Annotated in this window: 109 protein-coding genes, 3 tRNA genes and 1 other RNA gene; 79 read left to right on the top strand and 34 right to left on the bottom strand. The window is 69.9% G+C overall.

The annotated features are described in order from the left end of the window. Positions 1 to 37: 37 nt before the first annotated feature. Genes ACYQ1K_RS15055 through ACYQ1K_RS15045 form a run of 3 tightly spaced genes read right to left on the bottom strand, consistent with a single transcriptional unit; the run spans position 38 to position 3,380 of the window. Positions 38 to 877 carry a transglutaminase family protein gene (locus ACYQ1K_RS15055; RefSeq protein ID WP_459983924.1) on the bottom strand — a complete coding sequence of 280 codons (840 nt, stop codon included), beginning with the start codon at positions 875 to 877 and terminating at the stop codon, positions 38 to 40. A 2-nt stretch (positions 878 to 879) separates the two neighbouring features. Continuing rightward, positions 880 to 1,806, bottom strand: coding sequence for an alpha-E domain-containing protein (locus ACYQ1K_RS15050; RefSeq protein ID WP_459983923.1), 927 nt, complete (start codon positions 1,804 to 1,806; stop codon positions 880 to 882). Then, positions 1,800 to 3,380, bottom strand: coding sequence for a circularly permuted type 2 ATP-grasp protein (locus tag ACYQ1K_RS15045; RefSeq protein WP_459983922.1), 1,581 nt, complete (start codon positions 3,378 to 3,380; stop codon positions 1,800 to 1,802). Before ACYQ1K_RS15045 ends, ACYQ1K_RS15050 begins: the two co-directional genes overlap by 7 nt. Before the next feature lie 182 nt (positions 3,381 to 3,562). Between ACYQ1K_RS15045 and urtA the strand changes: the two genes are divergently transcribed. The 11 genes from urtA (at position 3,563) to ACYQ1K_RS14990 (ending at position 12,857) form a co-directional block, all read left to right on the top strand. Beyond that, positions 3,563 to 4,840 carry an urea ABC transporter substrate-binding protein gene (gene urtA, locus ACYQ1K_RS15040; protein ID WP_459983921.1) on the top strand — a complete coding sequence of 426 codons (1,278 nt, stop codon included), beginning with the start codon at positions 3,563 to 3,565 and terminating at the stop codon, positions 4,838 to 4,840. An 85-nt stretch (positions 4,841 to 4,925) separates the two neighbouring features. Then, a complete protein-coding gene (urtB, locus tag ACYQ1K_RS15035; RefSeq protein ID WP_459983920.1) occupies positions 4,926 to 5,807 on the top strand; it encodes an urea ABC transporter permease subunit UrtB in 882 nt (293 codons plus the stop codon). Next, a complete protein-coding gene (urtC, locus tag ACYQ1K_RS15030) occupies positions 5,804 to 6,955 on the top strand; it encodes an urea ABC transporter permease subunit UrtC (RefSeq protein ID WP_459983919.1) in 1,152 nt (383 codons plus the stop codon). The genes urtB and urtC overlap by 4 nt, the downstream gene beginning before the upstream one ends. Next, a complete protein-coding gene (gene urtD, locus ACYQ1K_RS15025) occupies positions 6,952 to 7,707 on the top strand; it encodes an urea ABC transporter ATP-binding protein UrtD (RefSeq protein ID WP_459983918.1) in 756 nt (251 codons plus the stop codon). Before urtC ends, urtD begins: the two co-directional genes overlap by 4 nt. Next, positions 7,700 to 8,392 (top strand): ATP-binding cassette domain-containing protein, encoded by a 693-nt coding sequence (locus ACYQ1K_RS15020; RefSeq protein WP_459983917.1) that lies wholly within the window; start codon positions 7,700 to 7,702, stop codon positions 8,390 to 8,392. The genes urtD and ACYQ1K_RS15020 overlap by 8 nt, the downstream gene beginning before the upstream one ends. Before the next feature lie 10 nt (positions 8,393 to 8,402). Further along, the gene (locus tag ACYQ1K_RS15015) at positions 8,403 to 8,705 is read left to right on the top strand and encodes an urease subunit gamma (RefSeq protein WP_459983916.1); all 303 of its coding nucleotides are present in this window, start codon (positions 8,403 to 8,405) and stop codon (positions 8,703 to 8,705) included. A gap of 10 nt (positions 8,706 to 8,715) precedes the next feature. Continuing rightward, positions 8,716 to 9,036, top strand: coding sequence for an urease subunit beta (gene ureB, locus ACYQ1K_RS15010; protein WP_459983915.1), 321 nt, complete (start codon positions 8,716 to 8,718; stop codon positions 9,034 to 9,036). Then, positions 9,029 to 10,726 carry an urease subunit alpha gene (locus ACYQ1K_RS15005; protein ID WP_459983914.1) on the top strand — a complete coding sequence of 566 codons (1,698 nt, stop codon included), beginning with the start codon at positions 9,029 to 9,031 and terminating at the stop codon, positions 10,724 to 10,726. The genes ureB and ACYQ1K_RS15005 overlap by 8 nt, the downstream gene beginning before the upstream one ends. Before the next feature lie 5 nt (positions 10,727 to 10,731). Further along, on the top strand, positions 10,732 to 11,403 hold the full coding sequence (locus tag ACYQ1K_RS15000; protein WP_459983913.1) for an urease accessory UreF family protein: 672 nt from the start codon (positions 10,732 to 10,734) through the stop codon (positions 11,401 to 11,403). Continuing rightward, positions 11,396 to 12,127, top strand: a complete 732-nt coding sequence (gene ureG, locus ACYQ1K_RS14995; protein ID WP_459983912.1) for an urease accessory protein UreG — start codon at positions 11,396 to 11,398, stop codon at positions 12,125 to 12,127. The genes ACYQ1K_RS15000 and ureG overlap by 8 nt, the downstream gene beginning before the upstream one ends. Further along, complete coding sequence (locus tag ACYQ1K_RS14990) at positions 12,108 to 12,857, top strand: urease accessory protein UreD (protein ID WP_459983911.1); 750 nt, start codon at positions 12,108 to 12,110, stop codon at positions 12,855 to 12,857. Before ureG ends, ACYQ1K_RS14990 begins: the two co-directional genes overlap by 20 nt. 10 nt (positions 12,858 to 12,867) lie before the next feature. On the opposite strand, the gene ACYQ1K_RS14985 is transcribed toward ACYQ1K_RS14990, so the two are convergent. After that, on the bottom strand, positions 12,868 to 13,953 hold the full coding sequence (locus ACYQ1K_RS14985; protein ID WP_459983910.1) for a substrate-binding domain-containing protein: 1,086 nt from the start codon (positions 13,951 to 13,953) through the stop codon (positions 12,868 to 12,870). Between the two features lie 107 nt (positions 13,954 to 14,060). Between ACYQ1K_RS14985 and ACYQ1K_RS14980 the strand changes: the two genes are divergently transcribed. The 3 genes from ACYQ1K_RS14980 to ACYQ1K_RS14970 all read left to right on the top strand — a co-directional run bounded on the left by ACYQ1K_RS14980 (position 14,061) and on the right by ACYQ1K_RS14970 (position 18,302). Continuing rightward, positions 14,061 to 14,504 (top strand): MarR family winged helix-turn-helix transcriptional regulator, encoded by a 444-nt coding sequence (locus ACYQ1K_RS14980; protein WP_459983909.1) that lies wholly within the window; start codon positions 14,061 to 14,063, stop codon positions 14,502 to 14,504. A 282-nt stretch (positions 14,505 to 14,786) separates the two neighbouring features. Next, positions 14,787 to 17,156 (top strand): ATP-binding protein, encoded by a 2,370-nt coding sequence (locus ACYQ1K_RS14975; RefSeq protein WP_459983908.1) that lies wholly within the window; start codon positions 14,787 to 14,789, stop codon positions 17,154 to 17,156. 501 nt (positions 17,157 to 17,657) lie between these two features. Next, on the top strand, positions 17,658 to 18,302 hold the full coding sequence (locus ACYQ1K_RS14970) for a phosphatase PAP2 family protein (protein WP_459983907.1): 645 nt from the start codon (positions 17,658 to 17,660) through the stop codon (positions 18,300 to 18,302). 18 nt (positions 18,303 to 18,320) lie between these two features. Here ACYQ1K_RS14970 and ACYQ1K_RS14965 read toward each other — a convergent pair whose 3' ends face one another. The 3 genes from ACYQ1K_RS14965 to ACYQ1K_RS14955 form a co-directional block, all read right to left on the bottom strand. Continuing rightward, on the bottom strand, positions 18,321 to 19,259 hold the full coding sequence (locus ACYQ1K_RS14965; protein ID WP_459983906.1) for a diacylglycerol/lipid kinase family protein: 939 nt from the start codon (positions 19,257 to 19,259) through the stop codon (positions 18,321 to 18,323). A gap of 403 nt (positions 19,260 to 19,662) precedes the next feature. Beyond that, positions 19,663 to 21,150, bottom strand: a complete 1,488-nt coding sequence (locus ACYQ1K_RS14960) for a serine/threonine-protein kinase (RefSeq protein ID WP_459983905.1) — start codon at positions 21,148 to 21,150, stop codon at positions 19,663 to 19,665. A gap of 243 nt (positions 21,151 to 21,393) precedes the next feature. Continuing rightward, the gene (locus ACYQ1K_RS14955) at positions 21,394 to 22,665 is read right to left on the bottom strand and encodes a PP2C family protein-serine/threonine phosphatase (protein WP_459983904.1); all 1,272 of its coding nucleotides are present in this window, start codon (positions 22,663 to 22,665) and stop codon (positions 21,394 to 21,396) included. A gap of 385 nt (positions 22,666 to 23,050) precedes the next feature. Between ACYQ1K_RS14955 and ACYQ1K_RS14950 the strand changes: the two genes are divergently transcribed. Next, entirely contained in the window at positions 23,051 to 23,377 is a 327-nt protein-coding gene (locus ACYQ1K_RS14950; RefSeq protein ID WP_459983903.1) for a DUF309 domain-containing protein, read from the top strand. Between the two features lie 204 nt (positions 23,378 to 23,581). On the opposite strand, the gene ACYQ1K_RS14945 is transcribed toward ACYQ1K_RS14950, so the two are convergent. Then, positions 23,582 to 24,406 carry an alpha/beta fold hydrolase gene (locus ACYQ1K_RS14945; protein WP_459983902.1) on the bottom strand — a complete coding sequence of 275 codons (825 nt, stop codon included), beginning with the start codon at positions 24,404 to 24,406 and terminating at the stop codon, positions 23,582 to 23,584. 158 nt (positions 24,407 to 24,564) lie between these two features. Between ACYQ1K_RS14945 and ACYQ1K_RS14940 the strand changes: the two genes are divergently transcribed. Next, entirely contained in the window at positions 24,565 to 25,326 is a 762-nt protein-coding gene (locus ACYQ1K_RS14940) for an IclR family transcriptional regulator (RefSeq protein ID WP_459983901.1), read from the top strand. Positions 25,327 to 25,343: 17 nt separating this feature from the next. Here the strand turns inward: ACYQ1K_RS14940 and mhpA are convergent, their stop codons facing one another. Next, a complete protein-coding gene (gene mhpA, locus ACYQ1K_RS14935; RefSeq protein WP_459983900.1) occupies positions 25,344 to 26,888 on the bottom strand; it encodes a bifunctional 3-(3-hydroxy-phenyl)propionate/3-hydroxycinnamic acid hydroxylase MhpA in 1,545 nt (514 codons plus the stop codon). Positions 26,889 to 27,127: 239 nt separating this feature from the next. Here mhpA and ACYQ1K_RS14930 point away from each other — a divergent pair, with 239 nt between their 5' ends. From ACYQ1K_RS14930 to ACYQ1K_RS14915, 4 genes are read left to right on the top strand one after another with little or no spacing between them, the layout of a single operon-like run. Then, the gene (locus ACYQ1K_RS14930; RefSeq protein WP_459983899.1) at positions 27,128 to 28,285 is read left to right on the top strand and encodes a sugar ABC transporter substrate-binding protein; all 1,158 of its coding nucleotides are present in this window, start codon (positions 27,128 to 27,130) and stop codon (positions 28,283 to 28,285) included. Positions 28,286 to 28,287: 2 nt separating this feature from the next. Continuing rightward, the gene (locus ACYQ1K_RS14925; RefSeq protein WP_459983898.1) at positions 28,288 to 29,868 is read left to right on the top strand and encodes a sugar ABC transporter ATP-binding protein; all 1,581 of its coding nucleotides are present in this window, start codon (positions 28,288 to 28,290) and stop codon (positions 29,866 to 29,868) included. Beyond that, entirely contained in the window at positions 29,861 to 30,892 is a 1,032-nt protein-coding gene (locus tag ACYQ1K_RS14920) for an ABC transporter permease (RefSeq protein ID WP_459983897.1), read from the top strand. The genes ACYQ1K_RS14925 and ACYQ1K_RS14920 overlap by 8 nt, the downstream gene beginning before the upstream one ends. A 34-nt stretch (positions 30,893 to 30,926) precedes the next feature. Next, positions 30,927 to 32,039 carry a serine hydrolase domain-containing protein gene (locus ACYQ1K_RS14915; RefSeq protein ID WP_459983896.1) on the top strand — a complete coding sequence of 371 codons (1,113 nt, stop codon included), beginning with the start codon at positions 30,927 to 30,929 and terminating at the stop codon, positions 32,037 to 32,039. A 32-nt stretch (positions 32,040 to 32,071) separates the two neighbouring features. Here the strand turns inward: ACYQ1K_RS14915 and ACYQ1K_RS14910 are convergent, their stop codons facing one another. The 6 genes from ACYQ1K_RS14910 to ACYQ1K_RS14885 form a co-directional block, all read right to left on the bottom strand. After that, positions 32,072 to 33,709: a prolyl oligopeptidase family serine peptidase gene (locus ACYQ1K_RS14910; RefSeq protein WP_488199517.1), complete on the bottom strand. Its 1,638-nt coding sequence runs from the start codon at positions 33,707 to 33,709 to the stop codon at positions 32,072 to 32,074. Further along, the gene (locus ACYQ1K_RS14905) at positions 33,709 to 34,650 is read right to left on the bottom strand and encodes a fumarylacetoacetate hydrolase family protein (RefSeq protein WP_459983894.1); all 942 of its coding nucleotides are present in this window, start codon (positions 34,648 to 34,650) and stop codon (positions 33,709 to 33,711) included. Before ACYQ1K_RS14905 ends, ACYQ1K_RS14910 begins: the two co-directional genes overlap by 1 nt. Further along, positions 34,647 to 35,249, bottom strand: coding sequence for a VOC family protein (locus tag ACYQ1K_RS14900; protein WP_459983893.1), 603 nt, complete (start codon positions 35,247 to 35,249; stop codon positions 34,647 to 34,649). Before ACYQ1K_RS14900 ends, ACYQ1K_RS14905 begins: the two co-directional genes overlap by 4 nt. A gap of 353 nt (positions 35,250 to 35,602) precedes the next feature. Next, positions 35,603 to 36,088, bottom strand: coding sequence for a cytochrome c oxidase assembly protein (locus tag ACYQ1K_RS14895; RefSeq protein ID WP_459983892.1), 486 nt, complete (start codon positions 36,086 to 36,088; stop codon positions 35,603 to 35,605). 244 nt (positions 36,089 to 36,332) lie between these two features. Further along, on the bottom strand, positions 36,333 to 36,452 hold the full coding sequence (locus tag ACYQ1K_RS14890) for a hypothetical protein (RefSeq protein ID WP_459983975.1): 120 nt from the start codon (positions 36,450 to 36,452) through the stop codon (positions 36,333 to 36,335). After that, positions 36,416 to 38,272, bottom strand: coding sequence for a chloride channel protein (locus ACYQ1K_RS14885; protein ID WP_459983891.1), 1,857 nt, complete (start codon positions 38,270 to 38,272; stop codon positions 36,416 to 36,418). The genes ACYQ1K_RS14890 and ACYQ1K_RS14885 overlap by 37 nt, the downstream gene beginning before the upstream one ends. A gap of 150 nt (positions 38,273 to 38,422) precedes the next feature. On the opposite strand from ACYQ1K_RS14885, the gene ACYQ1K_RS14880 reads away from it, so the two are divergent. The 5 genes from ACYQ1K_RS14880 to ACYQ1K_RS14860 all read left to right on the top strand — a co-directional run bounded on the left by ACYQ1K_RS14880 (position 38,423) and on the right by ACYQ1K_RS14860 (position 40,874). Continuing rightward, positions 38,423 to 38,929 (top strand): MarR family winged helix-turn-helix transcriptional regulator, encoded by a 507-nt coding sequence (locus ACYQ1K_RS14880; protein ID WP_459983890.1) that lies wholly within the window; start codon positions 38,423 to 38,425, stop codon positions 38,927 to 38,929. A gap of 82 nt (positions 38,930 to 39,011) precedes the next feature. Continuing rightward, a complete protein-coding gene (locus tag ACYQ1K_RS14875; RefSeq protein ID WP_459983889.1) occupies positions 39,012 to 39,503 on the top strand; it encodes an SDR family NAD(P)-dependent oxidoreductase in 492 nt (163 codons plus the stop codon). Beyond that, positions 39,500 to 39,853 carry a hypothetical protein gene (locus ACYQ1K_RS14870; RefSeq protein ID WP_459983888.1) on the top strand — a complete coding sequence of 118 codons (354 nt, stop codon included), beginning with the start codon at positions 39,500 to 39,502 and terminating at the stop codon, positions 39,851 to 39,853. The genes ACYQ1K_RS14875 and ACYQ1K_RS14870 overlap by 4 nt, the downstream gene beginning before the upstream one ends. Before the next feature lie 222 nt (positions 39,854 to 40,075). Further along, positions 40,076 to 40,621 carry a helix-turn-helix transcriptional regulator gene (locus ACYQ1K_RS14865; RefSeq protein ID WP_459983887.1) on the top strand — a complete coding sequence of 182 codons (546 nt, stop codon included), beginning with the start codon at positions 40,076 to 40,078 and terminating at the stop codon, positions 40,619 to 40,621. Then, positions 40,596 to 40,874: a hypothetical protein gene (locus ACYQ1K_RS14860; RefSeq protein WP_459983886.1), complete on the top strand. Its 279-nt coding sequence runs from the start codon at positions 40,596 to 40,598 to the stop codon at positions 40,872 to 40,874. The genes ACYQ1K_RS14865 and ACYQ1K_RS14860 overlap by 26 nt, the downstream gene beginning before the upstream one ends. Positions 40,875 to 41,115: 241 nt before the next feature. Here ACYQ1K_RS14860 and ACYQ1K_RS14855 read toward each other — a convergent pair whose 3' ends face one another. Further along, on the bottom strand, positions 41,116 to 41,484 hold the full coding sequence (locus ACYQ1K_RS14855) for a DUF5615 family PIN-like protein (protein WP_459983885.1): 369 nt from the start codon (positions 41,482 to 41,484) through the stop codon (positions 41,116 to 41,118). Continuing rightward, on the bottom strand, positions 41,481 to 41,711 hold the full coding sequence (locus tag ACYQ1K_RS14850) for a DUF433 domain-containing protein (RefSeq protein ID WP_459983884.1): 231 nt from the start codon (positions 41,709 to 41,711) through the stop codon (positions 41,481 to 41,483). The genes ACYQ1K_RS14855 and ACYQ1K_RS14850 overlap by 4 nt, the downstream gene beginning before the upstream one ends. A gap of 384 nt (positions 41,712 to 42,095) precedes the next feature. Between ACYQ1K_RS14850 and ACYQ1K_RS14845 the strand changes: the two genes are divergently transcribed. The 8 genes from ACYQ1K_RS14845 to ACYQ1K_RS14810 all read left to right on the top strand — a co-directional run bounded on the left by ACYQ1K_RS14845 (position 42,096) and on the right by ACYQ1K_RS14810 (position 51,719). After that, positions 42,096 to 43,496: an aspartate aminotransferase family protein gene (locus ACYQ1K_RS14845; RefSeq protein ID WP_459983974.1), complete on the top strand. Its 1,401-nt coding sequence runs from the start codon at positions 42,096 to 42,098 to the stop codon at positions 43,494 to 43,496. Positions 43,497 to 43,553: 57 nt separating this feature from the next. Beyond that, on the top strand, positions 43,554 to 44,768 hold the full coding sequence (locus ACYQ1K_RS14840; RefSeq protein ID WP_459983883.1) for an ABC transporter substrate-binding protein: 1,215 nt from the start codon (positions 43,554 to 43,556) through the stop codon (positions 44,766 to 44,768). A gap of 29 nt (positions 44,769 to 44,797) precedes the next feature. Next, positions 44,798 to 45,679, top strand: coding sequence for an ABC transporter permease (locus ACYQ1K_RS14835; RefSeq protein WP_459983882.1), 882 nt, complete (start codon positions 44,798 to 44,800; stop codon positions 45,677 to 45,679). Next, complete coding sequence (locus ACYQ1K_RS14830; protein WP_459983881.1) at positions 45,676 to 46,548, top strand: ABC transporter permease; 873 nt, start codon at positions 45,676 to 45,678, stop codon at positions 46,546 to 46,548. Before ACYQ1K_RS14835 ends, ACYQ1K_RS14830 begins: the two co-directional genes overlap by 4 nt. Then, positions 46,541 to 47,635, top strand: a complete 1,095-nt coding sequence (locus ACYQ1K_RS14825) for an ABC transporter ATP-binding protein (protein ID WP_459983880.1) — start codon at positions 46,541 to 46,543, stop codon at positions 47,633 to 47,635. Before ACYQ1K_RS14830 ends, ACYQ1K_RS14825 begins: the two co-directional genes overlap by 8 nt. 12 nt (positions 47,636 to 47,647) lie before the next feature. After that, positions 47,648 to 48,874 (top strand): M24 family metallopeptidase, encoded by a 1,227-nt coding sequence (locus tag ACYQ1K_RS14820; protein WP_459983879.1) that lies wholly within the window; start codon positions 47,648 to 47,650, stop codon positions 48,872 to 48,874. A gap of 151 nt (positions 48,875 to 49,025) precedes the next feature. Continuing rightward, complete coding sequence (locus ACYQ1K_RS14815) at positions 49,026 to 50,243, top strand: M24 family metallopeptidase (protein ID WP_459983878.1); 1,218 nt, start codon at positions 49,026 to 49,028, stop codon at positions 50,241 to 50,243. 9 nt (positions 50,244 to 50,252) lie between these two features. After that, a complete protein-coding gene (locus ACYQ1K_RS14810; protein ID WP_459983877.1) occupies positions 50,253 to 51,719 on the top strand; it encodes an APC family permease in 1,467 nt (488 codons plus the stop codon). A gap of 174 nt (positions 51,720 to 51,893) precedes the next feature. On the opposite strand, the gene ACYQ1K_RS14805 is transcribed toward ACYQ1K_RS14810, so the two are convergent. Beyond that, positions 51,894 to 53,042: a helix-turn-helix transcriptional regulator gene (locus ACYQ1K_RS14805; RefSeq protein WP_459983876.1), complete on the bottom strand. Its 1,149-nt coding sequence runs from the start codon at positions 53,040 to 53,042 to the stop codon at positions 51,894 to 51,896. Between the two features lie 178 nt (positions 53,043 to 53,220). Between ACYQ1K_RS14805 and ACYQ1K_RS14800 the strand changes: the two genes are divergently transcribed. The 9 genes from ACYQ1K_RS14800 (at position 53,221) to ACYQ1K_RS14760 (ending at position 66,807) form a co-directional block, all read left to right on the top strand. Continuing rightward, the gene (locus tag ACYQ1K_RS14800) at positions 53,221 to 53,925 is read left to right on the top strand and encodes an SDR family NAD(P)-dependent oxidoreductase (RefSeq protein ID WP_459983875.1); all 705 of its coding nucleotides are present in this window, start codon (positions 53,221 to 53,223) and stop codon (positions 53,923 to 53,925) included. After that, positions 53,915 to 55,012, top strand: a complete 1,098-nt coding sequence (locus ACYQ1K_RS14795) for a Gfo/Idh/MocA family protein (RefSeq protein WP_459983874.1) — start codon at positions 53,915 to 53,917, stop codon at positions 55,010 to 55,012. The genes ACYQ1K_RS14800 and ACYQ1K_RS14795 overlap by 11 nt, the downstream gene beginning before the upstream one ends. Continuing rightward, complete coding sequence (locus ACYQ1K_RS14790) at positions 55,009 to 57,084, top strand: hydantoinase/oxoprolinase family protein (RefSeq protein WP_459983873.1); 2,076 nt, start codon at positions 55,009 to 55,011, stop codon at positions 57,082 to 57,084. Before ACYQ1K_RS14795 ends, ACYQ1K_RS14790 begins: the two co-directional genes overlap by 4 nt. After that, positions 57,071 to 59,794, top strand: coding sequence for a hydantoinase B/oxoprolinase family protein (locus ACYQ1K_RS14785; RefSeq protein ID WP_459983872.1), 2,724 nt, complete (start codon positions 57,071 to 57,073; stop codon positions 59,792 to 59,794). Before ACYQ1K_RS14790 ends, ACYQ1K_RS14785 begins: the two co-directional genes overlap by 14 nt. Then, entirely contained in the window at positions 59,787 to 60,725 is a 939-nt protein-coding gene (locus ACYQ1K_RS14780) for a hypothetical protein (RefSeq protein ID WP_459983871.1), read from the top strand. The genes ACYQ1K_RS14785 and ACYQ1K_RS14780 overlap by 8 nt, the downstream gene beginning before the upstream one ends. Positions 60,726 to 60,751: 26 nt before the next feature. Next, the gene (locus ACYQ1K_RS14775; RefSeq protein ID WP_459983870.1) at positions 60,752 to 62,290 is read left to right on the top strand and encodes a PucR family transcriptional regulator; all 1,539 of its coding nucleotides are present in this window, start codon (positions 60,752 to 60,754) and stop codon (positions 62,288 to 62,290) included. 73 nt (positions 62,291 to 62,363) lie between these two features. Further along, positions 62,364 to 63,860 carry an aldehyde dehydrogenase gene (locus tag ACYQ1K_RS14770; RefSeq protein ID WP_459983869.1) on the top strand — a complete coding sequence of 499 codons (1,497 nt, stop codon included), beginning with the start codon at positions 62,364 to 62,366 and terminating at the stop codon, positions 63,858 to 63,860. A 26-nt stretch (positions 63,861 to 63,886) separates the two neighbouring features. Then, positions 63,887 to 65,365: an aldehyde dehydrogenase (NADP(+)) gene (locus ACYQ1K_RS14765; protein WP_459983868.1), complete on the top strand. Its 1,479-nt coding sequence runs from the start codon at positions 63,887 to 63,889 to the stop codon at positions 65,363 to 65,365. Then, positions 65,362 to 66,807, top strand: a complete 1,446-nt coding sequence (locus ACYQ1K_RS14760; RefSeq protein ID WP_459983867.1) for an NAD(P)/FAD-dependent oxidoreductase — start codon at positions 65,362 to 65,364, stop codon at positions 66,805 to 66,807. Before ACYQ1K_RS14765 ends, ACYQ1K_RS14760 begins: the two co-directional genes overlap by 4 nt. A 674-nt stretch (positions 66,808 to 67,481) precedes the next feature. Here ACYQ1K_RS14760 and ACYQ1K_RS14755 read toward each other — a convergent pair. The 5 genes from ACYQ1K_RS14755 to orn form a co-directional block, all read right to left on the bottom strand. Further along, positions 67,482 to 67,554 (bottom strand) — tRNA-Lys (locus tag ACYQ1K_RS14755). Positions 67,555 to 67,625: 71 nt separating this feature from the next. Next, a complete protein-coding gene (locus ACYQ1K_RS14750) occupies positions 67,626 to 69,194 on the bottom strand; it encodes a phytoene desaturase family protein (protein ID WP_459983866.1) in 1,569 nt (522 codons plus the stop codon). A gap of 37 nt (positions 69,195 to 69,231) precedes the next feature. After that, a complete protein-coding gene (locus ACYQ1K_RS14745; protein WP_459983865.1) occupies positions 69,232 to 69,714 on the bottom strand; it encodes a GNAT family N-acetyltransferase in 483 nt (160 codons plus the stop codon). A gap of 61 nt (positions 69,715 to 69,775) precedes the next feature. After that, a tRNA-His gene (locus ACYQ1K_RS14740) sits at positions 69,776 to 69,851 on the bottom strand. 39 nt (positions 69,852 to 69,890) lie between these two features. Then, positions 69,891 to 70,547 carry an oligoribonuclease gene (gene orn / locus ACYQ1K_RS14735; RefSeq protein WP_459983864.1) on the bottom strand — a complete coding sequence of 219 codons (657 nt, stop codon included), beginning with the start codon at positions 70,545 to 70,547 and terminating at the stop codon, positions 69,891 to 69,893. Between the two features lie 71 nt (positions 70,548 to 70,618). On the opposite strand from orn, the gene ACYQ1K_RS14730 reads away from it, so the two are divergent. Together ACYQ1K_RS14730 and ACYQ1K_RS14725 are read left to right on the top strand one after the other, a co-directional pair. Beyond that, a complete protein-coding gene (locus tag ACYQ1K_RS14730; protein WP_459983863.1) occupies positions 70,619 to 71,116 on the top strand; it encodes a MauE/DoxX family redox-associated membrane protein in 498 nt (165 codons plus the stop codon). After that, the gene (locus ACYQ1K_RS14725; protein WP_459983862.1) at positions 71,116 to 71,844 is read left to right on the top strand and encodes a DsbA family protein; all 729 of its coding nucleotides are present in this window, start codon (positions 71,116 to 71,118) and stop codon (positions 71,842 to 71,844) included. The genes ACYQ1K_RS14730 and ACYQ1K_RS14725 overlap by 1 nt, the downstream gene beginning before the upstream one ends. Here the strand turns inward: ACYQ1K_RS14725 and ACYQ1K_RS14720 are convergent. Then, positions 71,834 to 73,312 carry a glycoside hydrolase domain-containing protein gene (locus ACYQ1K_RS14720; protein ID WP_459983861.1) on the bottom strand — a complete coding sequence of 493 codons (1,479 nt, stop codon included), beginning with the start codon at positions 73,310 to 73,312 and terminating at the stop codon, positions 71,834 to 71,836. The genes ACYQ1K_RS14725 and ACYQ1K_RS14720 overlap by 11 nt on opposite strands. A gap of 151 nt (positions 73,313 to 73,463) precedes the next feature. Here ACYQ1K_RS14720 and ACYQ1K_RS14715 point away from each other — a divergent pair, with 151 nt between their 5' ends. Further along, complete coding sequence (locus ACYQ1K_RS14715; protein ID WP_459983860.1) at positions 73,464 to 74,858, top strand: ferredoxin reductase family protein; 1,395 nt, start codon at positions 73,464 to 73,466, stop codon at positions 74,856 to 74,858. Positions 74,859 to 74,931: 73 nt separating this feature from the next. On the opposite strand, the gene ACYQ1K_RS14710 is transcribed toward ACYQ1K_RS14715, so the two are convergent. Continuing rightward, positions 74,932 to 75,270 carry a hypothetical protein gene (locus ACYQ1K_RS14710; protein WP_459983859.1) on the bottom strand — a complete coding sequence of 113 codons (339 nt, stop codon included), beginning with the start codon at positions 75,268 to 75,270 and terminating at the stop codon, positions 74,932 to 74,934. 40 nt (positions 75,271 to 75,310) lie between these two features. Here ACYQ1K_RS14710 and ACYQ1K_RS14705 point away from each other — a divergent pair, with 40 nt between their 5' ends. Then, complete coding sequence (locus tag ACYQ1K_RS14705) at positions 75,311 to 75,541, top strand: FMN-binding protein (RefSeq protein ID WP_459983858.1); 231 nt, start codon at positions 75,311 to 75,313, stop codon at positions 75,539 to 75,541. Positions 75,542 to 75,548: 7 nt separating this feature from the next. After that, entirely contained in the window at positions 75,549 to 76,307 is a 759-nt protein-coding gene (locus ACYQ1K_RS14700) for an FAD:protein FMN transferase (protein WP_459983857.1), read from the top strand. A 27-nt stretch (positions 76,308 to 76,334) separates the two neighbouring features. On the opposite strand, the gene ACYQ1K_RS14695 is transcribed toward ACYQ1K_RS14700, so the two are convergent. From ACYQ1K_RS14695 to ACYQ1K_RS14685, 3 genes are all read right to left on the bottom strand, one after another. Then, positions 76,335 to 76,916, bottom strand: coding sequence for a TetR/AcrR family transcriptional regulator (locus tag ACYQ1K_RS14695; RefSeq protein WP_459983856.1), 582 nt, complete (start codon positions 76,914 to 76,916; stop codon positions 76,335 to 76,337). 357 nt (positions 76,917 to 77,273) lie between these two features. Further along, on the bottom strand, positions 77,274 to 77,726 hold the full coding sequence (locus tag ACYQ1K_RS14690; RefSeq protein WP_459983855.1) for a DUF4352 domain-containing protein: 453 nt from the start codon (positions 77,724 to 77,726) through the stop codon (positions 77,274 to 77,276). A 216-nt stretch (positions 77,727 to 77,942) separates the two neighbouring features. Further along, positions 77,943 to 78,015 (bottom strand) — tRNA-Arg (locus ACYQ1K_RS14685). Between the two features lie 82 nt (positions 78,016 to 78,097). Between ACYQ1K_RS14685 and ACYQ1K_RS14680 the strand changes: the two genes are divergently transcribed. The 3 genes from ACYQ1K_RS14680 to ACYQ1K_RS14670 are packed head-to-tail and all read left to right on the top strand — an operon-like array spanning position 78,098 to position 79,424. Beyond that, entirely contained in the window at positions 78,098 to 78,835 is a 738-nt protein-coding gene (locus ACYQ1K_RS14680) for a lipoate--protein ligase family protein (protein ID WP_459983854.1), read from the top strand. Positions 78,836 to 78,894: 59 nt separating this feature from the next. Beyond that, complete coding sequence (locus ACYQ1K_RS14675) at positions 78,895 to 79,068, top strand: hypothetical protein (protein WP_459983853.1); 174 nt, start codon at positions 78,895 to 78,897, stop codon at positions 79,066 to 79,068. Beyond that, positions 79,065 to 79,424, top strand: coding sequence for a molybdopterin-binding protein (locus ACYQ1K_RS14670; RefSeq protein WP_459983973.1), 360 nt, complete (start codon positions 79,065 to 79,067; stop codon positions 79,422 to 79,424). The genes ACYQ1K_RS14675 and ACYQ1K_RS14670 overlap by 4 nt, the downstream gene beginning before the upstream one ends. On the opposite strand, the gene ACYQ1K_RS14665 is transcribed toward ACYQ1K_RS14670, so the two are convergent. Then, positions 79,425 to 79,979, bottom strand: a complete 555-nt coding sequence (locus ACYQ1K_RS14665) for an LURP-one-related/scramblase family protein (RefSeq protein WP_459983852.1) — start codon at positions 79,977 to 79,979, stop codon at positions 79,425 to 79,427. Positions 79,980 to 80,145: 166 nt separating this feature from the next. Here ACYQ1K_RS14665 and ACYQ1K_RS14660 point away from each other — a divergent pair, with 166 nt between their 5' ends. The 3 genes from ACYQ1K_RS14660 to ACYQ1K_RS14650 all read left to right on the top strand — a co-directional run bounded on the left by ACYQ1K_RS14660 (position 80,146) and on the right by ACYQ1K_RS14650 (position 84,070). Next, positions 80,146 to 80,310: a hypothetical protein gene (locus ACYQ1K_RS14660; protein ID WP_459983851.1), complete on the top strand. Its 165-nt coding sequence runs from the start codon at positions 80,146 to 80,148 to the stop codon at positions 80,308 to 80,310. Positions 80,311 to 80,414: 104 nt separating this feature from the next. After that, entirely contained in the window at positions 80,415 to 81,629 is a 1,215-nt protein-coding gene (locus ACYQ1K_RS14655) for a hypothetical protein (protein WP_459983850.1), read from the top strand. Continuing rightward, positions 81,626 to 84,070 (top strand): hypothetical protein, encoded by a 2,445-nt coding sequence (locus tag ACYQ1K_RS14650; protein ID WP_459983849.1) that lies wholly within the window; start codon positions 81,626 to 81,628, stop codon positions 84,068 to 84,070. The genes ACYQ1K_RS14655 and ACYQ1K_RS14650 overlap by 4 nt, the downstream gene beginning before the upstream one ends. A gap of 21 nt (positions 84,071 to 84,091) precedes the next feature. On the opposite strand, the gene ACYQ1K_RS14645 is transcribed toward ACYQ1K_RS14650, so the two are convergent. Continuing rightward, positions 84,092 to 84,499 carry an ArsI/CadI family heavy metal resistance metalloenzyme gene (locus ACYQ1K_RS14645; RefSeq protein ID WP_459983846.1) on the bottom strand — a complete coding sequence of 136 codons (408 nt, stop codon included), beginning with the start codon at positions 84,497 to 84,499 and terminating at the stop codon, positions 84,092 to 84,094. Positions 84,500 to 84,577: 78 nt separating this feature from the next. On the opposite strand from ACYQ1K_RS14645, the gene ACYQ1K_RS14640 reads away from it, so the two are divergent. From ACYQ1K_RS14640 to ACYQ1K_RS14630, 3 genes are read left to right on the top strand one after another with little or no spacing between them, the layout of a single operon-like run. After that, positions 84,578 to 84,937: a metalloregulator ArsR/SmtB family transcription factor gene (locus tag ACYQ1K_RS14640; RefSeq protein WP_459983844.1), complete on the top strand. Its 360-nt coding sequence runs from the start codon at positions 84,578 to 84,580 to the stop codon at positions 84,935 to 84,937. Continuing rightward, positions 84,934 to 85,623 (top strand): aquaporin, encoded by a 690-nt coding sequence (locus ACYQ1K_RS14635; protein ID WP_459983842.1) that lies wholly within the window; start codon positions 84,934 to 84,936, stop codon positions 85,621 to 85,623. The genes ACYQ1K_RS14640 and ACYQ1K_RS14635 overlap by 4 nt, the downstream gene beginning before the upstream one ends. Then, complete coding sequence (locus ACYQ1K_RS14630; protein ID WP_459983840.1) at positions 85,623 to 86,021, top strand: arsenate reductase ArsC; 399 nt, start codon at positions 85,623 to 85,625, stop codon at positions 86,019 to 86,021. The genes ACYQ1K_RS14635 and ACYQ1K_RS14630 overlap by 1 nt, the downstream gene beginning before the upstream one ends. Here the strand turns inward: ACYQ1K_RS14630 and ACYQ1K_RS14625 are convergent. Continuing rightward, positions 86,014 to 87,003, bottom strand: a complete 990-nt coding sequence (locus ACYQ1K_RS14625) for an alpha/beta hydrolase (RefSeq protein WP_459983838.1) — start codon at positions 87,001 to 87,003, stop codon at positions 86,014 to 86,016. The two genes, ACYQ1K_RS14630 and ACYQ1K_RS14625, sit on opposite strands and share 8 nt — an antisense overlap. A 159-nt stretch (positions 87,004 to 87,162) precedes the next feature. Here ACYQ1K_RS14625 and ACYQ1K_RS14620 point away from each other — a divergent pair, with 159 nt between their 5' ends. The 13 genes from ACYQ1K_RS14620 (at position 87,163) to ACYQ1K_RS14560 (ending at position 99,421) form a co-directional block, all read left to right on the top strand. Next, the gene (locus ACYQ1K_RS14620) at positions 87,163 to 87,891 is read left to right on the top strand and encodes a GTP pyrophosphokinase (protein ID WP_459983835.1); all 729 of its coding nucleotides are present in this window, start codon (positions 87,163 to 87,165) and stop codon (positions 87,889 to 87,891) included. Between the two features lie 79 nt (positions 87,892 to 87,970). Continuing rightward, positions 87,971 to 88,336 (top strand): VOC family protein, encoded by a 366-nt coding sequence (locus tag ACYQ1K_RS14615; protein WP_459983833.1) that lies wholly within the window; start codon positions 87,971 to 87,973, stop codon positions 88,334 to 88,336. Positions 88,337 to 88,413: 77 nt separating this feature from the next. Continuing rightward, positions 88,414 to 89,613 (top strand): SpoIID/LytB domain-containing protein, encoded by a 1,200-nt coding sequence (locus tag ACYQ1K_RS14610; RefSeq protein WP_459983831.1) that lies wholly within the window; start codon positions 88,414 to 88,416, stop codon positions 89,611 to 89,613. Beyond that, a complete protein-coding gene (locus ACYQ1K_RS14605; RefSeq protein WP_459983829.1) occupies positions 89,610 to 91,523 on the top strand; it encodes a penicillin-binding transpeptidase domain-containing protein in 1,914 nt (637 codons plus the stop codon). Before ACYQ1K_RS14610 ends, ACYQ1K_RS14605 begins: the two co-directional genes overlap by 4 nt. Before the next feature lie 110 nt (positions 91,524 to 91,633). Then, positions 91,634 to 92,389 carry a superantigen-like protein SSL4 gene (locus ACYQ1K_RS14600; protein ID WP_459983827.1) on the top strand — a complete coding sequence of 252 codons (756 nt, stop codon included), beginning with the start codon at positions 91,634 to 91,636 and terminating at the stop codon, positions 92,387 to 92,389. Between the two features lie 67 nt (positions 92,390 to 92,456). Continuing rightward, positions 92,457 to 93,380, top strand: coding sequence for an ATP-dependent DNA ligase (locus ACYQ1K_RS14595; protein WP_459983825.1), 924 nt, complete (start codon positions 92,457 to 92,459; stop codon positions 93,378 to 93,380). After that, positions 93,380 to 94,108 (top strand): L,D-transpeptidase family protein, encoded by a 729-nt coding sequence (locus tag ACYQ1K_RS14590; RefSeq protein WP_459983823.1) that lies wholly within the window; start codon positions 93,380 to 93,382, stop codon positions 94,106 to 94,108. Before ACYQ1K_RS14595 ends, ACYQ1K_RS14590 begins: the two co-directional genes overlap by 1 nt. Then, positions 94,105 to 95,016 carry a non-homologous end-joining DNA ligase gene (ligD, locus tag ACYQ1K_RS14585; RefSeq protein ID WP_459983821.1) on the top strand — a complete coding sequence of 304 codons (912 nt, stop codon included), beginning with the start codon at positions 94,105 to 94,107 and terminating at the stop codon, positions 95,014 to 95,016. Before ACYQ1K_RS14590 ends, ligD begins: the two co-directional genes overlap by 4 nt. A gap of 110 nt (positions 95,017 to 95,126) precedes the next feature. Beyond that, positions 95,127 to 95,684, top strand: coding sequence for a S24/S26 family peptidase (locus ACYQ1K_RS14580; protein ID WP_459983819.1), 558 nt, complete (start codon positions 95,127 to 95,129; stop codon positions 95,682 to 95,684). Positions 95,685 to 95,735: 51 nt separating this feature from the next. After that, positions 95,736 to 96,422 (top strand): response regulator transcription factor, encoded by a 687-nt coding sequence (locus ACYQ1K_RS14575; RefSeq protein WP_459983817.1) that lies wholly within the window; start codon positions 95,736 to 95,738, stop codon positions 96,420 to 96,422. Positions 96,423 to 96,428: 6 nt separating this feature from the next. Continuing rightward, entirely contained in the window at positions 96,429 to 97,652 is a 1,224-nt protein-coding gene (locus ACYQ1K_RS14570) for a HAMP domain-containing protein (RefSeq protein WP_459983815.1), read from the top strand. A gap of 33 nt (positions 97,653 to 97,685) precedes the next feature. Beyond that, positions 97,686 to 98,471, top strand: a complete 786-nt coding sequence (locus ACYQ1K_RS14565) for an HAD-IIA family hydrolase (RefSeq protein ID WP_459983972.1) — start codon at positions 97,686 to 97,688, stop codon at positions 98,469 to 98,471. A gap of 320 nt (positions 98,472 to 98,791) precedes the next feature. Continuing rightward, positions 98,792 to 99,421 (top strand): C40 family peptidase, encoded by a 630-nt coding sequence (locus tag ACYQ1K_RS14560; RefSeq protein ID WP_459983813.1) that lies wholly within the window; start codon positions 98,792 to 98,794, stop codon positions 99,419 to 99,421. A gap of 200 nt (positions 99,422 to 99,621) precedes the next feature. Here the strand turns inward: ACYQ1K_RS14560 and ACYQ1K_RS14555 are convergent, their stop codons facing one another. After that, positions 99,622 to 100,182 (bottom strand): TetR/AcrR family transcriptional regulator, encoded by a 561-nt coding sequence (locus ACYQ1K_RS14555; protein ID WP_459983811.1) that lies wholly within the window; start codon positions 100,180 to 100,182, stop codon positions 99,622 to 99,624. 156 nt (positions 100,183 to 100,338) lie between these two features. Here ACYQ1K_RS14555 and ACYQ1K_RS14550 point away from each other — a divergent pair, with 156 nt between their 5' ends. The 5 genes from ACYQ1K_RS14550 to prfB all read left to right on the top strand — a co-directional run bounded on the left by ACYQ1K_RS14550 (position 100,339) and on the right by prfB (position 106,160). Beyond that, positions 100,339 to 101,799: an APC family permease gene (locus ACYQ1K_RS14550; RefSeq protein WP_459983809.1), complete on the top strand. Its 1,461-nt coding sequence runs from the start codon at positions 100,339 to 100,341 to the stop codon at positions 101,797 to 101,799. 24 nt (positions 101,800 to 101,823) lie between these two features. Next, positions 101,824 to 102,996: an agmatinase gene (gene speB / locus ACYQ1K_RS14545; RefSeq protein WP_459983807.1), complete on the top strand. Its 1,173-nt coding sequence runs from the start codon at positions 101,824 to 101,826 to the stop codon at positions 102,994 to 102,996. After that, on the top strand, positions 102,993 to 104,348 hold the full coding sequence (locus ACYQ1K_RS14540; RefSeq protein ID WP_459983805.1) for a flavin monoamine oxidase family protein: 1,356 nt from the start codon (positions 102,993 to 102,995) through the stop codon (positions 104,346 to 104,348). The genes speB and ACYQ1K_RS14540 overlap by 4 nt, the downstream gene beginning before the upstream one ends. 133 nt (positions 104,349 to 104,481) lie before the next feature. After that, on the top strand, positions 104,482 to 104,967 hold the full coding sequence (locus tag ACYQ1K_RS14535) for a CAP domain-containing protein (protein ID WP_459983803.1): 486 nt from the start codon (positions 104,482 to 104,484) through the stop codon (positions 104,965 to 104,967). A gap of 74 nt (positions 104,968 to 105,041) precedes the next feature. Continuing rightward, positions 105,042 to 106,160, top strand: coding sequence for a peptide chain release factor 2 (prfB, locus tag ACYQ1K_RS14530; RefSeq protein ID WP_459983801.1), 1,119 nt, complete (start codon positions 105,042 to 105,044; stop codon positions 106,158 to 106,160). A 63-nt stretch (positions 106,161 to 106,223) separates the two neighbouring features. Here prfB and ACYQ1K_RS14525 read toward each other — a convergent pair whose 3' ends face one another. Further along, positions 106,224 to 106,862, bottom strand: coding sequence for a hypothetical protein (locus ACYQ1K_RS14525; protein WP_459983800.1), 639 nt, complete (start codon positions 106,860 to 106,862; stop codon positions 106,224 to 106,226). Between the two features lie 99 nt (positions 106,863 to 106,961). On the opposite strand from ACYQ1K_RS14525, the gene ftsE reads away from it, so the two are divergent. The 5 genes from ftsE to ssrA all read left to right on the top strand — a co-directional run bounded on the left by ftsE (position 106,962) and on the right by ssrA (position 111,156). After that, positions 106,962 to 107,651, top strand: coding sequence for a cell division ATP-binding protein FtsE (gene ftsE, locus ACYQ1K_RS14520; RefSeq protein ID WP_459983798.1), 690 nt, complete (start codon positions 106,962 to 106,964; stop codon positions 107,649 to 107,651). A 58-nt stretch (positions 107,652 to 107,709) separates the two neighbouring features. Next, positions 107,710 to 108,621, top strand: coding sequence for a permease-like cell division protein FtsX (gene ftsX / locus ACYQ1K_RS14515; RefSeq protein WP_459983796.1), 912 nt, complete (start codon positions 107,710 to 107,712; stop codon positions 108,619 to 108,621). A 107-nt stretch (positions 108,622 to 108,728) separates the two neighbouring features. Then, positions 108,729 to 110,054: a M23 family metallopeptidase gene (locus tag ACYQ1K_RS14510; RefSeq protein WP_459983794.1), complete on the top strand. Its 1,326-nt coding sequence runs from the start codon at positions 108,729 to 108,731 to the stop codon at positions 110,052 to 110,054. A gap of 172 nt (positions 110,055 to 110,226) precedes the next feature. Beyond that, complete coding sequence (smpB, locus tag ACYQ1K_RS14505; RefSeq protein ID WP_459983792.1) at positions 110,227 to 110,706, top strand: SsrA-binding protein SmpB; 480 nt, start codon at positions 110,227 to 110,229, stop codon at positions 110,704 to 110,706. A gap of 76 nt (positions 110,707 to 110,782) precedes the next feature. Then, positions 110,783 to 111,156: a transfer-messenger RNA gene (ssrA, locus tag ACYQ1K_RS14500) on the top strand. Positions 111,157 to 111,480: 324 nt separating this feature from the next. Here the strand turns inward: ssrA and ACYQ1K_RS14495 are convergent. Then, positions 111,481 to 111,725 (bottom strand): hypothetical protein (locus ACYQ1K_RS14495; RefSeq protein WP_459983791.1); only part of this gene is annotated, 245 nt, incomplete at its 5' end.

Genomic DNA, 111,725 nt, shown 5'->3' with positions numbered 1-111,725 from the left:
GCTCCTGTTCGGCCGCTCCTGTCCGCTTCGGTCTGCGTCACGCGATCCGGGTGACCTTGACGTCGACGAACATCGAGGAGGTGCCGGCTCCGGTGAAGATCCCGGAGAGCGGACGCACATCGGAGTAGTTGCGTCCGGCGGCGACGACCACGTGCCGGTCGGCCGGGGCGGTGTCGTTGGTGGGGTCGTAGCCCTGCCAGCCGCCGTCCCACCACTCGACCCAGGCGTGTGACTCGCCGCCGACGGTCATCCCGATCTCGGGGTCCTTGCCCGGGTGCAGATAGCCCGACACATACCGGGCTGGGATCCCGAGCTGGCGCAGTCCGCCGATGACCAGGTGGGCCATGTCCTGGCAGACACCGGCGCGGGCCTTCCAGGAGTCGGCGGCCCGGGCGTGCACGTCGGTCGATCCGGCCACGTAGTCGACCTCGTCGTGGATCAAAGAGCAGATCGCTCGCGCGGCGGCGGCTGGCTCGGGGCTCTCCGACCGGATCTGCGCGAAGCGGGCAGCGAGGTCGTCGGGCGCACGCACGCGGTCCCGGATCTGCAGGAGCTCGGTGAATCGATCGGTGATCCGATCCGACCCGAGCTCGTCCCAGCTCAGTCGTTCGGCGGGCCGCTCCCGACTCTCGGTATGCACGGTCGCTGTGGCCGAGACCGTCAACGACTCATGCGGGTCGAGCACTTCGAACGCGGTGACCTGGGAGCCCCAGTAGTCCCGGTAGGTCCAGGTCCACGGCGCCGGATGGACGTCCAGTCGAGAGTGCGCGACGATCTGACCCGGTCCGGTCTGCGGGGTCAGGCGGGCTTCGTTGTACGACGCGGTAGCGCCGCCCTCGTAGGTGAACCCTGTCGTGTGCACGATCTTGAGCTGCATCCTCACCACCGTCCCGGGTTCCAGATGGTCGCCACCGAGCCGGCGAAGTAGCGGCGGGTGACGGCGTCGGTCGCCTGGGCGCAGGTGCGCTGCAGGCGTTCCATCTCGTGCGGCAGGTCGGTCAGGACATCGGCCAGGGCGCGGTACTCCAGCTCGGCACGGCTGCGACCCAGGAGCCGTTGGGCCTCGTTCTGGAAGCCTGCCCGCTGGCCGGAGGACTCCAGGTTCTCCAGGCAGAGCTCGGCGCGGCTCAGTGCGAACACGACCGAGCGCGGGAACAGCCGGTCGAGCACCAGGAACTCCGCGGCTTCGCGGTCGGTCTCCAGACCCTTGTAGGTGCGCAGGAAGGACTCATATCCTCCGCACGCCCGCAACGAGGTCGTCCATGCCGACGACGTCGACAACGACGCCGCCGCCACCAGCCGGGCGGTCATGTCAGCGCGCTCGATCGAGCGGCCGAGCATCAGGAACTGCCAACCGTCGTCGCGCGGCATGGTCGCGTCCGCGGTGCCGTTGATCAGGGCCGCCCGGTCGCGGATCCAGCCCATCGCGAGCGGCGGCTGCATCTCCTCGAACCGCCCGCTGGGGATCACCCGCCAGGTGGTGTTCACCGCCTCCCACATGGAGGTCGACAGCGTCTCCCGTGCTCGGCGCGCGACCTCACGGGCGTTGCGCAGCGTCGCGTGGATGGAGGCGGGGGAGTCCGGGTCGTAGGCGAGCCGCTGCAGCAGCTCGTGCGTGCCGACCGGCTCGTCGGCGATCACCGGCACGCCCATGATCGCCAGGACGCTCTCGCAGGTGGCCTGCACGTCGACGGTCGGGTCGTCGACGAGGAGCTGGGTCTGGACGTCGAGGATGCGGGCGGTGTCCTCGGCGCGCTCGACGTAGCGCCCGATCCAGAAGAGCGACTCGGCGATCCGGCTCAGCACGTCGGCTCCTGTTGCTGTTGCTGTTGCTGCTCGGCCTGGGCCTTGCGGCTGTCACCGACCGGCCCGCCGTCCATCGGGGTGATGGCAGGCGGGCCTACGGTGGGCGTGGTGTCGCGGACCACCTGGGTGACCGCACCCTCCTCGGCGAGCACCCAGGTGTCCTTGGAGCCACCGCCACGCGAGGAGTTCACGATCAGCTCGCCCTCGCCCAGTGCGACCCGTGTCAGTCCGCCGGGCAGCACCCAGACCTTCTGGCCGTCGTTGACCGCGAACGGGCGCAGGTCCACGTGCCTGGGCTGCATCCGCCCGCCGATGTAGGTCGGCACCGTGGAGAGCTGGACCACGGGCTGGGCGATCCACGCCCGGGGTTCGGCGAGGACCTGGGTGCGCAGCTCGTCGAGCTCGGCCGGGCTGGCGGCCGGGCCGATCACGATGCCCTTGCCGCCGCTCCCATCCACCGGCTTGACCACCAGCTCGTCCAGGCGGTCGAGCACCTCCTCGCGGTGCTTCGGCTCGCCGAGACGCCAGGTGTCGACGTTGGCGAGGACGGGCTGCTCGCTCAGGTAGTAGCGGATCAGGTCAGGCAGGTAGGTGTAGACGAGCTTGTCGTCGGCCACACCGTTGCCGATCGCGTTGGCGACGGTGACATTGCCCGCCCTGGCGGCGTTGACCAGGCCCGGGCAGCCCAGGAGCGAGTCGGCACGGAAGTGAACCGGGTCGAGGAACTCGTCGTCGACCCTGCGGTAGATCACGTGCACCTGTTGCAGCCCGTTCGTCGTCCGCATCAGCACCCGGCCACGGGTGCAGACCAGGTCACGGCCCTCGACGAGCTCGACGCCCATGGTCCGGGCCAGCAGCGCGTGCTCGAAGTAGGCGCCGTTGAAGGCGCCCGGGGTCAGCACCACCACGGTCGGATCGGCGACGCCGGCCGGGGCAGCGGCGCGGAGCGCGGCGAGCAGCTTCTGCGGGTAGCCGCCGACCGGTCGGATCCGGTGCTGCCCGAAGGACTCCGGCAGCGTCGTCGATATCGCTCGGCGATTGGTGATCACGTAGGAGACGCCGGACGGGATCCGCACATTGTCCTCGAGCACGCGGAACTCGCCGGCATCGTCACGGACGAGGTCGATGCCGGAGACGTGCACGCGCACACCGTTCGCCGGCTCGATGCCGAACGTCTCACGGGCGTAGTGGCTCGACGTGGTGATCACGCTGCGAGGGATGACTCCGTCACGGAAGACGTCGCCGGGGCCGTAGACGTCAGCCAGGAACAGCTCGAGCGCTTTGACCCGTTGCTGCACACCGGCGTCGACGTGTGCCCACTCGTGTGCCTCGATCAGCCGGGGGACGATGTCGATCGGGAAGGCACGCTCCTCGCCGCCGATGTCGAACGTGACGCCCTGGTCTAGGTAGCTGGACTGCAGAGCCTCCACCCGGGCCGACAGGTCCCGGTCGGTCATCGCACCGAAGGTGTCCGAGAGATGCGCGTACGCCGAGCGCGTGCCGGAGCTGGCGAACATCTCGTCGAAGGCGGGTCCGCGCGGTGCGTACCCGTCGAACGGGTGGTGCTGAGTCACGCCCCGAAACCTAGGTCGGGAGGGTTTCGCAGGTGTTTCAGCCTCGCGACGTTCCGCGTCCAGCGCGTGACCCGAAGTTAACTCCATTTGGTAATACCTCGAAACACGGCGTCCCTAGGTTCACCTCACCGAACGGCACAACGACGTGTCACCTTGCACGGCAGAACCGAGAGGCATCCCCAGTGTTGACATCAAGCACTCGGCTGGTCGCGGGTATCGCGGCAGTCCTGGTCGCAGCCACGACCCTCACCGCCTGTGGCGGTTCCAAGGCCGGAGACGAGGCCGCGAAGCCCTCCGGCAAGTCCTGCGTGGACACGTCGGGCGACACGGTCAAGCTCGGCTTCATCAACTCGCTGACGGGGGCGATGGCGATCTCGGAGAAGACGGTCTCGGCGGTGCTGCACATGGCCGCCGACGAGATCAACGCATCCGGCGGCATCCTGGGCAAGAAGATCGAACCGGTTCAGGAGGACGGCGCGACCGATTGGCCGACCTTCGCTGAGAAGACCGAGAAGCTGCTGACCGATGACTGCGTGGCCGCGGTCTTCGGCGGCTGGACCTCGTCCTCGCGCAAGGCCATGAAGCCGGTCGTCGAGAAGGACAACGGGCTGCTCTTCTACCCGGTGCAGTACGAGGGCCTGGAGTCGTCGAAGAACATCTACTACACCGGCGCGACCACCAACCAGCAGATCCTGCCGGCCATGGAGTTCCTGAAGTCCAAGGGTGTGAAGACACTCTTCCTCGCCGGCTCGGACTACGTCTTCCCGCGCACGGCGAACGCGATCATCAAGCTCTACGCCAAGCAGCTCGGCATCAAGATCGTCGGGGAGGAGTACGTTCCGCTCGACAAGGACGACTGGACCACTCAGGTCGCGAAGATCGTCCAGGCCAAGCCCGACTTCATCTTCAACACCATCAACGGGTCGTCCAACGTCGGCTTCATCAAGGCCTACACCGACGCCGGCCTGAAGGCGGCGACAACGCCGATCATCTCGGTGTCCATCGCCGAGGAGGAGGCGCCGAACATGGGCGCATCCGTTGCCGGGCAGTACGCGGCCTGGAACTACTTCGAGTCGGTCAAGAGCCCGGCGAACGAGAAGTTCATCAAGGACTGGGTGGCCTACGACGGACCGAGCGACGTGACGTCCGACCCGATGGAGGCGGCCTACGACTCGCTGTACCTCTACAAGGCGATGGTCGAGAAGGCAGGCTCCTTCGACGTCGACAAGATCAACGCGGTCTCGGACGGGGTCTCGTTCGACGCCCCCGAAGGCACCGTCGTGGTCAACGGCAAGAACCATCACATCAGCAAGCCCGGCCTGATCGGTCAGATCAACAAGGACAACCAGTTCGACATCGTCTGGCATTCCGACGGCCCGATCCAGCCGGACCCCTACCTCGAGGGGTACTCCTGGTTCCCCGCTGCGACCCGCGAGGCGCTGGTCAAGGCAGCCGGCTGACCACGCTCGAGCCACGAGGGGTCCCGCGCCCACCCCGCGCGGGACCCTCACCACCCGCCCTCCCACTCCTGCCGAGAGGTCCTGCATGGACACCTTGATCGCGCCGCTGCTCAACGGCACCGCCGACGGCGCGCTGCTGCTCATCGCAGCGCTCGGGCTCGCCCTCACCTTCGGACAGATGGGCGTCATCAACATGGCCCACGGCGAGTTCCTGCTGGCCGGTGCCGTCTGCGCGTACTGGACGCAACAGGTGGTGGCCGACACCAATGTCTCGATCCTGGTCGCACTACCGGTCGCCTTCGTCTTCGCCGGCGCCCTCGGTCTGATCCTGGAGCTCACCCTCATCCGATGGATGTACGACAGGCCGCTCGACACCCTGCTGGCGACCGTCGGTGTCAGCCTCGCCCTCCAGCAGGTGTTCCTCCAGCTCTACCCCAGCGGGGTGCCGGTCGAGAAGCCGAGCCTGCTGGACGGCCAGCTCCACGTCCTGGGCTATGCCTGGCCGCTGCGGCAGGTGTTCACCATCGTGCTGGCGGTGAGCTGCCTGGCCGGGCTGGGAGCGCTCCTGAAGTACACCTCGTTCGGCCGGAGCATCCGTGCCACCGTGCAGAACCGCGCCCTGGCCGAGACGCTCGGTGTCTCGACCCGCTCCGTGGACCGCATCACCTTCTTCGTGGGCTCCGGCCTGGCAGGGATGGGCGGTGTCGCTGCGTCGCTGATCGGGGGCACCAACTCCCAGCTGGGCACCCGGTACATCATCTTGGCCTTCCTGGTCGTCGTCGCCGGCGGACTGGGCCAACTGCGAGGAGTTGTCATCGCAGCATGGCCGGTCGGCGTCGTCACGGCGTACCTGGCGGACTGGACGACCGGCAGCCTCGCCCAGGTCATCACGTTCGCCCTCGTCGTGATCTTCCTGCAGGTCAAGCCGCAGGGTCTGTTCACCGTTCGAACGCGAGGTCTGGCATGAGCGCCGCCGAGGTCGAGGAGGCCGCGCCGACGAAGGCCGCCCCGAAGCCGGCGCGCAGGGCCCTGCCGCGCTCTGTCGCCGGCTTCCTCCGCTCCTGGGGGTCTCTGCTCGGCATCGGCGTGTTCGCCGTGCTGCTGCTGCTCGTCGCGCCGGCGGTGCTGTCCGACTTCCGGCTCAACAACCTCGGCAAGTACTGCTGCTGGGCCATCGTGGCCGTCGGGATCGGCCTGGCCTGGGGTCGCGGCGGAATGCTGGTCATGGGTCAAGGCGTCTTCTTCGCCCTCGGTGCCTACGCGATGGCGATGCATCTCACCCTGGAGTCGGCGGGACCCGGCTCGATCCCGGTCTTCATGATCCTCTACGACCCGCTCGCGCCCCTGCCGGGCTTCTGGGTGCCGTTCCGCAGCGGAGCCTTCACGATCGGGTCGATCGTCGTGGGGCCCGTGGTCGTCGCGGGCATCCTCGGCTACGCGATCTTCAAGCGACGGGTGAAGGGCGCCTACTTCGCGATCCTGTCCCAGGCGCTCGCCGTCGCCCTGGCCTACCTCATCGGCGGCACCATCAAGCTGACCGGTGGCGACACGGGTCTGAGCGACTTCAAGTACTTCTTCGGCTACGACCTCACCGACCCGGTCAACAAGCGGATGATCTTCAGCATCGTCGCGGGGCTGCTCGTCCTGTGCCTTCTCGTCGTCTGGCAGCTCTACCGCAGCCGCTACGGCGAGCTCCTGGTGGCGACCCGGGACGCCGAGGAGCGGGTTCGATTCCTGGGCTACGACCCCGCCAACGTCAAGCTCGCGGCGTACGTTGTCGCCGCCCTGATGGCGAGCATCGGCGGCGCCTTGTTCGTGCCGATCGCCGGCATCATCTCGCCGAAGGAGATCGGAGCCGCGGCGTCGATCTTCATGATCGCCGGGGTCGCCTTCGGCGGCCGCGGGTCGCTGTTCGGACCCGCCCTCGGGGCACTGCTGCTGGGCTACGGCAGGTCGACGCTCTCCGAGCGCATGGAGGACGGGTGGATCTACATCCTGGCGCTGATGTTCATCGTCGTCACGCTGCTGCTGCCCGACGGCGTCGCGTCTCTTCCCACAAGGGTCGCGCGTGTGGCGACCACCAAGCGAGCCCCCGGCAAGGGGGTGGCGTCATGACCGGTCAGGACTACCTCGAGGTCCAAGGGCTCACCGTCGACTTCGACGGCTTCAAGGCCAATGACAACGTGGACGTGACCTTCCTCCAAGGGCGCATCCACTTCCTCATCGGGCCCAACGGTGCCGGCAAGACCACCCTGGTGGACGCCCTGACCGGCCTGGTCAAGGGGACCGGCTACGCGCGCTACGGGAACAAGGACCTGCTCTCGCTCAAGTCCCACCAGATCTCCCGAGCCGGCGTCGGTCGGACCTTCCAGACGGCCACCGTGTTCGAGGAGCTCACCGTGCTGCAGAACCTCGACATCGCCGGAGGGGTGCACCGCCGGTCCTGGAGCATGCTGCGGGCGCGACGCGGTGTCCCCGAGTACGTCCAGGAGGCGATGGAGACCGTCGGGCTGGCGCACCTCGCGGACCGGCCCGCCGGCATCCTCGCGCACGGTCAGAAGCAGTGGCTCGAGATCGGCATGCTCCTGGTCCAGGACGCCAAGGTCATGTTCCTCGACGAGACCGTCGCCGGGATGAGCCACGACGAGCGCGAGGAGACCGGCTCGCTGTTGCGCCGGATCGCACCGACACGCACGATCATCGTGATCGAGCACGACATGGACTTCGTGCGCAACTACGCCGACATCGTCACCGTGCTGCACGCCGGCAAGGTGCTGGCCGAAGGATCCGTCGCGGAGATCCAGCGCAACGCACAGGTCCAGGAGGTCTACCTCGGCCGCCGTCCGGAAGGGGCAACGCATGAGTGAGTCGATGCTCGAGCTGGTGAACGTCACCGCCGGATACGGGCGCAGCATGGTCCTGCACGACGTGAGTCTCACCGTGCCGGCCGGCCGTGGCGCCGCCCTGATGGGACACAACGGGGCCGGCAAGACGACGCTGCTGCGCGTCGCGGTCGGGCTGATTCCCGTGCGTAGCGGGAAGGTGCTGCTCGACGGCGAGGACGTGACCAAGGTGCCGACCAACCGCCGGATCCGCGGCGGGATCGGCTACGTGCCGCAGGGCCAGCTCTGCTTCCCGCAGATGACCACGATGGAGAACCTCCAGCTGGTCTCCACGGCCAGATCGGAGATCGACGAGATGCTCGACATCTTCCCGGCCCTGCGTGAGCTGCTCGCGCGACGGGCAGGGCTGCTCTCGGGCGGTCAGCGCCAGCAGCTCGCCATCGCCCGGACGCTGCTGACGAAGCCACGGATGCTGATCCTCGACGAGCCGACCGAAGGCATCCAGCCCAATGTCGTCGCTGAGATCGAACGCATCATCACCGAGCTGACCCAGCGCGGCGACCTGTCGGTGCTGCTGGTCGAGCAGCACGTCGGGTTCGCGCTTCGCACCACGGACCGCTACTACCTGCTCGAATCGGGCCGGGTCACCGCCAGCGGCGACGGCGGCGCCAGCGCCGTCGACACTGTCTGCGACGCGATGGCCGTCTGAGAGGGACGACGTGCATCTCTCTCCTGCCGACACCGAGAAGCTGCTGCTCGCCGTGGCCGGCATGGTCGCGCGGGACCGACTCGCCCGCGGGGTGAGACTGAACCATCCCGAAGCAGTCGCCCTGCTCAGCACCTGGGTGATCGAGCGCGCTCGCGACGGGGTGGCCGTGGCGGAGCTGATGGACCTGGGCCGCGAGGTGCTCAGCCGCGACCAGGTCATGCCCGACGTCGCCGCGATGCTGACCGAGGTCCAGGTCGAGGCCACCTTCCCCGACGGCCGCAAGCTCGTCACCATCCACCAGCCCATCGCCTGAGGAGACTCCCGTGGCTCATCTTCCGACCGGACCCGGCGAAGTCCGGTGCGCGCCCGGCACCGTCGTCCTCAACGCAGACCGGGGCCCGGAGGAGCGGATCACCCTGGTGATCGTGAACACCGGCGACCGCCCGGTCCAGATCGGCTCCCACATCCACCTCCCGGACGTGAACGAGGCGCTGTCCTTCGACCGAGCCGCAGCGCACGGGTTCCGACTCGACATCCCTTCCGGCACGAGCCGCCGCTTCGAGCCGGGCGCGTCCCGCGAGGTCGGCGCCGTCGCGTTGCGCGGAGCGCGTCTGGTCCCGGGGATCCGGGTGCGCCATGGTTGAGATCAGCAGGGCTGAGTACGCCGCGCTCTATGGACCGACCACCGGTGACGAGGTGCGCCTCGGCGACACCGACTTGTGGATCCAGGTGGAGCAGGACCTGACCTTCGGCGGCGAGGAGGCCGTCTTCGGCGGCGGGAAGTCGATCCGCGAGTCGATGGCGCAGTCGGGCGTCACCCGGGCTGACGGAGCCCTCGACACGGTCATCACCAACGCGCTGGTGCTCGACCATTGGGGCATCGTGAAGGCCGATGTCGGCCTGCGTGACGGCCGGATCGTCGCACTCGGTCGTGCCGGGAACCCGGACATCGCCGATGGGGTCCACCCTGATCTCGTCATCGGTCCGTCGACCGACGTGATCTCGGGGGAGGGCAAGATCCTCACCGCCGGCGGCATCGACGTGCACGTCCACTTCCTGTCGCGATCCCAAGTCCACGAGGCCCTCGCGACAGGGCTGACCACTCTGGGCGGCGGTGGAACCGGGCCGTCCGAGGGTTCCAAGGCGACGACCGTGACGCCTGGTGCCTGGCACCTGCGCACCATCCACCGCGCGCTGGACCCACTGCCCGTGAACATCCTGCTGATGGGCAAGGGCAACACCGTGTCCAGCGCCGGCCTCGCGGAGCAAGCGCTCGCCGGCGCCGCGGCCTACAAGGTCCACGAAGACTGGGGCTCGACACCGGCGGCCATCGACGCGGCCCTGAGGGCGGCCGACGAGTTCGGTCTCCAGGTCGCGCTGCACTCCGACAGCCTCAACGAGGCCGGCTATCTGGAGTCCACGTTGCGCGCCATCGGCGGCCGCTCGATCCACGCCTTCCACGCCGAGGGTGCTGGCGGCGGCCACGCGCCGGACATCGTCCGTGTCGCCGGTGAGCCGCACGTGATCCCCGGCTCGACCAATCCGACGCTGCCGCACACGGTCAACACCGTGGCCGAGCACCTCGACATGCTGATGGTCTGCCACCACCTCAATCCCCGAGTCCCCGAGGATCTCGCGTTCGCCGAGTCCCGCATCCGCGCGACGACGATCGCCGCCGAGGACGTGCTCCACGATCTCGGCGCGATGTCGATCACCTCCTCCGACGCCCAGGCGATGGGCCGGATCGGCGAGGTGATCACCCGCACCTGGCAGGTCGCGCACGTGATGAAGGCCCAGAGAGGTCCGCTCGGAACCGGCCCGGCTGACAACGAGCGTGCCCGTCGGTACGTCGCGAAGTACACGATCAACCCGGCGATCGCACATGGGATCGACCACGAGGTCGGCTCCGTCGAGCCCGGCAAGCTCGCCGACCTGGTGTTGTGGGACCCGCGGTTCTTCGCGGTCCGACCCTCGGTGGTGATCAAGGGTGGTGCCCTCGTCTTCGCCGCACTCGGCGACCCGAACGCGTCCATCCCGACTCCGCAGCCGGTGCTGATGCGCCCGACCTTGATCGAGGACGGCTCTGACCACGCGGTGACCTTCGTCGCGCCCGCGGCGCTCGAGGACGGCCTGGCCGACCGACTGGGGCTGCACCGGCGCCTGGTCGGACTGAAGCCGACCCGGGACATCGGCAAGGCCGACATGGTCAACAACACAGCGCTGCCGGTGATCAAGGTCGACCCGGAGACCTTCGCGATCGAGGTCGACGGCGAACCGATCGAGCCGAACCCCGCCACCGAGCTTCCTCTGGCCCAGCTCTACTCGCTGTTCTGAGCTCCATGACTGCCGCCACCGCCGACCTGCTGATGATGCTGCTGGGCGATGCCCGGTTGCCCGTGGCCGGGCACACGCAGTCCGCGACCTTGGAGGGCGGCACGCAGGCTGGTCTCACCGCTGCCGAGGTGCCGCTCTACATCGCGGGGCGCTTGAGAACCACGGTCCGGGTCGAGGCCGGCACCGCGGTGGTCGCGAGGCACCACCTGGCGCATGGCCTGCCGTTGGAGCCTGTGCTCAGCGCCTGGGCGGCGAGGGTGCCGAGCGCGGCGTTGCGGAAGGCCTCCCGGACCCAAGCCCGCGCGGTGCTCCGGCTCAGCGGCCGGTTGTGGCCGGACTCCGAGCCTGTCGCCCAAGCGCGCGCCCTGTCCGACGTACCCCGACTGGTTGCCGTGGCCGCCGCCGCTGTCGCGGTCGGCCTCGACGCGCCCGCGCTGGCCCGGTTGATCGGGTACGACGACGTGCAGACCGTCGCGTCGGCCGCGCTCAAGCTGCTGCCCCTCGACCCGGCCGACGTCACCGGCTGGGTGCACGATGCCTTGCCGCTCGTGGCCGGCATCGCCGAGGACGTCGCCCACCTGACCGACCCCGGCCAGATCCCCGCGAGCGCCGCTCCCCAGACCGAGCTGTGGGCCGAGGCCCACGCACACAGCACCAGGAGGTTGTTCAGTGCCTGATCTCACCACTCCCGCTTCGCGCGGGCTTCGGCTCGGGGTGTGCGGACCCGTCGGCACCGGCAAGAGCTCGCTGATCGCGCTGCTCTGCCGCGAGCTCGCCGACCGGCTCTCCCTGGCCGTGATCACCAACGACATCTACACCGATGAGGATGCTCGATTCCTTCGTGCCGCGGGCGTGATCGAGCCCGCACGGATCCGCGCGGTGGAGACCGGCGCCTGCCCGCACACGGCGATTCGCGACGACATCACGGCCAACCTGATGACGACCGAGGAGCTCGAGGCCGAGTTCGGACCTGACCTGGTGCTGATCGAGTCCGGGGGGGACAACCTCACCGCGACGTTCTCGCCTGCACTGGTCGATGTGCAGATCTTCCTGATCGATGTCGCGGGTGGAGGAGACGTGGCGCGGAAGGGAGGACCCGGCATCGAGCGCGCCGACCTGCTGATCGTGAACAAGACCGACCTCGCGCCCTACGTGGGCGTCGATCGCGACCGGATGGTCGCGGACGCCGAGGCCGCCCGAGACGGGCGCCCGGTGCTCGCGCTGTCGCGGGACGATCGGGACTCGGTCGACGCTCTTCGCACCTGGGTGCTCGACCAGCTCGAGGTCCATCGAGCCGGACGGCTGGTGCCGCAGGATCCCGGTCCGATGGCGCCCCACTCACATGGCGACGCGTTCCATGCACACGACCACCACGGGGACCATGACCACTCTGCTGCCTGAGGGCACCACGGCCCGCCGCACCCGGCTCACGGTGGAGGCCGCGGCGGGCCGTCCGCGGGTTCGCTCGGAGACGAGCGGCGACCCGCGGAGACCGTGTCTGAGGCCGGTGATCATCGCCAGCGGCGACGGGTACGCACGGGTCTGCCTGATGCCCGACGGCGCGCTGCTCCTCGCCGGCGACGCGATCCGGCTCGAGATCACCCTCGGCCCCGACGTCCACCTCGAGCTCGTCGAGCCGGCCGGCACCGTCGCCTACGACATGCGTGGTGGGCAGGCGGCTTGGGATGTCGCGCTTGACGTGGGAGAGCGATCGACTCTCGTCTGGGCGGGGGAGCCGTTCGTCGTCGCGGCCGGAGCACAAGTGTCGCGACGCACAGATGTGCGGCTCGGGGTGGGCGCTCGCCTGGCGGTCCGGGAGACGCTCGTCCTCGGCCGGCACCAGGAACGGCCCGGCTTGCTGTCGCAGACCTGGGCCGTCCGGGACGCCGACGGCGTGGACCTCCTGGTGGAGGAGATGGTGCTGGACGAGACCGCGCACCGGCCCGGCATCCTCGGTGGGAACCGCGTGCTCGGCTCCGTGGTGGCCCTGGGCTTCGACCTGCCCGAGGATGTCTGTCCGCAGGGGCGGCTCGACCTGGAGCGCGGAGGCACCCTGTGGAGGTGCCTGGCCGGTGACGCACACCGGGGAGTGCCGAACGACGCGTGGAGCGCGGTGCGTGAGGCGTGCTGATGCCCGCTGGTCAGCTCGTCCGGGCGATCCTCTCCTGGACGGCGAACCCCAGACCGTCCGCGGCAGCGAGATACACGTCTTGGTTCACCAGGTTGCCGTCGAGCCGCATGAGCCCGCGCGGACTCTCGTAGAGGTGGCCGGTCCGCATCGCCTCGGCCGAGTCGACATCGATGCGGCCGCAGACCTTCCCGAGCCGGGCGAGGAAGTGGATGGCCTCGTAGCAGGACTCGCCGACAGCGTTCAGCGCCGGAGCGAACTCCCCGAACCGCGCGTAGTAGGTGCGTTCGAGCTCGCTGCCTTCGACCGTCCCCATGCCGTCGAAGTACGCGGCGGCGGCGAAGAGCCCCTCGTTGGCCCCCGCACCGGCACCGAGCAGCGTGTTCTCCTCGACGGCCGGGCTCAGCCGCGGCAGGGCCGCGCTCAGGTCGGCACGCGCGAACTGGCGGTTGAAGTGCACCGCGTCCTGGCCCATCAGCAGCATGATCACGCCGTCGATGCCGGGACGGCGCAGGTCTGCGAGCACCTTTCCGAAGTCCGTGGTGCCCAGCGGGACGAAGGTCTCGCTCACGATCGAGGAAGGGCCATCGGCCAGCGCCTGGCGTGCCGCAGCGGCGGTCACCCGCGGGAACACGTAGTCGTTCCCGACCACCGCCCAGCGACCGACCCCGAGGTGCTCGCGCATCCAGCGGGCGGCCGGGAGCAGCTGGTTGACCGGGCGCTCGCCCAGCAGGAACAGGCCGGGGGTGTCGTCGCGACCCTCGTGCATCGCGGCGTACACGTAGACGACGCGGCCCCCGACCCTGGCAGTGATGGCCTGCCGCACCGCGGAGATGTGCCACCCTGCAACAGCCTCGACCCGTCCGGCGTCGACCAGACTGGCCACCTCTGCCGCCACCGCTGCGGGGTCCTGACCGCCGTCCACGTGCACGAGCTCGACGAGCCGCCCAGCGATGCCGTCGCGCGCGTTGAGCTGCTCGACGGCGAGCTCGGCGCAGGCCAGGCAGGAGGGACCGTAGATGCCGGTCGGGCCCTGCTGGGGGACCACGAGTGCGACCCGGAGTGTGTCTGGGTGCACGTCGCCTCCGAAGATGCTCAAGACCCGCGGGGGAGGCGAGAGTCTGGCGGTGAAGCTCTTGCGGTCGCCCCTAGGATAGGTCCACCGAGCGGCACGCTGGCCGGCGGTCTCAGCAGCCAGGGGGTCTCGTGGCCAAAGCGTCCGTAGCGGCTTCCCCGCACGTGGGCAGCCTGGTGGTCCTGCTCCGGTCTTGCGAGAGCAAGGTCCGGCAGCGTCTTCAGCCCCTGCTCGAGGCCGCCGACCTCTCCGCCGAGCACTGGCGGATCATGGCCCTCCTCCACGAGCAGCCAGGCCTGGGTGCCGGTGCCATCGCCAAGGGCGCGGTGCTCCCCAGCGCATCGGTCACCCGGCACGTCGACAAGCTCGTCGAGCGCGGCATGGTCGTGCGGCGCATCGATGCGGCCGACAAGCGTCGGGTCGTGCTGGCGCTCTCCCCGCGCGGGAAGGAGATCGCCGACCGTCTCCTCGCGGAGGAGCGCGCGGTCGAGGACGCCATCGCAGCCGGTCTCGGCGTCGAGCGCTTCAAGGCACTCGCGCGCGATCTCAGCATGCTGCCCCTCGTCCTGGAGTAGTGGGCTGAAGCGTTCGTCAACTGGCGTGGGGACGGTGTCGGTGCGCTCCCGTCAGCTCGGGATGTCGTCGGGGATGGCCGGTGATGCTGTCCGAGCGCCACGCTGAGCCCCGGTGAGTAGCCGACGGGCCGATGATGTCCGACCAGTGCTCGGCGCAGGGGACCCGACCCCTGTCGCACAGGCCGCCCTCAACTCTCAGCCGGTGTGATGTGGGGCGGATGAGCCCGCGATTTGGTGGGGGACCTTGAGCGCCTGCTGGGCTAGCGTGGCGGGTGTATGGGAATGCCTACGTCCACGCGTCGGACCGGCGACCTGCCGGCCGATGTGACCAGCTTCGTCGGCCGGAGGCGGGAGACCGCTGAGGTCAGGCGACTGCTGGGGCATGCCCGGTTGGTGACCCTGACCGGCCTCGGCGGCGTCGGCAAGACGAGGCTGGCGCTCCGGGTCGTGCGTGAGTCCAGCCGTGCCTTCGCCGATGGGGTGTGGTTCGTCGAGCTGGCGCCGGTCGACGACCCGGATCTGGTGCCGGCGGCCGTGGCGACCGCCCTCGGCGTGCCGGAGCAGTCCGGTGGCGATCGCCTGGCCTCCGTGCTGGACTTCATGAGCACCCGGTCAGGTCTGATCGCGTTGGACAACTGCGAACAGGTCATCGGTGGGTGCGCCAGTCTCGCCCGCGAGCTGCTGCGCTCATGTCCCGGGGTCAAGATCCTGGCGACCAGCCGACAGCCGCTGAACGTCGCCGGCGAGCACCTGTTCCCAGTGCCGCCCCTGTCCGTCCCCATGAGTCAGGAGGCGGCGCGGTCGGGTGCACGGAGAACGGACGCCGGCGACGTCGGCGCGGTGGCGGACGCCGTCGAGCTTTTCGTGGCCCGCGCCGAGGCGGTGGTGCCCGGGTTCCGGGTCACCGACGCCAACCGGCGCTCGGTCCTGGAGACCTGCCGGCGGCTCGAGGGGATTCCGCTCGCCATCGAGCTGGCGGCCGCGCGGTTGCGGGTGCTGTCCATCGACCAGATCGCGGAGCAGCTGGCGGACCGCTACCGACTGCTGTCCAGCGGACCAACCGGAGCCGAGCCCCGCCAGCAGACCCTGCGGAACCTCATCGACTGGAGCTTCGCCCTGTGCACGCCTGGGGAACAGCAGCTGTGGCAGCGCTTGACGATCTTTGCTCCGGAGTTCGATCTGTCCGCCGTCGAGGATGTCTGTTGGGATCCTGCGCCGGGAGGTGGGGTGGCGTTGGAGCTGTTGGCGGCCCTTGTGGACAAGTCGATCGTCATGGTCGACGCCGAGGCCAGTGCTGCGACGGCTCGCTACCGGATGCTGGACACGATCCGAGAGTACGGACGGGAGAAGCTGGACTCGTCGGGGGAGGCGCCGTGGCTGGCTCGACGCCACCTTGGCCGCTACGCGCGGATGGTGCTCGAGCACGAGGATCTGCGCTTCGACAGGCTGCCGAGCAACTGGCTCGCGCTGCTCCGTGATGAGCAGTCCAACCTGCGAGCGAGCCTCGAGAACGCGCTGGGCATGCTCGCACCCGATGCTGCCGACGTCGCCCTGCGCATGGCAGGCACCCTGTGGCTGCACTGGATCGGGATGGGCGCCTACGCCGAGGCGCGCTACTGGCTCGACCGCGCCCTGAGCCTGCCGATCGCTTCGAAGGCGGCACGTGCTCGGGCGTTGTGGGTCGACGCCTACTTCGCGCTGATGCAAGGCGATCTGGCGGCTGCCGACACGCTCCGCAAGCTCGGCCGAAGGGAAGCCGAGGAGGCGCATGACCATGTCTCCTTGAGGTTCGTGACCCAGGTCGACGGGATGGCGGCACTGTTCCGTGGCGATGCCGCGACCGCCGCCGCCGACCTCGGGGATGCGTTGGCCGGGCATCGGGCGGACGGGCACATGGTGGGAGTCGCCGACACGATGTTCTTCCTCATCTTCGCGACGTCGATGCTCGGCGATCACGATCATGCGGCGAAGCTGGGCGGTGAGTATCTGAGAATGTGGGTCGACAGGGACGACCCCTGGCAGCAGGCGTGGGCCCAGTGGTCGCTCGGCATGGTCGCCTGGCGGCGGGGCGACCGGTCCGAGGCCGACCAGACAATGCGCAGCGTCCTACGCATCATGCGTGAGTACGACGACCGGACCGGCATCACGCTCTGCCTGGAGGTGATCGCCTGGGCTCGAGCAGCCGACGGACGCGATGAGAGCGCCGCGCGACTGGTCGGTGCGGTCGAGCAGCTGTGGGAGTGGCTACGCGCGCCGCCGTGGTTCGACATGGCGACCCACCACGAGAAGTGTGTCGCGGCCCTCCGCCAGAAGCTCGGTGCCGAGGCGTTCGAGTCCGCCCGCGCGCAGGGCCGCCGATTGGAGATGGGTCGCGTGGTCGACGACGCGCTCGGAGACGGAGGTTCTGTCGAGAGCATCGCAGCGCGGCGAGTACAAGACACACCTGCGGGCCTGACGCGCCGCGAGACGGAGATCGCGGCGCTGATCGGCGAGGGGATGAGCAACCGGGAGATCGCCGAGAGGCTGACGATCTCCGTGCGAACGGCGGAGACCCATGTCGACCACATCCTCGCCAAGCTCGGCTTCACCTCCCGAACGCAGGTCGCGGCCTGGCTCGCATCGACTCGCTCGACGGACTCGAGTCGGACGTAGCCCGTATCGCGTGTGCGGCGAGGCCGCCTCATGCCGTCGTGCGCTAGATCGTCGGCGCAACGCCCTCAACCGATCAGAGTGCAGCGAGCAGTCGATCAGCTTGGTCACGCAGCGCCGCGGCTGCGGCGCGGTGGCCCTGAACAGATGGCGGACAAGGCAGCCAGTACGGCTGGGTCACCGCTTCGTTCGCTGCGCACTCGTCCTCCCGGCTCGACATCGTTCACCTCGATGAATTGGGGGAACCTCTCAGTCGAACTGACCGAGGCCGAGCTGGAGAGGCGCCGGGAGACCGTCGTCTTGGACATGCCCTCCCCGGTCAGGGTCTACGCGGCGCCTTAGGTGGATCACGTCCTGCAGGCCGACCAAGGGTGTGGCCTTGAGCGCGCATCGACGCTTGGCTTGAGCATGCGGGATGTGACCGGGGACTGCAGTGGGGGCACGACCACCCCAGCAGACTTGTGAGCCCGGCTCTGCGATCCGCCGTGTAGTAGGTTCGCTGTCGTGACCGAGGGAACCGGCGGCGACGAGCCGGTGGTCGACGACCCGGGACCTGCCGCGGGCGCGTGGGTTGAGGTCCTGCGCGAGCTCGCGGTGATGGACCGCGCGGTGTACCGAGCAGTCGCGGACACGCCCAGCCCGACCCTCGACCGGGTCTTCCGCCGAATTTCGACGGCGGCCGATCGCTCGCGGCTCTGGTTCTGCATCGCCGCCGGCCTGGCCAGGCTCGGTGGCAGCAGGGGCCGGCGAGCCGCACTCGACGGGGTGGTGGCGATCGGGGCCACGTCGGCGACCGTCAACCTCGGCATCAAGCCCCTGGCACGGCGACGGCGCCCGGAACGCGAAGAGCACCGTGCCTCCGCCGGTCGCTACGTGCGGATGCCGACCTCCACCTCCTTCCCGTCCGGCCACGCCGCCTCGGCGTTCGCGTTCGCCTACGCCGTCGGTCGTGACCTGCCCCAGCTGGCGGTGCCGATCGGGTTGCTTGCGGGTGCCGTGGCTCACTCGCGCGTCCACACCGGTGTGCACTACCCGGGGGACGTGGTCATCGGGTCCATTCTCGGCGCCGGGACTGCCACCATGGTGACCGCGGCAGCTGACGCTGTGCGGGCGGCGGCAGCGGCGCGACGTACGCCGGGCAGCAGCTGACACGCACGGTCGGCCCGGTCATCCGGGGCGCCGTCTCGGTGGGCGCGGAACGGGCCCTGGGATCCCGGTCGGGGACACACCGGGGTGGCGGTGGGAGATCCGGACCCGGAGGGCCAGCGGCCGGATCTCGAACCGCAGCGGCGGATCGAGGTCGACGGCCTCCCCGTCGATCCCGGCATGGACGGTCTCCGATGCCCACACGTCCAAGGACGGCGTGCTCCAGGATCGCCCGACTTGACGCGGGCCGGGTTCCGGCGCGTCCAGCACGACGACGCCCAGTGTCCCGCCGGCCAGGGTCGGCCGGGTCCCAGCGGGCGGCCGCAGCAGCGAGTACGGGTTGTTCGAGACCAGCACGACCGCCGGCCGGTTGTGCTCGTGCTCCCGGTCGTCGACAAGTCGCAGCGCGGGAGCCTCCCCGTTCGGCGCCAGCACCGCCTCGGCGGTCTCCACCAGGACGCGGGCCTTGGCATCGCGATAGGTCGCACTCCGGACCGCTTCGCCGTAGATGCCGAGCGACACGTTGTTGAGGAAGAGTCGGCCGTTGACGAATGCGATGTCCACTCGGCGTTCGACACCGTGGCGGAACGCCTCGAGGGAGCCCAGCACGTCGCGTCGATCGATCCCGACGTCGAGCGCGAAGTGGTTGCGGGTCCCGGCCGGCACGCAGACGAAGGGCAGGTCGTGCTCGGCCGCGGCGGCGGCCACGACGGCCAGGGAGCCGTCTCCACCGGCCATCCCCAGCGCATCTGCCCCGTCACCCACCGCCCTCTGCACCAGGTGCCCGACGGTCTCGTCGGCAGTGAGCTCCAACACCTCGATCCCGAGGTCTCGGGCCCGCGCGACCAGGCCCAGCCTGGCTGCCACTCCCTGACCGGATCGTGGGTTGACCAGAAGCACCGGGCGCCGCGGTGGGTCCACCGGCCGCCAGCTCTCCCGTGGGTGCGCTCGTTCCGCCATCTCGGTGCCTCCGCCTCGTCCGTCGCCGCCCTCAGCTCCCACCCTCCTCCACAGCGCCACGGTGCAGGTCGGTCGTGGGGCCGATGGATCCGATGTGTCAGCTCTGCGGTGGTGTCAGCTCGTGCTCAAGCTCGATGACGTCATTGTCGGCCTTGGAACGCTGGATGGCGGCTTGGCGATTTGTGCCCGATACGACGAACGTCGACAGGAAGATCGCCTCGAGGGAGACGATCAGCGTGAGCGTCGCCGGTTCTCTGTGGGCGACTTCCGGCGGTCCCCGCTGGGGCCGCGCATCTGCCGTTCGACCTGGGCGAACTGGTGTCGCGGCGTTGCTCTGAGTGCTCGGCTGTTCGTGCTTGTCGCGGGCTGGACGTCGTGCTGGGGCGCGGTGCGAGTCCGTCCTTCAGGAGGGGATGGCTCCGCGGTCCTTGCTGATCAGCCAGTCTCCGTCGATCCGCTTCACCTGCAGCTGGCGGGTCTCGTCCTCCTTGCCGTGGCCGGTGGTGTAGGTGAGGTGCACGGTGACGACGTCGCCGGCCGTCGAGACGGCGTCCACCCTGACATCATCGATGGTGCGCCAGAACGCGACGTAGTTGTCATAGCCCCCGATCTGGCGCTGAACGTCCTTGCTCAGCTTCTCCCATGCGCTCCGTGTGTCACCCGGGAGTGCCGCGTAGTAGTCGGCCACGGTCCGCGCTCGGCTCCCGGTCGCTGCGGGTGACGAGCCGGTCGCAGAGGGTGGCGTGGATTGCGCGCCGGACCGCGCCGTCGGGGTCGTGGTGGAGACCGTAGACGGGGCTGGCCGGCTCGTGCGCTTGGACTTGCCGTTGCTCGGCGGTGTCGACGGCCCGGTGGTCCGTCCGCCGGTGCTGGGGTTGTTGCTCGCCGTCGGGCCGGGGTCGCCGCCGCCCTGGAGCAGGATGATCGCGCTCCCGGCGATCAGCAGCAGGATGAGCGCCCCGACGATCAGCGGCCAGCGTAAGCCTCGGCCGCGTGGGGGTGGGGGCGGCAGGGGGACCGCGTCCGGGCTGGGGGTCGAAGTCGGCACAGTGGCGTTGGCTGAGGCGTTGGCGAGGGTCCCGGGGGGCCGGTGCTTCTCGTGGAGCCGTCGCAGGGCATGGGCAGCATCAGCCATGGTCCAGCGAGCGACGGGATCGGGATCGAGCATCCGGCCGATCGCGTCGGTGAGGAACCCGGCATGCGCCGGGCGTGGGGGACGGGTCTCGGCGATCGCGGTGAGGATGGCGATCGGGTTGCTGCGCTCGGCGACCGGCAGCCTTCCCTCGACGGCGTTGTAGAGCGTGGCGCCGAGAGCCCACACGTCCGCGGCGGGCGAAGGCTCCGCACCACGCGCGAGCTCTGGTGAGAAGTAGAGCGGGGTGCCCATCAGGATGCCCGACCGGGTCAGCTGCTCCTCGCCCTCGGTGCGGGCGATCCCGAAGTCACTGATCTTGGCGTCGTCGCCTGCGATCAGGATGTTCCCGGGCTTGACGTCGCGGTGCACGGTGCCGCGCGCATGTGCGGCCGCCAAGCCGTCGGCCACCTGCGCACCGATGGCGGCAACCCGCTCGGGGTCGAGCCGGCCCTCCCGGGCGATCAGCTGCGAAAGCGTCTCGCCTGGGACGTATTCCATGACCAGCCAGATGTGGTCGTCGGCCTCGACTGCGTCGAAGACCGACACTACGTGGGGGTGGTTGAGGGCCGCGGAGGAGCGTGCCTCGCGCAGAGCGCGGGCAAGGTCGGGCGCCGACTCGCCGGGCAGGAGGCCGACTTGCTTGACGGCGACCTCTCGGCCGAGCACGGTGTCGCGGCACAGCCAGACCGTCCCCATGCCGCCACGGCCGACCGCGCGGAGCACGAGGTACCGTCCCGCGATCGTCTCGGGTCTCATCGACGTGCCTTTACCCGAACACGGCCGCAGGCATCCCCGGGATCAGGGGTCGCGGACGCAGATGAGGCCTCGGTCCGCTTCTCAATGGCACAAGCAATCGGGTGGCCGTACGACGCCGGCCCTGTGAGCCGACTGATTCAGCGTGAGCGGCTCATCGTGAGGTTGGGGTCTCTGGAGGACCGATCTCCATCGGACATCGGGCAGGCGATCGGAGTCAGACGGATGCAGGTCTCACGGCTGCTCTCAACGATCCGGCAAGGACCTCCGGATTCGCTCGTGCACGGTTTGAGGTAGCAATCGCTCCGCGCTGCCGCGGCTCCACTCCAGGAGCAGGACGGTGGCGTCGTCGTTGAGGATGGTGCCCTCGGCGCCCAATAGCGTGCGCTGGAGCCGTCGCAGTGTCTCGGGGGCGGTCTGCTTGGTGGCCGCTTCGCGTTCCAGGAACCCGACAAGCCCATCGAGCCCGAGGAATGTGCCGTCCGGGCGGCGTGCCTCGACGGCCCCATCGGTGTAGAGGACGAGCGCGTCGCCTGGCTCGAGATGCTCCTCGGCCACGTCGACCTGGCTGTCGTACATGGGGACTCCGAAGGGGGTGGCCGGTTCGGAGTCGAGGACCTTGACGACGCGACTGTTGCGGAGCAGCAGGGGTGGATGATGGCCGGCGTTGACCCATCGGAAGAGCCCGGTGCTGGGATCGAGTTGGCCGAGGAGGCCGGTGACGAAGCGGTTGTCGGGGAAGTTGTCCGCGATGGCCGCGTCGATCGCCTTGAACGTGCCCGGGAGGTCCAGGCCGGTCCGGCGGCTGTGCCGGTAGGCGGCGATCGCGAAGGTCGAGAGCCCTGCTGCGGGCAGGCCGTGCCCGACGCCATCGAGGATCGCGACATGGACCAGGTCCTCGTTGACCGCGTAGTCGAACGCGTCGCCGCCGTTCTCGTAGGCGGGCTCGAGCATCGCTGAGATGACCAGCCCGTCGGTGGCGAAGGTCAGTGGTGGAACGACTGACCACAGCAGCTCGGCGCCGAGGTCCATCGCGCGTGACCGCTGCACGAGCTCGAGGCTGTCGCCATAGACCATCTTCGCCACCAGGGCCATTGCAGTCGCGTGAGCGAAGCGCTCGAGCACGAGGACGACCTCGTCCGAGACCCGATCGTCGTCGGCGGGCACCTCGAGCTCGAGGACGCCGACACGTTCGGTGCCGTCCAGCACCGGGACGAACATCTTGATCCGACCGATTGTGCTGCCCGGCACTGACAAGATGGTCGAGCTTGCGAAACATCGGCCGGCGACCGTGCTGTCGATCGGCTGAGGGTCGCGGTGGGGGGATGCCGGCGCCGCGAGCGGCACCAGCGCGGACTGCTCGCGGTTGACCCAGTACACGACGACCTCGGCCGCATCGAGGGACGCCTGTGCCTCCTCTACAACAACGCCGGCCACGTCCGAGGGGCGCGAGAGGTGGGTGCGGGCCAGCAGGCCGTCGAACAACGCTGTGGCAGCGTCCCGCCAGTCCCGGGTCATGGGCACAGCATGCCAGCAGCCGCCGCTCCGGGCACGGCTAAGCCCCGACGCACGCTCAGCGAGCCAGACCCGCACTCAAGGCGCTGTACCTTGGGAGGCACGGCCCACGACCCGGGCACCATGGAGTGCCTCACGCAAAGCCTTGCGCGCCGTGCGAACCGTCATTGGCGTCTTCGGCCAAGGATGCACGACCTATCTAGCATGAGGTCATCGGGACCGACGTCCGTCGCCGTGAGCATTGGAGTTGGGTATGACTGGTCAACAGGACCGCGACCGCGATGAGGCGGGCCGTCCTCGTCAGGCACGCCCACGCGATGCCCTCGGCCGTCCGTTGCCATACGGCGCGAGCGGCGTTGAGCCCGTTTCGGAAGAGGCGCTCCCGCCCATGCAAGCGCTGGCCTTGGCCCGGTCGCTGGCGGAGGAGGGCCGACCGTTCTCGGCTCATGAGGTGTTGGAGGCTCGTTGGAAGGCCGGGCCCGAGGACGAACGCGGCTTGTGGCAAGGACTCGCGCAGATATGTGTCGGTCTCACTCATGCGGCACGTGGAAACAGCGCCGGCGCTGTCAGGTTGCTCGAGCGCGGGGCCTCTCGCCTCCAGCAGTACGACCGGGACCACGAGCCGCGATATGGATTGGATCTGGCCGCGATCGTCGTCTGCGCCCGCGCTCGCTCAGCCCGGCTCGCAGAGGACGCCGACGGCTCCTCCGAGTAGGTCCTACGCGGGCACCGGATGTCTCGCGCGTCAAGCGCTGTGACGCGCCGTGTCGCGGCTCCTTGTTGACTTCGCATACGGCTGCGGCCAGCCCAGGCCGGTGGTCGAGGTGCTCGACGAGACGCTCTCCATTCGCGGCTGCCCAGCATCGGAGGAGGCTGTAGCTCCACTCGAAGCCGATCCGGAATTGGTCGTTGATGCGGATCAAGGGCTGTCCGGCGTGGTCGCCGACCAGCTTCTCCAAGCGATTGCCGGGCGAGGCTGTGCCGACGTGTAGCGACCAAGGAAGTCCACGATCTCCGTGGCGACGATGTCCGGATCTTCGTAGGGCGCAAGGTGTCCGATCTCGGCGAGATAGACCATCCGGCCCCTGGGAATCGCTTGCACGTCCTCGATCAGCTGGTCCCTGGGGGCGACCGCATCGCGTCCGGCGAGCACGTAGGAGACCGGGACCGTGATCGAGCCAAGTTCGTCGTACATGCTGGTATAGACACCGGCGCCATACCAGCTGCGCCAGAACTTCTCGCTCACGCCGGTCGACATCGTGCGGATCACGTCGGTCGTGCGGCTCGGCTCCAGAGCGAGCGCGTGGACTGCGCCGTTGATCGCCTCGAGGTCGCCGTAGGCCTGGAGGAAGCGCTCCATGATCGGGTCGCCCGGCTTGGTCCCCGAGGCCGGCCAGGGCATGAACGCCATGACGGCGATGACCTGGTGCGGACGTTCGATGGCGATCCGGACGCCGATCGTGCTGCCGAAGGACAGACCCACCACGGCGTACTCGGAAAGGCCGATCTCGTCACATGCGTCGAGGACGGGCCGGGTGATCGTGGCGATGCTCGACCCGTCCGCCTCGGCGGCGATCGACCCGGCGTGGCCGGGAAGGTCCATGAGGATCAGGCGGTAGCCATCGAGGAGGGGAGCCACACCTTCCCACGCCCCGATCGAGCAGCCGAGGCCCGGAAGCATCAGCAGGCTCACGGGGCCGTCACCCCGGACCTCGTAGTGGATTCCGTTGCTGGTCGTGGGCACGTGTTTCCTTCCCGGAGCGGTGATCGAGAGGGGTCATGGGTGTGATGTCCCCTGCATACATCGTTCTGCGTGACGGAACAGCTCCGTCGTGGTCGTGCTACGGTTCAGCCACCGTCCGGACGGGCGGGACCCGCTCTCGGCCCCAGGGGGAGGCACGCATGTCGGCGCCGGCCAGCTATCCGATCGAGTCCGTGGAGAACGCTGCGCGCGTGCTGCTGATGTTGCGCACCCAACGTCTGCTCCGTGTCGCCGAGGTCGCCGCCGAGCTCGGCATCGCGCGCTCCAGCGCCCACCGCATGCTGACCACGCTTCAGTCCCAGGGGCTGCTCCGCCAGGACCCGACCACCCGCAGCTATGCGGCCGGCCCGCAACTCGTCCAGATCGGCGTGGCGGTCATCGGTGCGGGCGACCTTCGCTCGGAGGCCCGCCCGACGCTCGAGCGGCTCAGCCGCGAGACGGGTGAGACGGTGCACCTGATCGTGCTGGAGGGGACGACGATCGTGTTCCTCGACGGTGTCGAAGGCCGCAATGTGATCCGGGCCGCCGAGCGCACAGGCGATCGCGCGCCGGCGCACGCATCGGCCGCCGGCAAAGTCCTGCTGGCGATGCTGACGCGCGAGGAGCTCCGCGAGCGCTACCCCAGCAGCCGGCTGCGCGGTGGGACCAGCGAGGCCATCGAAACCCGACGGGCCCTGGAGGCCGAGCTCGAGGAGGTTCGGGCGCGCGGCTACGCGACGAACTTCGGGGAGAGTGAGTCCGGGCTGCATGCCGTTGCCGCGCCGATCCGCGACGCTGTCGGCAACGTCCGTGGCGCCATCAGCATCTCCGGTCCCTCGGCTCGGCTCACCGACGAGTGGCTCGCCGAGTACGTGCCGACCCTGACCGAGGCCCTCGAGCAGTTGGGCGCCTCGTTGAGCTGAAGGGCTGGGAAGGGCACTCATGCCAAGCAGAGCGCTGAGCCCAGCGATGTCAGGAGGTCCGTGATCTCGGTCGCGTCGGTTGCCGTTCCGAAGACGTAGAAGTCCGGCCGGACTACGACGGCCGCGACGCCGGCTCGCTCGAGCCAGTCTGCCAAGTCGGCGCCTTGCTCTTCAGTCCTGCCCTCGCCGATCACGACGGTGCGCAGACCGATCGTGCGCTCGAGCCCGGCGGCAGTCGCCGCGGCCGATGGATCGAGGTCGACCAGGCTGAACAAGGCGAACCCATGGCCGAGGGCGTCGTCGGATCGCTCGATCTTGCCGGCATCCGTCAGCAGCAACGGTTGCACGGCCAAGCCACCGGCAAGCGGCTGCTCACGGCGGAATCCTGCTCCGGCGAGGGGCTCGAAGGGAGGCGGTAGCTCCTCGGCGCTCCGCATCGCCTCGCGCCTCGCTGTTGCTCGGATCGGATCCGTCTCGCAGACCATCTCGCCGATCCGCATGGACTCCTCGATGAAGGCCATCACGTGGGGCCTGCGCGAGGAGGTGTAGAGGTCGAGGAGGTCGGGAGTCGACCGGCCGGTGAGCACGAGGTCGAGGATCCAGCTCAGCGTCGCGGCGTCCCGGATGCCCGACGACATCCCTTGTCCCAGGAACGGCGGCATCACGTGCGCGGCGTCGCCGGCCAGCAAGATCGAGCCGGACCGGAACGTGTCGGCCACGACGGATCGGAACTGATAGACGGTCTGCCGGATCAGCTCACCGTCGTCGGGGCCGATCCACGGTCGCAAGAGCTCCCAGACCCGCGCAGGCGTGACCATCTCGTCGGGGTCGTCGCCGTCGACGAGCATGAACTCCCAGCGGTAGTAGCGATGGGCCACGCGTCCCATGTGGTGGGGGCGCTCGGGGTTGAGCACCTGACCGGTGTGTGGGATGTTCACGGCCGTCGCCTCGGGTCGCGGGCGCACGTCGACGACCAGCCAGTCTCCGCGAAAGCCGAGGTCGGTCGTCTCGATGCCGCACAGTGCTCGCATTCTGCTGTTGGCGCCGTCCGAAGCGACCGCGTAGCGCGCCGTGACCGACGTTCCGTCTTCGAGCGTGGCGGTGACGTGACCGGCCTCTTGGCGGAGGTCCGTCACCGCGGCGCCGTGCCGGACCTCGACCGACGGCTGGTTGCGCACGGCTGCGTCCAGGACCTCTTCGAGCTCCGGCTGATAGAAGTGGTACGACGCATCCCAGCCCGAGGGCGCCTTCCAGTCACGCGGCAGCCGGGCGATGACGGTCCCGTCCGGGTCGAGGAACTCGTAGAGCCGCGCCGGATCGGCGATCCGGCAGACGTCGTCGGCGATCCCCAGCGACTGGAAGACCCGCATGATCTCGTGGTCGAAGTGGCCCGCGCGAGGCGTCTCATAGCGCCCGTGCCTGCGCTCGCAGACGATCACCCGATGCCCGGCGGCGCCCAGGAGGGCGGCCAGCACCTGGCCGACGGGGCCATACCCCACGACAAGGACGTCGGCGTCCTCCTGCCGGATGGAGGCGATGGGGGTTGTCCCGGCATGGGTCATGTGTGAGGCCTTTCGCCTTGCTCTGCGCGGGACTGTGTCCCGGCGATGGTCGGCCCGCCTCGCGGTCATCGAGCACGGGCTCCAACAATTCTGAGAAACAGACCCTGTTCTGTCAATCAGACGATCTCAGAGGAAGCCGAGGTTGCATGGCGATCGGTTGTGTTCTACGTTACAGACATCGTTCTGCTAAACAGACAGTAGGGGTGAGGATGTATTCACGGCCACGACGCGGATGGTGCTTGACGCTCGCGGGTTTGCTCGGCTCGGTTGCGTTCACGTTGTCAGGATGTGGTGCAGGCGGCGGCGACTCCGGCGCCGATCCCGGCCGCAGTTCGAGCTACACCGGCGGCGCTGTCTCGCTCAGCGGCATGAAGGCGGAGCTGGAGAGGTACTCGGGGTCGGTCGAGACACTCCCTTCGGTCGCACCTGTCGGAAACGTCAGCGCGATGAAGGGGAAGACGGTCTGGTGGGTGCCGCTCGGGACCCAGGTCGACGCCTCGTTCGGTCCCACGATCAAGCAGGCGCTGGGCAAGCTCGGGCTCGATGTCCACACCTGTGACGGGAAGTTCTTGCCGACGACGGTCGCGAGCTGTCTGCAGCAGGCCGGAAGCCAAGGCGCCGACGCGGTGATCACCGGCTATGTCGACTACAAGTCGGTGCCCACTGCCTTCGACCAGCTCGCGTCCCAAGGCATTCCGGTGTTGCTCGCAGGTGCAGTCAACAACAGTGGCAAGAAGCAGTCCGCCACCTTCGCCTTCGCAGACACCGGCGACATCGCGGAGCTGGGTGCGCGGCTTCAGCTCGAGTCGGCGATCGTCGGCAGTGGCGGCAAAGGCCATCTCCTGTGGGTCGGCTTCACAGACTCGGCACAGTTGGCGGCCGTCACCGACTATGCCAAGACGTTCGTCGAGAAGAGCTGCCCGGGCTGCACGTTCGACGAGATCAGCACGACCTCTGCCGCGATGAACAAGCTGTCGTCGCAGGCGGGTGCCGCACTGGCCTCCCACCCGAACATCGACTACGTCGTGGTGCAGATCGATCCGGGCGTTCCCTCGGTGGTCCGCGCGGTCCAGGCCGCAGGCAAGGAGTCGAAGGTCAAGGTCGTCGGAAGTGGAGCTCTGCCCGACACGATGCTCACCCTGCAGAAGGGGCACAGTCCATTGGCCGCCATCTCCGGCGTCAGCCTGTCCTACGAGGCGTGGGCGTTTGCGAGCTCGCTCGCGCAGATGCTCGGCGACACGGTGCCTCCGGCACAGGTCCAGACGCTCCATCGCGTGTTCACCCCTGAGAACACCAAGGACCTCACGGTGACGCCTGCCGAGTTCGGGACGGTTGACTGGTATGCCGACCAGGCGGCTGTTGTCGCATCATTCACCGGTGCCTGGGGTGTGAGCTGACGGTGGCGTCGCTTCCTCGGCTGGCGATCCGCGGGTTGGACAAGACCTTCGGGCCGGCGAAGGTGCTGTCTGGGGTCGACCTCGCGGTCGACCCCGGAGAGATCCACGGCCTCGCAGGCCAGAACGGATCGGGCAAGTCGACACTGGTCAAGATCGTGACCGGGGTCTACGCCCCCGATGCCGGCGCCGTCCTCGAAGTCGACGGTCGCCCGGTCCGGCTCCCCGTGCGGTGGCCCGATGTCCATGCCGCCGGGGTTTCGGTCGTGCACCAGGATCTCGGCATCCTCGACGAGCTGACCGTGGCGGACAACGTCTGCGCCGGCGGATTTCCGCGCCACCGGTTCACCCGCCGGATCGACCGCCGCCGGCTCGCCGACGTGGCTCGCGTCGCCCTTCACCGGGTGGGCGCCGACATCGACCCGGGGCGGCCGGCTGAGACACTGAGTGGTCCGGAGCGAGCCGAGGTGGCACTGGCCCGGGCTCTGCGGGACCACCGGCCGGGTGCGGGGCTGATCATCATGGACGAGTCGACCCGCACCCTCACGGGGGCGGCGCTCGACCGGATGCATGACATCCTCAAGAGCCTCGCGAGGGACGGCACGTCGATCCTTCTGATCAGCCACAGCCTGCCCGAGCTGATCGCCGTGACGGACCGGGTGACCGTCCTGCGCGACGGCCGGGTGAGTGGCTCCGGCCTCTCGACCGATGGCCTGTCAGAACACGAGATCGCGAGCCGAATGCTCGGAGAGGACGCGGTGCCGGGCGATATCGAGCCCGCTCACGTCGTACGCAGCGACCAGGCGCGCCTGTCGGACGACCCCGCCCTGGTCGTCACCGGACTGTCGGGGCGTCGGGTCCACGACGTCTCCTTCTCGGTCGGACGCGGCGAGGTGGTCGGCATCACGGGGCTGCCAGGGAGTGGCTATGAGGACATTCCGTATCTGCTGACGGGTGCCCTGGGCCCGCGCGAGGGACTCCTGGTCCGCGAGGGGCGCCACACCGAACTCGCGCAGATGTCCGTCGCGCGGTCGTTGCGCGCGGGCATGGTCCTCGTCCCCGAGCAACGCGGGAAGCACGGCCTCGCGCTCGAGCTCACGGTGCGCGACAACGTGACGCTCCCCAACCTGGGCCGACGCGGACGGCGATGGTTCCTCGGGCGGCAGTGGCAGCAGCGCGATGTCGCCGCAGCGATCGACGCCTTCGACATCCGGCCGCCGAGCGCGGACCGGCTGGTCAAGAGCCTCAGCGGCGGCAACCAGCAGAAGGTGCTGCTCGCCAAGTGGATGGGTGCCGTGCCTGCGGTGATGGTGCTGCACGAGCCGACCCAAGCGGTCGACGTCGGCGCCCGGCGCGACATCTTGCTGGCGATCAGGCGCGCGGCCGAGGACGGCGTTGCCGTCGTCCTGGTCAGCGCGGAGCCGTCGGACCTCCTGGCCATCTGCGACCGCATCCACGTCGCCGTGCCCGGAGGTGGAGTGACCGAGGTGAGGGCGGCGACCGCTGACGACCTGCTCTCGCACATCTATGCCGATGACCGGACCCCTGTGAACGCCAACGAGAAAGCCGGAGCGCCCCATGCCTGACAACGCCGCCGTGGTCGACCATCCGACGAGGGAGAGGGCCGCGGACCGTCCGGCCGGACGGCGATCGCCACTCGCCGTGGCCCGCCCGCTCGCTGCGCGTTACGCGCTTGTCGGCGTCTGGCTCGTGATGGCCGTGGCCTTCGCGGCCCTGCGCCCGGAGACCTTCCCGACGGTCGCGTCGGTGCAGGTCATCTTCGGCACCCAGTCGGTCTTGCTCTTCCTCGCCGTCTCGGCGCTGTGCACGCTGGTCGTGGGTGAGTTCGATCTCTCCTTCGCCAATGTCATGGGGCTCAGCGCAACGATCGTCCCCGTGCTCTCCGAGCAACACCATGTCGACATCGCCGTGGCGTGTGCCATCGCCCTGTTGGCGAGCCTGACCGCCGGTGCGGTCAATGCCTTGTTCGTCGTGAGGTTCGGCATCTCGTCGCTGGTCGTCACGCTTGGCACGGCGAGTCTCTACCTGGGGCTGGCCGAGCTGATCTCCGGACAGACGACCGTCGCGGTCGTCGACCGGTCGTTGGCCCGCGTTGCCACGACGTCGGTGCTCGGCCTCCCGCTGTCGTTCTACTACGGCTTGGCGCTGTGTCTCGGATTCGCCTACCTTCTCGCCTGGACGCCGCTCGGCCGGAGCATCGTCTTTGTCGGAGCCAACCGCGATGTCGCGCGGCTCGCGGGGATCAACGTCAACCGCATCCGCGCCGGAAGCTACCTGGCCGCGAGTCTCGTCGCCGGACTGAGCGGCATCCTCATCGTCGCCACCGTCGGTGGCTTCGACTCGACCGGATCGGCGGGCTACCTGCTCCCGGCACTGTCGGCCGTCTTCCTCGGCACGGCTGTCGTGCACCCCGGCCGGTTCAACCCGATGGGCACCTTCTTGGCGCTCATGTTCCTCGAGACGGGTATCTACGGCCTTCAGCTGATGGGCTATTCGGGCTGGGTCCAGGACGTGTTCTTCGGTGCCGGCCTTGTTGCAGCCGTCACCCTGGCCACCGTGGTCCGGGCGAGATCGACGTCCACCTCGTGACGGACGATCATTTCAGAGTCGATCAGGAAGGTAGATGACCGTGAGCGTTCACGTGTGCGAAGCCATGGACGACCTGCTCTCAAAGGGGGAGGTGGGCCTGCAGGTCGCCGCCTACCACCGAGGCGAGCTGGTGATCGACGTCGGCGCCGGGCGCGACCGGAGCGAAGGGAAGCCGGTCGACTCCGAGACCGTCTTCTTCGTCGCCTCGGCGGGCAAGGTCTCGACTGCTGCCCTCCTGCACCGCCAGGTGGAGCGCGGTCTGGTCGCCTACGACCAGACGGTCGCCTCGGTGTGGCCCGAGTTTGCAGCGGCCGGCAAGGACGCCTTCACCGTGCGGGACGCGCTCACGCACAGCGTCGGCCTCGCCGACCTGCCCGCCGACGCCACGCCGGAGCGCATGGGTGACTGGGAGTGGATGGTCGATCGGCTCGCCGACTCGGCGCCCAGTGCGGATCCCGCCGCCCGCCACGCCTATCACGCCCGCACATGGGGGTATGTCGTCGGAGAGATCGCCCGACGCTGCGACCCGGAGCGCCGTACCTTCGAAGACCTCGTGCGCGAGGAAGTTCACGAACCCCTCGGCGTCACCGAGATGTATCACCGCATTCCGCGCTCCATCGACGACCGCGTGGCTGTCGTGAAGGGCGAGATCTTCAGCGGCGACCCGATCCTGTTCGCTGTGAGCGAGGACCACGAGTTCAACACGCCTGAGCACCGGGGCCGCGTCGATCCCAACGGAGGATGGATGACGGCGCGGTCAGGCGCGCGGCTCTGGGCGCTGTATGCGAATGGGGGCGAGCTCAGCGGCGCGCGTCTGCTCTCGACCGAACACGTCACCTCCTTTCTCGCGCCGCGGTCGAGTCGCTTCCCCTCCGGATGGATGGCCGGAGCTCGGTCGGTCATCGGACAAGGTGGCCTCATGCTCGGCGGGAATGTCCGCGACCATCGGGCCGAGCTGGGGTTCGTCGGCGACCGGATCCTGTGGCACCCCGGAGCCGGCGGCGCGCTCGGCTTCGCTGACATGGGCGCAGAGCTGGCGGTCATGATCTGCCACAACGAGCTCTTCGACGAGCGGCTGCGGCCGGAGCACCCATTTGCTCCGCTCGTGCGCGCGGTGTATGCCGACGTGGGTCTCGACGACCGATGACCCGGCGGTCGGACGGACGGTCACAGCAGATCTCAGGCCGAGGTCAGCTGTGACCGAAACCAGTCGGCGACAAACTCGGTGCGCTCGTTCGAGTGGTTGTAGACGGTGTGCTCGCCGTCGTCCCAGACGCGCAGCGTCGACCGCGCCGAGAGCGGGAGGAACTTCTCCTGCTGCTCCAAGGTGACCAGCGGGTCGGCGCCGCCATGGACGACCAGGAGGCTGGCGCTCATGCTGTCGACTCCGGGCTCGAGCCACAGGGGTCGGAAGGCGGACGCGACTGCGTCGTCCCCCTCGACCCCCAGAAGTGCCTGCGACTGCTCGATGGCATTGCGGAAGGGCGTCGGCCGAGGATCGGTCGGAGCGCCGTTGACACAGCAGGCGGCGAACCGGTCATCGTGCACGGCGGCTCGCGCCGCGAGCAGCCCGCCCAGGCTGTTTCCCCACACACCCGCGGGGGTTGCCATCTCGGTCAAGTCCCGCACGACGTCGAGTGTCGCGCTGAAGGCGCGGTCCACGGCAGCGTCCAGATGCAGGCCGCCCACCATCCGCGTCAAGCCTTGACCGGGCGCTTCCAGGAGGACGGCGGAGAGGCCGCGAGCCACCAGAGCCGCTGCCAGCGGGTGGTAGGCCGGCCCCCATCCGCTCTGGCCGCCCACAATGACGACCGGCGGGGCGGGTCGGCGATCAGTCGGCCCGACGAACCAGGCTGTGCAGTTGCTCGTCTTGTGGGGAACCGAGAGGCGCTCGACTCGCAGTCGCGCGTCGAGCTCGGCCGCGCGTGAGTAGGCAGCGGTCATCTGTTCGTAGAGTGCCCGCTTCTGCGGGCTGTCGGCATTGAACTCCATCTGGGCGAAGGTCAAGGCCGCCGCTGCGCGGCGATAGCAGGCGACGGCGGTCTCGCTGTCTCCACGTGAGACGGCGGCGTCCGCCCGGCTCGTCTGGCTCTCGGCCAGGCGCGTGGCGACGTCGCTCCACGACTGTGTCGCTGGGGCGTCGGAGAGTTGTGTTGCGTCCCAGTGGTCCATCCCGTAGTCCAGCATCCGGGTCAGCGTCATCGACCGCCGTTGGGCCGCACGGCGCTTCATCAGGTCGTCCTCGGCCCTGTCCTCCGCCGGGTTGCCTACCCTCAACACTCGCAGTTGGAGCGCGATCATGCGGTAGTAGCCGACCACGCATGTCAGCTCGAAGACGCCCGCCTCCCCGACGATGGACCGGAGCTGGGTGTAGTCCGAATCCGCGAGGTCCTCGGCAACGAGCAGCCGGCGCACCGAATCGGCGATGACAGCCTCGTCGGCGGCCAGACCGTCGTGCTGGCCGGCACGGATCCCTTGGAGCTGTTCGACCGAGACGCCGAGCGAGCGGGCGATCGGCTCGTGCGCGAAGCGCTCGAAGTCCGCCTGCAGATGGGCGGCGACCACCAGGATCGCGATCTCCCGCCAGCGGTCGGGCAGTCTGGACCCATATCGGAGAACCGCACCGACCTCTTGCAGTGCCATCCCGAGCGACGGCTGGAGGAGGAAGGCGTTGAAGGGTCCCTGCAATCGACCCGATGTGTCGATGAGGGCGCTCGCACCGAGCCGACCGCTCCGCGGCCCACCGGTGATGGCGTCGTAGAGCTCGCGCTGATGCTCGTCCATATCTGCCGGCATCAGCTGCGGGATGCGAGACATCACCGACCCGCTTCCCGACGGAGGAGGGAGTGGACCGGGTCGGCCCGCACGATCTTGTTGCGCAGACTGCCCAGGCCTTCGACGGTAGCCACGACCTCGTCGCCCTCGCGCAGCCACGGGTAGTGCTCCTCGCCGTAGGTCCGGGAGAGCTCCAGGATGCATCCGGTGCCGCAGGTCCCGGAGCCGATGACGTCGCCGGGGCGGATCTCGGTGCCCCGCGAGGCGTAGGCGATCATCTGCGGGAAGGACCAATGGACATCGGCCCAGTTTGCCCGCGCATACTCTCGCCCGTTCACCGACAGCGTCATGGCCCGGTCGAATCCGGTGGCCGTTGCGTACGGCGCAAGCTCGTCCTTCGTCACCAGGTAGGGGCCCAACCCGGTCGCGGTGTCCTTGCCCTTGACGGGGCCCATCGACAGTGTCATCTCGCGATGTTGGACGTCGCGTCCGCTCCAGTCGTTGAGCACGCAGTAGCCGACGATGTGGTCCTCCGCCTCCTCCACCGTGAGATTGCGGCCGCTCTTCCCGATCACCGCGGCGACCTCGAGCTCGAAGTCGAAGTGGGCCGTCCCCGGCGTCATGCGGACGTCGCCGTCGGCCAAGAAGGCATAGGGGTTGGAGAAGTAGAAGACCGGGATCTCATACCAGGTCGGATCCATGTCGAGCCCCCGCCAGGCACGGCCGGCCCGGACGTGCTGCTCGAAGGCGTAGAAGTCACGGAATGTCGGGGGCGTGCCCAGTGGTGAGAGCACCAGCACGTCGCGGGGGTCGACGCAGGCGCCTCCCTGCTCAGCGGCACGTCCAGCGGTCAGGAGCGCGTGCTCGCCTTGTTCGATCAGCGGAAGGAGGTCGGCTGCGCCTGGAATGACGCGGAATTCGCCTCCGGCGACGACACCGACCCGGGCCCGACCGTCGGCGCCGGCGAAGCGGATGAACTTCACGCCTCCCCTCCAGCCGCTGCGGAGTCGGTCGCCGTCTGGGCCTGGGCACGTGTCCATGCGAGGTAGCTCTCCTCGGTGAAGCCGGTCGCGCCGTGCTTGGCGACGGAGGCCCGGATCGCGTCCATCAGCTCGTCGGCCGGCGTCTCGATGTCGATGCTCTCGATGAATGGCTGACGGGCGACCAAACCGGTCTGCCAGTAGACCTCTGCGCGATTGCCCTCGGGGTCGAAGAAGTAGACGCCGATGGCGTTGCCGTGCGACACGATCATGTCGAACCTGACACCGTGCTCACGGAGTTGGCGGTAGACACCGACGACGTCGTCGAAGGTCTCGCACCGAAACGACAGCTGCTGGATCAGCTTGGCGTCGATCGGTGCGTTCCGGCCCCTGGCGAGCAGCAGCTCGTGGTGCTCGTCGTCGGGGCGTGCCGAGAGGAAGTAGTTGCCGAGGTCGGGGTCGTCGTCAGTGACGACCAACCCGAGGACGTCGGTATAGAAGGCGAGCTGCTTCTCGACGTCGAAGCAGCGGATGCCGACGTGCCCGAGCTCGGCGACTTTTCTTCGTGTTGCCCGACTAGTCGCCTGAGTGCTGGTGGCCATGGTGCTCCCTCTCCGCCGGTACGTTCCGTACAACAGTCTAGGTTCTATTGAACAGAATTCGCACGCTCAGTGCAAGACGAGTTCGTGCGCTGCTCGGGCGGCCGAGGGCGCTCCACGCTGTCCGGACCGGGGGAGGAGGGAACGGAAGGACCTCGCCGACTTCCGGGAGCACCACGACCTGCAGAGCCGGCACGGCATCGCCCTGAAGGTCATCGCCGACGAGGCGCGCCACTGGGCAGGCGTCGAGCGGGCCGACAAGGACCCGGAGGAGCATGTCGAGCGACACACCTGAGGGCAGACCCTTCGCCCTAGCGGCCTCATCGGGTCCCCTTGCGGCGGACCTAGGGCAGCAATCACGTGGGCCGATCGGAGCCGCTGAGGCGCTCCAGCATGCGGTTGTAGGCGGCGAGTGCTTCGTCACTGTCAGGATCGACCGACCCTTCGGGCCTGTCCGCATCGGCCGCGACGACGTCGCGACGAACGGCCTCCAACCACGGGCCGGTCACGCGCATCCGGCGGTGCGGTGAGACGAGGACGCTGATCATGAGCCCGATGGCGATCGCCATCACCAGCCCGTCGCCGCCGGCCCACATGAGGCCACCGGCGATGTTGATGTCGTGCACCGCAGGGGGAGCCCACGAGGGTCGGTCTCCCATCAGCGCCGGGAACGGGTCGTCGCCGGTCTGGAGGAGCACGATGCCGACCAGGGTGTCGGGGATCATGGCGACCACGAGGACGACGAGCCGCACGGCGTACGGCGGGCTCGTCCGGACTGGTTCCTCGCCCAGGATCGGATGGGCCGCGGCGCCGAGGAGGCGCCCACCGAGCGAACCGCGCACGCCGGGCTGCTTCGCGAGGGGCAGTGCTTCGACAGCCGAGCAGGAACGACGCAGCCCGCCACCGGCGCACCGACGACCGTCTCCCGCCAGCGATGCGCAACGCGACGTTAGGGACGGCCATGAGGAGCACGGCCGCCAGCCAGCCGGGGGAGAGGTGCCAGCTGCTCAGGAACGACGTCCACGTCAGCGGCGGCCACATGCCCACCGCCATCGCGGCCGCAGCCCTCGGGCCGCCTTTCCGGGGTCAGACACGGACCAGCACGCCGATGTGGTCGCCGGCGCGGAGAACCAGGTCGGGGCGCGCTTCGCGGTAGCGTCCGTCACGGGTCACGCAGACAGCCACGTGCCCCTCGGGCCAGCGCAGGTCGTCGAGCCGCTTCCCAGCGTCACCTGGGTCGAGCGCGACCTCGCGGATCTGGTGACCCGGCAGCGTGCTGCGCCCCGGGTCGGGGGTGTGGGGGTCCTGATCCGATGCGGTGATCGCAAGCTTTGCGGCGACGGCGCGCACCACACTTCGACGGTCGCCCATCCCAGGATGAAGCGGCCGCTCTCCGACACGACGGGGACAGCGTCGCGACCTTCGGTCTGGAGGTGGCGCAGCACCTCGACGACCGACTCGGACGCGAAGACAGCGTGCGGCTCGCGCGTCTCGACGACGACATGCGCGGTGTCGTCGGCGTCCACTCGTCGCTCAGGGACCGGGAGGGGCGCCTTCGCCGTCTGCATCACCTCGTAAGCAGTGAGCGAGGTGAAGGAGCGCCACGGCGCGGTCCGCTCGATGTCCTTGCCGCGGCGGAGCAGCTTGGTCGTGTAGATCGTGCCGTAGCTGACTGCGCGGGAGACCCAGGTGGCGATGGCGACGGTCAGCATGACGGGCAGGGTCAGCGCGTAGGCGCCGGTCATCTCGACGACGCTGGCCAGTGCCGTGAGGGGTGCACGGGTCGAGGAGCAGAACACCCCCGCCATCCCCACGGCCGCGTACATGGCAGGTGTGCCGGCGGAGCTGCCGACGAGGTGGTCGACGATGACGCCGTACGCCGTGCCGGTCATGAGACCGACGAAGAGTGAGGGTGCGAAGACGCCACCCGATCCGCCGACCCCGAGGGTGAGGCTTGTGGCGAGGATCTTCCCGACGGCGAGCAGGAGAAGGAACCACACCGCGTACTGGCCGTCGAGGGCTCGAAACATCACGGGGTAGCCGACGCCGAACATCTGTGGTACGGCCACGAGGACGATGCCTACGATCAGGCCGCCGACGATCGGGCGTGCCCACTCGGGTCGACCCGCCCACAGCCGATCGCACACGTCCTCCAGCCCGTAGAGGACAGTCCTGAAGGCCTGCCCCACCGCAGCCGCGATGACGGCCAGGATCGCGACCAGCAGGTAGGCCTGCGGGTGACCGAGCGCGACGTCCACCGGGAACTGGTCGAGGAAGACGTGGTTGCCCAACACCGGGATGGCCACCGCGTCCGCGACCATCGCCGAGAGCATGATGGCGAAGAGGGCTTCACCCGCGAGGTCGCGCAGGATGATCTCGGCGGCGAAGAAGACCCCCGTGATCGGGGCGTTGAACGTCGCCGCGATGCCGCCACCCGCGCCGCACGCGACCAGGACGCGAAGTCGGCTTTCCGGCGTGCGGACCCATTGACCGAGGGTCGAGGCGAGGGCGGACCCGATCTGCACGATCGGCCCCTCGCGCCCCACACTTCCGCCGGTTCCGATGGTGAGGGCGGACGCGAGCGACTTGACGACCGCGATGCGCGGGCGGATGCGTCCACCGTGCTCGGCCACGGCGACCATCACCTCGGGAACCCCGTGGCCACGTGCTTCGCGGGCGAACCGGTAGACCAACGGGCCGTACCAGCAGCCGCCGACGACCGGGATCACGAGGTAGAACCACAACCCGAGACCCCCGAAGTGGTCGCTGGGAACACGGCCGTCCTGTCCGAACTCGGTGTGGCCGGTGACCAGCCAGGTGACGCCGTCGACGAGCTCGCGGAAGATGATCGCGCCGATGCCGGAGGCGACGCCGACGGCAAGTGCCAGGAGGAAGAGCCCGGACCGGGAGCCACGTAGGAAGGTCGCGAACCGCTGTCGAGGCACAGCGGACAAGGCAGCCAGCGCGGTCAGCTCGGTCTCGGAGACGGGGCGTTCGACCGGCTGCACGGGCATCGCGGCTGGCATGGGGTCCTCTCCTCATGGCACATGTGTGCTGGTGCCACCGTGCACTAGTTGCGTATGCGCAAGCAAATCCCGAGTCTACGCCGCCTAGGGCAGCGCCACTCCGTGCGGACCTGCGCTCGATATGGGCCCGGGCGTTCTACGCTGAGCCCCATGACCACGGCGGCACTCTCATCGGACGACCCCAGACGCGCGGCGACCGAGGCGTTCATGGCCACCTCGCGTCTCCTGACGGGCGTGGTCGCGCGCACGCTTCGAGCCGTGGACGAGACGATCAGCGTCTCGCAACTCCGGGTGCTGGTGATGCTGCGGTACGCGGGCCCGATGAACCTCAACGCGATCGCCGACGGCCTGGGGGTGAACGCCTCCAACGCGAGCCGGACCTGTGACAAGCTGGTCGCGGCGGGACTGGTGGACCGCGCCGAGGGCTCGGACGACCGCCGCCACGTGTCGCTGTCGCTGACGAGGCGCGGACGAAGGGTGGTCGACTCCCTGATGACTGAGCGGGAGAAGATCCTCGATGAGATCGTCGGCGCGCTCTCCATGACGCGTCAGCGTCACATCGCCAGTGGGCTCCAGGCCTTCCTCGACGCGGCCGACGCTGCCGGCCTGGACTCGTCCGCAGGCGGTGAGGACTCGATCATCCCCTGGCTGCGCTGACCGCTATCGCGCTGACCGCTATCCTTGTTCTTGGGTACTTGCGTAAAAGCAAGTAATCTCCAACTCCGGGAGGCGGACGATTGTGCGGCGAGCGGATCCTCGAGTCGGCGGCGCGGCGTTCACCTCGGTCTTCGCCCGCTTCGTCGACATCGAGGCCAAGGAGTTCAGGCCCGTCACCGACACCACCTATCACGGCTTCGTCAATGGCGCCCGCGCCGCGCTGCGCCACATGCGCGCCCGCGACAGGGGCACGATCGTCCAGGTCGGCTCGGCGCTCGGCGACCGCGGCATCCCCCTCCAGTCGGCCTCCTGGGGCACCAAGCACGCCATCAACGGCTTCTCCGAGTCGGTGCGGACCGAGCTCCTGCACGAACGCAGCAAGGTCCGGCTGACCGTCGTGCAGATGCCGGGAGTGGACACGCCGCGGTTCTCGTGGGTGCTCTCGAAGCTCCCGCGACAACGGCGCCCGGCGGCCCCGGTCTACCAGCCCGAGGTGGCCGCGCGGGCCATCGTGTACGCCGCCGCCGCCACGACGGCCTTGGTCGGCAGCGCGCTCGCCAGGCGGCGTCCATGAAGCGCATCGCGGCAGTCCGCGCCGTGCTCGGGGCGATCCTCCTGCTCGCCCCACGTCGAGCAGCCGCTGTCGCGAACGGTGCCCCGCCCGATGCCGTCCTGTGCTGGGCGGCACGCCTCCTCGGTGGCCGCTACCTCCTGCAGGCGGCGACCGCTGCCACCCTCCCGCGCCGCTGGGTCGCCGTGGGAGAGCCTGCAGTCGAGCTCACCCATCTCTGCTCCATGGTCGCGCTGGCGGCTCGATGCCCACGGCGACGCCGGGCTGCGGTCTTCAGCGGCCTCATCGCGGCCGGCTTCACCGCCGCAGATGTCCGGGCAGCCGTCGTGCTGGCGCGGGAGTCGGGACGATGAGCGCCTGGGAATCGCCGACCACGCACTCACCGGTGCTCCCGCGGGGGTGACCTCAGGCGACGACCCCTTCGGGTAGCCCCCGCCGTCTCGGGTTCGCAGCACTGGTCAGCGACTCGTGTCTTCACGATCGATTGCGCCGCCGTGTCAGGCGCAGTGCGGCAGATCGTCATAGCCTCGCAATAGGCGGGACGCCGCGTGTATCCGATCGGAGACCATGATGGCATGGCGACCAGGAACATCATCGAAGCGGCTCGGGTTGGGGCGGGCTTGTCTCAGGCTGCTTTAGTTGAGATGCCGGGCACCTCCCGTCCCACGCTGTCGGCCTATGAGCACGGCCGCAAGTCACCCACGCTGGATACCGCGACCCGGATCCTTGGGGCTGCTGGCTTCGATCTCGCCCTCACGCCGCGCATCGATTTCCACTTCGTCGCCTCGGACCGCGGCCGACCTGTGCAGGTCCCGACCGCGCTACCCCGGTTGACGCTCGGCGGTGCGTTTGCGAGCGTGGAACTCCCGCTGCATCTGAACTGGTCGGACCGTGGCCGAGGATACGACCTTCGCGACCGGCGCCAACGCGCCCGCGTGTACGAGATCGTCCTGCGTGAGGGCGTGCCGGCCGACGTACTCACCTATATCGACGGCGCGCCGCTGATCGACCTGCGGGACGACCTCGTGCTCCCGCGCGCCATCCGAGAGGCATGGGCGTCGCTGGTGGTGGGCAGAAAGCCGAGCAGGTCGCCTGATGGACCGGCCCGAACAACTCGCTGACCTCCAGGTCGAGCTCGCCGGCATTTTCTTCGCGCTCGATGCGGCCAAGGATTATCTCGTCGCGGGCGGCGCCGCACTCCTAGCCTCAGACCTCATCGCCCGCCCTACCGAGGATGTCAACCTCTTCGCTGCGGCACCCACCACCTCGGTCCCCAGCAAGTTGGCTCAACTGAGCGGGAAACGCCTCGTGATGGTCCCGCCGACGGACCCTCGAAAGATGGTTTTCCATGGCAAAAGGCGTGGCGTCGCGTGAAAGCGCAAAAGGCCGCTGATCTGTCTTCCCAGGTCAACGGCCCTTTTCTGTACGCCATCAGGGACTCGAACCCCGAACCCGCTGATTCTCGCCGGGCATCTTCTGGCGTTTCCCCGCGGGCCGCTCATTTGCTGTTTGACCTCGGCGGACGACCTCGTGTTGTTACTCTGGTTTGCTCGGCGGCTCCTGCGTGTTCGGCTGGAAGGGCGTGGCGTAAAGCGTGGCGTCCGCGGTGGCGAGGTCAGCCGATCGGCAGTTGCTTGATGCGGATGGTGGACTCGCCCAGCACAACGATCGCGCCAGCGGTGAGGTCCTCGGCCACGGTGGGGAGGTTCTCGATGAGCAACGCTGCGAGGTCGGGTACGCGACGGCCGATGACGCGGCGAACCAGGACGAAGGAGGGCGCGCTCGCGTGGGTACGCGCCAGCAGCATGCCGAAGTCGGTGTCGGCGGAGACCAGGATCCGCTCCGTCTCGACGGCCAGTGCGAGGACGTCTGGGTCTGCGGCCGCGGCCATGCCGTGGTCGGCGATGTGGTCGACATCGTGGCCGGCCTCGGTCAGGAGTGGGGCGAGTTTGGCCGAGAGGTTCTGATCGAGGAGCAGCCTCATGCGCTCGCGGGTAGCGGCAGCACGCGCTCGCGGACGGCCTCGGCGGCGTAACGCAGCGCTTCGGCGACGTCTTCGGCGGCCAGGTCGGGCAGGTCCTCGACGATCTCGGTGGTGGTCATGCCGTCGGCGACCATGGCGACCACGGTCGCGACGGGGATGCGTAGACCGCGGATGGTCGGCTGTCCGCCCATCACGTCTGGGTCGACGGTGATTCGCTCGAAGGTCACGGTCTGAGAGTACCGCCTAGGTCCCGCCCGCCGAGCTGTTTGCCGCCGCGGGCTGCAGGGACCGGCGCGCGACCGCCGCTGGACACGACGGCCGTGCGTCCAATGCCGGTCCGAAGCTCCTTTCAAAGCGGCGAGCGGTCCAGGCTCAAGCGCGAACTTCTGCCGGACTGCCAATCCGCCTCTCAGCGGACGTCGAGTCGGATCGTGGCGACCTGACGTGCTGCCGCACCGGCGAGCGACTCGCTGGTGAACAGCCCGACTTCCGCCATGTCCGTCAAATGACGCATGTGCGCCTCGCCCCGGCGGTGGTCCTATCTCCTTCTGAACGCGACCGAGAACGCGTCAGGGCAGGTCTCGACACTGAGGAGGCAGGGCATGGCAGTCATGAGTCAGAACAGAGCGATCGGCAGCGAGTCATCCTTCGACCACACCGCCATGCAGGCCGCCGCCCGCGACCACCTGTGGATGCACTTCACCAGGATGTCCGCGTTCGACGACAAGGACGTCCCGATCATCGTGCGCGGTGAGGGCGCCTACGTGTGGGATGCCACTGGCAAGCGCTACCTCGATGCGCTCGCCGGACTCTATGCCAACCAGATCGGCCATGGGCGTCCGGAGATCGCCGAGGCTGCGGCGCGGCAGACCCAGCAGCTGGGCTACATGCCGATCTGGTCGTTCGCGCACCCGAGCGCCATCGAGCTCGCCGAGCGCATCGCCAGCTACGCGCCGGGCGACCTGAACCGGGTGTTCTTCACCACCGGAGGCGGCGAGGCGGTCGAGTCGGCCTGGAAGCTCGCCAAGCAGTACTACAAGCTGACCGGCCGGCCGACGAAGCACAAGATCATCTCGCGCTCGATCGCCTACCACGGCACCGGGCATGGCGCCCTCTCGATCACGGGCCTACCCGGCATCAAGGCTCCGTTCGAGCCCCTGGTGCCGAGCACATTCCGGGTCCCCAACACCAACTTCTTCCGTGCCCCGATCCACCAGGACGATCCGTTGGCGTTCGGTCGTTGGGCCGCCGACCAGATCGCCGTCGCCATCGAAGACGAGGGCGCCGACACGGTCGCCGCGGTCATCCTCGAGCCGGTGCAGAACTCGGGTGGCTGCTTCCCGCCGCCGCCGGGCTACTTCGAGCGCGTGCGAGAGATCTGCGACGAGTACGACGTGCTGATGATCAGCGACGAGGTGATCTGCGCGTTCGGGCGGCTTGGCTACATGTTCGGAGCCGAGCGCTACGGCTACGAGCCGGATCTGATCACCTGTGCCAAGGGCATCACCTCGGGCTATGCGCCGCTGGGCGCCACCATCGTGAACGAGAAGGTCTTCGAGCCCTTCGGTCGCGGCGCCAACACCTTCCTGCACGGCTACACCTTCGGTGGGCACCCGGTCTCCACCGCGATCGCGATCGCTAACCTGGACATCTTCGAGAGGGAGGGCCTCAACGAGCACGTGCGGGTCAACGAGGACGCCTTCCGTGGAACGCTCGAGAAGCTGCTTGACCTGCCGATCGTCGGCGACGTCCGAGGCGCGGGCTACTTCTACGGCATCGAGCTAGTGCCGGAGAAGGAGGGCAGGGCGCGCTTCGCGGACGACGAGACCGAGCTTCAGATGCTCGACTTCGTGTCCCGCCGTCTGCTGGAAGCAGGCCTCCACTGCCGCGCCGACGGCCGTGGAGACCCGGTCGTCCAGGTGGCGCCGCCGCTCATCTGCAGCCAGGAGCAGTTCGACGAGATCGAGCAGATCCTTCGCTCCGTGCTCAGCGAGGCCTCTGCGCGCCTCTGAGATCCCACCAAGCCTCGGGGCACTCACATCTCGTCTTCAGCAGGACAGGAGCCAGCCGTGCATCGTCACAAGCCACCCACCACGTACTCGTCCCTCATCTCTCGCGAGCCCGCCGCGGCCGCTGGGATCACCCGCCTGCAGTTCCTGAAGGGTGTCGCCGGGGTGGGTGTCGCCGCCGCTGCCGGTGGCATGCTCGCCGGATGTGGCGGCGGATCAGCCTCTGCCGGTCAGTCGAGCAGGCACATCGCCTCGATCGCCGATCTGGGCAAGGTCGGCGGCACGCTGGTGGTCGTCACCTACCAGGGCTACGAGGGCGGCGACGCCATCAAGCCATGGCTGGCAACGAATCATGTCGACCGACGCTTCCAGTCGATCAACTCCCAGCAGGAGGCGACGACCAAGCTCAAGGGCGCGGGCGGCGGCACCGTCGACGTCGTCGAGCTGGCACTCCTCGAGGGCGACAGCTACGTCGACATGCGCATCCCGCTCTTCCTGGACCTCGACTGGTTCCCGAACGGTAAGAGGATCCGACCGTTCTTCGCTGACCTCTTCCGCCAGCCCGACGGGACGCTCAGCGGCATCCCGTTCGTCTGGGCAGCGACGCCCAGCAACTACCGTCCGGACAAGGCGGACCCGATCGAGAGCTGGAGTGACCTCCTCAAGCCGGCCTACCGCGACCGCATCACGATGATCGACGATGCGCTCGCGAACGTCGCAACAGCCTCGCTGGCGCTCGGACACGAGGACCCCTCGAAGCTGACCCGCGACCAGCTCGACGAGATCGGGTCCTTCCTCAAGCGGATGGTCGCCCAGGCACGCACCATCACGCCCAGCTACGGCGACATGGTGCAGCAGCTCGCCTCGGGCGAGGTCTACGCGACCTTCAGCGGGTGGAGTGCGCTGGAGGTGTTCGCGGCGGGCGCGGGCGCGAAGGTGGCCTCGGCCTATCCGCGCGAGAAGTCGGTGGGGGTCGTCGACGCCCACGCGATTCCGCGGAGTGCGCCGAACAAGGGCACGGCAGCCGCGTTCATCAACGAGTTCCTTTCCGACGACATGCAGCGGTACGTCTCACGGGATCTGGCGTCGGGTGTGGTCGTCAACGACGCCGCGACGCTGCTGGGCAACGAGAAGCACCTGACGTTCGACTACGGCGATCTCGACCAGCTCCTCGAGGACAGGCTCGCCTTCGTCTCCGCTGCTCCACTGGTGCCGGAGGCCGGATACGTCAGCCGGCAGGACTGGCTCGACGTCTGGGAGGCGGCCAAGGCCTAGTGCCCGCCGATCCGGAAAGAGAGAGTCCCATGCGCAAGTGGGGGAGTGCTTCGAGGAGAGCGGGACGGTGGGTCCTCGTGCTGCCGTTGGCGGCGCTGGTGACCGCGGTGCTCGTTGCGCCGTCGGTGGTCGGTCTGTGGAAGTCGTTCCACGCCAGCAGCATCTACGAGATCCAGCAGGGCTTCACCCTCGAGAACTGGACACATGTCGTGCAGGATCCGACCTTCTGGGCCGCGTGGGCGACCTCGTTGACGATCGGGGGTACCACTGCCCTCATGTCGGTGGGCCTGGGCTTCTGGCTGGCCCACTTCATGAGGTTCACGCGTCCACAATCGGCGCAACTCGTCTTCGCAGTGCTGCTGGTCGCTTTGGTGGGCGGCTACCTCGTCAGGATCTACGCATGGCGGACCCTGCTCGGGGACTCGGGGGTCATCAACGCGGTGCTCATCAGGAGCGGGATGACGCATGCGCCGGTGCAAGGGCTGCTCTTCTCGCCACTCGCGGTCTTCTTGGCGCTCGGTTCGATCTACCTGCCCTACGCGACGCTGATGATCTCGGCGGGCCTCGCGAACGTCGGCGACGACGAGGTCGAGGCCGCACGCGATCTCGGTGCGTCTGCGTTTGATGCCTATCGCGGGGTGGTGGTCCCGTTGGCCGGCGGCGCGATCTTCCGGGCGTTCGTCTTGATCTTCCTGCTCAGCGCAGCCGACTACGTCATCCCTCAACTGGTCGGTGGCGCACACACGCAGATGGTCGGCGAGCTGATCTACACGGCCCTCGTCAGCGGCGGCGACGCCGGCGCAGGCGCCGCGACCGCGTTCGTCTCGATGATCCTCTTCGGTCTTGCCATCGCGATTCTCGGACTCTTCGCAAGGGCCGCGGGTCTGTTGTCGAGGACGGTTGCGTCGTGAGGCCCATCCGCGCGGTGCTCGGCTGGGTGCCGATAGCGCTGATGATCGTCTACCTGCTCGCGCCCATTGTGGTGGTCGCCTTGTTCGCGTTCCAGGGGTCGGCGAGCACGAGCCTGCCCTTCACCGGCCCGAGCCTGCACTGGGTGACGGCCGTCTTCGGCGACGCGCAGTTCCGGACCGCCCTGTGGGCCAGCGTGAAGGTGGCGGTCGGGACTGCGGTGCTCGCCACCGCGATCGGCCTGCTCGCGGCACTGGCTACGAGTCGGGCGATGGCGCACAAGGGGCTCCTCCGAGCCTTGGCGATGCTGCCGCTGGTGACGCCGCCGGTCTTCATCGGCTTCTCCATGCTGATCAGCGCGGGCGACGTCGGGGTCCGCCTCTCGCTGTCGCTCGTGCTCGTTGCCCACGTGCTGCTGACAGCGCCGGTCTGCTGGGTGGTGCTCGACTCCGCGTTCGAGCGGTTCGACGTGCTAACCGAGGAGGCAGCGCGGGATCTGGGCGCCACGGCGTTCCAGGCGTTCACCCACATCCGTCTGCCCGTCGTGTGGCGTCCCCTGACCGGCACCGCGATGATCGCGTTCGCGCTCTCCGTCGAGGAGTTCGCGGTGACCAACTTCGTCGTCGGCTCGACCCCGACGCTGCCGATCCTCGTGTGGGGGAAGATGCGGCGCACGATCGACCCGACGATCAACGTGGTCGCCTTGACGATCCTCTCGCTGATGCTGCTCGTCGGCATCTGCGGGTGGCTCTTGGTCCAGCGGTCAGGCCGGCGGCCAGCGACGAGTGCGGAGTCCGACGCGCCGGCCGAGTCGCCTGAGTCCGACCTGAGGACGACCACCTTGGAGAACCTGGAGAGCGAATATGCCTGACGTCAGCCGGTCGGCGGACGTGACGCCGGCCATCGAGATCCGAGACGTCAAGAAGTCCTTTGGGGCCTTTCACGCCATCGAGTCGCTGGACCTGACGGTCGCGGAGGGCGAGTTCCTGTCGCTCCTGGGACCGAGCGGCTGCGGGAAGTCCACCCTTCTGCGGATGATTGCTGGGTTCACGCGTCCTGACGCCGGCCGCATCCTGGTCAGCGGCCGGGACGTCACCGATCTGCCGCCTGAGCGCCGACCGACGAACATGGTCTTCCAGCGGTACGCCCTCTTTCCGCATCTCTCGATCGCTGACAACGTCGGCTACGGCCTGCGCAGACAGGGCTGGGGAAAGAGGGAGATCGGCGCGCGTGTCGCGGAGATGCTCAACCTGGTCAGCCTCTCGGGGTTCGGTCAGCGCTTGCCGAGCGAGATCAGCGGTGGCCAGGCGCAACGGGTGGCGCTGGCGAGGGCGCTCGCGCCGAGCCCCACGGTTCTCCTTCTCGACGAGCCGCTGAGCGCGCTCGACAGAGCGGTGCGCGGCGATCTGCAGAAGCAACTGGCGCGCATCCACGCCGAGACCGGCACGACCTTCCTCTACGTCACGCACGACCAGGAGGAGGCGATGTCGCTCTCGACACGGATCGCCTTGATGGACAAGGGCAGCATCGTCCAGCTCGGCCCACCGCATGAGCTGTACCGCCGGCCGCACAACGACTTCGCTGCTCGCTTCGTCGGTGATATCAACATCCTGACGTGCCGCGTGCGCAATGAGCCCGGTCAGCGCGAGGCCTCGTGGGAGGGGATCACCTTCGGACTCGATCGCCCCGGCGCGAGCGGTGGCGAGGAGCTGCAGTGCGTCTTCAGGCCGGAGGACCTCCGTCTGGTCCCACCCGGTGTTGAGGACCGCCGCAGCTTGCCGGTCGAACCGGTGAGCAGCTCCTACCACGGCTTCTACTGGATGCACGAGGTCCGAGTGATCGGAACGGAGCACCTACTGATGGTGCGCGACGTCGCGCACGAGTCGGCGGCGGCGACCGGGCAGCTCAGGGTGCTCTTCCCGACCGCTGGCGTGCGCAGTATCAATGGATCCAGATAGGAAGGCCTTCGCATGTCCAACGAGTACGAGTCCTACGTCTACAGCACGTTGCGCGAGCGGGGCGTCGAGAAGGAGCTGGCCTTCGCGCGTGAGGAGTTCCAGGAGCGGATCGCGCGCGCCATCGCGGTCGCCGGCGACCTGGGCCTGGATGCGCTGCTCCTGACGACGACGCCTACGATCGGCTACCTGACGGGGGCCGACACCTGCATGCCGCCGACCTACCTGGCCGCGCTCATCACGGCAGACGGAGACCTGGTCATCCAGTGCGCCGATCCCGAGGTCGGCACGATCCTGCGGCACAGCGTGGTCGAGGAGCTCGTCGTCTTCCCGTGGACCGATGTCAGCAGCGCCGCCGGCGCACTGGGCCGCCTCCTGGAATCGCGTGGTCTGGGGTCGGCGCGGATCGGGATGGAGCTGTCGAGCCCTGACAACTTCGGTCCGAGCGGCGTCGACGTGGCGACATACCAGGAGCTGCGCGGCGCGCTGCCCGGCTTGGAGATCGTCGACGTGGCCGATGCCGTCCTCGAGCTCCGGCTGGTGAAGTCGGAGGCCGAGCTTGCCCTGATGCGGGCCGCGGGAAGGATCAGCACCCTGGCGACCCTTGCCGCGCTCGACGTCGCTGCCGAGGGGGTGAGCGAGAACGAGGTCGCAGCCACGGCGTACGCCGTCGCGACCCGCGCAGGCAGCAACGTGATGTCCATCGACCCGATCGTGGCGACCGGCGAGCGGACCGGCTTGATGCCGCACCTGCCGTACCGCAACAACGTGCTCAAGGCAGGTGACCCCGTCTTCCTGGAGATGTCGGGCGCGGTCTGGCGATACAACGCGCCGATCATGCGCACGGCCGTGATCGGCAGGCCCTCAGCACAGGTGCAGGCGCTGACCGAGGCGAACCTCGAGGTGATCGACATCCTGCTCGCCGAGATCCGGCCCGGTCGCACCGGCGATGACGTCGCACAGCTCGCCGCGCCGGTCTGGAAGAAGGTCCCCGATGCCTTCTTCCACGGTGGCTATGGCTACTCCATCGGCATGGGCTTTCAGCCGTCGTGGACGGAGAACGCGGTCTACATCGAGATCGGTGGCGAGCGCGTCCTCCAACCTGGGATGACCTTCCACCTGGCGGTCAACCCCTGGGTGCCCGGCGGCGAGGGTGTGGGCTTTAGCGAGAGCATCGTCGTCACCGAGACCGGCTGCGACCTGCTCACGACCGGCGATCGCCGCGAGCTCATCCTGCGCTGAGCCTCTCCGGGCGCGGCCCGGGGATTTCTGACGTTGGCACAAGTGCCGTTCGTGCAGGTTCTTGCGTTTGGCTGATGACCCGGGTCACACCCCGTCCCTAGCGTTTCAGCAGCCGACGACAGGCACCTGACTTTCGCAAAGGAATCCGAAGATGAAGTACGAAGAGCGGTTGCAGCACGCCGACATCACGCCGGAGCTCCCCTTCCCGGTCGCCGAGTACGAGCGCCGGATCGCGGCGGTCCGGGACCGGATGCGCGTTCGCGACATCGACCTGCTGGTCGTCTCGAACACGTCGAGCTGGACCTACCTCACCGGCTATGACAGCACCATGCCGTCGTGCTACGGCGTGGGCCTGCTCCCGATCGAGGGCCGCCCGGCCGCGCACACGGCCGAGCTCGAGGTGCCGTGCGTCATGTACAACTCGATCGTCGAGGACATCTGCGTCTACGACACCCAGAACGACACGACGACGGCCGACCAGCTCGCCGACGTCCTGCTCGAGCGCGGGTATGACGGCAAGACCATCGGCATCGAGATGGGCTACTCCGACACCTTCGCGATCGGCGCGTACGACGTCCGCAGCTTCCTCACCCTCCGGCAGCGGCTGCCGCGGGCAACGTTCGTCGACACCACCGAGCTCGTCCTCGACGAGCGGGTCATCAAGACGCCCGCTGAGCTCGACTACATGCGACAGGCGGGCAAGCTGACGGCGCTGGGCATCGCGGAGTCCTTCGAAGCCATCCGTGCCGGGGTCACCGACAATGAGATCGTGGCCGCCGGTTACAGCGCGATGATCGCCGCGGGCAGCGAGCTGCTGTCCATCGACGGCATGTGCATGGCCGGTCACCGGGCAGGCCTCGGGCCGCACATGCCGTTCAAGCGGACCGTGCTGGGCAGCGGCGATGCGGTCTTCCTGGAGTACACCGGCACGTTCAACCGCTACAACGCACCGACCCAGCGAACGGCCGTCCTCGGTGAGCCGTCGCCGTTGCTCCGCCGTCTCGCGGACGCCAGCCTCGAGACCCTGCAACTGCTCCTCGAGAACATCGCTCCAGGCCGCACCGGCGACGATGTCGCGCAGGCGGTCCAGAAGGGTCTGGCGCCTGTGTGGGACGAGATCTGGTGGCACGAGGTGTACGGGTACTCCGTCGGTCTCGGCATGCAGCCGACCTGGACCGAGTCGCCGACCTACATCGCCCTGGGCGCGGAGCGCGAGCTCAAGACGGGGATGACCTTCCACCTGCCGATCTGCATCTTCACCGGCGGTCGCGACGGCGTCGGCTTCAGCGAGACCGTGACCGTGACCGATGATGGGTGCGAGGTGCTCACGCCGGGCGCGCTGCGCGAGCTCGTCGTCCGCCCGATCTGAGGAGCCCCCATGACCATCGACTCTGCTTCGCTCCCTCAGGAATCGGCCGACGCGAACGAACAACCCTCCGACGGGCGTCTGCATGGCAGCCTCGGCGTCCCGCATCTGCTCTTCACGCTGCTGGCCTACAACGGTCCGCTCATCGGAGCCATCGCCTACCAGCCGATCGTGATCGGCTACGGGAACGGCGTCGGCGCTCCGATGGCCTTCATCCTCGGCGGCATCGTGCTGATGCTGTTCGCCCTCGGCTTCGTCGCGATGGCCACCGGCGTCGAGCAGCCCGGCGGGTTCTACTCGTTCGTCGCCGCCGGCCTCGGTCGACGGGCCGGCATGGGAGCGGCCTTCGTCGCCATCGCGGGCTACTACGTGATCTCGGTGTCGAACTTCTCCTTCTTCGGCCTCTCCGTCAACGGCCTCGCCGACCGGTTCGGGTGGCCGCACGAGCCGTGGTGGATGTACGCGGTCCCGCTGCTTCTCTTCTGCGGTGTGCTCGGCTACTTCCGAATCGATGTCTCCGCCAAAGTGCTCTCGATCCTGCTCGTCGGCGAGTTCATCGTCGTCGCGGTCTACGACGCGGCCGTGGTCATCAAGGGCGGCGCGCACGGCCTCAGCGCGAGCTTCGTCCACCCCGACGTCGCTTTCTCCGGGTCGCTCGGTGTGGCGCTGCTGTTCGCGGCGATGATGTACGGCGGCTTCGAGGCCACCGTCGTGTTCCGCCACGAGGTGAAGGACCCGGACCGCTCCATCCCACGTGCGACGTACCTCTTCATCGGCGGGATCGGCCTGTTCTACGCGCTCACCACGTGGGTCACCACGCAGGCGCTGGGCGAGGGCAGGGCGCAGGCCGCCACAGCGGCGGACCCGAGCGGCTCGGTGCTGGGCACGATGCGGGAGTTCGCCGGCGTCGCCACGGTCGACGTCACCTCGGTGCTGCTCAATACGAGTGTCATCGCCGCGTCGCTCGCGCTCTACAACGTGCTCTCACGCTACGTGTTCCGGCTGGCTGCCGAGGGCGTTCTGCCGCACTCGCTCGGAACGGCGCACCCGGTTCATCACTCGCCGCACCGCGCCTCGGTCGCGACCGGCGCTGCGCTCTTGGTCGGCGTTGTCATCGCGGCGGTCGTGGGAGTCGACCCGAACCTGTTCTATGCCCAGCTCGCCGGCATCTTCTCCTACGCGCTGTTCTTCCTCTTCGTGCTGACGAATGTGGCCGTGCTCGTCTACCTCAACCGTGGGGCGATGGCCGAGAAGTACGGCGTGGGTCGCCGGATCGTCGCGCCAGTGCTCGCGCTCGCCGGACTGAGCATCGTGCTCTACCTGGGCCTGACGAACATCACCACCATGCTGCCGGTCAGCCAGACCGTCGGCGTCGCCCTCATTGGTGGTCTGTATGCGTTGTTCATGGTCGGGTATCTCTTCGCGCACTCGATCAAGCGGCGTCGGCCGGAGGTCTACGCGCTGCTCGGTGGCAACTGAGCCCTGCCGACGGGTTTGGCCAGACCCGACGGCGCCCCCTCGCGCATCGCGACGGGGCTCCGCCCCGTCTCAGGCAAGGGGCGGGCTACGAGCGGCACGTTCGTCAACGGGCGCTGAACGGCTCCCGCTGCGATCAGCGGGAGCCCTCCGGCGGGAGCGGTCAGGTGCTGGCTGTCAGGCGGACTGCACCGACCGTGCCCGCTGCGGGGTGCGCAGGTCCGTCTCATGCCGTAGGTGCTGCGCCACCCGGTGGGGATCGCGGGTCCCAGCGGCGGCCCAGGCGATGGCGAGTTGCCGGACGCAGTCGTACGCCGTCCATGAGGCGTCCGAGGCATCGAGGACCGGCCGTCCGTACGACGCCAGCTGCTCGCGGCCGAACGCAGCGAGCCCATCGAGAGCGTCGACGGGCTCGGCAGGGCGTCCGACGATGATCGCGTCGACGCGCTGCTCGACGAGGAGGGCGACACCCTCACGGACCGAGTCCGGGTCGAGGAGGTCGACGTCGACCGCGATGTCCTCGATCCGGCGACCGGCGATCCCGCCGGCGGCGTTGAGCTCCGCGACCGCGAGGGCGGCGTCGCGGACGGCGGCGACGGCGTCGCGTCCCGGGAGCCCGCACGACGTCACGACGATGCCCACGCGGAACGGACCGCGCCCTGGGAAGCTCACCGCGACGGGCAGCGTGAACGTTCGCGCGGCCGGATCCGAGCATGCAGGATGGGACGAGCGCTGCTCGACCTCGACGGGCCCTATCGACGTGAGGCCGGTGGCGCCGCCGGGGATCGGCAGTCGCAGGAGCCCCGCGTCCACGGCGAGCGCAGCGAGTCCGCCACGACTGGTCTGCTCGAGCTTCAGGAGCAGCCGCTCCACCTGGGAGGAGACGGTACGGCTGCTGGTGCCGAGACGCTCGGCGACCTGGAGGTTAGTGAGTCCGAGGGCGAGCAGCGTGAGGATGTCGATCTCCCGTGACGTCACTCCGCCGGGCAGCGCGGTCGGCGTCCAGCACAGCACTGCCTCGCCGCCCGTGCGCGTGGTCGGCCAGTGACGCTCGATCGCGACGGCCAGCCAGCCGCCGTCCGCGCGCCACAGGAAGCGGACCTCGCGGCGGCCGGTGCGCAAGAAGCCCTGCGCGTACTGGACCAGCTCCGACGGCGGACCGTCGAGCCCGCGGCGGAGGTGCTCCACCTCCGCGGCCACGAGCACCTCGCCCTCGCTCGCATGCCGGCTCTCCGGCCGCAGCGTGGCGACCCTCGCCGTGACACGAGGGGCTCCGGAGAGACGCGTCGGCCGAGTCTCGGTGAGCGGGATGCTGTTGCGTCCCACGGCCTGCACCTCCTCTTGCGCGCGCGTCCGTGCCTGGGCTCTCCCAACGCTAGGCAGAGTCCCCGGATGGGTCTTCAGACAAAGTCCAGAACCTCTCGGCGCGGGGTTTCTTGCCTTTGTCTGAGGACGCCTTAGTGCTCGCCGCCCTAGGTTTGACGATGTTGAGAGAGGGGTGAAAATGCAACGTCTCGTAGTGATCACCGGAGCGGCCGGAGGAATCGGCCGAGCAACGGGTCGAGCATTTGCAGATCGCGGTTGTCGGGTCATCGGATGGGATATCAAGAATCCGGGCGACGATGCATTCTCTGGATTCTTCGAGGTCGATATCACCGACATTTCCGCAGTGTCGGAGGCCGCTCATTGGGTGCGTTCCGAGTTCGGTGCCGTGAGCACGCTCGTCGCGAACGCAGGCATCAACATCGCCGGCACGCTGCTCCAGACGTCGCGCGAGGACTACGCGCGGCTGTTCGCCGTCAACGTCGACGGGGTCACCCACACCTGCCGGGCCTTCCTGCCGACGATGATCGCCGACGGCGGCGCCACCGTCGTCGTGACCGCGTCGGTCGGCGCCTTCATCGGCTTCGGCTCGAATGTCGCCTACACGATGACCAAGTCCGCGCTGATGGGCCTGGTCCGGGGCATCGCGATCGACCACGGCGCGCAAGGCATTCGGATCAACGCGATCTGCCCCGGCCTGACCGCGACCGCGATGGGCCTGGAGACGCTGGACCAGAAGCCTGAGCTGCGCACGACCTACGGCCTGCTCGGCCGGGCCGGCGAGCCCGCTGAGATCGCCGAGGCGATCTACTTCCTCGGCTCCGACTCGTCATCCTTCGTGCACGGCACGTCACTCGTCGTGGATGGAGGACACAGTGCCCGTTGAAACCCCCGCCCCCGCTGCGGCGCCCCTCCGGGTGGCTGTCGTCGGCACCGGCTTCGGCCTGTCGCACCACGTGCAGGCCTGGGCGGCGACCGGCGACGCCAGCGTGGTCGCCATCTGCTCGGCCCGCCCAGGCCGAGGCCAGCAGGTCTCCGCGGACCTGCCCGGCGTCGAGGGGTACGACGACTGGCGGCTGATGCTGGACGAGGTACGGCCCGACATCCTGGTGATCGCGTCCCAGCCCGACGCCCACGCCGACCCCGCCATCGCCGCCCTCGAGGGCGGCGTTCATGTGCTGTGCGAGAAACCGCTGGCCGGCCATCTCGACGACGGCATGCGGATCGCGCGTGCAGTGGTGGCGAGCGACGCCGTCTTCGCCGTCGACTTCGAGTTCCGCTTTTCCGCGATCCGGCAGGCCGTGCGTGGCGCCGTCGCGGAAGGGGCGATCGGCGAGCTGCGCAGCCTCGTCTGGACCGTGCGCTACCCGTCGTACGACCGGCTGGCGGCGCTGCCGCACGGCTGGCTATGGGAGGAGGCGCGCGGCGGCGGCATCGCCCGCGCGATCGGCTCGCACCTGCTCGACAGTCTGTTCTGGCTTGCCCCGCTCGCATGGGAGACCGGCGGCATGCGATGGTCCAGCATCAGTGAGCGGGAGGGCACGCCGAGCTGCGCCGACGACGCCTTCACCGTCATCGGCTCGGAGTCGGGCGGCGCGGGCTTTTCGATCACGCTGGCGCCCACGCATGGTGCGTTCGCCAGCGAGCTGGCCATCGTCGGGACGACCGGCACGCTCGTCATGGACGAGGCGACGGGAATTGCGGGCGTCCACCGGCGACCCGAGGAATTCGAGATCCTTCACTCGGGTGCCGCGAGCGGCCCCGGAACTCCGGGTGACGACCTCCGGCCACGGCTGGTGCAGATGATCGCCAAATTCATCGAGGCGGTCCGCGGAGGACCGGTCGACACGCTTCCCGGAATCGAGCACGGAATTCGCGTGCAGGCCGCCCTGGAATCGGTGGGCTACTTCCCGAGCAACACCCGTATCTCACTTTTGCCTAACCGCACCCCAATGAAGTCGGAGACCAAGTGAAAACCGCGAAGATCGGAATTGACGTCGGCGGGACCTTCACCGACATCGTCCTCCTCGACACCTCCAACGGGACCCTCAAGATCACGAAAGTGCCGTCCACGCCGAGCAACCCGTCCATCGGCCTGCTCGACGGAATCGACAGCATCCTGGAGCTGGCCGGCGCAAGGCTGAGCGACGTCGAGTCCATCGTCCACGGCACCACGGTCGTGACCAACCTGCTGCTGGAGCGCAATGGCGCGCCCACGGCGCTGATCACCACCGAGGGCTTCCGCGACGTCTTGGAGATCGGCCGCCAGAAGCGCCAGAAGCTGTACGACCTGTTCCAGGACAAGCCCGAGGTGCTGGTGCCCGGGCGCTGGCGCTGGGAGGTCGCCGAGCGCGTCTCGGCCAACGGCGACGTCGTCACCAGGCTCGACGAGGAAGCCGTGCTCACGCTGGCCCGCCGTGCGGTCGAGGAGGGCATCGAGTCGATCGCCGTCATCTTCTTGCACTCCTACGTCAACCCGGTGCACGAGCGCCGCGCTGCCGAGCTGATCCATTCGGTGAGCCCCGACCTGCACGTCTCGCTCTCGTGCGACGTCAACCCGGAGTTCCGCGAGTTCGAGCGCTCCAGCACGACGGTCGCCAACGCCTACGCGATGCCCCGTGTGGCGCGCTACATGACCGACGTCCGGGTCGGTCTTGCCGCCCGCGAGGACAACCCCGGCTTCCTGGTGATGCAGTCCAACGGCGGCGTTGCGACACCCGAGCTCGTCGCCGAGCGACCGGTCAACAGTGCGCTCTCCGGCCCCAGCGGTGGCGTCATCGGCAGCGCGTTCACCGCCGGCCTGGCCGGCATCTCGAACGTGATCACCATGGATATGGGCGGTACGTCGTGCGACGTCGCCGTGATCCTCGACGGTGAGCCCCGGATGACCACCGAGGGTGACATCGACGGCCGTCCGCTGCGCACCCAGATGGTCGACATGCACACCGTCGGCGCCGGCGGCGGCTCGATCGGCTGGGTCGACTCTGGCGGCGCGCTGCGCGTCGGACCGGCCAGCGCCGGCGCCGACCCGGGCCCAGCCTGCTACGGCCGCGGCGGCACCCTGGCCACCGTCACCGACGCCAACCTGGTGCTCGGCCGGATCGAGCCGGCCACCTTCCTCGGCGGCCGGATGCAGCTCGACGCGGCCGCGGCCGAGGAGGCCGTCGCGGCGCTCGCCGCCGAGGCCGGTCTCAGCGTCGAGGAGACGGCGGCCGGCATCGTCCGGATCGCCGAGGCCAACATGATGAACGCGGTCCGGCTGGTCTCGCTCCAGCGCGGCTACGACCCCCGCGACTTCGTGCTGATGGCCTTCGGCGGCGCCGGTCCGCTGCACGCGGCCGCGATGGCTCGCGAGCTGCGGGTGCCCCGCGTCCTGGTCCCGCTCGGCTCGTCGGCGCTGTCCGCGCTCGGCTGCTTGGTCGCCGACATCCGGCACGACTACACGACCACCCTGCGCGTCACCTCCGCCGACGCCGACCCAGCCGACCTCGGCCGTGCGTACGGCGACCTCGAGGCCGACGGTCACGCGGACCTCGACCGCCAGGGCGTGCCGCGCGACGGGCGCGACATGATCCGGCGCGCCGACATGCGCTACGAGGGCCAGGCCTACGAGCTCACCGTGCCCTTCCCGGCCGGCGAGGTCGACGGCGCCTCGATCCGGGCCGCCGCCAAGGCGTTCCATCAGGAGCATGCCCGCGCCTACGGCCACAGCGCCGAGGGTGAGCCGGTCGAGTTCGTGAACCTCCGCGTCACGGCCGTCGCCCCTGGCACCAGCCTCGACCTCAGCGAGGTCGCGGGCGGGTCCGAGCCCGACCGCGACGCCTACCTCGGCGCGCGTCCCGTTGTCCTGCCGGACGGCCCGGGCAAGGCCGATGTGTGGAGGCGCGAGGCGCTGCGCGGTGGCAACGTCATCGAGGGCCCGGCCCTGGTCGAGGCGGAGGACACCTCGATCCTCCTGCTCGCCGGCGACCGCCTCGTGGCCGACGGCTTCGGAAATCTCATCATCGACATCAATGTGGAAGGACTGTCCCGTGTCGACGCCTGACCTTGTGACGACGGAGGTCGTCCACGCATCGCTGGTCTCCATCGCCGAGGAGATGATGGCGACGCTGCAGCGCTCGGCGTACTCCGTGGTCATCCGCGAGGCCGCCGACTGCTCGGCCGCCCTGTACGACGCGACCGGCCAGCTGATCGCCCAGTCGGAGTCGATCCCGGCCCACCTGGGCTTCGCCGGCGGTGCGCTGCGCGAGACGCTGGCGACGAAGTTCCCGCTGGAGAAGCTGCAACCGGGCGACGCGATCATCTTCAACGACCCGTATGCCGGCGGCAGTCACCTGCCCGACGTCGCGCTGTTCAGCCCGGTGTTCGTCGACGGTGTCGCGATCGCGTTCTCGGTGACCGTCGCCCACCACCTCGACGTCGGCGGCCGCGCCCCCGGCTCGATCGGCAACGACGTCACCGACATCTACCAGGAGGGCGTGCGCCTATCGCCGACGCTCTTCTACCGTGACGGCGCGATCAACGAGACGCTCGAGGACCTGCTGCGCACCAACACCCGCCAGCCCGACCGGCTGCTCGGCGACCTGCGCGCCCAGCTGGCCGCCAACAAGACCGGTGTACGACGGCTCGAGGAGCTGTGCGCCCGGCACGGCGTCGGCACGGTCCTCCAGGTCGCGCAGGACCGGCTCGACTACACCGAGCGCCGGCTGCGCAGCTGCATCGAGGAGATTCCGGACGGCCGCTACTTCGCCGAGGGCTTCCTCGACGAGGACGGCGTCGACCGCGAGAAGAAGGTCTGGATCCGCTGCACCGTCATCGTCGAGGGCAGCGACATGGTCTACGACTTCGAGGGCTCCTCGCCCCAGTGCCGCGGGCCGTTCAACGCGGTGCCGGCGGCGATCGGCGCGGCGGCGTACCTGATCACCAAGTGCGTCACCGACCCTGACATCCCGCAGAATGAGGGCGCCTTCCGTCCGGTCAAGATCAAGACGCCCAAGGGCTCCGTCGTGAACCCGGAGTTCCCGGCCCCCTGCGGCGCCCGCCACTACACGGTGATGCGCACCGCCGACGTGCTGCTCTCGGCGATGGCCAAGGCGCTGCCGGGCCGGATCCCGGCGCAGTCGAACGCCCACACCACGGCGATGTCGATCTCCGGCGTGAACCCGCACACCTGCCGCTACGGCGTCTACTTCGACTTGCTCGGCGGCCCGATCGGCGCGCGCCCCAACAAGGACGGTCTCGACGCGGTCGACGACTATGTCGGCAACGTGATGAACGTGCCGGTCGAGGCGGCCGAGCTTGAGTACCCGCTCGAGTTCGGCGAGTACTCGCTGCTGCCCGACTCCGGCGGCGCCGGACAGTTCCGCGGCGGCCTCGCGTTCCGGCGCTCGTACCGGATCACCGCGCCCGAACAGAGCCTCACTCTGCGCTCCGACGGCGAGGAGCACCGCCCGCAGGGGCTCTTCGGCGGCGGCAGTGGCACCCCGGGCCGCAAGGCGCTGACCCGATCCGGCGAGGAGTCGCCGCTCTACCAGAAGATCACCGGCTTCCTGCTGGAGGAGGGCGACCTGATCACCGTCGACACCCCCGGCTCCGGCGGGTACGGCGACCCGCTGCTGCGGCCCGCCGAGATGGTGCTGATGGACGTCGCCGACCGCCGCGTCTCCCTCGAGAGCGCCTGGGCCGACTACGGGGTCCGGATCGAGGACGGGCACATCGTGGAGTACTCCGACCAGCGCGAGGCGGCCCGGCATGGTGACTTCCGCGTCCTCTTCACCGACCGCAAGCACCCCGACCTCGCCATCGAGCGTGAGGTGCTCGCCCGGATCGGCGCCACCGTCGTCGACGCGACCGACGAGAGCCCGGAGTTCCTGGAGCGCGAGCTGGCCCTGGCCGACGCGGTCTGCAACCAGTACGCCGTCCTCGACGCGCCGCGGATCGACCGGATGGAGCGGGCCCGGATCATCTCCCACTACGGCATCGGCACCAACCGGATCGACTCCGACCGGGCCACCGATCGGGGGATCTGGGTCGCGAACGCGCCGGACTACTGCACCGAAGAGGTGGCGATGCACTCGCTCGCCCTCATCCTCGGCCTGGAGCGCGGGATCACCGAGTACGACCGGTTCTATCGCGGCGGCACCTGGACCTACGACCTCGGTCGTCCTCTGCACCGGATCAGCGGCAGGACCCTCGGTCTGCTCGGCCTGGGACGGATCGCCCGCAAGCTCGCCGGCTACGCGGCTGCGCTGGGCTACCGGGTCCGCGCCTGCGACCCTGTCCTCCCGGACGCGGCGTTCGTGCAGGCCGGTGTCGAGCGGGCCGGCGACGTCGTCGATCTGGTCGCACACGCCGACGTGCTCTCCATCCACGTCCCGCTCACGGAGGCGACCCGCGGGATGGTCAACGCCGCGGTACTCGCCCAGGCCCGGCCGGGGTTGCTCCTGGTCAACGCCAGCCGTGGCGCCGTCATCGATGAGCCGGCCCTGCGCAATGCGCTCGCCGACGGCCGCGTCGTCGCAGGTCTCGACGTACTCGCGTCCGAGCCGCCGACTGTGGAGGACCCGATGTTCTCCGCGCCGAACACGGTCCTGACCCCGCACGCGGCCTTCTACTCCGAGGAGGCCTACGACGAGCTCCGGCGCACCGTCGCCGAGAATCTCGTGGCCTTCTACGAGACCGGGCGTCCGCTCCACTCCGTCAACACCGTGACCCCCGTACCCACCCTCTCCACCTCGCGAGGAATCCATGTTTAACGCCCGATCCCTGCTCTCCGACCTCGGCTACCCCCGGGGCGACGCCTACGACCTGCCCAGCAGCACCAAGCGCTTCCCGGATGGCGCGCAGTACCGCTTCGAGCTCGCCAGCATCGAGGGTCCCGCGGCCATCGACGCCGCACTCGAGGAGGCGTCGCGCCGCGGCCTCGACGTACACCGGCTCAGCCAGGGCTCGGGCCTGCAGATGAGCACTGACGAGGAGCTCGAGCGGATGCTCAACGCCACCCGTGGCGCGGGCGTCGAGCTCTCGGCCTTCCCCGGGCCGCGCGGCACCTGGTCGCCGTCCCCGACTGCGAGCACCGTCGCCGGGTACAACCTTGCCCACCAGTCCGAGGGTGCGGACCGCCTCGTCCACCTGCTCGACGACGTCGCGCGCGGCCTAAGCCTCGGCGTCCGCGGCCTCACGATCGCCGACCGGGGCGCAATCCGGATCCTCAACGAGGCGCGGACGCGGGGCATTATCCCGGGCGACCTGGTCATCAAGTCGTCGGCGCTCGCGGGTCTCGGAGCCAACCCGGTCTCGGCCCAGGAGGCCGTCGAGCTGGGCGTAGACTCGCTGAATGTGCCGACGGCGCTGACCCTTCCCCAGCTCGCCGCTATCCGCAAGGTCGTCGACATCCCGATCGACATCTACGTCGAGGCCCCCGACTCCTTCGGTGGCTTCGTGCGCACCTACGACGTCCCGGAGATCATCCGCGTCGCGGCGCCGGTCTACATCAAGGTCGGCATTCGCAACAGCCCGGAGCTCTACCCGGCAGGACGCCACTTGGAGCGGGAGACCGTGCTTCTGGCCGAGGAGAAGGTGCACCGAATGCAGACGATCCGGGCCGTCATCGAGCGGTTCTACCCTGAGGCGATCGCCTCCGCGAGAGGAGCGAAGGGCCTTGGCATTGCGGCAGCGGCAGCCTGAGGGCACGTCACCGGGACGGATGACCCATGCGTCTCGGTGACCTCCTGTCTCATCGTGAGCTCCGGCTCCAGCAGCTGACGGGCGGTCCTGAGTCCCGCCAGCTGCAGGTGCGCTGGGTGCACTACGGCGACTACCCCACCGCCGCGGAGTGGATCTCCGAGGGGGAGGTGCTGCTGACCTCCGGTTATGCGGTCGGGGACATCGACGAGCAGGCCGCCGAGGCCACCGTCGGTGCCCTGGTCCTCGCCGGGTGCACGGCCCTCGGTTACGCCGTCGGGCCGGAGCACGCCGAGGTCCCGAAGGCGCTACTGAGCGCCGCCGAGGCGCACGACCTGACCGTCTTCGTCGTGCCGTTCGAGGTGCCGCTCATCGCGCTCACACGGTTTGTCTTCGACACGCTCTACCAGGAGAAGTACGCCGCGCTGCATCAGGCGGTGACGCTCAGCCGTCGGCTGCTGCCGGTCGTCGCGACCGAGCGCGACCCGCGCACGATCGTCTCGATCGTGGGCGCCGCGCTCGGCCGGGCGCGGATCGCGGCGTTCGACTACTACGGGACTCTGATCGGGTTCGCCGGAATGCAAGAGATAGACGCCCGACACCTGTGGCGGCACGCGAGGTCGACCGGCATCCCGCGGGTGTCGATCACCTTCACCTCCGACGGCGAGAGCATCAACGTCGTCCCCATCCCGGGTCCGCGGGAGGTCGTGGCCTACCTGATCGTCGCGACGAGCGAAGCGATGGACGAGCGGCAGACGCTGCTCGTGGAGCAGGCCGTCACCGCGCTCAGCTTGACCGTCTCCAGCCTGGAGAGCGTCAGGGTGAAGCGCCGGGCGGAGGCGGAGCGGCTGTTCCACGAGGCCGTCGAGGGCGTCGTCGACGAGGATCTGCTCCGCGAGCGGTTCCAGGGCACGGCGCCAGATGAGCTCGACACGTACGTCGTGCTCGCTTGCCGGACCGAGTCGCCGAACGAGGAGGTTCGCGAGTCGCTGCTCGCCCGGGTCGAGGACAGCGTCGCGCGAAGCAGTGAGGCGTTCCTGGCCTCCTGGTCGGAGGGCGTGGTGCTCGTGCTCGCGCTCGGACCGCAGGGCAATGTCGCCGAGCGGGTGTGGGCGGACCTCAAGGCGATCGGCCTCCCGACCGTGCTGGGCACCAGCCAGCTCCGCACTGGGATGGAGAGCCTGCGCGACGCTCTCTTCCAGGCGCGCTCGTCGGCGGCCTCCGGCCGGGTCGGCGTCAACGAGCCCGGCGGCGTCGCGCTCGACCTGCTCCTGCAGCACCTCGTCGACGCCGAGGGCGTCGACAGCTTCCTCGACCGGGTGCTGGGCAACCTGCTCGGCGCCGACAAGAACCAGTCGCTGCTCACCACGCTCCAGGTCTACCTGGACAACGGCAGCCGACCCGGGCCGACGGCTAACGAGCTGCACATCCACCGCCAGACTCTGGCGTACCGGCTGGACCGGATCCAGCAGCTCACCGGCCGCAGCCTCAAGGACGGCTCCGATCTGCTCGAGGTGCAGCTTGCGCTGCGACTGCAGCAGTTCCGCAGCCGCACCCAACGTCCGTAGGCGCCCCGCGTCCCTCCCCGGCTGCAGCGACCGCTGAAGCCGCCACTGAGACCACCACTGAAGGAGGTCGACGATGACCACCACCGATGTCGTCGTGGACTGGCAGTCCGTCGCCGCAGCCGCCGCGCCCGAGGGGGGCGCGTTCATCGACGGGTCGTACCGGCCGGCGCAGTCCGGCGCGACCTTCGACCGGATCAGCCCGGTCGACGGGCGGAGGCTGGCGTCCGTCGCCGCGTGCACGACCGAAGACGTCGACCTGGCCGTCGCCGCTGCCCGCCGCGCGTTCGAGGACGGCCGCTGGTCGGGCCTGGCCCCGCGCGAGCGGAAGGTCGCGCTGCTGCGCTTCGCCAATGCCGTGCGGGAGGCGCGCGAGGAGCTCGCCACGATCATGACCGCCGACAGCGGGAAGCCGATCTCCGCCGCGCGCGGCGAGGTCGACGACGCGGCCGGCGTCCTGGAGTTCTACGCAGAAGCGATCGACAAGCTCGCCGGCGAGGTGATGGCGACGCCGCAGACCGAGCTGGCTTTCGTCACCCGCGAGCCGCTCGGCGTCGTGGGCGCGGTCGTCCCGTGGAATTTCCCGCTCGGCATACCGATGTGGAAGATCGCACCGGCCCTCGCGACCGGCAACTCGGTCGTCGTGAAACCCGCCGAGCAGGCGCCGCTCGTGGTCTGCGCGCTGGCCCGGATCGCCGCCGAGGCCGGACTGCCGGACGGCGTGCTCAATGTCGTCACGGGCTTCGGCGAGACCGCCGGCGCCGCGCTCGGTCTGCACATGGACGTCGACAAGATCTCGTTCACCGGCTCCACCGAGGTCGGGAAGATGTTCCTCGGCTACTCGGCGCGGTCGAACATGAAGGTGGTCGCGCTGGAGTGCGGCGGCAAGTCCGCCAATGTCGTCCTGGCTGACACCCCCGACCTCGAGCGGGCTGCTACCGAGACCGCGCAGGGCGTCTACTTCAACCAGGGCGAGGTGTGCAGCGCCGGAAGCCGGCTCGTCGTCGAGGCGCCGATCGCGGAGGAGTTCACCGCGCGCGTGGTCGAGGCGGCCCAGGCCTGGCAGCCCGGAGACCCGTTCGACCCTGCCACGCAGATGGGGGCGCTCATCGACGAGGGGCACCGCGGCCGCGTCGAGGACTACGTCAGTGTCGGCCGCGCCGAGGGCGCGCACGTGGTCGCCGGCGGCGTCCGGGCCCGCGAGTCCTCGGGCGGCTTCTACCTCGAGCCGACCGTCCTGGCGGGCGTCGACAACGACATGCGCGTCGCGCGCGAGGAGATCTTCGGTCCAGTGCTGTCCGTGATCCCGGCTCAGGACGCCGTCCAGGCGGTGCGGATCGCGAACGACTCCGTCTACGGTCTCGCCGCCGCGATCTGGACCCGCGACGTCAGCCGCGCTCACCAGATCGCGCGCCAGCTGCGGGCCGGCACGGTCTGGTTGAATTGCTACAACCGCGGCGACATCAACCTGCCGTTCGGCGGCTTCAAGCAATCGGGCTTCGGGCGGGACAAGTCGCTTCACGCGATCGAGCAGTACACGCAGCTCAAAGCGACGTGGGTGCATCTCGGATGAGCGCACCGAGCATGACGACGACTGGCGTGAGCGCCGCAACGAAGGCGGCCGAGCAGGCGTTCTGGTCCTACCGGGACACCTCGCCCGCTGTCCGCTCCGCCTTCCTCGCTGGCATCGCCGAGGAGATCGAGGCCGACCGGGACGCGATCGTCGAGGCCGCGGTCGAGGAGAGCCGGCTCCCGGAGGCCCGGATCATCGGGGAGCTCGGGCGGACGACGGGGCAGCTGCGGATGTTCGCAGACGTCGTACGGCGGGGCGACCACCTCGGCGTCCGGATCGACCCCGCGCTGCCCGACCGTCAGCCGCTCCCGCGGCCCGACCTGCGCCAGCGGCAGACGGCCATCGGTCCGGTCGCCGTCTTCGGGGCGAGCAACTTCCCGCTCGCCTTCTCGACCGCCGGCGGAGACACGGCGTCGGCGCTTGCCGCCGGCTGCCCGGTCGTGGTGAAAGGCCACCCCGCGCACCCGCGGACCGGCGAGCTCGTCGCCGCAGCGGTCGCCCGCGCGGTCGCCGCCCACGGCCTACACCCCGGCGTCTTCTGCCACCTGCCGCCGACCGCCAGCGATGGTGGAGTCACGCTCGGCCAGGAGCTCATCAGCGACACGCGGATCAAGGCGGTCGGCTTCACCGGGTCGCGCAGGGGAGGGCTAGCTATGGCGGCTGCGGCCGCTGCGCGTCCGGACCCGATCCCGGTCTACGCCGAGATGTCGTCGGTCAACCCGGTCGTCGTCCTGGCGGGCGCACTCGGGGACGACCCGGCCGACCTCGCCGCGGCTTACGTCGGCTCGCTCACGCTCGGCTCCGGCCAGTTCTGCACCAACCCGGGCCTGGTCTTCGTCCCCGAAGGACCGGCCGGCGACGCCTTCGTCGCGGCCGCCGGCGCGGCCGTCGCCCAAGCCACCGGACAGATCATGCTGACGCCCGGAATCGCTGCGGCATACGACGACGCAACCGCCCGACTGCGCGCCGCGGACGGCGTCCGCGTGATCGGTGTCGGCGTCGGGGGCGGGCCGGACGCGCCCGCGCCCCAGCTCGTCGAAGTTGCCGCCTCGGCGCTCGACGGGCCGGACCCAGTGGCAACTGAGGAGGTGTTCGGCGCTTCAGGGGTCATGGTCCGGTACGGCTCGGTCGACGAGCTGCTGCCGTTGCTGGTCCGGCTCGAGGGCCAGCTGTCCGCGACGATCCACGCCAGCGAGGCCGACCACGACGCCGCCCGCCGATTGCTGCCCGTGCTGGAGACGAAAGCCGGCCGGATCCTGTTCAACGGCTGGCCGACCGGTGTCGAGGTCTGCCACGCGATCGTCCACGGCGGCCCGTTCCCCGCGACGACCGACGCGCGGACGACATCCGTCGGCAGCCTAGCGATCCAGCGCTTTCAGCGGCCCGTCTGTTATCAGGACGTCCCGGACGTCCTGCTGCCCGACGCACTCCGACAGGCCAACCCATGGTGGTTGTCGCGCGAGATCGACGGTCGGCTGGTCTCTGCTTCGGACGCACGGGGATGACGGGGGCTGGGCCGCGACGCCGGTGTTCGTCGGTGGGCTCCGGTGCGGGCCCGGACGTCGATCGGCATCGCGTCGTGGTCATCGGGTCCGGCTTCGGTGGACTCTCCGCCGCCAAAGCCCTTCGCCGCGCTGATGTCTCCGTGACGGTCATCGCCAAGACGAATCATCACCTGTTCCAGCCGTTGCTGTATCAGGTGGCCACCGGGATCCTCGCCCCTGGAGAGATCGCTCGGTCGACTCGAGACATCCTGAGTGAGCAGGGAAACGCGCAGGTCCTGCTGGGAGAGGTCGTCGACATCGACGTCGAGAGCCGCACCGTGACCTCCGACGTTCTGGGGCGACGGCTCGTGACCGGCTATGACTCCCTCATCGTCGCGGCCGGCGCCACCCAGTCCTACTTCGGCAACGACCAGTTCGCCGACTTCGCGCCCGGCATGAAGAGCATCGACGACGCGCTCGAGCTGCGTGGCCGTATCTACGGGGCTTTCGAGCTGGCTGAAGTCGTTGCCCTGCGCGGGGAGGAGGTCGGTGGCCTCTTGACCTTCGCGATCATCGGCGCAGGCCCGACCGGTGTTGAGCTGGCGGGTCAGATCGCCGAGCTCGCGCATCGGACCTTGCGCCGCGACTTCCGCTCGATCGACCCGCGCGAGGCGCGGGTCGTGCTCGTCGATGCGGCGCCTCAGGTCCTTTCGGCCTTCGGGCCACAGCTGGGGGCGACCGCCGCCCAGCAGCTCGGACGTCTGGGCGTGGAGGTGGTGCTCGGCGCTGTGGTGACCCATGTCGACGAGCGTGCTGTCGAGATGCGTCTTGGCGATGGGAGCATCCAGCGCCTCGAGAGCGTCACCAAAATCTGGGCGGCGGGCGTTGAAAGCAGCAGGCTGTCTCGGGTGCTTGCTGTCCAGACGGGAGCGCAGCTCGACAGAGCAGGGCGGATCATGGTCAACCCGGATCTCACGTTGCCCGGGCATCCCGACGTGTGGGCGGTCGGGGACATGGTCGCCGTCGACGGCCTGCCGGGTGTCGCGCAGGTCGCGATTCAAGGGGGAAGGTTCGCCGCTAAGGAGGTCATCCGACGGTTGAACTCCGTCGGCGGCGCGGGACCGTTCGAGTACGTCGACAAGGGGTCCATGGCGATCATCAGTCGGTTTCGGGCCATCGTCGCGATCGGGCGTTTCAAGCTGACGGGGCCCGCGGCATGGCTGATGTGGCTGGTGCTGCATCTCGCCTATGTCAACGGTTTCAAGAACCGCCTGACGGCGCTGCTGCACTGGTCGGTGTCGTTCGTCGGGCGAAGCAAGCCCGAGCGAATCGTGACTGAACAGCAAGTGTTCGGCCGCAGGGCCCTCGCCCGGCTCGAGCTCGGCGCCTCGGACCTGGTCTCGACGTCGGGCAGGTACAGCGGCACCCGAGGACAGACGACCAGGTCATCTGACGGCCAATGAGACGGACCTAACACGCCGCGTGGGCAACGCGAGATGCGTTGCTGAGACCGGTTCGCGCCGTGGTGCGCTGGTTGTTCAGCCGTTCAACTGCCAGGTGCACGTTAGCGCCTCTAGCACGCCGAGCCCGTTGGCGGCCTCTTGTCCGGAAGTTGAATGAGTTGGGTCACGACGCGATCCACACTCTTGACCTACCTGAGCGCAACAAGACCGCCGGTGGCGAGCAGCCTCGTCGCTGATACGACGATCGGATTGTGGTCTCGAAGGACGCTGACTTGCCGGATAGTCACTTGCTGCAAGGAATCCCGGGCCGCTTCTTGCAGGCGAAGAGGTGGAACATCTGAAACGGTGATCTGATCGCACTGTTCGCGCGGCACCACGACGCGGACGAGTTGGAGTTCGGGGACGCCGACCTCGTTGTCGACGGCGGACGAATGATCGTGCACGACCGGCGGGATTGACCCAAGTGAGGGACCACCGCCGGGCCTGACTCTTAATCCGTTGCGCTCGTGTCGCGCGCCACAGGCCCAGAAGTTGGCTCCGTTGAGCGTGAAAGGCCCCTGCGGCGGGCCCGGCCGGCGACTCTCGAAAGATGGTTTTCCATGGCAAAAGCGTGGCGTCGAGGGGAAACGCAAAGGGCCGCCGACCTGTTGTCCCAGGTCAGCGGCCTCTTTCGGTACGCCATCAGGGACTCGAACCCCGAACCCGCTGATTAAGAGTCAGCTGCTCTGCCAATTGAGCTAATGGCGCATGTTCCAGAACCTCCTGGAGCGACGTGAACATTACCAGCGGCCGACGTACGCCCCAAATCCTCGGAGCCCTCAGCGAAGCTCCAGGACAGCCTGCGCGGCGTTGTGCCCGCCGAGTCCCGAGACGGCGCCGCCGCGACGCGCTCCGGAGCCGCAGAGGAGGACGGCGGGCCGGTCGGTCTGGACGCCCCAGCGGGCCGCGGGCGTGCTGAGATCGGCGCGGTGCGGAGCCCACGGCCAGTCGAGGTCGCCGTGGAAGATGTGGCCGCCGGGCATCGCCAGGTCGGCCTCGATGTCCTGCGGCGTCTTCGCCTCGAGGCACCACGCACCGGACTGGTCGCGCGCGATGACGGAGGAGATCGGGTCGAGGAGGTGCTCGTCCAGCGAGGCGATGGCGCGGCGCACCGCCTCGTCCTTCGCCGACGGGTCGTCGAAGAGCGTCGCGGGCGTGTGCAGCCCGAAGTAGGTCAGGGTGTGCGTGCCGGGTGGCACGTCGCCCAGGATCGACGGGTCGCTGAGGGAGTGGCAGTAGACCTCGCCCGGCAGGCGCGAGGGGAGCGAGCCGCCGGCCGCCTCGGCGTACGACGCCTCGAGCCTGCTGTAGTCCTCGCCGAGGTGCAGCGTGCCCGCGAAGGCCACGGCCGGGTCGGCGCCGGACTTCAGGCGCGGCAGCCGGTCGAGCAGCAGGTTGATCTTCAGCTGCGACCCGACCGGCTTGGTGGCGGGGTCCTCGTCCTCTCCGAGCAGGATGCGCAGCACCCAGGGGGCGACGTTGGCGAGCACCCAGCGCGCGGAGACCGTGTGGGTTGCGAACCCGTCGTGGAAGTCGACCTCGGCACCGTCGTCCTGCGAGCGGATCGCGCTGACGCCCGCCCCGGTCACCAGCTCGGCGCCCGCCTGGCTCGCGGCTCGCGCGAGGGCATCGGTCACCGAGCCCATGCCGCCGACGGGGACGCGCCACTCGCCGGTGCCGTTGCCGAGGAGGTGGTAGAGGAAGCAGCGGTTCTGGATCAGCGAGGGGTCCTGCAGGCTGGCGAAGGTGCCGATGAGCGCGTCCGTGGCGACGACGCCGCGCACCGTGTCGTCGCAGAAGCGCTCCTCGATCGTCCGGCCGATCGGCTCCTCGACCAGAGTACGCCACGTGGCGGGAGACACGCAGTCGCGGATCTCGCGGTCGGTGGGCAGGGGAGCGGTCAGGGTCGGGGCGACGACCTCAGCGAAGGCGCCGACGTCGGCGTAGAACGCCCGCCAGGCGGCGTACTCCGCCTGGGAGCCGGTCAGCTCGCGGAAGCTGGCCGCGGTCGCAGGACCCTCCGGGCGCTCGACGAGCAGCCCACCGGGGACGCCGTCACGCAGGACGGGGGTGTACGACGCCGTCGAGCGCGACTCCAGCCGCAGGTCGAGCCCGAGGTCGGCGACGATCGTGTCCGGAAGAAGCGAGACGAGGTAGGAGTAGCGCGACAGCCTCGTCGGCCGGCCCGGGAACGCCTGCGCGGACACGGCGGCCCCACCCACGTGGTCGAGCCGCTCGAGCACGGCGACCGACAGGCCGGCTCGCGCGAGGTAGGCGGCGGCGGTCAGGCCGTTGTGGCCCCCTCCGACCACCACGACGTCGAACTGACTCCGGCTCGTGCCCCCCATGGAAGAGGACCCTAGCGGGCGAGTCGGGCCCGAGCGGTCACAGCCGCTTGGAGAAGAAGTGCGTGGCGTAGGGGTTGTCGTTGTAGCGGTCGACGCGGAGGTAGCCGGCGCGCTCGTACATCGCGATGGCGTCGCCCAAGGTCTCGTTGGTGTCGAGGCGCACGACGTCGTGACCGAGCCCGCGAGCGAGGTCCTCCAGGTGCCGGAGCAGCCGCGAGCCGAGGCCTGCGCCCCGCCATGCGCCGTCGACCCACATCCGCTTGATCTCGGCGGCGTCGCCGTAGACGCGGACCCCGCCGCCCGCGATCGGACCGTCGTCGGCGACGGCGACGACGAAGGCTCCGACCGGAGCCCGGAGGGTGGCGTCGTCCTCGTCGGTGTGGGGACCCGGGTCGAAGCCGTGGGGGAAGCGCGCATCGAGCTCGGCGAAGTAGCGTGCCATCGCCTCGCGTGCGTACGCCGATGCGGGGTCGACGGTCTGCAGTGTCAGCGCCGCCGCGCGCTCCCTCGAGACCTCCACGAGCGCGACTGTAGTGACAGCCGAAAGCGCGAGAACCCGAGCCCAACGGCCCGGGTTCTCTTGGGGCGAGCGACGGGACTTGAACCCGCGACCACCTGGACCACAACCAGGTGCTCTACCAGCTGAGCTACGCCCGCCATGACCCGTTGCACGGGCCGGTGAGAAGTGTAGGGGAATCAGTTCGTCACTGCTGAATCGGGAGCAGGTTCGGTGGGTGCGAGCCCCGTGATGCTGCCGCCGTGACGGGTGGCGATCTCGCGCGCGGCGTCGCTGTCGGGGCCGGGAGCCGGCACGAAGATCGCGTCGCGGTAGTAGCGCAGCTCCTCGATCGACTCCTGGATGTCGGCGAGCGCACGGTGGTTCCCCCGCTTGGCCGGCGCCTGGAAGTAGGTGCGCGGATACCACCGTCGGGAGAGCTCCTTGATGGAGGAGACGTCGACGATGCGGTAGTGCAGGAACGACTCCAGCTCAGCCATGTCGCGGGCCAGGAAGGCGCGGTCGGTGCCGACGGTGTTGCCCGCGAGCGGCGGCCGGCTGTCGGGTCCGCACTGCGAGCGCACGTAGTCGAGGACCAGCTGCTCGGCCTCGGCGAGCGTGACGCCGCCCTCGAGCTCCTCCAGCAGGCCCGACTTGGTGTGCATCGTGCGGACGAACTCGTCCATCTGCTCGAGCGCCTCGGCTGGAGGCTTGATGATGACGTCGACGCCGTCCCCGAGCACGTTGAGCTCGAAGTCGGTGACGAGCGCGGCAACCTCGACGAGCGCGTCGGCGTCGAGGGAGAGTCCGGTCATCTCGCAGTCGATCCAGACCAGGCGGTCGTTCGCAGCACTCACGCGAGGAACCTTACGCGTCGCCGCCACGACGCTCTCAGCCCATGCTCAGATCGGCGGCCTATCGTGGCGGCGTGCCGAGATCCGTGATCCCCGTCCTGGCCGTGCTCGCACGGCTGGTCACGGGAGCCGTCTGGATCGGGGCCGGCGCCGCCAAGCTCGCGCATCCGTACGACGCGGTGCTGGCCGTCCGCGCCTACCAGCTGCTCCCCGTCGGGCTCGCCGACACGGTCGGCCACCTGCTGCCCACCCTCGAGATCGTCGTCGGCGCCGCCCTCATCCTGGGCGTGCTGACCCGAGGCGCCGCCGCCGTCTCGGCGCTGCTGTTCCTCGCCTTCATCCTTGGCATCTCCTCGGCGTGGGCACGCGGGCTGCAGATCGACTGCGGCTGTTTCGGGGGAGGTGGGTTCGACCCGCACGCAGCGTCGAAGTACCCCTGGGAGATCGCCCGCGACGCCGCACTCCTGCTCGCGTCGGTCTTCCTGGTCCTCGCCAAGGACACCGGGCCTGGTCTGGACCGCGTGCTCTTCCGGCGTACCCCCGCCCCCATCGCGACCGAGGAGCTGCTCTGATGTCGAAGAGGACCGCCGCTGCCGAACGTGCCGAGCGCGCCGCGGCCGCGCTCGCCGAGCAGCGCCACCGCGAGCGCCGTCGCACCGTGCTGAGCGTCGTGGGCGTAGTGGCTGCGATGGCGCTCATCGTCGTCGGCGGCTTCGCCATCAGCAAGATGAATGGCGGCGGCCCGTCCGGCAAGGCTGCTGACCCGGGCTCCGGCACCAGCATGACGATCGGCGACGCGAGCGCTCCGCACTCCGTCGTGGTCTACGAGGACTTCCTCTGCCCCTACTGCGGTGAGTTCGAGAAGCAGACGCACCAGCAGCTCGCGTCGCTTGCCGAGCAGGGCAAGGTGTCGGTGACCTACCGCCCGTTCCGGCTGCTGCAGCCCGACTACTCCCAGCAGGCGCTCGAGGTCTGGGTCGCGACCCAGCACACCGCCGGCGACGCGGTCGCGAAGAGGTTGCACGACCTGCTCTACGCCCACCAGCCCAGCGAGAGCGCGTCGTCCTTCCCGAGCCGGTCCGACCTCGTGACGCTCGCCGTCGAGGCGGGCGCCGACAAGGCGAAGGTGCAGGCCGCGCTCGACAGCGGGGACGCCACGACGTGGGCCGACGCGTCGACGAAGTCCGCCGGCGACGCCGGCGTGCGCAGCACGCCGACGGTGCTGCTCGACGGCAAGGAGTTCGTCGGCCGCACGATCGACGACATGGCCCGCAGCTTGCTGGCGTCGGTCAGCTCGTGACGGCGTAGCCGTCGACGACGACTCGGGCGCGCGAGACGGTCCGCAGCGCGATCCGCCCGGAGCGTGTCGCCGAGAGCGTGACCCACTTCGTGCCGTTGCCGTGCACATGGCCGACGACGCGGCCGCCGATGAGGACCGCGACAGTGCCGCGTCCGTGCAGGATGACGCCCACGTGTCGGCCGGAGACGCGCTTGCCGCGCAGCGTGGCGCCCTTGCTCCGCGCCTGGGTGCCCGTGCCGAGGTAGGCGCTGTGCACCCGGGTCCACCCGCGGCCGGCCCTCAGCGCCCGGTCGTCGGTGAAGCGGGTCGTGCAACGGGGCGCCGACCAGGCAGAGGTGTTGCCGACGCGGTCGGTCGCGCGGGCTTCGACACACCAGCGCTCACCGGGCTCGATGGCGAACGTCTGCACGGTGGTCCGGGTGCGCCTCAGCGCCCGGGGTGACTTCCAGCGCCCGCCGTTGTGCCGGATGCGCACCTGATAGCTCGCCACGCCGGAGGGGTCGGCCGAACGCCATCCGATGCGGACGCGCTTGCCCTTGACGGCGCGTGCCGGCGCCGGTGCGACGAGCCGCGGTGCGGTGTGGTCCCAGACGGAGTCCTGCACGGCGCTCTCGTCCACGTTGACCGGCCCGACATCACCCCAGCTGCGGTTGACGCCCAGATAGAACTGGTTGAGTCGTCCGCCCTCCCACATCCCCGCCGGGGGAGTGCTGAAGGTGGTGTCGGCGTTGCCGCTGTCGGTCGCCTCCCAGATCACGTCCGGCCTGGGGTACGACGGGTCCGAGGCGGCGTCGGTGAGGTCGGTCATCGTCGAGTTGCGAGATCCGTAGACGCCCGAGCGCAGGCCGAGCTGGTGCAGGCGCGTGGTCCAGCCGGCGAGGAAGGACTGCACCGCGGCGGCGCACCCGCCCGGCGTATAGCCCTCCAGGTCGTAGACGACCGGGCTCGTCGCGGGGAGCCGCAGGGCCCGCACTGAGCTGGCCGCGTCGTTGGCAGCCGCGATGCCCTGCGCATGTGCGGTGGCCTTGTCGCCGCTCATCTTCTTGAACCGGCCGACGTTGGAGCTGGTCGGGCAGGGTGACTGCAGCCCGACGTAGATCGGAAGGACCTGCCAGCGGCCGGCGAGGACCTGATCCACCCAGGTCGGCGTGAGATTCACCTGCACCTTGTCGTGACGGTTGTCGAAGGCGCCGGTCACGCCGACATAGACGCCGATCGCCGAGTAGGGCGACCTCGCCTGCCACTCGGCGATCATGCTGGAGGAGGGCGCCGTGGCCATATCGACCATGAGGTGGTGCCCGGCCGCCGGCCTGGGTGTGGGACCGGCGGCGCGTCCGACGGGCGCGGATCCGGCGTCGACCGGTTCGGCGGGCGCTGCGTGCGCCGGACCGGCGAGCGGCCCTGGCGCAGCCAGCAGCGTCACCGCGGCGAGAGCCACAGCAGCGCAGGCCGAGCCGAGACGTGACACGTCACGGGACTCTACGTGTCATACCCCAACCGCGTCTCGAACATGCACAGGCCCCCGGTCGGACGGTCGTGTGGCGCGACGCGGGACCTTCACAGGTGATCCACAGCCCAGGCTGACCCCGGCTTAGGGACGACGACCGCATCCTAGTGACATGACGACGACTGCGGCCCCGGCGTCGATCGCGCCTTCCGTGCAGTCCCGGGCTCGACTGGACGCGTGGGTGCGGGCGACGGCCGGAGCCGTGCTCTGGCTCGCCCTGCTGCTCGTCACCTACTGGTGGGTGGCCGACTCCGGTGTGCAGGGCTTGGGCGGCTGGGCCGAGGGGCTCACCGCGGCCGGTCGGATCTCGGGGTTGTGGGCCTCGGTGCTGCTCCTGGCGCAGGTCCTTCTGATGGCCCGCGTGCCCGTGCTCGAGCGTGCCTACGGACAGGACCGCCTCGCTCACATCCACCGGCTCGTCGGCTTCACCTCGTTCGACCTCATGCTCGTCCACGTCCTCCTCATCACGTGGGGGTACGCCGCCGGGCAGATCGGTTCCGTCCCCGCGACGTTCTGGACCCTGACGGTCGACTACCCGGGCATGCTGCTTGCCCTCGCTGGCACCGCCTGCCTCGTGATGGTCGTGGTGACGAGCGTGAAGGTGGCGCGACGCAAGCTCCGCTACGAGTCCTGGCATCTGTTGCACCTCTACGCCTACCTCGGCGTCGGCCTGGCACTGCCGCACCAGCTCTGGACTGGCGCGCAGTTCCTGACGCGGCCGGCCGCCACCCTGTTCTGGTGGACGGCATGGGCGCTCGCCGCGGGTGCGGTGCTCGTCTGGCGCGTCGGGCTCCCCGTCGTCCGGAACCTGCGCCATGGGCTCCGCGTCGCCGCGGTTGTCCCGGAGGCGCCCGGCGTGCTGAGCCTCTGGGTGAGCGGGCGTCGGCTCGACCTGCTGCGGGTCGAGGCCGGCCAGTTCTTCCAGTGGCGCTTCCTCGGCCGGCGCGGGTGGACGCGCGCGAACCCCTACTCGCTCTCGGCCGCCCCGGACGGCAAGCACCTGCGCATCACGGTCGAGGTGGTCGGCGACGGGAGTGCCGCGCTCGCCGCGCTCACGCCCGGCACCCGGGTCCTCGTCGAGGGGCCTTACGGCCGGCTCAGCCCGCGAGCCCAGACCCAGCGCAAGGTGGCGCTCTTCGGCGCCGGTGTCGGCATCACGCCGCTGCGCGCTCTGGCCGAAGGCTTGCCGTACCGGCCGGGCGAGGCCGTCCTCCTCCACCGCTACCGTGACGTCCCCCTCTTCCGTGGCGAGTTCGAGTCGCTGGCCCAGCGGCGCGGTCTGCGGATCGTCGCACTGCCCGGATCGCGGCGCACGCCCGCGTCCTGGCTCCCCGCCGGTGGAACCCCCGTCGACGACAGTCATGCCCTCCTCGGGCTCGTGCCCGACCTGCTCGAACGCGACGTCTTCGTCTGCGGGCCGGCCGGCTGGACCGACTCCTTCACCCGTGCGGCGAGCGCCGCCGGCCTCCCCGCCGACCAGCTCCACATCGAGACCTTCGGATGGTGACTCCCGTGAACCGCCTCACCCGCAACGTGACCTGGCTCTTGTCGACGCTGACCGTGCTCGTGCTGCTCTTCGGCTACAAGACCTCGACCGGGGGAGGCAGCCCCTCGCAGTCCGCCGTCGCGGCACCGATCAGCGGTTCGTCCCATGGCTCTTCCAATGGCTCGTCGAATGGCTCGTCGAATGGCTCGTCGAACGGCTCGTCGAACGACTCGTCGAATGGCTCGTCCGGCTCCGACGACTCCTCCGGACTCGCCTCCTCAGGCTCGTCCGATGACTCCTCGCGTGACTCGGAGGACTCCGCCTCTGGAGGCTCGGACGACTCCGCCTCAGGGGGCTCGGGCTCCTCGTCGGGAGGCTCCTCGGGCTCCTCGTCGGGCGGCTCTTCGGGAGGCTCCTCGTCGAGCTCCTCCACGACGTTCACCGGCGACGTCGCGCAGACCAGCTGGGGACCGGTGCAGGTGGCAGTGTCGGTGGCGGGCGGCAAGGTGACCGACGTGCAGGTCGTCGACTACCCCCACGGGAACCCCCGAGACGCGGAGATCAACTCCTACGCGCTCCCCATCCTCATCAAGGAGACCCTCTCGGCTCAGAGTGCCAACATCGACATGGTCAGTGGAGCGACGGTCACCAGTGACGGCTATCTCCGGTCCCTGCAGAGCGCCCTCGACCAGGCAGGAGTGTGAGCCGCCGATGAGCACAGCCACCGGTCACCGCATCGTGCGCCGCGTGGCCCACGTGATGGGCATGCCGGTCAGCCTCGCGCTGCGCGGACGGCACGCCGGGGACTTCGAGTCCGAGTCCGCGTGGGCCGAGGCGATGGCGACCCTGCGCGACGTCGACCGCGTGTTCAGCACCTATCGGAGCGACTCGCTGGTCTGTCGGCTCGACCGCGGCGAGCTCGATGTCGTCGACTGCCCTCCCGAGGTGGCCGAGGTGCTCGCGCTGGGTGAGAAGGCTCGCCGGGAGAGCGGCGGCGCCTTCGACGTGCGGCGCCAGAGAAGGCTCGACCCCAGCGGCGTGGTGAAGGGCTGGGGCGTCGAGCGTGCCTCGCGTCCGCTGCGCCACCTCACCGACACCGATTTCTGCCTCTCGGCGGGAGGGGACATGGTCTGCCACGTCGCGGATCCGAGCCGGGAGCCGTGGCGGGTCGGCATCGAGGACCCGCACGACCCGACCCATGTGGTCGCCGTCGTCCCCATCCGTGAGGGCGCCGTGGCGACGTCGGGACTGGCCCATCGGGGCGGCCACGTCGTCGACGCTCGCACCGGGCGGGTGCCGCGGGCGCTGGCGTCGGTGAGCGTGGTCGCCGCCGACCTGGTGACCGCTGACCTCGATGCGACGGCGGCGTTCGCCCTGGGCGCCGAGGGCCCCGGCTGGTTGGCCCAGCGGCCGGGTCGCCTGGGCATCGTCGTCCACGCCGACCGCCGGCTCCAGGTGGTCGGCCAGTGACAGCAGTGGTTGGTCAGTGACGCGACGCTAGAGCGCGCGGACCGCGTCCAGGGCGCCGCGCACCGAGGTCAGCGGTGTCGGGTCGGAGGTCTCGGTCGCCCAGTGGAGGTACCCCGTGAAGGCCGCAGCCGTGATGGCCGCCGCCTGCACCTGAGCGGCGAGGGCGCCGACTCCGCGGTTGCGGAGGTACGCCGTGCACAGCTGGATCTGCTCGTCGAGCCGGCCGAGTCCCGTCGAGACGAGCTCGGCGTGCGCCGCGAGGATGCGGAGCTGGGCGCGGGTCAGCGCGAGGACGGGCGTGCGCTCGGCCGTCGCCAGGACCCCGTCGATGACGGCGTCGGTCGGTGATCGGTCACCGAACTCGAGCAGCGCCACGGACAGCACCTCGAGGCTGTCGTGGAAGCCGTGCCAGACGAGGTCGGCCTTGGTCGGGAAGTAGCGGAACAGGCTCCGACGGCTGATGCCGGCGGCGTCAGCGACCTCGGCGGCGCTGACCTCGTCGTACCCGCGATCGGAGAACAGGCCGACGGCGATCCGCGACAGCCGCGTGGAGTCGATCTCGGCAGGGCGGCCGCGGCTGCGCGCGCCGGATGCTCCACGGGAGGCCATGCGCTCATTATGTGGACGTCTCGCACCTCGTGGGCGCGAATGAGCGATGTCCCTCGAAGGGCGTAACAAGGGCAGCCCGGTCCGCGTCATTTCGATGACGGGTCAGGTGACTGCACCCAGGACCAGACACCGGTCCCGTCGCCTCCAGAAGAAGCCCCGGACCGCGCTTCGGGGAACGCAGCGATGCCTCGCCTCCGACGAGGAGGCGAGGCATCGTTTGCGGCCCCGGCTTGACTCGCACCAGCAACCCACGAAGTCGCTCTCTGGGGCATCGCCACATCCCGCCGGGGCTCGATCCACGCGCGCGACGGGCCTGGCCAGGAAGGCCGTCTCGACCTTCCCGCCACGCAGAAGGACCTACCTCGTGTTCCACTGGGCGGTCTCGCCGAAGCCGCTGTCCATGGCGAACTGGACCTGTGAGACCTTGGCGCTCTTCGGCACTTGGAAGGCGAGGTAGCCGAGGGCTCTATGGCCTGGAGCAATCTTCATCGAGGCCGGAAGCATCGGTCCGGCACCGATGTCGAAGAACATGATGGCTGCTGCGTACTGCTGTCCCTGGGCGTCCACAACCTTGGCCCCATTCCCGGGCGCATCGGCATAGGGAGCGGTGCCAGTGTTGACCAACTTGAACTGGACGGCCAGGAGTCTCTTGCCCTGGTCGACCGTCAAGAGCTGATCGGTGGGCTTGGTGTTCACGACCTTGAGGGCGGTGACCTGGATCTTCGAGCCATCGTCGTTGCCCTCGATCGTGACGGGCTGACCGACCCTGGCGGTCGCATCTTCGGTCGGTCTGGGGTTCGTCGGAGCCATGGAGCTTCCGAAGTCCGTTGCCGCTGGCTTGTCCACGGTCGTACTCACAAAGTCGGACTTGCAGCCGGCCATCGAGAGCCCGAGGCCAACGGCCACAAGGATGGCATGGACGCGCTTCATGACAGTTCCCCCACGGCGACTGGACAGCGTCTCCGAAGGCTAAGACCGCCATCAGGTGTTCGTCTGGCGTTTTGCCACCTCACACGATGTCTGTAGCGCCCCCGGCTGGACTCGAACCAGCAACCCACGGATTAGAAGGCCGTTGCGCTATCCATTGCGCCACGGGGGCCACGGGTCGTGAGACCCGCGTGTCAGTATGCCGCAGCGACCACGCCTGCCCAGCGCGTGGGCACCTACCTCAAGGAGGCACGATGCGGCTGCACCTCGGGCCGACGGGGAACAGTGAGGCGACCGAGCTGGCGATCGCCCACGCGCTCGTGCGACGAGCGAGCGCGGGAGAGGTCTCAGAGGCGCTGCATGTCTACCGTCCGAGCGGGCCGGCGGTCGTCTTCGGGCGTCGTGACACCCGCCTCCCGGGGTTCCCGGACGCGCTGCGGGCCGCGAGGGACGCCGGGTTCGAGCCCGCCGTACGTGCCGTCGGTGGGCGCGCTGTCGCCTACACCGCGAACGCACTCGTCATCGACCACGTCCGGCACGAGCCGGACGCGGGCGCAGGGCTCGACGACCGGTTCGTCGGCCAGGGGGCCGCCATTGCCGCGGTGCTGCGCGAGCTCGGTGTCGACGCTCGCGTCGGGGCGGTTCCAGGGGAGTACTGCCCCGGCGCCCACAGCGTGAACGCGCGCGGGGTGGCCAAGCTCGTCGGCACGGCCCAACGCGTCGTGCGCGACGCCTGGCTCTTCAGCACTCTCGTCACGATCGGCGACGAGGTCGTCCTTCGCCCCGTTCTCGAGCAGGTCTACTCCTGCCTGGACCTTCCGTTCGATCCAGCGTCGGTGGGCGCGGTCCAGGCTGAGGCGCCGGGCGTCGACGCGGCGCGGCTCGAGGAGGTGCTGCTCGAGACCCATGGGACCGGGTCGCAGGCAGCCGTGCCCCTGGATGCGGCCACCGTCTCGCTCGCCCACGACCTCGTCGGACAGCATCGTCTCTGAGGACCGGCCCGCGGACTGTTCGCCCAGGTATGTGCGCAGCAACTTCGCGGTGCCCGCCCATGACGGCACCCTCATCGTCGGCGGCACGGCCCCACATCGACGGCCTCGAGGTGCGCTTCGCCGGTGCCGACAGCGGTGCCTACCAGCTCACACCGGTGCTCCGTGAGACCGGCGACCACCTCACCTTCATGCGCTCGCTCGCGCTCGACCACGCCGCGGGACCGAGCCCCTGAGCCGGTCACCACGATGCGCGTGCGAGCCCGGATCACCGATCCCGCACCGGAGGGCGGCGATCCCGGCCGGGAGGCGCGTCATCCGGGGCAGAGCATGGTCGGGTGCCGGCGCCGTCACAGCTGTCGAGGTCAGCCTGGCGGGCGCCGGCGAGTGGCAGCTCGCCCAGATCGAGCCTCCGAGCGGGCCCTTCCAGTGGCAGCGCTGGTCCTTCGCGTGGGAGGCCACGCCCGGCCGGCACTCGCCGCGGGCGCGTGCCACCGACGCCGCCGGCCACGTGCAGCCCGACGTACCGCCGTGGAACCGGCTCGGCTACGGCAACAACGCCGTCGAGGTGCAGTACGTCGACGTCGTCTGACTACTTCGCCGGGTGGGTCATGGAGTCGATGGCGATGGCGACGCTGAGGATGAGGGCCTGGTCCTGGTCGGGGGCGATCTCGACACCGTAGGTGTCGGCGACCCGGAACCACCGCTTCGAGATCTCGGCGATCTTGCGGCCGTCGTCCTCGATCTCGTACTCGTGGTCGACCACGTTGCCCTGCACCTTCCACTCCCGGTCGCCGGGCAGGTCGATCTTCCACCGCTCGCGCAGCGGGGTGATCAGAGCCTTGTGCACCAGGGCGAGCTGGTCGCCGTCGGTGTTCTCGATCGCCATCGAGTCGCGGATGTGCAGGACACGCGTCTGGATCCGGAGGACCTTCCGCCCGTGGGCGTCCTCGAGGTCGAGCGTGTTGCGCAGACGCAAGGCCTTCCCGTCGACTTTGAAGACGCGCTGACCGGCGTCGTCCTGGATCCAGTAGTCGTCTCCGATCGAGACCAGCTTCTGCCGGATCTGGAAGTGGGCGGCCGTGCCTCGACGACCGAACTCCTCGCGCTCCTGACGGCGGTTCTCCCGTCGGTCTCGCAGTCCCATGACGTCTCCGTTCTCCCAGATCCAGATCGGCGCGGTGTGGTCCCAGCGTGGGTCCGTCGGGGTGCGCGGACATCACCCGCGCTGGGTGAGGTAGGTGAGGCGGAGCCGGCGTGAGGCTGGGAGCCGAAGCTCGAGCGGGGGTCGTGAGATGGCGCGGAGAAGCGGAGTGGACCGAGTGACCGAGGCCTTGGCTGACGCCACGGGCAGGTCGGATGACGAGGTGCGCGCGGCTCTGACGCTGGCGGCCGTCCTGGCGGCTCTGCTCGCGGCACTCCGAGTGCTCCGGCTCCTGGATGACCTCGGGTTCGACGTCTCTCCCCGCGGCAGGTGATCGCTGGGGCACGTGTGTGGAGGTCGCCGCGACGGGGTACCCGCGTGTCGAAGTCGCCTCGGGCGCCTCACGCCTGGAGTGCGCGACGACGAAAGGGGACTCGGATGAGCACGGACGACTACGCACCGCTGACACCCGACGAGCTGGCCGCGGAAGGGGTGGTGGCCCTTCCGGACAAAGAAGTCGTGTCGATCCTCGACCTCGCGGCCGACGTGGACCTGGCGATCGACGGTGCCGCGCCCATCGACCTGGCCGTCGCGCTCAACGCCAACGTCGTGGCGCCGATCGACGCCGCGGTGAGCGCGAACATCCTCTCGGATCACTCGACGTCGCAGGCGCTGGCCGACCAAGGCGTCGAGGTCAACCAGACGGTGGACGCCAACGCGATCGCCACCGGCCTCCAGCACAGCGCCATCGACCAGTCGGCCGGCACGGCCGGTGCGACGGACGCGACGGCTTCTCCCGACGGCACCGGTCATGTGGACAGTGCGACGGACGTGACCCCTCACGCCCTCACGGACACGGCGGCCGGTGCGCCGGTGGACGGCGCCCTGGTGGTGGACTCCGCCGGCCATGTCATCGGCACGCTGGACGACGCGACGGGCAACGTCCTCGACTCCGCCGGCAACGTCGTCGGCACGCTCAACGACGCGACCGGCCTGGTGACGGACGCGGCCGGCCACATCGTCGGCTCGGTGACCGACCTGGTCGACGGGACGAACGTCCTCGACTCGGCCGGCAATGTCATCGGCACGCTCGACGGAGCCACCGGCAACGTCGTGGACTCGGCCGGCAACGTCGTCGGCACGCTCGACCCGCTGACGGGCCAGGTCGTCGATGCAGCCGGGAACCTCATCGGCACCCTCGCCCAGGTCGCCGGCGGGGCGGGCGGCGCAGGTGGCATCGGCACCGGCGACCTTCTGAACGGCAACCTGCTCAACGTGGACGTGAACGTCAACCTCAACGCCGACCTGGCGGCGCCGATCAACGGCGCGGTGGCGGCGAACGCCAACGTGGCGGCGCCCATCGACGGGTCGGTCTCGGCGAACATCCTCTCGGACGACTCGACCGCGGCGGCGCTCGCCCAGCAGGACGCGATCATCAACCAGCACATCGCCGGCACGGCGCAGGCCACGTCTGACCAGACCTCGGCGATCGGGCAGGGATCCACCGGGGCGACCGACGTGCCCGCTGCCGACGTGACGGCACCAGACACCACCTCGACCGCCGATCCGACGGCGCCGGCGTCGGCCGACCCGGCCTCGACGCCGGACCAGCCTGCGTCACCTGACCCGACCGCAGGGGCCTCGTCGCAGTGAGCACCGTCGTCGACGCGCCGGTGCGCGCCGACGACCTGGTGCTGCTCGGCACGATGGTGGGGTCCGGCTACCGGACCCCACCGGCGCTCGTCCGCCGGGGCGACGGTCAGACCCTCCAGCTCACGCCGCTGCTGTATGCGGTGCTGGACGCGGTCGACGGTCGTCGCACGTGTGGGGAGATCGCGTCGGTCGTGCGAGAGTCGGTGCGCAGGGACGTCTCGGCGGACACGGTTGCTGACCTGGTCGACCGGCACCTCCGGCCCTTGGGGCTGGTCAAGCTGGCCGACGGCTCCGAGCCGTCGCTCCGGCGGTCCAACCCCCTGCTCGGCCTCCGGCTCAAGTTCGCGGCCACCGACCCGCAGCTCACTCGGCGGCTGACGGATCCCTTCCGGGTCCTCTTCCGGCCCGTCATGGTCGCCGTCGTGCTCAGCGCGTTCCTCGCGATCACCTGGTGGGTGTTCTTCGACAAGGGCCTCGGCCCTGCGGCGTACGACGCCTTCCAACGCCCGCACCTGCTGCTGCTCGTCTTCGCGGTGACCGTGCTGTCGGGAGGCTTCCACGAGTTCGGCCACGCGGCCGCGGCGCGGTACGGCGGCGCCCAGCCCGGCGTCATCGGAGGAGGCCTCTACCTGGTGTGGCCGGCCTTCTACACCGACGTCACCGACAGCTATCGGCTGAGCCGGCGAGGGCGCCTCCGGACCGACCTCGGGGGCCTGTACTTCAACGCCATCGTCGTCGTGCTCACGTTCGCGTGCTGGTCCGTCACGCACTGGGATGCGGTGCTGCTCCTGGTCGCCACCCAGACCCTGCAGATGGTGCAGCAGCTGATGCCGACCATGCGCTTCGACGGCTACCACGTGCTCGCCGATCTGACCGGTGTCCCCGACCTCTACCACCGGATCAAGCCGACCCTGCTCGGCCTCCTGCCACATCGCTGGTCAGACCCGGGCAACCGCGCCCTCAAGCCGTGGGCGCGCGTGGTGATCACGGCCTGGGTGCTGGTCACCATCCCCCTCATGGCATTCACCCTGCTCGCGATGGTGACGTCTCTTCCCCGTGTGCTGGGGACGGCCTGGGCCTCGGTCCAAAGCGACGCCGGCGACGTCGGCGCCGCTTGGCGGACCGGCAACGGCGTCGACGTCACCGCCAACGCCCTGCAGGTGCTGGCGGTCGCGTTGCCGGTGCTCGGGGGGCTGCTCGTGATCGGGCGGTTCGGTCGGCGCTGGATCCGGAGCCTCGCGCGCTGGAGCATGGGGTCCCCCCTCAAGCGGGCAGCCGCCATCGGGCTCGCCACCGTGGTCGTGACCGGCCTGGCGTGGGCCTGGGCGCCGCGTCCCGGCAGCTACCGGCCCATCTCGCAGGGGGAGAAGGGGCTGCTCACCGCCGCGCTGCCGGGCCGCAACGCTCCCGTCGTCCTGCGCGCCCCGACTCAGCAGGGCCGTGCGGCGGGTGGCGCGGCTCGCCAGCGGCTCGCCAGCGGGCAGCCGCTGCATGCCACCTTCGAGGCCGGACAGCAGCTGCCGACGTCGGCGCATCCCCAGCTGGCCGTCGTGCTGGTGCCGAGCAGCGGCTCGGGCAGCGGCTCGGGCGGTGGCTCGGGCGGTGCCAGCGCGCCTGCGCAAGCAGGCCAGGACGAGCCGTGGGTCTTCCCGTTCTCCCGTCCGCTGCCGCCGGGGACCGGGGACAACCAGGCGGCGGCCTACAACACCGGTGACAACACCACGATGTACGACGTCGCCTTCGCGCTCGTGTGGGCCACCGGCGACGAGGTGGACAACGTCAACGCGGCCTACGCCTATGCGTCCTGCTCGAACTGCGTGACGGTCGCCGTGGCCTTCCAGGTCGTCCTCATCATGGACGACGCCCATGTCGTCGTGCCGCAGAACCTCGCCGTCGCGGCCAACTACGACTGCTACAAGTGCATCACGGCCGCCGTCGCCAGCCAGCTCGTGCTCTCCGTCGAGCATGCCCCGGGGGACGAGCAGCTGCTGGCGCTGGCCTCGGTCTGGAACCGCCTCCTGACGTTCGGGCAGTCGATCACCTCCTCCTCGCTCGACCAGATCTCGACCCAGCTGCAGGTGTTCAAGGAGGAGATCACGGCGATCCTCGCTGCCGCTCCCGCCGTGTCCCCGTCGTCGTCGGCGACCGTGGCCCCCGTCGGGTCCTCGGCCGCTCCCGTCGGGGAGCCGAGTCCGAGCGGCTCCACCGATGGCGGGAGCAGCACGCCGACGGCCTCGTCCGCCTCCTCGCCGGGCGCATCGCCCGACGCGGGCGGTTCGACAGGCTCAGCCGAGTCCACCGGTTCGACCGACTCGACGGGCTCGAGCAGCTCCACCGGCGCCCCGGACGCGACCTCACAGGCACCTGCGGACACGGCCAGCTCGACCGCGTCGCCGGAGCCCGCATCAGGCACGGGGTCCGGGTCCGCCGGGTCGCCGTAGCGCCTGAACGACGTCGCTGCGTCAGCCAGCGCAGCAGACGTCGGTCTCCACGGGGGCGTCCGACGGGGCATCGGAGAGGACGACGTAGTTCTCCCAGCGCTGCCCGTCCGGACCGGTGACCCAGTGCTTGTCCTGCCGGGCATGGCAGCAGACGACGTCGCCCTCGACCTCGAGCCTGAGCCCGGCGGCGCCGAGCCGATCGGCCTCCGCGTGGACCTCGGTGGCGGTGGGGCGCTCGACGCCGAGGTGGTTGAGCGTGCCGGTGGCCTCCGGGTTCTCGAACAGGACCAGCTTCAGGGGCGGGTCCTCGACGGCGAAGTTGGCGTAGCCGGGGCGACGCTTGGCGGGCTCGGTGTCGAACAGCGTCGAGTAGAAGTCGACGGCCGCGTCGATGTCGGCCACGTTGAGCGCCAGCTGGATCCGGGACATGGGGGCCTCCTCGAGACATTGATGGATGTCGATGTCTCCAGATTGCGACTTCACATCGACATCTGTCAATATAGATACATGTCGAAGTCACTGGGAGAGCTCACCCCGGTCGAAGCCGTCGCCTGCTGCTCACCCCTCATGCGCGAGCCGCTGTCCGCTGCGGCGGCTGAGCGGATCTCGCCGCTGGTCAAGGCGCTGGCCGACCCGGTCCGGCTGCGCCTGCTGTCGCTGGTCGCGTCCCACGCCGACGGCGAGGCATGTGTGTGCGACCTCAACGACGCCTTCGACCTCTCGCAGCCGACGATCAGCCACCACCTGAAGCTCCTGCACGAGGCGGGGCTCCTCGACCGCGAGAAGCGCGGTGTGTGGGTCTACTACCGCGTCAAGGGCGGCGCGCTCAGCGACCTCGCCACCCTTCTCGGCGGTGTCACCGCGTGAGCAGCAGCTTGGTCCTCGCACGGCGTGCGGTCGCCGAGCTCGTCGGGACCGCGTTCCTCGTCGGCACGGTCATCGGGTCGGGCATCGCCGCGCAGCGGCTCTCGCCTCACGACACCGGACTGCAGCTGCTCGAGAACAGCATCGCCACGGGCGCCGTCCTGGTGGCCCTCATCTTGGCTCTCCAGCCGGTCTCGGCGTCGTTCAACCCCGTGGTCACGCTGGTCGAGCGCGTCCTCGGACGGATCACCAGTGGAACTGCTGCGGCACTCATCGTGGCCCAGCTGGTCGGGGGAGCGCTCGGGGCCGTGGTTGCCAACCTGATGTTCGAGCTCGACGCGGTCTCGATCTCCGGCCGTGACCGCGGTGGGCCGGGGCAGCTGCTCGGCGAGGTCGTCGCGACCCTCGGCCTGGTCGTCATCGTCTTCGGGAGCCTGCGCTCGCCACGCGTCGAGACGGTCGCGTTCGCCGTCGGCGGCTACATCGCGGCGGCGTACTGGTTCACCAGCTCCACCAGCTTCGCGAACCCGGCGGTGACCGTCGCTCGGATGCTCTCGGACACGTTCGCCGGCATCGCTCCGCGCTGCGTCCCCGCCTTCGTCCTCATGCAGCTGGTCGGCGGTGCGCTCGGCGCCGCCCTCATCGTGTTGTTGCACCCCCAGCCCGACTCCGCCGCCCAGGAGGCCTGATGTCTCGTCCGACGGTGCTCTTCGTCTGCGTGCACAACGCGGGCCGCTCCCAGATGGCCGCCGGCTACCTGCAGAACCTCGCCGGCGACCGCATCGAGGTCCTCTCCGCCGGCTCGCAGCCCGCTGACCAGGTGAACCCCGCCGCAGTGGCCGCCATGGCCGAGGAGGGCATCGACATCGCCGCGGAGCAGCCCACGCTCCTCACCGACAGCGCCGTGCGCGAGGCGGACGTCGTCGTCACGATGGGCTGCGGGGACGCCTGCCCCTTCTATCCGGGCAAGCACTACGAGGACTGGGTGCTCGACGACCCGGCCGGCCAGGGCATCGAGCAGGTGCGGCCGATTCGCGATGAGATCCGGCGGCGCGTGGAAGGGCTGGTCGCCGAGCTCCTCAGCTGAGGGTCAGGCCGTGACGGCGCAGCCACTCCTCGACGGCGTCGTAGGCGTGCTGCCGCGGCTCGGCCAGGGAGAGGAAGACGTCGTGCCGGGCGTCGGCGATCGGCACGACCGTGGTCTCGCCGCCCAGGCAGCCCGCCCACCGGGCGATCTGGGCGACGTCGAGCACGGTGTCGGCCCGGTCGCTCTCGGCCGAGTAGCTTCTGGAGATGTGCGACCGGCTCGACCGCAGCACGAGCGACGGCACGCCGATGTCCAGTCCACGGTGGAGTCGCGCGTGGCCGCGCCGCACGGCGTTGAGCCAGCCGAGGGTGACCGGGAAGCCCTCGAGCGGCTTGAGGGCGACGTCGAAGTCCCATTCTCCGGTGCCGCTCACGTGCAGGGTCTCGCCGTACGCGCTGGGAGGCAGCCGGAGCGCGCGGAACGGCTGGACCTTGGCGACGACGCGCATCGCCTGGGTGACCACCGACCGCAGGTGCGGCTTCCCCTGGAGGTCGAACCACGGGCTGTTGAGCACGACGCCGGCCACAGGCGCGACCTGTCCCGCGGCGCGGCGCCGGTCGAGCCAGAGCGGCACGATCAGCCCGCCGGTCGAATGGGCGACGAGCACGACGGGCAGCCCCGGGTGCGCTGAGGCGACGACGGCGAGCGCCTGGTCGAGCTCCTCGTCGCACAGGCGGAGGTCGGAGACATAGTGCGCGGTCTGACCGGCGCGCCGCGCCCGGCCGCACTTGCGCAGGTCGAGGCCGTAGAAGGCCAGCCCGCGTGCGGCGAAGAAGTCGGCCAGCTCGGTCTGGAAGAAGTAGTCCGAGAATCCATGCACGTACAGCACCGCACCCGCCACCTCCTCGTCGGGACGCGTGTCACGACGCACGAGCGCTGCCGCGATGGGGCCCTGACCGTCGGGATCCTCGCCGAGCTCGAGGACGCGTTGGGCGTAGCCCTCGCCGAGGAGGTCGGGACCCCAGCCTGCCTCTTCGGTCACGACCTGCACCTCTGGCTCCGTAGCATCCACGTGATCTCCTCCGACTCCGCTCGTCGGGACCCATCCTGATGCACGGCTTGTGGCATCACGCAGGATGGTCCCATCAGGTCGACCTCGACGGGCCGATCGGGACAGGGAAGCGAGAGGGGACGACGTCGGATGAGCGAGGCGGATCAGGACGGAAAGCCTGCAGCGGCGCCGAGCGCCTTCCAGCTGATGGCCGACCCTGCCGTCGACCCGCACAGCGTGGCACTCTCCGAGGCCGCCCAGGAGCTGGGGCAGCTGCTCATGCCCTACCGGTTCGGGCTCGAGGAGATGCAGACCAAGATCAACATCCTCCGCGAGGAGCTGAGCTTCCGGCCGGAGGGAAGCCCCATCGAGCACGTCTCCTCCCGGCTCAAGTCGATCGACAGCATCCGGGCGAAGGCCAGTCGGATCGGCTGCGAGTTCACCCCCGAGGCGATCGCGCACCAGATCTTCGACATCGCCGGCATCCGCATCGTCTGCAGCTTCATCGAGGACGCCTACTGGGTGCTCTCGATGCTCACGAGCCAGTCCGACGTCACGGTCATCGAGATCAAGGACTACATCGCCAACCCGAAGCCCAACGGCTACCGCAGCCTCCACGCCATCGTGCAGATCCCGGTGTTCCTGTCCGACTCGATCCGCGAGGTGTGCGTCGAGCTGCAGGTCCGGACGGTCGCCATGGACTTCTGGGCGAGCGTCGAGCACAAGATCTACTACAAGTTCCGCCAGGAGATCCCGCTCCAGCTCGGCGACGAGCTGGAGCAGGCGGCGCTGGTGGCGCACGAGCTCGACCAGCGGATGAGCGACCTACGCGAGTCGCTGCGTGGCGTCGTGCCGGCGCCGCGGGAGACCGACACGTAGGGCGCGTCGTTCAGGTCGCCGTCGGATGCGCGTCGTCGGCTCCCGCTCCGGTGTCGGTGGCTCCGGCTACGTTCGTTGCATGGCCATCGCTCGCTACCCGTCCTTCGTCTACGACTGCCCCGATGCTGGGAGGCTCGCCCGCTTCTACGGCGCGCTGCTGGGCTGGCAGGTGAACGAGGACGAGGACGGCGGCTGGGCCGAGATCCGATCCGAGGACGGATCGGGCTGCCTCTGCTTCCAGCGGGTGGAGGACTACCGCGCTCCGCAGTGGCCGGGGCAGGAGGTCCCCCAGCAGCTGCATCTCGACGTCGCCGTCCTCGATCTGGACGAGGCCGAGCAGGAGGTCATCGGCATCGGAGCGGTCAGGGCCGAGCACCAGCCCGGCACGACGTTCCGGGTGTTCCTGGACCCCGCCGGCCACCCCTTCTGCCTGTGCGTCGAGTGACCTCGGCAGCAGCCCGGGGGCACGGGCCGGACGCCGCCGCCTTTACTTTGCCCAGGTCGTCCTTGCACAGTGGCGCCATGTCTCGGACACACCAGACCCTTCGTGCGCTCACGCTCGGCAGTGTCCTCGCCGCCGGTCTCTCGGTGGTCCAGGCCGGCGCGCCGTCCTTCGCCGACAGCACCGTGACGGTGCCCGCCGGCACCTCGACGATCGTCATCGACGGCGAGGGTGCGGGGCACGGGCACGGTCTCTCGCAGTACGGCGCCAACGCTGCCGCCGAGCGCGGTCTGAGCACCGACCAGATCCTGCGCCACTACTATCCCGGCACGAGCCACGGGACGGCCGGCGGCCAGGTGCGGGTCCTGCTGAGCACTCGTCCGAGCCTCGTCGTCGCCACCCGCTCCGGCCTGCGTGCCAGCCTCGTCGGCACGAGCCGCACATGGCGCCTGACGCACCTGCACAAGCGCGCGGCGCGGACCGCGAAGCGCTGGCGGATCACCGGGCTCTCCGCGACGCGGTCGAGGCTCTCCTATCTCAAGGGCGGGCGGTGGCGGACCTATGTGGACGTGAGCGGGCAGCTCCAGCTCACCGCGGGCGGGGCGCCCATCCGGTTGTATGCCGGCGCCGACTCCGGACGGTTCCGCGGGATCCTCCGCTCGGCGAGGACCTCGACGACCGCCGACCGCGACATCGTCAACGCGGTCCCACTGGAGGGCTACCTGAAGGGGGTCGTGCCCGCTGAGATGCCTGCCCGGTGGGCGGCGGCCGCGGTGCGTGCCCAAGCGACCGCCGCCCGGACCTATGCGGTGCACGAGCGTGTGACCACCCGGCGCGGCTGGTTCGACGTCTACGACGACACCCGCTCGCAGGTCTACCGGGGCTACGGCGCGGAGGAGCCGGCCGGCAACCGTGCGGTGGACGCCACGAGGCGACGGATCCTGACCTACGGGGGCCGTCCGGCGTTCACCCAGTTCACGGCGAGCAACGGCGGCTACACCTTGGGCAACGCCGACGTGCCCTACCTCGTCAGCGCTCGTGACGTCTACGACCCGGTCATCCGCTGGACCACGTCGGTCTCGGCAGCCGCCCTGAAGAGCCGCTACATGCCGGCGTACCCCCTGGGCTCCCTCACCTTGCGGACCTACGCCCACGCCGGCGGCTGGGTCCAGTCGGTCGTCATCACGAGCGCGGACGGCACCCACACGAACACGGTGCGGGGTGTCGACTTCCGTGCCTGGGCGGGCCTGAAGTCCGGGTCCTTCCGCTTCCGCCGGTGAGGCGCCGGCTGAGCGTGCGGGCGCTCCTCCTCGCGCCCGCCCTCCTCGTCACGTTCCTCGCCAGCGGTTGCTCCGGCTCCGACGACGCCGGCGCGCAGCGCGTCGCCGACGTGCTGGCCGACAAGCTGGCCGACCACACGCTGGCCGGCGTGCCGCTGACCTCTCAGGTGCCGGTCAAGGCCTTCGGCCAGCAGGTCGCGGGCCTGCGGACCTACCGGGTGGCCGTCGATGCCGGCCGGGTGCACACCGACGGGGACAAGGCGACGAGCGACCTGCGGTGGAGCTGGCGCCTGGGCGATCACGACTGGACCTACACGACCACCGCGCGCCTGGTGAAGGGCGGCAACGGCTGGCAGGTGGACTGGCGACCGGCGGCGCTGGCGCCGACGCTGAGCGTGCAGGAGCGGCTCGAGGTCGACCGGACGACGCCCGAGCGCGCATCCATCGTCGGTGCCGGGGACACGCCGATCGTGACGCCGCGCAAGGTCTACCGGCTGGGGCTCGACAAGGCACGGGTGCCGGCCGCGCAGGTGCCCGCCGCGGCGCGCCGGATCGCGAAGGCGGCCGGCGTCGACCCCGCCCGCTTCGTCGAGGAGGCTCGGTCGGCGGGCGCGAGGCAGTTCGTCGAGGCCATCGTGCTGCGCCCGGCCGACGCCCGCCCCGTCTTCGACGCCGGCTTCATCCACATCCCCGGCGCGCTGATCCTCTCCGACACGAGGCCGCTCGCGCCGACCCGCAGCTTCGGCGCCGGGCTTCTCGGGCAGGTCGGCGCCGCGACGGCGGAGGCCGTCAAGAAGGCCGAAGGACGCGTCCAGGCCGGTGACCAGGTCGGGCTCTCGGGGCTGCAGGCGCGATACGACGAGCAGCTGGGCGGCACGCCGACGATCCGGGTCCGCGCCGTGACGGTCCGGTGCGCGTCGGCCGACTCGTGCACCGACACCGGTCAGGAGCGCGTCCTCGCGAGCTGGACCGGCCAGGCCGGTCAGCCGCTGCGGCTCACCCTCGACGTCGGCCTGCAGGCGAAGGCCGAGCGGATCCTCGCCAACGCCGGCGGCGAGCACTCGCCTGCCAGTGCGGTCGTCGCGATCCGCCCGTCGACCGGCGACCTCCTCGTGGCCGCGAACGGTCCCGGCAACGACGGCGCCAACGCGGCGACCTACGGGCGCTACGCGCCCGGGTCGACCTTCAAGATCGTCAGCTCGCTCGCACTCCTGCGCGCCGGGTTGAAGCCCGACGACATCGTCACCTGCCCGCCGTCCGTCGTCGTCGACGGGCGGCGCTTCACGAACTACCGCGACTATCCGGCCGCGAGGCTGGGCAAGGTCACCTATCGCACGGCGATCGCCAACTCCTGCAACACCGCCGTCATCGGGCAGCGGGGCCGCGTCAGGCCCGGCGACCTCGCCGACGCCGCGGCGGCACTCGGGCTGGGCGTCGACCAGGATCTCGGCTTCCCGGCCTACTTCGGCCAGGTGCCGGCGCCCGGCGGCGCCACCGAGCAGGCGGCCGACATGATCGGCCAGGGCAAGGTGCTGGCCAGCCCGATGGCGATGGCGACCGTCGCCGCGTCGGTGGCAGCCGGTCACGTCGTCGTCCCGCACCTCCTGGCCGACCACGCGCCGACCGCAGAGCCGCGTGTTCCCCTCACCGCCACGGAGGCGCGGCAGCTGCGTGACCTCATGCGCGCCGTCGTGACCGAGGGCTCGGGCCGGTTCCTGGCGAGCCTGCCGGGGGCGATCGGCGCGAAGACGGGCACGGCGGAGTATGGGACGCCCGGACCCGACGGCTCCCTGCCCACGCACACGTGGATGATCGCCACGCGGGGAGATCTGGCCGTCGCGGTCTTCGTCGAGACAGGCGTGTCCGGCTCGCAGACGGCCGGGCCCCTGCTGAAGGCGTTCCTGTCCTGACGGTCGCCGCGTCGGCGCATCACAGCTGACGAGATCGGTGTCCTCATGGTGGGAGGGTGACGGACGTCTCTGGGGAGATGGACCTCCTCTCGGTACCGTCAATGGGCGACATGAGTGACACACCCCCCGACAAGACCCCGCTGCTCGGCGTCGACTGGATCAAGGCCGTCGCCGGTGCGCTGGCCGCCGTCTCCACGACCGTCCTGCTCTCGACCCTGGGCGCCGCGGGCACCCTGGTCGGAGCGGCGCTCGGCAGCCTCGCGGCCACGATCGCGACGGCCGCCTACAGCCAGGGACTGGACCGAAGTCGCGCCCGGGTCCGGCAGCTCTCCAGCATCGCCGGGCGCCCGGTCGTCGTCCAGTCTCGGCGTGTCGGGAGCCCGGGTCCCGAGGCGGTGCCGGTGGACTCCGAGGTGTCATCCGAGGACGGCTGGCTCGAACGCCTGCGCCAGCTGCCCTGGAGCCGCCTGCTGCCGGCCACCCTCGTCATGTTCCTCATCGTGCTCGCGGCCGTCACCGCCTTCGAGCTCGCCTCCGGCCGGACCTTGGCGGCGGCGGTCCGCGGCGGCCACGGCGGGGGGACGACGATCTCCCACGTCACGACGTCCGGTGGGGGCACGAAGCACCAGAAGCCGTCGCCGACCGGGGCAGCGACGCCGACGCCCGGCAGCACGCCTTCGAACACTGCCGGACCAGCGGCGCCGCCGAGTGCCGAGCAATCGACGACCGCACCGTCCACGGCCCCGAGCGAGTCGCCCACCCCCACCGCCCAGGCGACCGAGCCGAGCCAGCTGGCCACCGGCACGCCCACGCCGGCGCTGACCGGCGGCCCGAGCCCCGACACCGCCACCGCGCCGGCCCAGTGACGTCGGCCGCGCCGGCCCAGTGACGTCGGCCGCGCCGGCCCAGTGAGCCGTCGGGGAAGATGTCCCCATGCGTCCCATGCTCGCGACGACCGGCGACCACGTCCCCGCGGGCGAGGCCTGGACCCACGAGGTGAAGTGGGACGGCGTGCGGATCCTCGCCGACGTGACCACGTCGGACACCGTGCTCACGACGCGCAACGAGAACGTCGCCACGACGGCGTGGCCGGACGTCACGGCGGTCGGACCGGACCGTGACGTCCTCGTCGACGGCGAGGTGATCGGACTCAACGCGGACGGGCTGCCGGACTTCCGGACGCTGGGGGAGCGCATCCACGTCCGAGGGGCGGCCGCGGCCCGGCTCGCGGCCCGGGTGCCGGCGACGTACATGGTCTTCGACCTCCTCCGCCTCGACGGGAGGACGCTGCTGGACCGTCCGCTCGCGGAGCGCCGCGAGCTGCTGGCGAAGGTCGACCTCGGGGGCTGGCAGGTCCCCGCGTCGTACGACGACGGCCTCATGCTCTTCGACGCGACCCGCGAGCAAGGTCTCGAGGGCATCGTCAGCAAGCGGCTCGACTCCACCTACCGGCCGGGGGAGCGCAGCCACGCCTGGCGAAAGTTCGCGCACCGGTTCCGCGGGTCCTACGTCGTGGGAGGCTGGCGCCCGCAGACCGGCACGACCGACCGGCTCGGATCGCTGCTGGTCGGCGAGGTGACAGCGACGGGGCTGCTCTTCCGCGGCCGGGTCGGCAGTGGGATCGGCCCGCGCGAGAGCGCACCGCTGCGAGCGCTGCTCACCGACCGCGCGACCAGCCCCTTCATCGACGTGGTGCCGAGGGCCGACGCCATGGGTACTCACTGGGTCGAGCCACTCGTGGTCGTCGACGTCGACACCCACGGCCGTCCGCCCCGCCGGGGTGCGGACGGGCGGCTCCGGCAGCCCTCCTACCAAGGGGTGCGGACCGACCTCAGCCCGACGGATCTGGAGGCTTGATGCGACGCCTGCTCCTCACGCTCGTCCCGATGCTCGTCGGGGTCCTCCTCGGGGCGCTGGGCGTGGGGTTGACTCCGAGCCTGCTGACGGCAGTGGCGGCCGCCCCCGCGGCGGTCCGCCTCGACGGCGTCACCGTGCAGCTGCCTCCGGGCACCAGCCAGGTCGTGACCGCGAACCGGACCCGCGGCTCCCATGCCCGCGTCACCCTGTGGGCGCTCGACCACGGCCGTTGGGTCAAGCGGCTGTCCACGCGCAACGGCCGGATCGGCTACGGCGGGCTGAGCCGGCCGGAGCAGCGGCACCAGGGCGACGGCACCACGCCGATGGGCACCTTCGACCTGACCTCGGCGTTCGGCACCCATGCGCACCGCGCGGGCTGGCGGATGGCCTACCACCGCATCCGGGCGGGTGACTACTGGGTGGGCGACAACGCCTCCCGCTACTACAACCGACTGCGCAACAAGGCCGCCGGCGGCTTCCGCTGGTGGCTGCCGCAGAGCGACGAGAACGCCTCCGAGCGGCTCCTGCACTACCGGTCCCAGTATGAGTTCGCCTTCGCCACCAGCTTCAACGCCGACCAGGTGCGCCGTCGCGGGTTCGCGATCTTCCTGCACGTCAACGGCCGAGGTGCGACCGCCGGCTGCGTCGGCGCGCCACGGTCGTTCCTGCTGGGCCTCTTCCGCCGGCTCACGCCGGGCCGCCATCCTGTGATCGCGATCGGCGCATGAGCGAGGACGACGCCGCGGTCAGGGTCGCCGTCGACGGGCGCACGCTCAAGCTGAGCAACCTCGGCAAGGTGCTCTACCCGCGGACGGGCACGACCAAGGGCGAGGTGCTCGACTACTACGCGCGCATCTCCCCGATCCTGTTGCCGCACCTGCACGGCCGCGCCGTCACGCGGATCCGGTGGCCGCACGGGGTCTCCGAACCGAGCTTCTTCGAGAAGAACACGCCCGCCGGCACGCCGGCGTGGGTCCGCACGGTCACCGTGCCCACCACCGGCTCCCGGACGGCGAATAGGCAGGAGGGCACCCTGACGTTCCCGGTGGTCGAGGACCTGGCGACCCTGACCTGGCTGGTCAACCTGGCTGCCCTCGAGCTGCATGTCCACCAGTGGACGGTGGACGAGGACGGACGGCCGGAGGGCGCGAACCGGATCGTGATCGACCTCGACCCCGGCGAGCCGGCAGGCCTGCACGAGTGCTGCACGGTCGCAGTCCTGGTGCGCGAGCGCCTCGAGGCTCGCGGCCTCTCGGCCTCCGCGGTCACCAGCGGGAGCAAAGGCCTCCACCTGTACGCCGCCCTCGACGAGCCGCTCCCGAGCGAGGAGGCGTCGGCGCTGGCGAAGGAGGTGGCCGAGGAGCTCCAGACGGACCACCCTCAGCTGGTCACGGCGACGATGACCAAGTCGCGGCGCAGCGGCAAGGTCTTCCTCGACTGGTCGCAGAACGCGGGCAGCAAGACCACGATCTCGCCGTACTCCCTGCGCGGCCGGGAGAGGCCGTTCGTGGCGACCCCCGTCACCTGGGACGAGGTCGAGGAGGGCGCCGAGGACCCGATGGGTCTGGAGCAGATGACGTTCGGCGAGGTCCTGGACCGGGTCGACCGACTCGGGGACGTCTTCGACCTCCTCTAGAGGCCACCGTCTGCTGTTACCGACTGATGGTGGTGACGTGGCCGTCCCCTGGACACCTGTCACGTAGAATCCGGTCCCGGAGGGCTGCCGATCTCGGGAGGGGCCACCAGATGGAGCTGACGCCGGTGCTGAGCCGGCCGTCGCTCATGGGGCGAGGATGGCTCGTCGTCATCGTCGCGGTGCTCGCTCCGATCGTGCTGCTCGTCGTGCTGCCGGCGATGCTCGGCCTCCAGCGCTATGTGGTGAGCAGCGATGCGCTGGGGGACAGCGTGCCGCGCGGGTCCCTCACCTTCGCCGAGCAGGTGCCGGGCCCGGAGCTCGAGCCGGGTGACGTGATCACGTTCCGTCCGCCGACGCAGCCGCACGGCGCGCCGTACGTCACCCGCCGTGTCGTCTCGGCCGGATCCGACGGGATCCGCACCGGGGGCGACGGCACCGGCACGGACCCATGGCGGCTCACGCCCGAGGGTGACCGGGCGCGGGTCGTCCTGCACGTGCCGTACGTCGGCTACCCGTTCCTCGGCGGGGTGCGGCCCGTGCTGTGGCGGGTGCTCGCGGGCGTCTCGCTGGTGGCGGTGCTGGTCACGGTGATCATCGATCTCGACCGAGCACGGAAGCGGCGTCGTCGGACGCGCCGGCGCGACGGGCTCGGCGTGACCGACTCATGACCTGTGGCATTCCGCCTTCATCGCCGTTCCCGCTCACTTACCCTCTTGTTCATGGCTCACAGCGTGCTGATCGTGGAGGACGAGGAGGACATCGCCTTTCCGCTCGTGCGCACCCTCGAGCGCGAGGGCTACCTCGTCGAGCGTGTCGACACCGGTCAGAAGGCGCTCGACGAGCTGGCCGCACGCCCGTCGGAGGTCGTGATCCTCGACCTCGGACTCCCCGACATGGACGGGCTCGACGTGTGCCGCAAGGCCCGCGAGAGCGGCTATGAGGGCGCGATCATGATCGTCACCGCCCGGGCCGGTGAGCTCGACCGCGTCGTCGGCCTCGACTACGGCGCCGACGACTACCTGGCCAAGCCGTTCGGGCTCGCCGAGCTGCAGGCGCGCGTCCGCGCGCTCCTGCGGCGCACGGCCGGCCACAACGGTGTCGGCCACCTGCCCGAGGGGGCCCTGCGCATCGACGTGGGGGCGCGTCGGGTCTTCGCCGGGACCGCCGAGGTGGCGCTCACGGGCAAGGAGTTCGACGTGCTCAGCGTCCTGGCGGCCCAGCGCGACAAGGTGGTCTCCCGCGACCGGCTCATGGCCGAGGCCTGGGACGAGAACTGGTACGGGTCCACGAAGACGCTGGACGTCACGATCGGCCGACTGCGGCAGAAGCTCGAGACCGCAGGCGTCACGGACAAGGTCGTGGCGGTCCGCGGTGTCGGCTTCCGCCTCGAGGGTGCCGATGCGTAGGCCCCGATGCGCGGCCGTCTGACCGTCGCGTTCGTCCTCCTCGGAATCGTGCTGTGTGCGCTCGCCTTCGTGGTCCGGTCCGTCACCCTCGAGAGTGCGCTGAGCCGGGACGAGAACAAGGAGGTCCACGAGTCCGCGACGATGATCGCGGCGGCGGTGCAGGCACGTCAGGACGCCGACGAGCCCGTCGACCAGAGCTTCCTCGCCTCCGTGGTGGGCGAGGACAAGCGCGCGGTCCTGCACTGGGACTCCTTGGTCGACCCCGACATCGTCGCCGAGGGCCGTCTGTTCACCGGCACGGGTGATCCCAGCCGGTCCGACGACCTCTGGGCGCGGGCTGAGCTGCCTGGCGGCTATGTCGAGGTGAGCCAGTCCGAGGCCGTGGCCGACCGCATCCTGTTCGGCCATCGCCGCGGGATCGCGGTCTTCTTCCTCCTCCTCGGGCTCATCGCCGGCGTGTTCGGCTACCTGTGCGCCCGAGCGCTGGCCCGTCCCTTCCGTCGGCTGGCCGATGCGGCAGGCGCCCTCGGACGCGGGCGGTTCGACCTCGACCTGCCGAGGACCCGCGTGCCCGAGGTCCGGGAGATCGCCGACGCCCTGCGCACCAGCGCCGCCCAGCTCCAGAGCCGGCTCGAGCAGGAGCACGCCTTCGCCGAGCAGGCCTCGCACCTGCTCCGCACCCCGTTGACCTCACTGCGTCTCGAGCTCGAGGACCTCGCGCTGGACGAGGAGCTCGCCGCCGATGTGCGCGGCACCGTCGAGCGCTGCGTGCAGCGCATCGACGACCTCGACTCCGTCACGTCAGAGCTGGTCGGCCTTGCCCGGCGGCCGGGGCCCCGCGGCGTCGAGGTGCCGCTGCGCGAGCTGGCCACCACCTGTGCCCAGCGGTGGTCCGACGAGCTCGCCCACCACGATCGCACGCTGACCGCCGCCGTCGAGGGCGACCTCACCACCACCTACACCGCCGGCCCACTCGAGCACATCCACGAGCTGCTCCTCGTCGACGTGCTGCACCGCAGCCGTGGCGCGGTGCGGCTGGTCTACGAGGCGACCGACGGAGGCGCGCTCAAGCTCCGGATCCGGGCCGCGGCGGGCCCCCGTCGCCGCGCCGGCGCCAAGACACCAGGGTCGACGTACGTCCGCGCTCGGGCGGTCGTCACCGCCCTGGGTGGCCGGCTCGAGGGGGAGTATCACGAGCGCGGGCTCGACATCGTCCTGCCGCGGCGCTGAGCGTCGCGGGTGCCGCAGGGGCACTACGGCAGGATGTGCGGCATGACGCTGCGAGCAGTGGAGACCTGGCTGACCGACATGGACGGCGTCCTGGTCCACGAGGAGGTGCCGATCCCGGGGGCCAAGGAGTTCATCGACACCCTCAAGGACTCGGGGCGCCGCTTCCTGGTCCTCACCAACAACTCGATCTTCACCCCGCGCGACCTGCGCGCCCGGCTGCTCGGCAGCGGCATCGACGTGCCCGAGGAGTCGATCTGGACCTCCGCGCTCGCGACGGCGCAGTTCCTGGCCGACCAGCGACCCGGCGGCACGGCGTACGTCGTGGGCGAGGCCGGGCTGACCACCGCCCTCCACGACGTCGGCTATGTCATGACCGACCGTGACCCCGACTACGTGGTCCTGGGGGAGACCCGGACCTACTCCTTCGAGGCGATCACCAAGGCCATCCGGCTCGTCGCGGACGGGGCGAGGTTCATCGCCACCAACCCCGACGCCTCGGGCCCCTCCCAGCAGGGCATGCTGCCGGCCACCGGGTCCGTGGCGGCGCTGATCTCGACCGCCACGGGGCGCTCGCCGTACTTCGTCGGCAAGCCCAACCCCCTGATGATGCGCTCGGCGCTGAACCGCATCGAGGCGCACTCCGAGACGACCGCGATGGTCGGCGACCGGATGGACACCGACGTCGTCAGCGGTCTCGAGGCGGGCCTGCGGACCTACCTCGTGCTCACCGGGTCGACGCGTCGGGAGCAGGTGGAGATGTTCCCCTACCGCCCCACCCGCGTGGTCGACTCGGTCGCGGATCTGGTCGACCTCGTCTGACGGCACCCACGTGTGACTCTCGTCACGAACCACCTTAAATCTTCCTCAACGGAGTTGGGACCTTCGTCCCGAGTGCTTACCGTCGAGTGGTTGCACCAGCAACTACCGGCCCCGGCACACGCCGAGTCCTGCCCCGTCGGGCGCCGGTCGACCGATCCACAGAGCACGAGGGGCAGGAGCGGGGGACCCACCGTTCCACGCGGCCGGCACCTGCCGTCCGCTCGGGGTGAAGCCCCGGCGCTGTCCGACAGCGCCGAGGCCGGGCACCTTCTCGTCCGAACCCGACAGCTCACCTCGCAGGCGTGGGAGGGAACCCACGCATGTCCAACCACAGATCGCTGCGCCCTGTCGTCAGGGTGCTGCTCGCCGTCGCCACCGCGTCCGCCGGTGTCCTGGCTCTCCCAGCGGCGGGCGCCTCGGCTGCCACCGCCGCGACCACCAGGGCCGCAGTCTCGACCACCACACCCGCCACGTCGACGACCACGTTGACCACCGCTCAGCGACTCGAGCGGATCAGGCGTGAGCGTCGCCGCGAGCGCCGCCGACACCGTCGCGAGGTACGCCGTCACCAGGCTGCCGCCCGCGCCAGCAAGGCGCTGCGCGCCTACCACGTCGGCCAGGCCCAGAAGGGCGACCCGTACGTCTACGGCGCCACCGGCCCGAACGCGTTCGACTGCTCCGGCCTGACGTCCTACGCCTACCACCGCGCCGGGCTCAGTCTGCCCCGGACGTCCTCGGCTCAGGCCGGCGCCGTTCGCCACATCCCGCGCTCGCAGCTGCACCTGGGCGACCTGGTGTTCTTCACCTCGGGCGGGCACGTCTACCACGTCGGGCTGTTCGCCGGCCGCCGGCACGGCACCGACTACGTCCTGCACGCCCCGCGCCCGGGCGAGAGCGTGCGGACCGAGGCGATCTGGACCAACAGCTGGTTCGCCGGCACGAAGCGCTGACACTGGTCGGTTCGTCAAACTCCACCAGGCCCCGTCCGGATGCGTCCGGGCGGGGCCTGGTGGCTGTTCGTGGGGTGGCTGTTCGTGGGGTGGCTGTTCGTCGAGGTATGCAGACGAGTCGCCACTTCCCCTGCGGAGTTCCGCGAGGGGAGTGACGACTCGTCTGCATACCTCGACGAGCCAACCGGGCAGCACCCCGGCTAGCCGCCCAGCACCGCGACGGTGTGACCCAGCGCTGCGGAGCGGAGCTTGCGGCCGCCGCCGGTGACGATGCCGACGCTGAGGCCGTCCCACATCGCCCGCAGCCGCTCCGAGGTGCCCTCGTGGTCGGTATGTCCGGGCAGCGCGTCGCCGAGCAGCCGCACCAGGTCGGCATGCCAGGCGGCATCGATCTCGCGCTGCGCCTCGGCGAGCTCGGGGTGATACGGCGCCCGCGCCCACAGCTCGAGCCACAGCTGCCAGCGCGGATCCTTCTCGTCGATCGCCAGGTAGACGTCGGCGAAGTCCGAGACCGCCCCGACGCCCGTGCGCTCACCGGCCGCCGTGGTCGCGAGGAGGGGCGCCCGCTGCTCGGCGTACGCCGCCTCGCTCCAGCGCAGCGTCTCCAGCAGCAGCCCGTCGCGGGTCTTGAAGTAGTAGAGCAGGTGTCCGCCGCTGGTGCCGAGCCGTGCCGCGAGGGAGGCCATCGTCAGCTTGCCGAGGCCGTGCTCGGCGACCATCTCGAGAGCGGCCGTGAGCACCTGCTCGCGGGGCCGCTCCATGCGGCGGTTGTGGCGGGGCACCTGCACCTGGCTTTCAGGGTCGGGGTCGGGATTTCTGAGACGCGGGCTTGACTCTAGCGGTGAGGTGCGTCACTTTGAATACCGTTCAAAAGTTTGAACGTCGTTCAAACAACCCCCACTCAGGAAGGTCGGTCGATGATCGAACCCACGATGCTGACCCCGGACGAGGCGGTGACGCCGATCGAGTCCGAGCGGCGGCTGGCCCGTGTCCTCGGTCCCGGCACCGCCGTGCTCCTCGTCCTCTCGTGCATCACGCCGGCGTCGAGCCTGTTCATCATCGTCCCGACGGTGCTCGGCTCGCAGGGGAGCGGTGCGCCGCTGACGATCCTGGCCGGGGTGCTCATCTCCGTCGCCGTCGGCGCGTGCTACGCCGAGCTCGGCACGCGCACCGCGAGCTCCGGCGGCGAGTACGCGATGGTCAACCAGACCCTCGGCAAGCCGGCCGGCTGGCTGACGTTCGCCCTCGCGGCCGTCCAGCTCTGGGTGATCCCGCCGATCATCGCGCTCGGCACGGCCGACTACCTCAGTGACATCGTCGACCTGCCGCGCGGCGCAACCGCTGCCGCGGTCATGCTGCTCTCGACGGTGACGGCCATCCTGGACGTCAAGTCCAACGCCTTCGTCACCGGCATCTTCCTCGGCCTCGAGATCGTCGCGGCGATCGTCGTCACGATCCTCGGGCTGACCCACCTGCAGCGCGGCCCCGGCGAGCTGATCGCGCCGCACGTCGCGTCCGCCGGGGGAGGCCTGGAGCCGTTCACGATCGGGATCCTGATCTCGGGTCTGGCCGTCGGCACCTTCGTCGTCAGCGGCTTCGGCACGGCGGCGTACCTCTCCGAGGAGGTCATCGACCCCCGCCGCAACGTCGCCCGCATCGTCTTCGCTTCGCTGGGCCTCGGCGCCCTGGTCATCCTGGTCCCGACGATCACCACGGTCCTGGCCGTGGGCAACCTGAGCGACCTCGCGACCGGCAACTTCTCCGAGTTCGTCCACCAGTGGGGCGGCCACGGCATCGGCACCGCGGTGAACGTCGCCATCGCCACCGCGATCCTCAACGCGGTGATCGTGATGGTCCTCCAGAACGGCCGGGTCGTCTTCGCCTCAGCGCGCGACCGGTCCTGGCCGCGCCCGGTCAACGAGGCCCTCACCCGGCTGCACCCGCGCTACAACACCCCCTGGGTCGCCACCCTCGCCATCGGCATCCCAGGCGCCGTCCTCGCCTACGCCGTCGACATCGAGGCGCTGCTCGGCATCACCTCGGTGATCATCTCCGCGATGTACGTCGTCCTCGCCCTCGCCGCCCTCCGGGTGCGCCGGCAGCGGTCGAGCGTGAAGGGCTGGCGGATGCCGCTGTGGCCGCTTCCGCCGCTGCTGGTCATCGCCGCCGTCGGCTACGCACTGCTCGGCTCAGCGCGCTCGGACCTCATCGCGACCGCGGTCATCCTCGCCCTGGCCCTCGCCTACTACCGCTTCTACCTCGCCCGTCGCCCCGCCGAGCGGTTCGTCGTCGTCGACCCGTCTGACGGGCCGTGGGACGAGCCGTGGGACGAGCCGTCCGACGACGCCTCCGCCGAGCCCGCCACGGCCGGCGCCTGACCTCGAGAGCTGAAGGAGACCCTCATGGCCCGCTACGGCAACCAGTTCGGCCCCGACATCACCTTCCTGGGCGTCGACCGGTGCGACTGGTCCGACCCGGCGACCTACGCCGACGCCGACGTCGTCATCCTCGGCGCCCCCTTCGACGGAGGCGCGTCGCACCGGTCCGGCACCCGGTTCGGCCCGCAGTTCATCCGCCAGACCTGCTACCTCGCCCACGACGGCTCCCGTCCGTCGCTGGCGATGCGGGTCGACGCGCTCAAGGACCTGCGCGTGCTCGACGCGGGCGACGTCGAGATGTTCTCCGGCGACGCCGAGCGGTCGGTGCGCGACCTGCAGGAGGCGGTGCACGCGGTGGCCAGCACCGGCGCCGTGCCGCTGATCCTCGGCGGCGACCACACGATCGCCTGGCCCGACGCCGCGGGCGTCGCCCAGCACCTCGGACAGGGCCGGGTGTCGATGATCCACTTCGACGCCCACGCCGACACGGGCGACATCGAGTTCGGCTCGCTCGTCGGGCACGGCCAGCCGATGCGCCGCCTCATCGAGTCGGGCGCTCTGCGCGGCGACCGGTTCCTCCAGATGGGTCTGCGTGGCTACTGGCCGGAGGAGGAGACGCTGGACTGGATGGCCGAGCAGGGCATGCGGTCCTATGAGATGACCGAGATCGTCGATCGCGGTCTCGACACCTGCCTCACCGAGGCGTTCGAGATCGCCACCGACGAGTGCGACGGCGTGTTCCTGTCGGTCGACATCGATGTCTGCGACCCGGGCCACGCCCCCGGCACCGGCACCCCGGAGCCGGGCGGCCTGACCGCCCGCCAGCTCCTCGACTCGGTGCGTCGCATCGCCTACGAGCTGCCGGTCGTCGGGGTCGACGTCGTCGAGGTGTCCCCTCCTTACGACCACGCCGACATCACCTCGTTCCTCGCCAACCGCGTCGTCCTCGAGGCGCTGTCGGGCATGGCCCGACGCAAGCGCGATCAGCGGGACGGCACGACGTGGGACCCCGGCCTTCCGCTGCTCGCCGGCCGCACGTCGACCGTCCGCAGCATCGCCGTTCCCGGCCCCGCCGTTCCCGGCCCCGCCGTCCCCGGCCCCGCCGTCCCCGGCCCCGCCGTCCCCGGCCCCACCGGCCCCGCCGTCCCCGGCCCCACCGGCCCCGCCGTCCCCACCATGAACGGAGCACACCGATGAGCACACATGACGTGATCGTGATCGGCGCCGGCGTGACCGGGCTGACCGCCGCCCACCGCCTGGTGCAGGCCGGCAACGACATCCTGGTCCTCGAGGCACGCGACCGCGTCGGCGGCCGGCTGCTCACCGAGCGGCACGGCCATGCCGACTCCGCGGAGGCCGACTTCGAGGTCGGCGGCCAGTGGGTCTCACCGGACCAGTCGGCGCTGCTCGGCCTCCTCGATGAGCTCGGAATGCAGACGTTCCCGCGCTACCGGTCGGGCGACTCGCTCTACCTCGACCGGGCCGGTGCCGTCCGCCGGTTCGCCCGCGACCTTCCGGTCGGTGCGACGACGGCGGCCGCCATCGAGCAGCTGACGAAGACGCTCGACGCTCTCGCCGAGGAGATGGATCCCGCCCGGCCCTGGGACCACCCGGACGCGGCGCATCTCGACAGCGTCTCGTTCCGCGCCTGGCTCGAGCAGCAGTGCGACGACGCCGAGGCATGCGACAACGTCGCGCTCTTCGTCGGACCCGCCATGCTGACCAAGCCGGCGCACTCGTTCTCGGCGCTGCAGGCGATCCTCATGGCGGCGAGTGCAGGCTCCTTCGGCAACCTGGTCGACGCCGACTTCATCCTCGATCGCCGCGTCGTCGGGGGACTGGCGTCGGTCCCGCGGGCGCTCGCCGACCGGCTCGGCGACCGCGTGCGCCTGAACGCGGACGTGACCCTCGTCGAGTGGACCGAGGGGTGCGCCGTCGTCCACGTCGGCGACGAGTCCCACGTGGCACGCCATGTGGTGCTGGCCGTCCCGCCGACCGTCGTACGCCGGATCCGCTTCTCTCCCGAGCTGCCCGCCGAGCACCGGATGGCCCGCGAGCACCAGTCCTTCGGTCTCGTCGTCAAGGTCCAGGCCGCCTACGCCACGCCGTTCTGGCGCGAGGCCGGGCTCAGCGGCACGGGCTTCGGGCCCTACGAGCTCGTCCACGAGGTCTACGACAACACTCCTGCGGGCGACGAGCGCGGCTTCCTCGTCGGGTTCGTCTCCGACATCGAGGCCGACCGCGTCGGTCGGCTCTCGGCCGAGGAGCGGCGCGTGCGCATCTTGGCCTCGCTGGCCTCCTACTTCGGCGAGCAGGCACGCGAGCCGCTCGTGTACGTCGAGAGTGACTGGCAGCACCAGGAGCTCACCGGCGGGGCCTACGGCACGAGCTTCGACCTCGGCGGACTGACGCGCTACGGCGCGGTCCTGCGCGAGCCCGTCGGCGCGCTGGAGTTCGGCAGCAGCGACGTGGCCGGCCTCGGCCTCCAGCACGTCGACGGCGCCATCCGGGTCGGGACCGAGATCGCGGAGCGACTGCTGCGGGCGTGAGGACCCCTGCCGGCGGGGACGTCATGCACATCGTGGAAGCGGTCACACCTTCCGCATGACGTCCCGGGCGGCCGCAGTCTGACGGCGGCGGCAGCTTGACCTTGCGCCGCCTCACCCCGCACCCTCGATGTCGATGTCTGCCCCCACCAGAACCTCTGTCCCCACCAGAACCATCGTCGCCTCCGTCATCGCCCCGCTCGTGCTGATGCTCTCGGCCATCGTCACGAGTGCGCCGGCCCAGGCGGGTGCGCCCCAGACCTACAGCGTCGCCGCAGTCAAGGCGACCAACGCCGCCCGGCACGGGCACGGTCTGCGCGGCCTGCGCGTCGACGCGTGCCTGCAGCGCTACGCCAACGCCCAGGCGGCTCGGCAGGCGGCGCGGCGCACGATGTTCCACCAGGACCTCGGCGTCATGCTCCGCCGCTGCGGGCTGCGCGAGGCCGGTGAGAACGTCGCCTACGGCTACCGCACCGGCCGCGCGGTCGTCCGCCAGGGCTGGATGAAGTCGCCGCCGCACCGCGCCAACATCCTCCACCGGTCCTACCGGCTCGTCGCCGTCGCGGCTCGGAAGGGCTCGGACGGCCTCTGGTACTCCTCCCAGGTCTTCGGCCGCCGCTGAGCTCCGCGGTCCCTGGGCTGGGCTCCGGCCGCTGAATGGGGGCGAGGCGCCGATGCCCGGTAGGCTTGACCCTTGTGGCAGGCCCCGACTTCGACGCCGAGATCAAGCAGCTCCAGGCGACCATGCACACCATCGAGCAGGTGCTCGACCTCGGCGCGATGAAGGCTGAGATCGGCTCGCTCCAGGAGCAGGTCGCCGCGCCCGACCTCTGGGACGACCAGGAGAGTGCGCAGAAGGTGACGAGCCGCCTCTCCTTGCTGCAGGGCGAGCTCGAGCGCTTCGAGACCCTCAACGGCCGCGTCGAGGACCTGGGGGTCCTCGTCGAGCTGGCGACCGAGGAGGCCGACGCCGACACCATGAGTGAGGCGGAGTCCGAGCTCGCCCGGGTGAAGAAGGAGGTCGAGGCTCTCGAGGTCCGCACCCTCCTGTCGGGGGAGTACGACGCCCGAGAGGCGATCGTGACCATCCGCTCCGGCGCCGGTGGCGTCGACGCGGCCGACTTCGCCGAGACGCTCATGCGGATGTACACGCGCTGGGCCGAGCAGCACAAGTATCCCGTCGAGGTCTTCGACGTCTCCTACGCCGAGGAGGCCGGCATCAAGTCGGCCGAGTTCGCGATCCACGCGCCCTACGCCTACGGCACGCTCTCGGTCGAGGCCGGCACGCACCGGCTCGTCCGGATCAGCCCCTTCGACAACCAGGGGCGCCGCCAGACGTCGTTCGCCGCCGTCGAGGTCGTCCCAGTGCTGGAGCAGACCGACGACATCGAGGTCGACGAGAACGACGTCCGCGTGGACGTCTTCCGCTCCGGCGGCCCGGGCGGCCAGTCGGTCAACACCACCGACTCCGCGGTCCGGCTCACCCACATCCCGACCGGCATCGTGGTCAGCTGCCAGAACGAGAAGTCGCAGCTGCAGAACAAGGCCTCGGCGATGGTCGTCCTCAAGGCCAAGCTCCTCGCCAAGAAGAAGGCTGAGGAGGCCGCGCTCAAGAAGGACCTCAAGGGCGACGTCGCCGCCAGCTGGGGCGACCAGATGCGCAACTACGTGCTCAACCCGTATCAGATCGTGAAGGACCTGCGCACCGGGTTCGAGACGGGCAACCCGACGGCCGTGTTCGACGGCGAGCTCGACGGCTTCCTCGAGGCGGGCATCCGCTGGCGTCGCGGCGCCGACCGGGCCGCCGAGAACTGATCCTCCGTCGGGACGTCCTACGAGGTGGCTGCCAGGGCAGCCCCCTCGTATGACCCGGCGACCTCAGCCCTTGGGCGCTCCGCTCGCTGCGGTGAGCACCGTCGCGCACCAGCGATCGGCGACGTCGGCGGGGTCGGGTGCACGTGAGCCGGCGAGCTGACACACGAGCCACGCGTCACCGAAGAGGCCGCGGTAGGACAACGTGGTGGTGCCGGCCGCCGTACAGCTCAGCGCCACCGACGGAGAGCCGAAGGCGGATGCGCCGGCGATCGGCGTACATCCCTTCGGGGACCGCGCGGAGGTGGCGAGCTCCTGGCCGCGCTCGAGGGTGACCGGCGGGGCGAAGACCCAGGCCGACGCCGTCGCGCCCGACGGGGCGGTCCACGAGCAGCCGTACTCGTGTGCGACGTCGGCGCTGCCGGGCAGCTGATCGCCGTTCGACCAGCTCTGCGCCCGCGGGGAGGCGTCGCCGACGGCGGCACGCGCATCCGCGAGCGGCACGGCACTGCAGAACGGCCCCCGGCGTACGGCGGCGGTCGTCGTGTCGACCGAGGAGAGCCGCGTGGCGAGCGGCGAGGCGCGCGGCGGCGCCGGAGGCGGGGAGTGGTCGGGGGAGTGGCGCATCACACCGACCGCGACCGCGGCACCCGTCACGACGACCGCGACGACGAGCGCGCCGACGACGCGAGAGCGGGTAGCCACGCCGCAACCCTAGAGTCGGCGTCCAGAGGCTCGGCGACACCCCTGGATGCCGACCCTGAGATGTCAAGGTTCAGACGCCGACCACCTATCCTCGATCGGGTGATTCGCTTCGAGAAGGTGACCAAGGCCTACCCGGGGTCCGGCAAGCCTGCGCTCGAGCAGGTGTCGGTCGACGTGGAGAAGGGCGAGTTCGTCTTCCTCGTCGGCCAGTCAGGCTCGGGCAAGTCGACGGCTCTGCGGCTCATCCTCCGCGAGACCCGGCCCTCCTCAGGCCGCGTCTACGTCGCGGGCAAGGAGATCAACCGGCTGGCCGGCTGGAAGGTGCCGCGGCTGCGCCGCCAGATCGGCACCGTCTTCCAGGACTTCCGGCTGCTGCAGAACAAGACGGTGACCGAGAACGTCGCCTTCGCGATGCAGGTGACCGGCCACTCTCGTGCCGAGATCGCCACGCGCGTGCCCGAGACGCTCGAGCTCGTCGGCCTCGACGGCAAGGGCGACCGGATGCCGGATGAGCTCTCCGGCGGCGAGCAGCAGCGCGTGGCGATCGCGCGGGCGTTCGTCAACAAGCCGATGATCCTCATCGCCGACGAGCCCACCGGCAACCTCGACCCGGCGACCAGCGTCGGCATCATGAAGCTGCTCGACCGCATCAACCGCACCGGCACGACCGTTGTCATGGCGACCCACGACGCGGGCGTCGTCGACCAGATGCGCAAGCGCGTCATCGAGCTGGGCAACGGCCGGGTCGTGCGCGACCAGACCCAGGGCGGCTACGGCTCCCAGCACTGACCCGCACCGCTCAGCGCCGGCCACGCCACGTCAAGCCGCGCCGTCAAGAAAGGGCCCCATGCAGCTTCGCTATGTCTTCTCCGAGCTCGGCCAGGGTCTGCGTCGCAACCTGTCGATGCACATCGCCGTCGTGCTCACCCTCTTCGTCTCGCTCACCCTCGTCGGCCTGGGGGTCCTGCTCAACCAGCAGGCCCAGCGTGCGGCCGACCAGTGGGGCAACCAGCTCCAGATCACCGTCTACCTGTGCCGTCAGGGCGACAACGTCCCCTCCTGCGCCAGCGAGGTGACCGACGCGCAGAAGGCGGCCATCGAGAAGGTCATCAAGGACAACCCGAACGTCGACTCGTTCTACCTGGAGTCGAAGGCGCAGGCGTTCCAGAAGGTGAAGAACCTCTACGGCAGCGAGCGCTTCACCGGCCCCGACGCCGTGATCACCCAGAACGACATGGCGGAGTCGTTCTGGATCACGCTGAAGGACCCCCATCAGGCGGAGGTGGTCAAGGAGGCCGTCGTGGGACTGGACGGCGTCTCGCGCGTGCAGGACCTGCGCAACGTCGTCGGACCGATCCTCAGCTTCATCGACTACATGAAGTACGGCGCCGGCCTGGTCGCCATCTTCCTCGGCATCGCCGCGCTGCTCCTCGTGGCCAACACGATCCGGCTCGCCGCCTTCGCCCGCAGGCGCGAGATCGCGATCATGAGGCTGGTGGGTGCGTCGACGCTCTACATCGCGCTGCCGTTCCTCCTCGAGGCGATCGTCACGGCCATCGTGGGCGTCGGCCTCGCAGTCATGGCGCTGGCGGCGTTCATGCAGTTCGGCGTCGTCAACAAGCTGGCGAAGTCGCTGAACTTCATCCTCTGGATCGACTGGTCGCAGTTCTGGTGGGCGGTGCTCGTGGTGGCCATCCTCGGTCCGGTGCTGACCCTCGTGCCCACGCTGCTGCTCACGCGGAAGTACCTCAAGGTCTGAGGCTGATGGGACAGGTGTGACGCGCCCGGGCTCCGAAATCCACGGAACCCGGGCGCTCAGCCTCTACCGTCGAGGAGTTCACTTCCCCGAACACGAAGGCTTCCCACGTGCGCTCCTTCCCCCGCACGCTCGGACGCCGACGCCTTGCGGCGGCCGCGCTGGCTGCCGTGACCGTCGGCGGTCTGGCGGTCCCGATCGTCGACCCGGCGCTGCCGTGGGCTGCTGCCGCCGACCGCGGCAAGCTCAAGCAGAAGCAGAAGAAGGTGCACCAGCAGGTGGCCCAGGCCGGCACCGACCTCGACGAGTCGAGCGCCGAGCTGGCCGCGGCCACGGGGAAGCTGGCGGCCGCCAACAAGGAGCTCGCTGCCTCGACGGCGCGGCTCGCCACGGCGCGGGCCAACCTCGCCAAGGCCCAGCAGGCGCTGGCCGCCGCGAAGGCCGAGGACGCGCGGATGCAGGCGGCTCTCGCGGCGGCCCAGGCGCGCCTGGAGCAGGCCCGCACCGACCTGGCCAACGGGCAGCAGGCCGTCGCCGAGCAGAAGGAGAAGGTGCGCAACACCTTCGCCGACATGGTCGAGCAGGGTGACCCGCGGCTGCTCGCGATCGGTGCCCTCATGCACGCCGAGACCCCCGAGGACATCGCCCGCCAGCAGGAGCTCAACGACACGGTGCTCTCCGGCCAGGCGGCGCAGTACCAGTCGCTGCGCACCGCCGAGGTCCTGCTGAAGGTGCGGGCGGGGGATGTGAAGAAGGCGACCGACGCGGTCGCCGTCCAGCGCCAGCAGGCTGCCGACCACCTCGTGGTCGTCCAGGGCCTCGAGCAGCAGGCGAGTGCCGCCCAGGACGCGGTCGCCGCGTCGGTCGCGCAGGACGCCCAGGCCCGGTCCGCCGCACAGGCTGCGCAGCAGGCCGCCGCACGAGTCAGGCAGCACGACGCCGCCGTCCTCCGGCACCTGCGCGCTCAGGAGGAGCGGATCAAGCAGCAGATCCTCGCGGCGGCCCACAAGCAGGGCAACCGGAACGTCGGGAGCACGAGCGGGATGTTCCTCAACCCGGTCCGCGACACCTACGTCACCTCGCCCTACGGCTGGCGCATCCACCCGATCTACCACTACTGGGGCCTGCACGACGGGGACGACTTCCACGCTCCGTGCGGCGTGCCGGAGATCGCGGTCGACAGCGGCCGGGTGATCAGCGAGTACTTCTCGAGCGTCTGGGGCAACCGGCTCTACCTCAGCCTCGGCAACATCAACGGCCACAACTACACGGTCATCTACAACCACATCTCGAAGTACCGCGCCCGCGTCGGCCAGGTCGTCGCACGGGGGGAGACGGTCGCGTACGCCGGCACGACCGGCTGGTCGACCGCCTGCCACCTGCACTTCACCGTCCTCAAGGACGGCAACCCGATCGACCCGCAGACGGTGCTCTGAGACCTCAGCTTCGCTGGTCGAGTAGCCGGCGAGGGAGTCGTCGGGCTCGTTGGTCGAGTAGCCGGCGAGGGAGTCGTCGGGCTCGTTGGTCGAGTAGCCGGCGAGGAACGAGCCGGCGTATCGAGACCCCGCCCGTTCGAATCCGCTTGCGATCGCTTGAGACAATGGTGGGATGGCGAAGGAACAGGGGCGCAAGCTCGTCGCGCAGAACAAGAAGGCGCGCCACGACTACCACATCGAGGACACCTACGAGGCCGGCCTGGTCCTCACGGGCACCGAGGTGAAGTCGTTGCGCCAGGGTCGCGCGTCCCTCGTCGACGGCTTCGTGGACATCGAGCACGGCGAGGCGTGGCTGCACGCGGTGCACATCCCGGAGTACACCCAGGGCACGTGGACGAACCACTCCGCCCGCCGCAAGCGCAAGCTCCTCCTGCACAAGGACGAGATCGCGAAGATCGATCGGCGCGTCTCGGAGAAGGGTCTGACGGTCATCCCGCTCTCGATCTACTTCAACGACGGGCGGGCCAAGGTCGAGATCGCGCTCGCTCGAGGCAAGAAGGCCTGGGACAAGCGGCAGTCGATCGCCGAGCGCACCGCCAACCGCGAGAAGGAGCAGGCCGTCGGCCGCTACCTCAAGGGCGTCCGGGACTGATATCGACGTGTGGGAATGGCCGACCGCCCGGTAGTGTTGACCCAGTGGCCGCTCAGCGGCCGTTGACAAGTCAAGAGGGGCTGATCGGTTTCGACTTGGGACGTTAGTTCCAGGGGAAGCGGGTCGAGGAGCCAGCGTTATCTCGTAAACGATCGCTGGAAACCAATAACTGCCAACGCTAAGCGCAGTTCCTTCGCTCTCGCCGCCTGATTGCGGTGATCGAAGCGTCAGACAGGGCGTCCGTCTCCGGCCCTGATCCTGGCGTCATCCAGGAGACTCACCCTCCCTCTCTCGCTAGTGGGGTTCGAGGGGACATCTAGCTAGCTGGGCCTGTCGGCGACGTGTCTGCGTCGAGCGCCGGGGCCGAGAAAACGACACCCACAGACTGCACCCGGAGAAGACCTGGATCGACGCTCGAGGACCGGGGTTCGATTCCCCGCAGCTCCACCAAAGTGCTCGGAGGGCAAACCTGCCCCTCGGACACGCCGACAGTGAATGCAGCATCTCCCGCCCGGTCTTCCGGGCGGGAGATTTTGCTTTCAGTCCGCCGATCGGCCTGGATGTCGTGATGGACGTGGGCGGGGACGAGGCGTGAGAATAGGTCGTCGAAGGGCTGGTTGTAGTCGACTCTGATGCTCTGCTCGCGCGTGTCGGGGTCTTCGTGGATGTAGATCTTGGAGAAGAAGGCCACGTCGGCCGCGCGCGTGGACCAGGGGTGCGGTCACCGGCTTGGCGCCCACGACCACCGGACGCTAACCAACGACTGGTGCGGCTTTACGCCTTCGCCTTCGACTCTTCGACGACCGGCGCGAACGCGACGGCTTCCGTCAGGCAATCCGAGCCGACGGAGCGAACGTCGACAGGACCGAAACAGCGATCAACGAACTTGAGGCGCTCATGATCACCGCCTGCGGGTTCCAAGGGCAGAACCGGATGGAGCTGCGGCGTGTAGAGCCGTCGCAGCGGATGACGATGATGACTGCTGGCCGGGCGACCGGGCACGGAAGGTCGACATTGCT

It is taken from the genome of Nocardioides sp. AN3 (assembly GCF_054653495.1).
This window is presented reverse-complemented; position numbering and strand designations above follow the sequence as displayed.

What these genes read in the sequence shown, in the direction of transcription:
- ACYQ1K_RS15055 (WP_459983924.1), bottom strand. Translation starts at nt 877, where the DNA reads ATGCAGCTCAAGATCGTGCACACGACAGGGTTCACCTACGAGGGCGGC.
- urtB (WP_459983920.1), top strand. Translation starts at nt 4,926, where the DNA reads ATGGACACCTTGATCGCGCCGCTGCTCAACGGCACCGCCGACGGCGCG.
- urtC (WP_459983919.1), top strand. Translation starts at nt 5,804, where the DNA reads ATGAGCGCCGCCGAGGTCGAGGAGGCCGCGCCGACGAAGGCCGCCCCG.
- urtD (WP_459983918.1), top strand. Translation starts at nt 6,952, where the DNA reads ATGACCGGTCAGGACTACCTCGAGGTCCAAGGGCTCACCGTCGACTTC.
- ACYQ1K_RS15020 (WP_459983917.1), top strand. Translation starts at nt 7,700, where the DNA reads ATGAGTGAGTCGATGCTCGAGCTGGTGAACGTCACCGCCGGATACGGG.
- ACYQ1K_RS15005 (WP_459983914.1), top strand. Translation starts at nt 9,029, where the DNA reads ATGGTTGAGATCAGCAGGGCTGAGTACGCCGCGCTCTATGGACCGACC.
- ACYQ1K_RS15000 (WP_459983913.1), top strand. Translation starts at nt 10,732, where the DNA reads ATGACTGCCGCCACCGCCGACCTGCTGATGATGCTGCTGGGCGATGCC.
- ACYQ1K_RS14990 (WP_459983911.1), top strand. Translation starts at nt 12,108, where the DNA reads ATGACCACTCTGCTGCCTGAGGGCACCACGGCCCGCCGCACCCGGCTC.
- ACYQ1K_RS14975 (WP_459983908.1), top strand. Translation starts at nt 14,787, where the DNA reads ATGCCTACGTCCACGCGTCGGACCGGCGACCTGCCGGCCGATGTGACC.
- ACYQ1K_RS14965 (WP_459983906.1), bottom strand. Translation starts at nt 19,259, where the DNA reads ATGGCGGAACGAGCGCACCCACGGGAGAGCTGGCGGCCGGTGGACCCA.
- ACYQ1K_RS14960 (WP_459983905.1), bottom strand. Translation starts at nt 21,150, where the DNA reads ATGAGACCCGAGACGATCGCGGGACGGTACCTCGTGCTCCGCGCGGTC.
- ACYQ1K_RS14955 (WP_459983904.1), bottom strand. Translation starts at nt 22,665, where the DNA reads ATGACCCGGGACTGGCGGGACGCTGCCACAGCGTTGTTCGACGGCCTG.
- ACYQ1K_RS14950 (WP_459983903.1), top strand. Translation starts at nt 23,051, where the DNA reads ATGCAAGCGCTGGCCTTGGCCCGGTCGCTGGCGGAGGAGGGCCGACCG.
- ACYQ1K_RS14940 (WP_459983901.1), top strand. Translation starts at nt 24,565, where the DNA reads ATGTCGGCGCCGGCCAGCTATCCGATCGAGTCCGTGGAGAACGCTGCG.
- mhpA (WP_459983900.1), bottom strand. Translation starts at nt 26,888, where the DNA reads ATGACCCATGCCGGGACAACCCCCATCGCCTCCATCCGGCAGGAGGAC.
- ACYQ1K_RS14920 (WP_459983897.1), top strand. Translation starts at nt 29,861, where the DNA reads ATGCCTGACAACGCCGCCGTGGTCGACCATCCGACGAGGGAGAGGGCC.
- ACYQ1K_RS14915 (WP_459983896.1), top strand. Translation starts at nt 30,927, where the DNA reads ATGACCGTGAGCGTTCACGTGTGCGAAGCCATGGACGACCTGCTCTCA.
- ACYQ1K_RS14910 (WP_488199517.1), bottom strand. Translation starts at nt 33,709, where the DNA reads ATGTCTCGCATCCCGCAGCTGATGCCGGCAGATATGGACGAGCATCAG.
- ACYQ1K_RS14900 (WP_459983893.1), bottom strand. Translation starts at nt 35,249, where the DNA reads ATGGCCACCAGCACTCAGGCGACTAGTCGGGCAACACGAAGAAAAGTC.
- ACYQ1K_RS14885 (WP_459983891.1), bottom strand. Translation starts at nt 38,272, where the DNA reads ATGCCAGCCGCGATGCCCGTGCAGCCGGTCGAACGCCCCGTCTCCGAG.
- ACYQ1K_RS14880 (WP_459983890.1), top strand. Translation starts at nt 38,423, where the DNA reads ATGACCACGGCGGCACTCTCATCGGACGACCCCAGACGCGCGGCGACC.
- ACYQ1K_RS14870 (WP_459983888.1), top strand. Translation starts at nt 39,500, where the DNA reads ATGAAGCGCATCGCGGCAGTCCGCGCCGTGCTCGGGGCGATCCTCCTG.
- ACYQ1K_RS14865 (WP_459983887.1), top strand. Translation starts at nt 40,076, where the DNA reads ATGGCGACCAGGAACATCATCGAAGCGGCTCGGGTTGGGGCGGGCTTG.
- ACYQ1K_RS14860 (WP_459983886.1), top strand. Translation starts at nt 40,596, where the DNA reads ATGGACCGGCCCGAACAACTCGCTGACCTCCAGGTCGAGCTCGCCGGC.
- ACYQ1K_RS14855 (WP_459983885.1), bottom strand. Translation starts at nt 41,484, where the DNA reads ATGAGGCTGCTCCTCGATCAGAACCTCTCGGCCAAACTCGCCCCACTC.
- ACYQ1K_RS14845 (WP_459983974.1), top strand. Translation starts at nt 42,096, where the DNA reads ATGAGTCAGAACAGAGCGATCGGCAGCGAGTCATCCTTCGACCACACC.
- ACYQ1K_RS14835 (WP_459983882.1), top strand. Translation starts at nt 44,798, where the DNA reads ATGCGCAAGTGGGGGAGTGCTTCGAGGAGAGCGGGACGGTGGGTCCTC.
- ACYQ1K_RS14825 (WP_459983880.1), top strand. Translation starts at nt 46,541, where the DNA reads ATGCCTGACGTCAGCCGGTCGGCGGACGTGACGCCGGCCATCGAGATC.
- ACYQ1K_RS14820 (WP_459983879.1), top strand. Translation starts at nt 47,648, where the DNA reads ATGTCCAACGAGTACGAGTCCTACGTCTACAGCACGTTGCGCGAGCGG.
- ACYQ1K_RS14815 (WP_459983878.1), top strand. Translation starts at nt 49,026, where the DNA reads ATGAAGTACGAAGAGCGGTTGCAGCACGCCGACATCACGCCGGAGCTC.
- ACYQ1K_RS14810 (WP_459983877.1), top strand. Translation starts at nt 50,253, where the DNA reads ATGACCATCGACTCTGCTTCGCTCCCTCAGGAATCGGCCGACGCGAAC.
- ACYQ1K_RS14800 (WP_459983875.1), top strand. Translation starts at nt 53,221, where the DNA reads ATGCAACGTCTCGTAGTGATCACCGGAGCGGCCGGAGGAATCGGCCGA.
- ACYQ1K_RS14780 (WP_459983871.1), top strand. Translation starts at nt 59,787, where the DNA reads ATGTTTAACGCCCGATCCCTGCTCTCCGACCTCGGCTACCCCCGGGGC.
- ACYQ1K_RS14775 (WP_459983870.1), top strand. Translation starts at nt 60,752, where the DNA reads ATGCGTCTCGGTGACCTCCTGTCTCATCGTGAGCTCCGGCTCCAGCAG.
- ACYQ1K_RS14770 (WP_459983869.1), top strand. Translation starts at nt 62,364, where the DNA reads ATGACCACCACCGATGTCGTCGTGGACTGGCAGTCCGTCGCCGCAGCC.
- ACYQ1K_RS14760 (WP_459983867.1), top strand. Translation starts at nt 65,362, where the DNA reads ATGACGGGGGCTGGGCCGCGACGCCGGTGTTCGTCGGTGGGCTCCGGT.
- ACYQ1K_RS14750 (WP_459983866.1), bottom strand. Translation starts at nt 69,194, where the DNA reads ATGGGGGGCACGAGCCGGAGTCAGTTCGACGTCGTGGTGGTCGGAGGG.
- ACYQ1K_RS14725 (WP_459983862.1), top strand. Translation starts at nt 71,116, where the DNA reads ATGTCGAAGAGGACCGCCGCTGCCGAACGTGCCGAGCGCGCCGCGGCC.
- ACYQ1K_RS14715 (WP_459983860.1), top strand. Translation starts at nt 73,464, where the DNA reads ATGACGACGACTGCGGCCCCGGCGTCGATCGCGCCTTCCGTGCAGTCC.
- ACYQ1K_RS14700 (WP_459983857.1), top strand. Translation starts at nt 75,549, where the DNA reads ATGAGCACAGCCACCGGTCACCGCATCGTGCGCCGCGTGGCCCACGTG.
- ACYQ1K_RS14695 (WP_459983856.1), bottom strand. Translation starts at nt 76,916, where the DNA reads ATGGCCTCCCGTGGAGCATCCGGCGCGCGCAGCCGCGGCCGCCCTGCC.
- ACYQ1K_RS14690 (WP_459983855.1), bottom strand. Translation starts at nt 77,726, where the DNA reads ATGGCTCCGACGAACCCCAGACCGACCGAAGATGCGACCGCCAGGGTC.
- ACYQ1K_RS14680 (WP_459983854.1), top strand. Translation starts at nt 78,098, where the DNA reads ATGCGGCTGCACCTCGGGCCGACGGGGAACAGTGAGGCGACCGAGCTG.
- ACYQ1K_RS14675 (WP_459983853.1), top strand. Translation starts at nt 78,895, where the DNA reads ATGACGGCACCCTCATCGTCGGCGGCACGGCCCCACATCGACGGCCTC.
- ACYQ1K_RS14665 (WP_459983852.1), bottom strand. Translation starts at nt 79,979, where the DNA reads ATGGGACTGCGAGACCGACGGGAGAACCGCCGTCAGGAGCGCGAGGAG.
- ACYQ1K_RS14655 (WP_459983850.1), top strand. Translation starts at nt 80,415, where the DNA reads ATGAGCACGGACGACTACGCACCGCTGACACCCGACGAGCTGGCCGCG.
- ACYQ1K_RS14645 (WP_459983846.1), bottom strand. Translation starts at nt 84,499, where the DNA reads ATGTCCCGGATCCAGCTGGCGCTCAACGTGGCCGACATCGACGCGGCC.
- ACYQ1K_RS14640 (WP_459983844.1), top strand. Translation starts at nt 84,578, where the DNA reads ATGTCGAAGTCACTGGGAGAGCTCACCCCGGTCGAAGCCGTCGCCTGC.
- ACYQ1K_RS14630 (WP_459983840.1), top strand. Translation starts at nt 85,623, where the DNA reads ATGTCTCGTCCGACGGTGCTCTTCGTCTGCGTGCACAACGCGGGCCGC.
- ACYQ1K_RS14620 (WP_459983835.1), top strand. Translation starts at nt 87,163, where the DNA reads ATGAGCGAGGCGGATCAGGACGGAAAGCCTGCAGCGGCGCCGAGCGCC.
- ACYQ1K_RS14615 (WP_459983833.1), top strand. Translation starts at nt 87,971, where the DNA reads ATGGCCATCGCTCGCTACCCGTCCTTCGTCTACGACTGCCCCGATGCT.
- ACYQ1K_RS14610 (WP_459983831.1), top strand. Translation starts at nt 88,414, where the DNA reads ATGTCTCGGACACACCAGACCCTTCGTGCGCTCACGCTCGGCAGTGTC.
- ACYQ1K_RS14600 (WP_459983827.1), top strand. Translation starts at nt 91,634, where the DNA reads ATGAGTGACACACCCCCCGACAAGACCCCGCTGCTCGGCGTCGACTGG.
- ACYQ1K_RS14595 (WP_459983825.1), top strand. Translation starts at nt 92,457, where the DNA reads ATGCGTCCCATGCTCGCGACGACCGGCGACCACGTCCCCGCGGGCGAG.
- ACYQ1K_RS14590 (WP_459983823.1), top strand. Translation starts at nt 93,380, where the DNA reads ATGCGACGCCTGCTCCTCACGCTCGTCCCGATGCTCGTCGGGGTCCTC.
- ligD (WP_459983821.1), top strand. Translation starts at nt 94,105, where the DNA reads ATGAGCGAGGACGACGCCGCGGTCAGGGTCGCCGTCGACGGGCGCACG.
- ACYQ1K_RS14580 (WP_459983819.1), top strand. Translation starts at nt 95,127, where the DNA reads ATGGAGCTGACGCCGGTGCTGAGCCGGCCGTCGCTCATGGGGCGAGGA.
- ACYQ1K_RS14575 (WP_459983817.1), top strand. Translation starts at nt 95,736, where the DNA reads ATGGCTCACAGCGTGCTGATCGTGGAGGACGAGGAGGACATCGCCTTT.
- ACYQ1K_RS14570 (WP_459983815.1), top strand. Translation starts at nt 96,429, where the DNA reads ATGCGCGGCCGTCTGACCGTCGCGTTCGTCCTCCTCGGAATCGTGCTG.
- ACYQ1K_RS14565 (WP_459983972.1), top strand. Translation starts at nt 97,686, where the DNA reads ATGTGCGGCATGACGCTGCGAGCAGTGGAGACCTGGCTGACCGACATG.
- ACYQ1K_RS14560 (WP_459983813.1), top strand. Translation starts at nt 98,792, where the DNA reads ATGTCCAACCACAGATCGCTGCGCCCTGTCGTCAGGGTGCTGCTCGCC.
- ACYQ1K_RS14555 (WP_459983811.1), bottom strand. Translation starts at nt 100,182, where the DNA reads ATGGAGCGGCCCCGCGAGCAGGTGCTCACGGCCGCTCTCGAGATGGTC.
- ACYQ1K_RS14550 (WP_459983809.1), top strand. Translation starts at nt 100,339, where the DNA reads ATGATCGAACCCACGATGCTGACCCCGGACGAGGCGGTGACGCCGATC.
- speB (WP_459983807.1), top strand. Translation starts at nt 101,824, where the DNA reads ATGGCCCGCTACGGCAACCAGTTCGGCCCCGACATCACCTTCCTGGGC.
- ACYQ1K_RS14540 (WP_459983805.1), top strand. Translation starts at nt 102,993, where the DNA reads ATGAGCACACATGACGTGATCGTGATCGGCGCCGGCGTGACCGGGCTG.
- ACYQ1K_RS14535 (WP_459983803.1), top strand. Translation starts at nt 104,482, where the DNA reads ATGTCTGCCCCCACCAGAACCTCTGTCCCCACCAGAACCATCGTCGCC.
- ftsX (WP_459983796.1), top strand. Translation starts at nt 107,710, where the DNA reads ATGCAGCTTCGCTATGTCTTCTCCGAGCTCGGCCAGGGTCTGCGTCGC.
- smpB (WP_459983792.1), top strand. Translation starts at nt 110,227, where the DNA reads ATGGCGAAGGAACAGGGGCGCAAGCTCGTCGCGCAGAACAAGAAGGCG.